100 protein-coding genes, 1 tRNA gene and 1 riboswitch (2 of these 102 cut by a window edge) are annotated in these 115343 nt (G+C 60.6%); of the genes, 6 read left to right on the top strand and 95 right to left on the bottom strand.

Annotated features, from left to right (window positions below):
- The 29 genes from rnc to ligA form a co-directional block, all read right to left on the bottom strand.
- Positions 1-647, bottom strand: partial view of a ribonuclease III gene (gene rnc / locus HZB60_05410; GenBank protein MBI5059206.1) — the 5' portion only. Its footprint begins 142 nt before the window's first position; 647 of the gene's 789 nt are visible here — the first part of the coding sequence; its start codon is at positions 645-647; its stop codon lies off the left edge, out of view.
- 9 nt (positions 648-656) lie between these two features.
- Positions 657-1919, bottom strand: coding sequence for a beta-ketoacyl-ACP synthase II (gene fabF, locus HZB60_05405; GenBank protein ID MBI5059205.1), 1263 nt, complete (start codon positions 1917-1919; stop codon positions 657-659).
- Positions 1920-1937: 18 nt separating this feature from the next.
- Positions 1938-2183 carry an acyl carrier protein gene (acpP, locus tag HZB60_05400; GenBank protein ID MBI5059204.1) on the bottom strand — a complete coding sequence of 82 codons (246 nt, stop codon included), beginning with the start codon at positions 2181-2183 and terminating at the stop codon, positions 1938-1940.
- Between the two features lie 54 nt (positions 2184-2237).
- The gene (gene fabG / locus HZB60_05395) at positions 2238-2987 is read right to left on the bottom strand and encodes a 3-oxoacyl-[acyl-carrier-protein] reductase (protein ID MBI5059203.1); all 750 of its coding nucleotides are present in this window, start codon (positions 2985-2987) and stop codon (positions 2238-2240) included.
- The gene (gene fabD / locus HZB60_05390; GenBank protein ID MBI5059202.1) at positions 2984-3919 is read right to left on the bottom strand and encodes an ACP S-malonyltransferase; all 936 of its coding nucleotides are present in this window, start codon (positions 3917-3919) and stop codon (positions 2984-2986) included. The genes fabG and fabD overlap by 4 nt, the downstream gene beginning before the upstream one ends.
- A gap of 54 nt (positions 3920-3973) precedes the next feature.
- Positions 3974-4975 carry a ketoacyl-ACP synthase III gene (locus tag HZB60_05385; protein ID MBI5059201.1) on the bottom strand — a complete coding sequence of 334 codons (1002 nt, stop codon included), beginning with the start codon at positions 4973-4975 and terminating at the stop codon, positions 3974-3976.
- The gene (gene plsX / locus HZB60_05380; GenBank protein MBI5059200.1) at positions 4968-6050 is read right to left on the bottom strand and encodes a phosphate acyltransferase PlsX; all 1083 of its coding nucleotides are present in this window, start codon (positions 6048-6050) and stop codon (positions 4968-4970) included. Before plsX ends, HZB60_05385 begins: the two co-directional genes overlap by 8 nt.
- A 33-nt stretch (positions 6051-6083) precedes the next feature.
- Entirely contained in the window at positions 6084-6266 is a 183-nt protein-coding gene (gene rpmF, locus HZB60_05375) for a 50S ribosomal protein L32 (GenBank protein MBI5059199.1), read from the bottom strand.
- A 46-nt stretch (positions 6267-6312) separates the two neighbouring features.
- On the bottom strand, positions 6313-6777 hold the full coding sequence (locus tag HZB60_05370) for a DUF177 domain-containing protein (protein MBI5059198.1): 465 nt from the start codon (positions 6775-6777) through the stop codon (positions 6313-6315).
- Between the two features lie 291 nt (positions 6778-7068).
- Positions 7069-7647: a bifunctional nuclease family protein gene (locus HZB60_05365; protein MBI5059197.1), complete on the bottom strand. Its 579-nt coding sequence runs from the start codon at positions 7645-7647 to the stop codon at positions 7069-7071.
- 48 nt (positions 7648-7695) lie between these two features.
- Complete coding sequence (locus HZB60_05360; protein MBI5059196.1) at positions 7696-8403, bottom strand: alpha/beta fold hydrolase; 708 nt, start codon at positions 8401-8403, stop codon at positions 7696-7698.
- Positions 8404-9858 carry an AMP-binding protein gene (locus tag HZB60_05355; GenBank protein MBI5059195.1) on the bottom strand — a complete coding sequence of 485 codons (1455 nt, stop codon included), beginning with the start codon at positions 9856-9858 and terminating at the stop codon, positions 8404-8406. It abuts the gene before it with no gap.
- Positions 9859-9956: 98 nt separating this feature from the next.
- Positions 9957-11501 carry a YifB family Mg chelatase-like AAA ATPase gene (locus tag HZB60_05350; GenBank protein ID MBI5059194.1) on the bottom strand — a complete coding sequence of 515 codons (1545 nt, stop codon included), beginning with the start codon at positions 11499-11501 and terminating at the stop codon, positions 9957-9959.
- Between the two features lie 41 nt (positions 11502-11542).
- Entirely contained in the window at positions 11543-12586 is a 1044-nt protein-coding gene (locus tag HZB60_05345) for an N-acetyltransferase (protein MBI5059193.1), read from the bottom strand.
- Positions 12576-13844, bottom strand: coding sequence for an aminotransferase class I/II-fold pyridoxal phosphate-dependent enzyme (locus HZB60_05340; protein ID MBI5059192.1), 1269 nt, complete (start codon positions 13842-13844; stop codon positions 12576-12578). The genes HZB60_05345 and HZB60_05340 overlap by 11 nt, the downstream gene beginning before the upstream one ends.
- A 120-nt stretch (positions 13845-13964) precedes the next feature.
- Positions 13965-14303 (bottom strand): hypothetical protein, encoded by a 339-nt coding sequence (locus HZB60_05335; GenBank protein MBI5059191.1) that lies wholly within the window; start codon positions 14301-14303, stop codon positions 13965-13967.
- Between the two features lie 16 nt (positions 14304-14319).
- Positions 14320-14395 (bottom strand) — tRNA-Arg (locus HZB60_05330).
- 148 nt (positions 14396-14543) lie between these two features.
- Positions 14544-16787: a phosphoribosylformylglycinamidine synthase subunit PurL gene (gene purL, locus HZB60_05325; GenBank protein MBI5059190.1), complete on the bottom strand. Its 2244-nt coding sequence runs from the start codon at positions 16785-16787 to the stop codon at positions 14544-14546.
- Positions 16774-18633 carry an excinuclease ABC subunit C gene (locus HZB60_05320; GenBank protein MBI5059189.1) on the bottom strand — a complete coding sequence of 620 codons (1860 nt, stop codon included), beginning with the start codon at positions 18631-18633 and terminating at the stop codon, positions 16774-16776. Before HZB60_05320 ends, purL begins: the two co-directional genes overlap by 14 nt.
- Entirely contained in the window at positions 18623-19036 is a 414-nt protein-coding gene (gene mce, locus HZB60_05315) for a methylmalonyl-CoA epimerase (GenBank protein ID MBI5059188.1), read from the bottom strand. Before mce ends, HZB60_05320 begins: the two co-directional genes overlap by 11 nt.
- Positions 19033-21894, bottom strand: coding sequence for a DEAD/DEAH box helicase (locus HZB60_05310; GenBank protein MBI5059187.1), 2862 nt, complete (start codon positions 21892-21894; stop codon positions 19033-19035). The genes mce and HZB60_05310 overlap by 4 nt, the downstream gene beginning before the upstream one ends.
- A 9-nt stretch (positions 21895-21903) precedes the next feature.
- Positions 21904-23355 (bottom strand): aminomethyl-transferring glycine dehydrogenase subunit GcvPB, encoded by a 1452-nt coding sequence (gcvPB, locus tag HZB60_05305; GenBank protein ID MBI5059186.1) that lies wholly within the window; start codon positions 23353-23355, stop codon positions 21904-21906.
- 23 nt (positions 23356-23378) lie between these two features.
- The gene (gcvPA, locus tag HZB60_05300; protein MBI5059185.1) at positions 23379-24731 is read right to left on the bottom strand and encodes an aminomethyl-transferring glycine dehydrogenase subunit GcvPA; all 1353 of its coding nucleotides are present in this window, start codon (positions 24729-24731) and stop codon (positions 23379-23381) included.
- Positions 24732-24769: 38 nt separating this feature from the next.
- Positions 24770-25153, bottom strand: a complete 384-nt coding sequence (gcvH, locus tag HZB60_05295) for a glycine cleavage system protein GcvH (GenBank protein MBI5059184.1) — start codon at positions 25151-25153, stop codon at positions 24770-24772.
- Positions 25154-25236: 83 nt separating this feature from the next.
- Positions 25237-26601 (bottom strand): acetyl-CoA carboxylase biotin carboxylase subunit, encoded by a 1365-nt coding sequence (gene accC / locus HZB60_05290; GenBank protein ID MBI5059183.1) that lies wholly within the window; start codon positions 26599-26601, stop codon positions 25237-25239.
- Positions 26601-27110, bottom strand: a complete 510-nt coding sequence (gene accB / locus HZB60_05285) for an acetyl-CoA carboxylase biotin carboxyl carrier protein (GenBank protein ID MBI5059182.1) — start codon at positions 27108-27110, stop codon at positions 26601-26603. Before accB ends, accC begins: the two co-directional genes overlap by 1 nt.
- A gap of 14 nt (positions 27111-27124) precedes the next feature.
- Positions 27125-28084 (bottom strand): OmpA family protein, encoded by a 960-nt coding sequence (locus tag HZB60_05280; GenBank protein MBI5059181.1) that lies wholly within the window; start codon positions 28082-28084, stop codon positions 27125-27127.
- Positions 28085-28114: 30 nt separating this feature from the next.
- Positions 28115-28681, bottom strand: a complete 567-nt coding sequence (gene efp / locus HZB60_05275; GenBank protein MBI5059180.1) for an elongation factor P — start codon at positions 28679-28681, stop codon at positions 28115-28117.
- A gap of 78 nt (positions 28682-28759) precedes the next feature.
- Entirely contained in the window at positions 28760-30781 is a 2022-nt protein-coding gene (gene ligA / locus HZB60_05270; protein ID MBI5059179.1) for an NAD-dependent DNA ligase LigA, read from the bottom strand.
- A gap of 273 nt (positions 30782-31054) precedes the next feature.
- On the opposite strand from ligA, the gene HZB60_05265 reads away from it, so the two are divergent.
- From HZB60_05265 to HZB60_05245, 5 genes are all read left to right on the top strand, one after another.
- Positions 31055-32185: a glycosyltransferase gene (locus HZB60_05265; protein ID MBI5059178.1), complete on the top strand. Its 1131-nt coding sequence runs from the start codon at positions 31055-31057 to the stop codon at positions 32183-32185.
- Positions 32186-32283: 98 nt separating this feature from the next.
- Complete coding sequence (locus tag HZB60_05260; protein MBI5059177.1) at positions 32284-33237, top strand: flippase-like domain-containing protein; 954 nt, start codon at positions 32284-32286, stop codon at positions 33235-33237.
- Positions 33234-34463, top strand: a complete 1230-nt coding sequence (locus HZB60_05255) for a glycosyltransferase (GenBank protein ID MBI5059176.1) — start codon at positions 33234-33236, stop codon at positions 34461-34463. The genes HZB60_05260 and HZB60_05255 overlap by 4 nt, the downstream gene beginning before the upstream one ends.
- Positions 34464-34466: 3 nt before the next feature.
- Entirely contained in the window at positions 34467-35117 is a 651-nt protein-coding gene (locus tag HZB60_05250) for a polysaccharide deacetylase family protein (GenBank protein MBI5059175.1), read from the top strand.
- Positions 35063-36217: a glycosyltransferase gene (locus tag HZB60_05245; GenBank protein ID MBI5059174.1), complete on the top strand. Its 1155-nt coding sequence runs from the start codon at positions 35063-35065 to the stop codon at positions 36215-36217. The genes HZB60_05250 and HZB60_05245 overlap by 55 nt, the downstream gene beginning before the upstream one ends.
- Before the next feature lie 80 nt (positions 36218-36297).
- Here the strand turns inward: HZB60_05245 and HZB60_05240 are convergent, their stop codons facing one another.
- From HZB60_05240 to HZB60_05015, 46 genes are all read right to left on the bottom strand, one after another.
- Positions 36298-37401, bottom strand: coding sequence for a hypothetical protein (locus HZB60_05240; GenBank protein ID MBI5059173.1), 1104 nt, complete (start codon positions 37399-37401; stop codon positions 36298-36300).
- Between the two features lie 4 nt (positions 37402-37405).
- The gene (locus tag HZB60_05235) at positions 37406-38332 is read right to left on the bottom strand and encodes a hypothetical protein (protein MBI5059172.1); all 927 of its coding nucleotides are present in this window, start codon (positions 38330-38332) and stop codon (positions 37406-37408) included.
- Between the two features lie 21 nt (positions 38333-38353).
- Positions 38354-39481 (bottom strand): poly-gamma-glutamate system protein, encoded by a 1128-nt coding sequence (gene pgsW / locus HZB60_05230; GenBank protein MBI5059171.1) that lies wholly within the window; start codon positions 39479-39481, stop codon positions 38354-38356.
- Positions 39471-39926 carry a poly-gamma-glutamate biosynthesis protein PgsC gene (gene pgsC, locus HZB60_05225; protein MBI5059170.1) on the bottom strand — a complete coding sequence of 152 codons (456 nt, stop codon included), beginning with the start codon at positions 39924-39926 and terminating at the stop codon, positions 39471-39473. The genes pgsW and pgsC overlap by 11 nt, the downstream gene beginning before the upstream one ends.
- 57 nt (positions 39927-39983) lie before the next feature.
- A complete protein-coding gene (gene pgsB / locus HZB60_05220; protein ID MBI5059169.1) occupies positions 39984-41189 on the bottom strand; it encodes a poly-gamma-glutamate synthase PgsB in 1206 nt (401 codons plus the stop codon).
- Positions 41190-41276: 87 nt separating this feature from the next.
- Positions 41277-42155: a helix-turn-helix domain-containing protein gene (locus HZB60_05215; GenBank protein ID MBI5059168.1), complete on the bottom strand. Its 879-nt coding sequence runs from the start codon at positions 42153-42155 to the stop codon at positions 41277-41279.
- The gene (locus HZB60_05210) at positions 42112-42726 is read right to left on the bottom strand and encodes a Maf family protein (protein ID MBI5059167.1); all 615 of its coding nucleotides are present in this window, start codon (positions 42724-42726) and stop codon (positions 42112-42114) included. The genes HZB60_05215 and HZB60_05210 overlap by 44 nt, the downstream gene beginning before the upstream one ends.
- Positions 42719-43534, bottom strand: a complete 816-nt coding sequence (locus HZB60_05205; protein ID MBI5059166.1) for a hypothetical protein — start codon at positions 43532-43534, stop codon at positions 42719-42721. Before HZB60_05205 ends, HZB60_05210 begins: the two co-directional genes overlap by 8 nt.
- Positions 43531-44181, bottom strand: a complete 651-nt coding sequence (locus HZB60_05200) for a deoxynucleoside kinase (protein ID MBI5059165.1) — start codon at positions 44179-44181, stop codon at positions 43531-43533. Before HZB60_05200 ends, HZB60_05205 begins: the two co-directional genes overlap by 4 nt.
- A 5-nt stretch (positions 44182-44186) precedes the next feature.
- Complete coding sequence (locus HZB60_05195; protein ID MBI5059164.1) at positions 44187-44624, bottom strand: DUF296 domain-containing protein; 438 nt, start codon at positions 44622-44624, stop codon at positions 44187-44189.
- A complete protein-coding gene (locus HZB60_05190; GenBank protein MBI5059163.1) occupies positions 44621-45511 on the bottom strand; it encodes an SDR family oxidoreductase in 891 nt (296 codons plus the stop codon). Before HZB60_05190 ends, HZB60_05195 begins: the two co-directional genes overlap by 4 nt.
- On the bottom strand, positions 45511-46164 hold the full coding sequence (locus HZB60_05185) for a hypothetical protein (GenBank protein MBI5059162.1): 654 nt from the start codon (positions 46162-46164) through the stop codon (positions 45511-45513). The genes HZB60_05190 and HZB60_05185 overlap by 1 nt, the downstream gene beginning before the upstream one ends.
- 4 nt (positions 46165-46168) lie before the next feature.
- Positions 46169-47143 carry a hypothetical protein gene (locus tag HZB60_05180; protein MBI5059161.1) on the bottom strand — a complete coding sequence of 325 codons (975 nt, stop codon included), beginning with the start codon at positions 47141-47143 and terminating at the stop codon, positions 46169-46171.
- A gap of 43 nt (positions 47144-47186) precedes the next feature.
- Positions 47187-50282 (bottom strand): PD40 domain-containing protein, encoded by a 3096-nt coding sequence (locus HZB60_05175; protein MBI5059160.1) that lies wholly within the window; start codon positions 50280-50282, stop codon positions 47187-47189.
- The gene (locus tag HZB60_05170; protein ID MBI5059159.1) at positions 50282-53287 is read right to left on the bottom strand and encodes a T9SS type A sorting domain-containing protein; all 3006 of its coding nucleotides are present in this window, start codon (positions 53285-53287) and stop codon (positions 50282-50284) included. Before HZB60_05170 ends, HZB60_05175 begins: the two co-directional genes overlap by 1 nt.
- Before the next feature lie 12 nt (positions 53288-53299).
- On the bottom strand, positions 53300-54346 hold the full coding sequence (locus HZB60_05165; GenBank protein ID MBI5059158.1) for a PorV/PorQ family protein: 1047 nt from the start codon (positions 54344-54346) through the stop codon (positions 53300-53302).
- A gap of 49 nt (positions 54347-54395) precedes the next feature.
- Positions 54396-58406, bottom strand: a complete 4011-nt coding sequence (porU, locus tag HZB60_05160; GenBank protein ID MBI5059157.1) for a type IX secretion system sortase PorU — start codon at positions 58404-58406, stop codon at positions 54396-54398.
- A gap of 265 nt (positions 58407-58671) precedes the next feature.
- Complete coding sequence (locus tag HZB60_05155) at positions 58672-59868, bottom strand: HD domain-containing protein (GenBank protein MBI5059156.1); 1197 nt, start codon at positions 59866-59868, stop codon at positions 58672-58674.
- 110 nt (positions 59869-59978) lie between these two features.
- Positions 59979-60731 carry an ATP-binding cassette domain-containing protein gene (locus HZB60_05150; protein ID MBI5059155.1) on the bottom strand — a complete coding sequence of 251 codons (753 nt, stop codon included), beginning with the start codon at positions 60729-60731 and terminating at the stop codon, positions 59979-59981.
- The gene (locus HZB60_05145) at positions 60732-62138 is read right to left on the bottom strand and encodes a GWxTD domain-containing protein (GenBank protein MBI5059154.1); all 1407 of its coding nucleotides are present in this window, start codon (positions 62136-62138) and stop codon (positions 60732-60734) included.
- 25 nt (positions 62139-62163) lie between these two features.
- The gene (gene smc, locus HZB60_05140) at positions 62164-65709 is read right to left on the bottom strand and encodes a chromosome segregation protein SMC (protein ID MBI5059153.1); all 3546 of its coding nucleotides are present in this window, start codon (positions 65707-65709) and stop codon (positions 62164-62166) included.
- Positions 65710-65736: 27 nt separating this feature from the next.
- Positions 65737-67185 carry an Asp-tRNA(Asn)/Glu-tRNA(Gln) amidotransferase subunit GatB gene (gene gatB, locus HZB60_05135; GenBank protein MBI5059152.1) on the bottom strand — a complete coding sequence of 483 codons (1449 nt, stop codon included), beginning with the start codon at positions 67183-67185 and terminating at the stop codon, positions 65737-65739.
- The gene (gene gatA / locus HZB60_05130; GenBank protein MBI5059151.1) at positions 67182-68609 is read right to left on the bottom strand and encodes an Asp-tRNA(Asn)/Glu-tRNA(Gln) amidotransferase subunit GatA; all 1428 of its coding nucleotides are present in this window, start codon (positions 68607-68609) and stop codon (positions 67182-67184) included. Before gatA ends, gatB begins: the two co-directional genes overlap by 4 nt.
- Positions 68551-68937 carry a twin-arginine translocase TatA/TatE family subunit gene (locus tag HZB60_05125; protein ID MBI5059150.1) on the bottom strand — a complete coding sequence of 129 codons (387 nt, stop codon included), beginning with the start codon at positions 68935-68937 and terminating at the stop codon, positions 68551-68553. The genes gatA and HZB60_05125 overlap by 59 nt, the downstream gene beginning before the upstream one ends.
- Complete coding sequence (gene purQ / locus HZB60_05120) at positions 68873-69583, bottom strand: phosphoribosylformylglycinamidine synthase subunit PurQ (protein ID MBI5059149.1); 711 nt, start codon at positions 69581-69583, stop codon at positions 68873-68875. The genes HZB60_05125 and purQ overlap by 65 nt, the downstream gene beginning before the upstream one ends.
- The gene (gene purS / locus HZB60_05115; GenBank protein MBI5059148.1) at positions 69580-69819 is read right to left on the bottom strand and encodes a phosphoribosylformylglycinamidine synthase subunit PurS; all 240 of its coding nucleotides are present in this window, start codon (positions 69817-69819) and stop codon (positions 69580-69582) included. The genes purQ and purS overlap by 4 nt, the downstream gene beginning before the upstream one ends.
- Positions 69816-70580 carry a CDP-diacylglycerol--serine O-phosphatidyltransferase gene (gene pssA, locus HZB60_05110; GenBank protein ID MBI5059147.1) on the bottom strand — a complete coding sequence of 255 codons (765 nt, stop codon included), beginning with the start codon at positions 70578-70580 and terminating at the stop codon, positions 69816-69818. The genes purS and pssA overlap by 4 nt, the downstream gene beginning before the upstream one ends.
- Positions 70577-71221: a phosphatidylserine decarboxylase family protein gene (locus HZB60_05105; protein MBI5059146.1), complete on the bottom strand. Its 645-nt coding sequence runs from the start codon at positions 71219-71221 to the stop codon at positions 70577-70579. The genes pssA and HZB60_05105 overlap by 4 nt, the downstream gene beginning before the upstream one ends.
- 23 nt (positions 71222-71244) lie before the next feature.
- On the bottom strand, positions 71245-71955 hold the full coding sequence (locus HZB60_05100; GenBank protein ID MBI5059145.1) for a phosphoribosylaminoimidazolesuccinocarboxamide synthase: 711 nt from the start codon (positions 71953-71955) through the stop codon (positions 71245-71247).
- 32 nt (positions 71956-71987) lie between these two features.
- The gene (locus tag HZB60_05095) at positions 71988-73286 is read right to left on the bottom strand and encodes an adenylosuccinate lyase (protein ID MBI5059144.1); all 1299 of its coding nucleotides are present in this window, start codon (positions 73284-73286) and stop codon (positions 71988-71990) included.
- 3 nt (positions 73287-73289) lie between these two features.
- A complete protein-coding gene (locus HZB60_05090; protein MBI5059143.1) occupies positions 73290-74564 on the bottom strand; it encodes a trypsin-like peptidase domain-containing protein in 1275 nt (424 codons plus the stop codon).
- A gap of 15 nt (positions 74565-74579) precedes the next feature.
- Positions 74580-75362 (bottom strand): tRNA pseudouridine(38-40) synthase TruA, encoded by a 783-nt coding sequence (gene truA, locus HZB60_05085; protein ID MBI5059142.1) that lies wholly within the window; start codon positions 75360-75362, stop codon positions 74580-74582.
- Positions 75363-75372: 10 nt separating this feature from the next.
- Positions 75373-76143 (bottom strand): energy-coupling factor transporter transmembrane protein EcfT, encoded by a 771-nt coding sequence (locus tag HZB60_05080; protein ID MBI5059141.1) that lies wholly within the window; start codon positions 76141-76143, stop codon positions 75373-75375.
- A gap of 122 nt (positions 76144-76265) precedes the next feature.
- Positions 76266-76664, bottom strand: a complete 399-nt coding sequence (ndk, locus tag HZB60_05075; GenBank protein ID MBI5059140.1) for a nucleoside-diphosphate kinase — start codon at positions 76662-76664, stop codon at positions 76266-76268.
- A gap of 25 nt (positions 76665-76689) precedes the next feature.
- A complete protein-coding gene (sucD, locus tag HZB60_05070) occupies positions 76690-77568 on the bottom strand; it encodes a succinate--CoA ligase subunit alpha (GenBank protein ID MBI5059139.1) in 879 nt (292 codons plus the stop codon).
- An 11-nt stretch (positions 77569-77579) separates the two neighbouring features.
- The gene (gene sucC, locus HZB60_05065) at positions 77580-78752 is read right to left on the bottom strand and encodes an ADP-forming succinate--CoA ligase subunit beta (protein MBI5059138.1); all 1173 of its coding nucleotides are present in this window, start codon (positions 78750-78752) and stop codon (positions 77580-77582) included.
- Between the two features lie 35 nt (positions 78753-78787).
- Entirely contained in the window at positions 78788-79753 is a 966-nt protein-coding gene (gene arcC / locus HZB60_05060) for a carbamate kinase (GenBank protein MBI5059137.1), read from the bottom strand.
- A gap of 81 nt (positions 79754-79834) precedes the next feature.
- Positions 79835-81826, bottom strand: a complete 1992-nt coding sequence (locus HZB60_05055; protein MBI5059136.1) for an ABC-F family ATP-binding cassette domain-containing protein — start codon at positions 81824-81826, stop codon at positions 79835-79837.
- Positions 81823-83517 carry a lamin tail domain-containing protein gene (locus HZB60_05050; GenBank protein MBI5059135.1) on the bottom strand — a complete coding sequence of 565 codons (1695 nt, stop codon included), beginning with the start codon at positions 83515-83517 and terminating at the stop codon, positions 81823-81825. The genes HZB60_05055 and HZB60_05050 overlap by 4 nt, the downstream gene beginning before the upstream one ends.
- Positions 83517-83915 (bottom strand): YraN family protein, encoded by a 399-nt coding sequence (locus HZB60_05045; GenBank protein MBI5059134.1) that lies wholly within the window; start codon positions 83913-83915, stop codon positions 83517-83519. Before HZB60_05045 ends, HZB60_05050 begins: the two co-directional genes overlap by 1 nt.
- A complete protein-coding gene (locus HZB60_05040; GenBank protein ID MBI5059133.1) occupies positions 83896-84492 on the bottom strand; it encodes a ribonuclease HII in 597 nt (198 codons plus the stop codon). The genes HZB60_05045 and HZB60_05040 overlap by 20 nt, the downstream gene beginning before the upstream one ends.
- 50 nt (positions 84493-84542) lie before the next feature.
- Positions 84543-86963, bottom strand: a complete 2421-nt coding sequence (locus tag HZB60_05035) for a DNA internalization-related competence protein ComEC/Rec2 (protein MBI5059132.1) — start codon at positions 86961-86963, stop codon at positions 84543-84545.
- Between the two features lie 15 nt (positions 86964-86978).
- Positions 86979-87683, bottom strand: a complete 705-nt coding sequence (locus HZB60_05030) for a ubiquinone/menaquinone biosynthesis methyltransferase (GenBank protein MBI5059131.1) — start codon at positions 87681-87683, stop codon at positions 86979-86981.
- The gene (locus HZB60_05025; protein ID MBI5059130.1) at positions 87680-88480 is read right to left on the bottom strand and encodes a phosphatidate cytidylyltransferase; all 801 of its coding nucleotides are present in this window, start codon (positions 88478-88480) and stop codon (positions 87680-87682) included. Before HZB60_05025 ends, HZB60_05030 begins: the two co-directional genes overlap by 4 nt.
- A 14-nt stretch (positions 88481-88494) precedes the next feature.
- Complete coding sequence (locus HZB60_05020) at positions 88495-90765, bottom strand: tetratricopeptide repeat protein (protein MBI5059129.1); 2271 nt, start codon at positions 90763-90765, stop codon at positions 88495-88497.
- Positions 90762-91502: an NAD-dependent deacylase gene (locus tag HZB60_05015; GenBank protein MBI5059128.1), complete on the bottom strand. Its 741-nt coding sequence runs from the start codon at positions 91500-91502 to the stop codon at positions 90762-90764. Before HZB60_05015 ends, HZB60_05020 begins: the two co-directional genes overlap by 4 nt.
- Before the next feature lie 127 nt (positions 91503-91629).
- Here HZB60_05015 and rpsT point away from each other — a divergent pair, with 127 nt between their 5' ends.
- Positions 91630-91887, top strand: coding sequence for a 30S ribosomal protein S20 (gene rpsT / locus HZB60_05010; GenBank protein MBI5059127.1), 258 nt, complete (start codon positions 91630-91632; stop codon positions 91885-91887).
- Positions 91888-92115: 228 nt separating this feature from the next.
- On the opposite strand, the gene guaB is transcribed toward rpsT, so the two are convergent.
- From guaB to ffh, 20 genes are all read right to left on the bottom strand, one after another.
- On the bottom strand, positions 92116-93591 hold the full coding sequence (gene guaB / locus HZB60_05005) for an IMP dehydrogenase (protein ID MBI5059126.1): 1476 nt from the start codon (positions 93589-93591) through the stop codon (positions 92116-92118).
- A 23-nt stretch (positions 93592-93614) separates the two neighbouring features.
- Positions 93615-96200: a hypothetical protein gene (locus HZB60_05000; protein MBI5059125.1), complete on the bottom strand. Its 2586-nt coding sequence runs from the start codon at positions 96198-96200 to the stop codon at positions 93615-93617.
- Between the two features lie 15 nt (positions 96201-96215).
- Positions 96216-97379: a M20/M25/M40 family metallo-hydrolase gene (locus HZB60_04995; GenBank protein MBI5059124.1), complete on the bottom strand. Its 1164-nt coding sequence runs from the start codon at positions 97377-97379 to the stop codon at positions 96216-96218.
- 25 nt (positions 97380-97404) lie between these two features.
- Positions 97405-98712, bottom strand: coding sequence for a tRNA (N(6)-L-threonylcarbamoyladenosine(37)-C(2))-methylthiotransferase MtaB (gene mtaB / locus HZB60_04990; GenBank protein MBI5059123.1), 1308 nt, complete (start codon positions 98710-98712; stop codon positions 97405-97407).
- Between the two features lie 41 nt (positions 98713-98753).
- The gene (gene rpsA, locus HZB60_04985) at positions 98754-100544 is read right to left on the bottom strand and encodes a 30S ribosomal protein S1 (GenBank protein MBI5059122.1); all 1791 of its coding nucleotides are present in this window, start codon (positions 100542-100544) and stop codon (positions 98754-98756) included.
- A gap of 52 nt (positions 100545-100596) precedes the next feature.
- Positions 100597-101277, bottom strand: coding sequence for a 1-acyl-sn-glycerol-3-phosphate acyltransferase (locus HZB60_04980; protein ID MBI5059121.1), 681 nt, complete (start codon positions 101275-101277; stop codon positions 100597-100599).
- A gap of 3 nt (positions 101278-101280) precedes the next feature.
- Positions 101281-101970 (bottom strand): (d)CMP kinase, encoded by a 690-nt coding sequence (locus HZB60_04975; protein MBI5059120.1) that lies wholly within the window; start codon positions 101968-101970, stop codon positions 101281-101283.
- The gene (locus HZB60_04970; GenBank protein MBI5059119.1) at positions 101970-103673 is read right to left on the bottom strand and encodes a short-chain dehydrogenase; all 1704 of its coding nucleotides are present in this window, start codon (positions 103671-103673) and stop codon (positions 101970-101972) included. Before HZB60_04970 ends, HZB60_04975 begins: the two co-directional genes overlap by 1 nt.
- Positions 103670-104530 carry an SMC-Scp complex subunit ScpB gene (scpB, locus tag HZB60_04965; GenBank protein MBI5059118.1) on the bottom strand — a complete coding sequence of 287 codons (861 nt, stop codon included), beginning with the start codon at positions 104528-104530 and terminating at the stop codon, positions 103670-103672. Before scpB ends, HZB60_04970 begins: the two co-directional genes overlap by 4 nt.
- A gap of 1 nt (position 104531) precedes the next feature.
- Entirely contained in the window at positions 104532-105272 is a 741-nt protein-coding gene (locus HZB60_04960; protein MBI5059117.1) for a segregation/condensation protein A, read from the bottom strand.
- Positions 105269-106234 (bottom strand): tryptophan--tRNA ligase, encoded by a 966-nt coding sequence (gene trpS / locus HZB60_04955; protein ID MBI5059116.1) that lies wholly within the window; start codon positions 106232-106234, stop codon positions 105269-105271. The genes HZB60_04960 and trpS overlap by 4 nt, the downstream gene beginning before the upstream one ends.
- 130 nt (positions 106235-106364) lie before the next feature.
- Positions 106365-107630 carry a hypothetical protein gene (locus HZB60_04950; protein ID MBI5059115.1) on the bottom strand — a complete coding sequence of 422 codons (1266 nt, stop codon included), beginning with the start codon at positions 107628-107630 and terminating at the stop codon, positions 106365-106367.
- A complete protein-coding gene (locus HZB60_04945; GenBank protein MBI5059114.1) occupies positions 107627-109771 on the bottom strand; it encodes a TonB-dependent receptor in 2145 nt (714 codons plus the stop codon). The genes HZB60_04950 and HZB60_04945 overlap by 4 nt, the downstream gene beginning before the upstream one ends.
- Positions 109768-111552 (bottom strand): hypothetical protein, encoded by a 1785-nt coding sequence (locus tag HZB60_04940; protein ID MBI5059113.1) that lies wholly within the window; start codon positions 111550-111552, stop codon positions 109768-109770. Before HZB60_04940 ends, HZB60_04945 begins: the two co-directional genes overlap by 4 nt.
- A complete protein-coding gene (locus HZB60_04935; protein MBI5059112.1) occupies positions 111549-112103 on the bottom strand; it encodes a hypothetical protein in 555 nt (184 codons plus the stop codon). Before HZB60_04935 ends, HZB60_04940 begins: the two co-directional genes overlap by 4 nt.
- Positions 112104-112151: 48 nt before the next feature.
- Positions 112152-112291: riboswitch (cobalamin riboswitch) on the bottom strand.
- A 34-nt stretch (positions 112292-112325) separates the two neighbouring features.
- Complete coding sequence (gene rplS, locus HZB60_04930) at positions 112326-112718, bottom strand: 50S ribosomal protein L19 (GenBank protein MBI5059111.1); 393 nt, start codon at positions 112716-112718, stop codon at positions 112326-112328.
- Between the two features lie 14 nt (positions 112719-112732).
- On the bottom strand, positions 112733-113449 hold the full coding sequence (gene trmD / locus HZB60_04925; protein MBI5059110.1) for a tRNA (guanosine(37)-N1)-methyltransferase TrmD: 717 nt from the start codon (positions 113447-113449) through the stop codon (positions 112733-112735).
- Positions 113439-114020, bottom strand: coding sequence for a 16S rRNA processing protein RimM (gene rimM, locus HZB60_04920; GenBank protein MBI5059109.1), 582 nt, complete (start codon positions 114018-114020; stop codon positions 113439-113441). The genes trmD and rimM overlap by 11 nt, the downstream gene beginning before the upstream one ends.
- Positions 114021-114098: 78 nt before the next feature.
- Positions 114099-114503, bottom strand: coding sequence for a 30S ribosomal protein S16 (rpsP, locus tag HZB60_04915; GenBank protein ID MBI5059108.1), 405 nt, complete (start codon positions 114501-114503; stop codon positions 114099-114101).
- A gap of 31 nt (positions 114504-114534) precedes the next feature.
- A protein-coding gene (ffh, locus tag HZB60_04910; GenBank protein ID MBI5059107.1) for a signal recognition particle protein crosses the window boundary here: on the bottom strand, positions 114535-115343 show its 3' portion. The gene runs 514 nt beyond the window's last position; only the last 809 of its 1323 coding nucleotides appear in the window; its start codon lies off the right edge, out of view — the gene reads right to left on this strand; the stop codon is at positions 114535-114537.

The raw sequence follows: 115343 nt of genomic DNA, 5'->3' as shown, positions 1-115343 counted from the left end.
TCGACCACGAACACTTTGGAGTGATCGGGACCGCATTCCTCGCGCAACGCATAGACCGGGGCCGACCACTGCTTGGCCTGCGCGTGTTCGAGAATCAGGCTCTTGTAGTTGACGAACTCCCGTTGCTTGACGACATCGCGCCAGTTGTCCAACAAGTAACCCTCGACGAACCGCCGCGCCGGTGGAAGGCCGCCGTCAAGGTAGATCGCGCCGATCAGCCCCTCGAAGGCGTCCTCGAGAATCGACGCGCGTTCGCGACCCCCGGTGCGCTCCTCGTTGGCGCTAAGGATGACGAACCGGCCGAGGTCCAGTTTGGCGGCGGCTCGCGCGAGCACGGAGCCGCTGCAAATGACCGACCGCAATTTTGTCAGCTCGCCCTCGACCATTTGCGGAAACAGATGGTAGAAATACTCGGCGACGACGAAATCGAGGACTGCGTCGCCGAGAAATTCGAGGCGCTCGTTGGAACGCGAGCGGTCCTCGTTCAGTTGATGCAGAGCCGACCGATGTTTGAGCGCGTCCACCAGCAGCGAACGACGGCGGAAACGATATCCGATCAATCGTTCCAGCACCGCGAGATGCGCCGACGTCGCCCGGTCGAGCGTGCCGGCCGAGGCAAAAAGTCTCTCAATCAGGCGGCGCCACATTGCAGGTGCTCAGGCTACACGGTAATCCGGCTTGGCGAAAATCAGGGACGAATTGTGACCGCCGAAGCCGAAGCAATTAGAGAGCGCGACGTCAACGCGTCGCGCCTCCGGCCGGTTCGGCACATAGTAGAGGTCGCAAGCCGGATCCTGATGCTCGAGATTAATCGTCGGCGGCAGCCGGTCGTGACGAGTCGCCAGGATCGACGCAATGGCCTCCACGGAGCCGGCCGCACCGAGGCAGTGTCCGGTCATGGACTTCGTCGAAGAAACGGCCAACTTGTCGGCATGCCCGCCGAAGACCGCGCGGATCGCCCGCGATTCAATCGGGTCGCCGATGTCCGTGGACGTCCCGTGAGCATTGACGTAATCAATCGCCGTCGGTTCGATTCCGGCATCGCGGATGGCCGCCGCCATCGCCCGCGTCGCGCCCGCGCCGTCGGGATGGGGAGCGGTAATATGATGCGCGTCGCCGGAAGCGCCGGCGCCGAGCAATTCGGCATAGATCTGCGCTCCGCGCCGGAGCGCATGCTCGCGCTCCTCGAGGACAAGGATTGCGGCGCCTTCGCCCATGACAAAACCATCGCGATCCTTGTCAAAGGGCCGGCTCGCCCGGTGCGGCTCGTCGTTGCGGGTTGAAAGGGCTTTCATCGAACAGAATCCGCCGAGACCCATGTTGCTGATGGCCGCCTCCGCCCCACCGGTCACCATCACGTCGGCCTCGCCCGCCTGAATCAGGCGATAGGCCATATGCGTGGAATGACCCGCCGTGGAGCACGCCGACACGACCGAGAAGTTGGGGCCCTGAAATCCCCACGTCATTGAAATGTGTCCGCTGGCAATATCCGAGATCATCATCGGCACGAAAAACGGATTGATGCGACGCGGTCCTTTTTCGATAAACGCGCGAGTCTGGTCCTCGAAAACGATAATGCCGCCGATGCCGCTGCCGACGATCACGCCGACTCCCGAGCGGTCGAAACCGTCGGCATTCAAGCCGGCATCCATGACCGCTTCGTGCGCGGCCACGAGGGCAAACTGCGTAAAGCGATCCATCCGGCGAGCCTCCTTCGGCTCGATGACCGGAGCGGGATCAAAGTGCTTTACTTCGCAAGCAAACCGAGTCGGAAACGGGGACGCATCAAACTGAGTGATGGGTCCCGCGCCGCTCGCACCTGCCATCAAGCCGTTCCAGAACTCGGCGACGTTATTGCCGATGGGAGTAATGGCACCCAATCCCGTCACGACAACACGCCGCCGTGGAGTTAAACTCATACTTTGCTCGCAGGGCGGCTAAGCCTTCTCCGCCGCCTTCTTGTTGAGGTATTCGATCGCGGCTCCGACCGTCTTCATGCCTTCGGCGTCTTGATCGGGAATCTCCAAGTCAAACTCTTCCTCGAAGGCCATCACGAGTTCGACGAGGTCAAGCGAATCCGCGCCGAGGTCTTCGACAAAGCTGGCGGTCGGCGTAACACTTTCAGCTTCTACCTGCAAACGGTCCGCGATGATCTTCTTGACTTTGGACTCGAGATTGTCCATGTTAAGGCTTCCTCTGGGTATGTGAACGATCTGAACGATTCGTTTATGCGACGATTAGGTGTGCAGGCCGCCGTCAATCACGACAACCTGTCCGGTGATGTAGTCCGAGGCCGGCGAGCACAGGAAGACGCAGAGTTGAGCGACGTCCGCAGGGGTGCCGAAGGAATTCAGCGGAATGCCCTTCAAGTAGGCTGCCTTGACCTCGGGCGAAAGCTGGTGGGTCATGTCGGTCTCGATGAACCCCGGAGCGACGGCATTCACTCTGACGCCGCGCCCGCCGAGCTCCTTGGCGACTGACTTGGTGAGGCCAATCAGACCCGCCTTGGACGCCGAGTAATTGGCCTGCCCGGCATTCCCCATCACGCCGACCACCGACGCCATGTTGACGATCTTGCCATACCGCGCTTTCATCATGATCTTGGCGGCCGCCTTGCTACAGACGAAGGCCCCTTTGAGATTGACGGTGAGTACACGATCCCAGTCGTCCTCGCTCATGCGGATCAGCAAGGCGTCGCGGGTGATCCCGGCGTTATTGATCAAGATGGTGAGAGAGCCTAACTCCTCGACGCAACGCTGGACCCAGGCGTCGGCGCCGGCGGCATCGGTAACATCGAGCTTGGAGAAAATGGCCTTCACACCGTGAGCGGACGCGAGTTCGGTCGCGGTGGCTGCAAGCTCCGGTTCGAGCACGTCCGTGAGCGCGAGATTCGCTCCGGCCTCCGCGAAGGCGAGAGCAATCTCCTTACCGATACCGCGGGCGGCACCGGTGATCCAGGCGGTTTTGCCGTGTAAGGCCGTGCTCACGATGGGACCTCGGCTGAAGCCGCGACTTTCGCGAGGTCGGGAACGGTGCCGACCGTTTCCGCAGACGCGCCCTTGACGGAACGTTTGAGTAGTCCGGTGAGCACGTTACCGCTGCCGATTTCGAACCAGCGGGCATCGCCGAGCGACGCCAGTGTCGCGACGGATTCCGTCCAACGGACCGGAGAGAGCAACTGTTCCGCCAGAAGTTGACGAACGCTCTCGACGGTCGTATGCGGTCGGGCCGTGACGTTCGAGACTACCGGGCAATTGGGTTTGCGCAAGTCGGCGTCCGCAAGAGCTGCACCGAGTGACTCCGCCGCGGATGCCATCAAGGGAGAGTGAAAAGCGCCGCTGACCGGCAACTCCTTGACCAGTCGAGCACCACGAGCCTTCGCGAGGTCGAGCGCGCGTCTGACGCCGGCAACCGTACCGGAGATTACGACCTGACCCGGAGAATTATAGTTGGCAGGAATCACGACACCCTCAGCCGACGCTTCCGCGCATACCTCGCGCAGGATCTCATCGTCGATGCCCACGACTGCACCCATGGTGCCCGGGTTGTTTTCACCTGCCGTTTGCATGGCCTGTGCCCGAGCTTTCACCAGCGCAAGACCCGAGGCAAAATCGAAAGCATCAGCGGAGGCCAACGCGGAGTATTCGCCGAGGCTATGGCCGGCGCAGGCCGAGGGTCGAATCCCGCGTTCCGCCAGTAACTCGGAGACGATGCAAGAATGTACGTAGAGCGCCGGCTGTGTCACCCGGGTCTGCCGAAGCTGTTCCTCAGGGCCCTCGAAGCAAATGCGGGCGAGGTCGAAACCGAGAATCCCTGAAGCCTCCGCGAAGCGGTGGCGAGCAAGCTCGTAGGCCTCATGCAAGTCGCGTCCCATCCCGACGGACTGCGATCCCTGGCCCGGAAAGAGAAAGATGTTCAACAACGTACGCCTAAGAATTTGTTGAAGAGGGGGTGTGTAGCGAAGCCGACTGGATCAGAAGCGGATGACCGCACTGCCCCACGTAAAGCCGCCGCCGAAGGCAACGGTGAGCACGACCTGACCGTCTTTGATGACACCGGTCCGGCGCGCTTCGTCGAGGGCGATGGGGATTGAGGCGGACGACGTATTCCCATAGCGGCTGATATTGACATAGACACGCTCCGGCGGCATATTCATGCGCTCGGCGGTCGCGTCGATGATGCGGGTGTTGGCCTGATGCGGGACGAGCCAGTCGATGTCATCGGCGGTCAGACCCGATCGGGCGACCGCTTCCGCGGCGGCCCGCCCCATGGTGCGCACGGCGTGACGAAAGACCTCGTTGCCGTTCATGCGGATGTAGCGCTCACCGTTGGCCGGTTGCCCGTTGTTGAGCGAGCCTTGGGTGCCCTGTCCGATACAGTACAGCAGATCAACCTGATCGCCGCTGGTGCCGATGTAAGTCGAGAGGATTCCGCGGTCGTCGGAGGCTGCCGCCAGCACGGCGGCGCCGGCGCCGTCGCCGAACAGCACGCAAGTTCCGCGGTCGGTCCAATCCGTCAGCAGCGTGAGCATTTCCGCGCCAATGACCAATACCTTCCGGGCGCGCCCCAGAGCAATCATCGCTTCGCCTTGATAGAGCGAAAACATGAAGCCGGAGCAGGTCGCGCTGATATCCCAGGCCGCGGCATTCACGGCTCCCAGCGCACCCTGGACAATGATCGCCGTGGCCGGGAATCGCATATCAGGCGAGATGGTGGCGAGGATGATCGCATCCAGCTCTTCAGCGCGGACGTCAGCCATCTCGAGAGCGCTGCGCGCCGCGGCAATGCAGAAATCAGAGGTCTTCTGACCTTGCTGAATGATTCGCCGCTCTTTGATCCCCGTGCGAGTGGTGATCCAGTCGTCGCTGGTATCGACGATACGCTCGAGATCCCGGTTCGTCACGATTTGATCGGGAACGGAGTGGCCCGTTCCGACGATGCGCGCCGCAGGCGCGCGCCGGCCCCGCTCAGTCATTCTGTTCGTCCTCCACGTCAAACTGGTCTTGCCGCTCCTGAAATGACTTGAAGCGCGCCATTCCGCGGGCGAGCATGCCGGCGTCAAACCGCTCGATGCCCTCTGACAGAGCTTGCGGCAGGCCGCCTTTGCTCAGAGTCATCGCTTCCCGAATCGCATTCTTGACGGCTTTTGCCGAAGAACCGCCGTGGCAGATGATCGAGATCCCGTTGACGCCAAGCAAGGGAACTCCGCCAACTTCCGCGTAGTCGAAATCCTTCTGCAATTGCCGCAAGACGGACCCGGCTCCGGAGTCCGCGCCATCCGGAGACGCCATGCCGGCCAGTCTGGCGAAGACCATCGGACCGACCGACTCGGCGAACTTGAGCACGATGTTGCCCACGAAACCGTCGCAGACATACACGTCGCAGTTCCCGCGCAGGATGTCGCCGCCCTCGACGTTGCCGACAAAGTTCAAGCCGCTCTGTTCAAGCAGATAGTGCGCGGCAAGTACCGCCTCGTTGCCCTTGTTCTTCTCCGAGCCAATCGAAAGCAAACCGACCGTCGGGTTTGCCTTGCCGGTCATGATTTCCATGAACACGGAGCCCATCGCCGCGAATTGCAGCAGATTGATCGGCTTGCAGTCCGTATTGGCGCCGACGTCGCAGAGAATGGAGAACTTACCCTTGCCCACCGGAAACAGCCCGCCGATCGTCGGACGCTTAACACCCTCGATCAAACCGAGCAGCATGAAGCTGGCCGCCATCTGAACGCCGGTATGTCCCGCCGAGACCACCGCGGCAGCGCGTCCGTCACGGTGCATTTCGACGGCTTTGATGAGCGATGAGTTCGGCTTGGTGCGGATCGCCTTGGCTGGCTTGTCGGTCATCAGGACTACTTCCGACGCGTGGACGATTTCGATGCGGTCATCGATTCCGCCGCGACGATGCTTCAGCTCCTTCTCGACCAGCTCGGCCGGGCCGACCAGCATCAAACGCAATCCAGTCCCGAATTCATCGAGCGCCGCCAGGGCAGCGTCAATGGGAACCGCGGGGGCGTGATCACCGCCCATAACGTCCAGGGCTACGACAACCATCTGATCCCCAGGTGAACGGTGCTTCCGCGAGGACTAAGCGGACTTGACTTGAACGACGTGGCGACCGTTGTAGAATCCGCAGTTGGGACAAGCGCGGTGCGGCGCCTTTTCCTTGTGGCAGTTCGGGCACGAGGTGACCGTCGGCGCGGACAGATTGTAGTTGGCGCGACGACGATCACGACGCGATTTGCCGGTTCTTCGCTTAGGGACAGCCATAGTGGAGTTCCAATCGAGGTTGGTTTATTAGGAGTATTGCGATCGATTAGGATTCAGAGCGCGTTGCGCACGCGCACACGGATTCGTTCCAGTCCGCTCCGCAGGTCGGGCACAGCCCGCGACAGGTTTCGCGGCAAAGCCGTTTGCGCGGCAGGGCCAGGATGAGCGCATCGCGGAGATCGGCCGTAAGATCGAGGTCCGAGGTGTGTGGCGGAATCACCGTCAGGTCGGGATCGTCGATGGCTTCGCCGCGGGACGGCGTGCCGAGCACGTAGATCATCGGCGAACGGACTTCGACCGCCGACGTGAAATCCGCAAGGCAGCGGTCGCACTGCAATCCCACTTCGGCATGCAGCCGGAACTCAAACTGGAGGTACCGATCATGGCGGTCGAGGGTGAGATCCGCATGGACGGCGTTGAACACGCTCGGGTCCAACTCCAGCTCTTCCGGAAGCAAATCCTCGCGAATCCGGTGAACCCCAGCAGGGTAAGCAGCCAAATGGACTTTCACGCGCAAAATCTCCGAAAAAAAAATATAACAATCACTTGGCAAAAGGTCAAGCATAGAATTCTGCGTGTGAAACGAGCCAAGTTCCACGCGAGTTCCACAAGAAGAGCTTAATATTGTATTATTAACATCTTAGAAACCGTGATGAGTCGGCTGTCATAGTGAAGCTGCAATTGCACAGAATTCGGAGGGATGGGGGTATGAGGTTGGCAATGGCGGGGGACAGAAAACGAAAGCGGGTTCCTGCCCCAGGGACCCGCAAAAGACCGTGATTCTATTCGTTCGCTCCCGGAGTTAGTCGGTATGCTCTGAGCGGCCAGGTTCCTCGTCGTCATGATCCATTTCACGGCCCTCAAGCGAACGGATGTGGTCGCGAATCTTGGCGGCCTCCTCGTACGCTTCACACTCTACGCACTCCTTGAGTTTCTGGTGAAGATAGGCAATTTGCTCAACGGTCGAGCGATTCACCGGCTCATTCGAGACCGCCGCGCCCGCCATCACGTGTTCGGCCACCTGGATGGGCGCGCGCGTTTTCAGCGCGAGGGCAATCGCGTCCGAGGGACGAGCGTCCACGTCTTTCTTCTCCCCCGAACCCGTTCGCATTTCGACCACGGCGTAAAACGTATTGTCCTTCAGATCGGAGACCGTGCAGGATTGCACTTTCACGCTCGCCTCGTCGAGGAGATGCGCGAACAGGTCGTACGTCATCGGCCGGGCATACTCGAGGCCCTGCAGCAGAAACGAGATACTCTGCGCCTCGGCTGCACCGATGAAGATGGGCAGCCAACGCTCACCGTCTTTCTCTTTCAAGATTACGACGTAGCCCTGGTATGGCGGGCAAACCGAGATTCCGATCACATCTACCGGGATCACTGTAGTAGCCTCCAGATTATTCCACAGTCAGCCGACCGCCCCGCACGGTTACCGGCTGACACTCTCGACAAATTGCAGGACCCGGCTTGTGAGTTCGGGTCGAGACTCCAGCAGATACGTGCCGTGTCCGCCAGTGGGATACACGACCGCTTCGGATCCCGGGTTGAGGTTTTGCAACGTCGCCACGGTGAGCGCGGAGTAATTGTCGTCTTCCGCCGCGACCAATAACATCGGCCGGGCACCGTACGCTGCCATGGCGGGCTTGGTCATCACTCCGCGAAAGACCTCGCCCGGGGAAAGCAGAACCACCCCCGCGATCGAGGTGTCCGTGGCTGCGTAGGAAATCGCAACATTTGCGCCAATGGACGCGCCAATCAGGGTGACCCGCGCCGCCGACCGCGAGCGAACGAATTCGACCGCCGCCGCAAGATCGCGGGTCATCGCGCGGAAGCTGGATTCAGGCAGGAGCTTGTAGTTGAGCTCGCCGTCGTCGGAACCTCGGCTCTCGCCATGCCCGCGCAAGTCCACGGCCAGTACCGTGTAACCCGCGGTTACCGCCGCCTGCGCGAAATCGTCCCAGGACGTGCGGTCCTTTCCCAACATGTGAAACAAGAGGAGCGATCCGAGCGGAGCCTTCACGGGCGTGCTCAAGGTTGCAACCAGATTGACTCCATCCGACGAGCGGAAGCGAACGGTCTCGCCGGCCCACAGCCAGGTCGGGAGCAGAGCCACGATGAGTGCAATGCGATAGAGCATTTAGCCGCGATCGTCTTTCAGGTCACTTCTAAGAATCTTACCTCCCGCTTCGTGCGGAAGTTCCTTGTAGAATTTCACGATCTTCGGACACTTGTACATGGCCAGACGTTCCTTGGCGTACTCGATGATCTCGCTGGGGGAGATCGTGGCGCCGTCTTTCAGCACCACGCAGGCCTTGACCTCTTCGCCGTAGAGTGTATCGGCGATACCGACGACGGCTACTTCACGGATATGCGGCAACCCTTCCAGCACATCCTCGACCTCCCGGGAGTACACGCGGAAGCCACCCTTGTTGATCAGCTCCGTCGAATGTCCCGTCACCACCAGACTGCCGGAGTCGTCCAAATAGCCGACATCGCCGGTAACGAACCAGCCCTCCCTGAACGATTGGCGGCTCTTTTCGGGACGATGCAAGTACCCCTTCATCAGCAACGGCCCACGCACAACGATTTGGCCGGACTTTCCGGGCGGCAGGAACGATCCGTCTTCTCCCAGAATCGCGAGCTCCATTCCGCTGAGGGGTTGACCGACGTTCTCACGCCCCCCGAGGCCGGGGAACAGGTTTATCGTAAAGGGGCCGCAGGTTTCGGTGCAACCGTACGCTTCAAAGAGGTGAACCTTCAGTCGCTCTTCGACGTCGCGCCCGCGCTCCGGCGCCAACTTCGCATCGACGGAGATGGGGTAGCGCAGTTTGGACAGATCGGCGCGGTCGGCGGTAGGGAATCCCGCGATCAAAGAAAACATGTAAGGGGTGCCGACCATGACGCTGACGCCGCGGTCCCGAAGCACCTCGAGGGCATCGCCCGGGTGAAAGCGCGAGAGCGGGATCAGCTCCGCTCCATTTGCGAGGGGGAGATGCACACCGGTGGACAGGCCGCTGGCCCGGGTGAAAGGCAGCACGGCGAGGAAGCGATCGGTCTCGCGGAGACGCAGAGCGCGACTCAACTCCTCGACCGCGGCGGAGATATTGGCGTGGGTCAATTCGACTCCGCGCGGCTTGCCACTTACACCCGACGTGTAAAGGATTACCGCCGTGTCGTCCTCGGCGACCGGAGCTTCGTCCTGGTACTCATCACCCTTGGAGATGAGATCCACGAGACTCTCGGTGCCCGCGGGAATCGAGTCGCCGAGATAGATGCGCAGCCGACAACAGTCCACGCGGGAAAGCGCCAACTCGGTCTCGGTGGACAGGTGGTCCCAAGCCACGATCGCCACCGCTTCGGCATCTTCGACCTGGGCCGCGATTTCGCGGGCCTTCAGCTGAATATGGAGGGGGACCGAGACCGCGCCGAGACTCAACACGGCGAGGTGGGCGATGACGAAGTGCGGTGAGTTCGGAAGCTGGATCGCGACGGTGTCTCGCCGTCGGATGCCGCGAGCACGCAACGCCCCGCGCAAACGATAGACGGCTTGAGCCAACTCGCCGTACGTGTATCGCTGCTGGTTGAAGGTCATCGCGACTCGCGAACCATCCCGCTGGAATTGGTCCCGAATGCGTGAATTGAAGAGCTGCAGAATCTCCTCCCGGTTTTCTTCAGACGACCCGACCGCCGTCAGACAGACAGCTCCTTGATCCGATCTAAACTACGATATTGAATGCCCTCAATCACGTGCGGGAGTTGAATCTGCTCACTCCCTTCCAAGTCCGCGATCGTACGCGCGATCTTGCGAATCCGGTGATACGCGCGGGCCGAAAGGCCCATGCGGTCGATCGCCTGATGCAGCACTTCCAACGACGGGGCATCCAGCGGGGCGAACCGCTCGAGCTCGCGGTTCGTCATTTGCGAATTAGAATAAAGATCCGCGCGGGTGCCGGCGTAGCGCTCGCGCTGCCGGCGACGCGTCGTCGTCACGCGCTGTTGGATCGCGACCGAGTCCTCCGCCGGGCGCGGTGACGACAGCTCTTTCCACGGCACACGCGGGACCTCGACGTGGATGTCGATGCGGTCGAGCAACGGGCCGGAGACGCGCGAAAGATAACGGTTGACCTGTTCAGGCGTGCAGCGGCACTCGTGATCCGGGTCGGTGTAGTAACCGCACGGACAGGGATTCATGGCGGCCACCAGCATGAAGTTCGCCGGATAAGAGAGGCTGATGGCGGCGCGCGCCAGGGTCACAACCCCGTCTTCCAGCGGCTGACGCAAGACCTCGAGCACATTCTTATGAAACTCCGGGAGTTCGTCGAGAAACAACACGCCGTTGTGAGCCAGCGAGACCTCGCCGGGCCGGGGGATCATGCCGCCGCCAATCAGTCCCGCATCGGAAACGGTGTGGTGCGGACAGCGAAACGGGCGATTGGCCACCAGGGCCTGACCGCTGCGCATCATTCCGGCGACCGAGTGGATGCGAGTCGTCTCGAGTGATTCGTCGAGCGAGAAGTCGGGGAGGATCGAGGGCAGGCGGCGCGCCAGCATGGTCTTGCCGGATCCCGGAGGGCCGATCATCAGCACATTGTGTCCGCCGGCCGCCGCGATCTCCAGCGCCCGCTTCACGGAGTTCTGACCTCTCACGTCGCAGAAGTTGCCGGTCTCTTCACGCGATTCGGCGAACAGGGCTTCATGGCTTACGGTGTATGGCGGAACCTGATCATCACCGTTCAGGAAATCAACGGCGTCGCGCAGACTCTCCATCGGGTAAACTGCCACTTCTTTCACCAACGCCGCTTCGCGCGCATTCGCTTCGGGAACGAGCAGCCGTTTCACCCCTTCCAATTTCAAAGAGCTGGCAATCGGCAAAGCCCCGCGAATCGGTCGAATCTTGCCGTCCAACGCAAGCTCTCCGAGAAGAGCGGTTTGCTCGAGTCCCTGAGCGGTGACCTGACCTGATGCGGCGAGGATCCCCAGCGCCATCGGCAGATCAAAGGCACTACCTTCTTTGCGTACATCGGCGGGCGCGAGGTTGACCGTGATCCGCCGCGTGGGCATGACGAAGCCGGAATTCTTCACCGCGGCCGATACGCGCTCGCGGGATTCCTTGACCGCGCTGTCCGGAAGGCCGACGACCGTGAAAGCGTACATCCCGTTCTCAAGATGACTTTCGACCTTGACGAGGTACGCATCGATGCCAAGCAATGCGGCGGAGAGAACTTCGGCGAACACGGTCGGAATGGAGTCTCGAGTTAAGGAATGTTACTTGGCAGCTAAGTCGGACGATCCCAGATACGCCAGCGCTTGTAGAGCCGTGACCCCATGGCGACGGCGGCATCGTTGATTGGCTTGTTGTCTTCGAGCATCCAGGAGAACTCGCCCCAGCCATACCCGGCTTGAGTACCGAACTGGTATGCGCGGCAGTACAACAAAGCATCAAGCCCGCGATTGCGATATTCGGGCAGGACGCCCATGGTCAGGATACGCGCGCGATGAATGTGCCTTCGTCCGAAGAGCAACGTAAAGATGCCCGTCGGAAACAGGCGGCCATTCATCTTCTTGAAGAGTACGTTGACGTCAGGCAGGCCGAGAATGAAGCCGACCGGTTCGCCCCGTTCGTTCTCCGCAAAGTAGATCAGTCGGGAATCATAAACCAGCTTGAGGGTCTTCGCCATGAACTTCACCTCGGCCGGGGTCATGGGCACGAAGCCCCAATTCCGCTCCCAGATCTGATTATAAAGCGCCTCGAAGCGCTTAACCTCGCCCCAGAAATCCCGCTTGTTGAAGGGCCGGACTCTGAGGGCGAGGCGTTGCTCGAGTTTGTTGGCCAGCTGGACGATCCGCGGACTCAACTCCCCTTCATGGAGTTCATAGGCAAGCAGGTCCATGACCTTGCTCATGCCACAATGCTCCATGAGCCGGTTGTAGTACGGCGGATTGTGCATCATCATGATCGCGGGAGGGGTATCAAACCCCTCGATCAGCATGCCGCATTCCTCGTTTGTACTGAAATTCATCGGCCCCTGCATCGAGGCGAGGCCGCGAGCCCGCAGCCACTTGGCGGCTTCATCCAGCAACATCCCGGCCACGGCCGGATTATCTACCGTGTCAAAGAACCCGAAGAAGCCTGTCCGGTCCTGCTGAAATTCGTTGTGTGCGCGATTGTGAATCGCGGAAATCCGACCGACAGGTCGCGCGGCGGAATCGCGAACGAGCCACGAGGCGACCGCGCCGTGCTCGTAGAACGGGTAGTCGGGTTTGAATCTATCTTCCTGGTCCTTTAGTAACGGCGGAACCCAAGCAGGGTCATTCGCCATGATCTTCCAGGGAAAGCGAAGAAACTCCCGCAGACTCCGTTTGGAGACGACCGGTTCCAGCGTCAGCCCGATGAGCGACCTCCTGTAAATGATACTGGGTTGACACGCGGGCGAGCTTTTCGAGCGCGAAGTCGAGTTGCTCGAGAGTGTGCGTGGACATCACAGAGAAACGGATCAGACTCTGGCCGGGCTGCACGGCCGGAGGCACGACCGGATTTACGAATACGCCTTCGTCCTGCATGGCATGGCAAACCTGAAAGCAGGCCAGCTCGTCACCGGCGAGCACCGGAATGATCGGCGTCTCGCTTGCTCCCGTGTCCAGACCGAGCGTTTGCAGTCCGCTGCGCAAATAGTTCGTGTTCCGCCAGAGCAATTCGCGGCGCTCAGGTTCCGCACGAATAATCTGAATCGCGGCAATGACCGCCGCGACCGCGGCCGGCGGAGGGCTGGCCGAGAAGATCAAAGCCCGACTATGATGTTTGAGATAGTGAATGATCGGCTCGGAAGCCGCGACAAAGCCGCCGATCGAGGCCAGCGACTTGGAGAACGTGCCGACGATCATGTCAACTTCGTGTTCTTTCCCAAAGTGCTGCGCGACGCCTCCACCCTGCTCACCGAAAACGCCGACGCCATGGGCGTCGTCCAACAGCAGGTCGGCGTCGTAGCGCTGGCAGAGCGCCAACGTTTCCGGCAGCTTGACCACATCGCCTTCCATGGAAAAGACACCTTCCGTGATCACGAGCATCGACTTGCCGTGGTGAGCGGCGAGGACGCGCTCGAGATCCGCCATGTCGTTGTGCTTGAATTTGACCATCTTGCCGAACGACAGGCGGCAGCCGTCGATGATGGAAGCGTGGTCAAGGGAGTCGGTTACGACCAAACCGTTGCGACCCACGAGCGTGGAAATCACGCCCTGATTTGCCTGGAACCCGGTCGTAAACAAAAGAACGGCTTCCTTGCCCATAAACTCGGCCAGCCGTTCTTCACATTCGATATGGATGCGCAAGGTGCCGTTCAGAAAGCGCGAACCGGCACAACCGGCGCCATACCTGCGGATGGCGTCCATGGCCGCCTCTTTGACCTTTGGGTGATTGGTCAACCCGAGGTAGTTGTTGGAACCGAGCATGAGCACATCGCGGCCATTCATCTTGACCACGGTGTCCTGATCGGAGTCGATTGCACGAAAGTAGGGGTAAAGCCCCAAAGCCATCACTTGTCGTGCAGTCTGGAAATGAGCGACCTTCTCGGCAATCCTCATTATTCAGCCCTTTCAATGGTGGCGACATAGCCACGAATCCTTGCCACAGGGATTCGCGCGGCGTCCAGCCAACTATCCATTTCACACTTTCTAACCGCCCCGGTCTGACCGCGCGGACCGCTACCACTTGCGAGCGAATATGTCCGAGAGGTAGGGCAGCGAAAACCGCTGTCCCTTGACCACATGGATAATCCCGGCGATGGCTCCGATGATGCAGAGCAAGATGACGACATCCCAGATTACGCGCAAGTAGCGCAGGATCAGAGCGAAGACCTCAATCACGAACAAGCTCATGCCAAGGCGCACGTGACCGCTGACGAATTCGCCACGATCAGGCCGCAAGAACGGGAGGAGACACAGGACGGGAACATAGGCGAGGATCGCCAGCAGCTTGTCGTCTTCGCTGATCTCTACCGGCTGGACGGCCGGGATGTCATGAGCCTGATCGGAATCGTTCATGGTCGGTTTGAACTCCTGGTACCCCCGACGGGACTCGAACCCATGCTCCCAGCTCCGGAGGCTGGTGCTCTATCCATCTGAGCTACGGGGGCAAAGCCGTTAATCTAATAAGATACAACACATAGGCGGAAAACGCAACTGCCCGGGGCCGATGTCCTATGCGACTGTATATAATGAACTAATGTCCGCGAGTGCGGACATTTGCGGCTTATTGCAGCCAAAAGAGGGACGCCTAACTGCTCATGTGAGGTCTTCCATCAACCGGGGAATCGCTGATTCATATGCGGATTCGAGATCGGCAAGGTCGGCGGCGATCCAATCATTGATGATCAATTTGCCCCCACCCGCCCGTCCGAGAATCTGTACCGGAACGGCGTGATGTTCCGCGACATGGCGGAAAGCCGACCAGTTCTCATGCCTCACCGTGACCAGTGCGCAGGCGGAACTCTCCGCGAACAAGTTGTCAACGACACGGCCTTTCCACGGGAAGGTGAGGACGCAACCCATGCCACCGGCCAGGGCTTTCTCCGCCAGACTGACCGCCAGCCCCCCCTCGGAGATATCATGTGCCGAGGCCAGAAGGCGAACTTCGGCCAGTTCCGTGAGGCAGTGGATCAGCTTCAGTTCCGCCTGAACGTCGAGCCGAGGCGGAGGTCCGGCCATGACGCCGTGAATCGTCTGCAAATACTCGCTGGCCCCAAGATCAGGTCCAATCGAGCCCACCAATGCGATGAAATCCCCCTCCTGCTTGAAGCCGATGCTGAGATGATGCTCCACATCTTCGAGCAGGCCAACCATGCCGATCACCGGTGTCGGGAGAACCGGACGTCCCGCCGTTTCATTGTAGAAGGAGACGTTGCCGCCGGTCACCGGAATCTGCAGCGCCAAGCAAGCTTCGCTCATTCCAGAGATCGTGTGATGGAAGAAATAGTAGTTCTCAGGGTTCAGCGGATTGCCAAAATTCAGGCAATTGGTGATGCCGAGGGGCACCCCCCCGGCACAGGCGACGTTGCGCGCCGCCTCGAAGACCGCCAACGCCGCACCGCGATGGGGATCGATCGCGACGAACCGACTATTGCAGTCGCAGCTGATCGCCAGCGCGCGACGCGTGCCGGGCACCCGAACGACCGCGGCATCGGAGCGGCCACCGCCGACTCGCGTGTTCGCGCCGATGGTGTGATCGTATTGCTCGTAAACCCAACGCTTGCTCGCGATATTGGGAGACGCGAGCAGCCGATGGAGAACGCTATTCAGATTTTCGGGCTCGGGCAGGTGCGTGGGATCGAAAGCGAGCATCGCGTCCAGGTGTGCGGGGCGTTGAATCGGTCGCTCGTAGCGTGGCGCTCCTCCGCCGAGCACCAGGCTGTCAGCCGGAACATCGGCGACAACTCGGCCGGCTTCGCGAACCACGAAACGATTCCCCGCGGTCACGGTACCGACGATGTCGGCGTGAAGGTCCCACTTGTCGAAGATCCGCTGCGCGATATGCTCCGATCCCCGCTGAATGATCGCGAGCATGCGCTCTTGGGACTCGGAAAGACAGACCTCGTAGGCGGTCATCGCGCGCTCGCGGCGCGTAATCTTGTCAACTTCGATTTCAATGCCGGACTGCCCGCGAGCCGCGGTTTCACTGCAGGAACAGGCCACGCCCGCCGCGCCCATGTCCTGAATTCCGATCAAACAGCCCGAGGCGATCAGCTCCAGTGTCGCCTCCAGCAGCAGCTTCTCCTTGAAGGGGTCGCCGATCTGCACGGACGGGCGGCGCTCCATGGAGGCGTCCGACAAGTCCTCCGAAGCGAAGGTCGCGCCGTGAATCCCGTCGCGACCCGTGGCGGAACCGACAACCATCACCGGATTGCCCGGGCCCGAGGCGGAGGCACGAGCGAGCTTGCCGCGCGGCACGATGCCGACGGCCATGGCATTGATGAGCGGATTGCCGCTATAGGACGGATCGAACCAGACTTCGCCGCCGACGGTGGGTACGCCGAAGCAATTGCCGTAGTCCGCGATGCCCTTGACGACTCCGCGCATCAATTCCCGGTTGCGCCGCTCGGCGAGCGGACCAAAGCGCAAGGAGTTGAGTGCGGCGATCGGACGCGCGCCCATGGTGAAAATGTCGCGGAGAATACCGCCCACGCCGGTGGCCGCGCCCTGATAGGGTTCGACCGCGGACGGATGATTGTGGCTTTCGATCTTGAAGACCACGCACAGATCATCGCCGATATCGAGTACGCCCGCATTCTCTTCGCCCGCCTCGACCCTGACGCGGGCACCGGTGCGCGGAAGTCGCTTCAGTTCGAGTATCGAGTTCTTGTACGAGCAGTGCTCCGACCACATCACGGAATAAAGACCGAGTTCGACGTAGGTCGGAACTCGACCAAGCAGGCGCTGAATCTGCTCGTACTCGGCGGTCGTCAAGCCATGCGCGAGCGCGACCTGCAGCGTAACTTGCGGATAGGTAATGGCGGGCTCAGACGGCGTCATGCGAATCGGGTGGGTGAAAGAAATCAAAGACACTGCGCGCGACCAGCGGCGGAATACCCGCGACGCTCTCCAGTTCTTCAAGGGTCGCGCCTTCGAGCTTCTTCAACGATTGAAAGTGAGTCAACAGCAACTTGCGGCGAGCCGGACCGATGCCGTCGACTTCATCGAGGACGGAGAACAGCGTGCGCTTCTTCCGCAGCTGCCGGTGATAGAAGACCGCGAAGCGATGGGCCTCATCGCGTACCTGTTGCAACAGCTTCAAGGCGGATGAATTCCGCGGAATATTCAGCGGCAGCGGATCGCCCGGAATATAGACCTCTTCGAGCGTCTTGGCCAGACCGAGAATCGGTTGCGAAGCAACTCCGAGCTGGTGCAGCGCATCCAGCGCGGCATGCAACTGTCCCTTGCCCCCGTCGATCAAGACCAGATCGGGAAGCGCTTCGTGTTCGCGCTGCAAGCGCAAAAAGCGGCGGCCGACGACTTCTTTCATGGCGGCGAAATCGTCGATGCCCGCAACACCTTTGATCTGATAGCGGCGGTACTGCGAGCGCGAGGCGCGGCCATTGACAAACACGACCATGGAAGCGACCTTGTCGGTGCCCATCAGGTTCGAGATATCGAAGGCCGCGATCGTGACGGGCAGCGCGGGGAGTTTGAAATGAGCCTGCAGCTGTTTGAGCGAATGCGGAATGCGATCCTGCGACTGGCGCGCCAACTGGCTCTCGCCCAACAGTAACGCCGCGTTCTTCTGCGCAAGCTCGACGAATTGCGCTTTCTCGCCGCGTTCGGGAACGCGCAGCTCGACACGATGTCCGGCGCGCTGCTGCAGCCACTGCCGCAGCAGCGGTTCGTCCGGCACGGCGTCCGGCAGATAGACTTCCGTCGGAAACGTCGCCACGTCGGCGTAGTATTGCTCCAACGCGCTTTGCAGGATCTCCCCGCCACTTTGCGCTTTGAGATGGCGCAAGCGATAGTGCAAGCGACCGACCATGCGACCGTTGCGGATTTGAAAGATCGCCATGCAGCCTACGTCATCTTCGACCGCGAGACCGATCACATCACGATGGACCGGTTCCGCGCTAATAACCTTCTGGCGTTCGGTGAGACCGTTCAGCGCCGAAAGCCAGTCACGGAGCTGCGCGGCCTCTTCGAACTTGAGCCGTTCGGCGAGCGCTTCAAGCTCCTGCTCAAGCCGCTGGATCACGTCGCTGCCCTTGCCGGATACGACCTCATGAAAATCGGCGACGCGGCGCAAGTAGTCGGCGCGCGATTCGTGAGCGACACAGGGGGCGTTGCAACGGCCAATATGAAACTCGAGACACGACTTGAACTTGCCGCGCGCGATCAGTTCCTCGCTGAGGGCAAGATTACACGTGCGAATCTTCAGCAGGCCGCGCAAGACGCGCAGCAGGCCCTTCAGATGGAATAGATCACTGAATGGCCCGTAGTACTTTGAGCCGTCGGAAACGGGATGCCGCGTCAGGAAGATACGCGGATAGGGTTCGCTCGTGATCCGCAGAAACGGGAACGACTTGTCATCCCGCAGATCAATATTGAAGCGCGGCTTCTCCTGCCGGATGAGCGTGCTCTCCAGCATGAGCGCTTCCAGCTCGCTGTCGGTCGGGATGACCTCGACGTCGCGAATGCGGCTGACGAGTTGCTCGAATTGCGGTCGCCCGTCATTGCGATCCTGAAAGTAGCTGCGAACACGATTGCGCAGCACCGAGGCCTTGCCGATGTAAATGATCTTGCCTCCGGCGTCCCTGAAAATGTAGACTCCGGGTGATTTCGGCAATACCCGGAGTTTTTCTTCCAGCGGCAGTTGTGGACGATCATCAGGATTCATGCCGGGAATGTTCTACCAATTCCACGAGGACGCCACCCAACGTCCGCGGATGAATGAAACCGACTTTCGTACCTTCGGCTCCGTCGCGCGCGCCCTCGTCGAGGAGCGTCGCGCCGCCGGCCTTCATGATCGACAATTCAGAGTCGGTGGAATCCACGCGGAGCGCGACGTGATGGATCCCGGGTCCGCGAACGGCGATGAACTTGGCGACGGGGGAGTCATCAGACGTCGGCTGAAGCAACTCGATTTTGAGATCGCCCACGCGCAGCATGACGACGTTCACCCGCTGCTCGGAAACCGTCTCGCGGTGAACCTCCACCGCGCCGAGGTGTGTCGTCCAGTAGGCGACCGCGTCATCGAGGCTGGCGACCGCGATGGCGAGATGATCGATGCCATGAATCATGAGGCAGGCTCGGCAAAGAAATCGTGAACGGCGGCCAGCAGTTCCAGCTCACCGCCGACGGAACGCATGTCCGGCGCAATACTGGACCGAATCTGCCGGCCATATCGCGCGGTCATCACGCGCGGATCGGCGACGATCGCCGCGCCACGATCCCCGGTGTGGCGGATCAGACGTCCCAGGCCTTGTTTCAGGCGCAGCGTCGCCACGGGGATTGAGTAATCGTAGAAGGGATCTCGTCCCTCGCGTTGCAACTGCTCCGTGCGGGCGGCAATCCAGGGGTCCGAGGGAACATCAAAGGGCAGTTTGGCGACGATCAGCAGCTGCAAGGCATCCCCGACGACGTCGATGCCTTCCCAGAAGCTGGCAGCCCCGATCATGATGGCATTCCCGAGCGCGCGGAATTCGTCAACGAGTTCAGCGGGCGACGACCCCGCGGACTGACTGAGCAGCGCACGGCCGGAGGCGCGAATTACCGGCGACATGGACTCCGTGATGCGCTCAACGGCGTCATTCGACGTACAGAGAATCAGGGTACCGCGCGGAAATTTCGCGATGACTTTCGTCACCAGTTGGGTGACCGCTTCAAGATGCCGGGCGGCCTCACGCGGTGCCGGCAGATACGTCGGCACGAAGATGCGCATCTGCTCGTCCAGCCGGAACGGACTGGGCAGACTGAGGGATTCGACTTGCCGCCCGTCCAGCAACGACAGACCGACCGCGCGTTTGAAGAACTCGATATTCTGGCCGACGGACAGCGTGGCCGAGGTGAACAATGTGCCGCCACAGTTGGGCCAAACGTGTTTGGCAAGGTGCGTGGACACCTCGATGGGTGCGTCGTATACAGAGCACCACGGGCCGCCGCGGCCGCGGCCGCACTCGACCCACCGCACATAGTCCGGCCGATCCCCTGAGACCACGTCCACGAGCTGCGCACCGAGCTCCGCCGCCTGTTCCGCCACGCTCTTGAGTTCCTGAATGAGCTCGGCGCGCGGGCGTTGCTCGCCGGTCCAATCCGATGCCGCGGCGATGAGGCGGGCGAGTTGGATTTCCAATTCACGCCAATCCAGCGTCAACGGCGTCAGGAAATGCGCGACATCCGCGCTGAGCGGGTCCCCGACGCCATAGCGCTGCTTGAGCGAACGACGCGATTCACCCTGAGCAACCAGGAGTTGTTCGGCCAGCAACGTGAATGCCTGCCGCGATGACGCGTACAGCGAGCGCACCTGCTCGAGCAGCCCCGACCACTCCGTCGTGCCCTTGGGCGCGCCCTTCAATATCCGACCGATCAGGCCGCGTGATCCGCGCTCCTCGACCAAGCGTACGAGCACATTGCGAATGGCCGTCGGCGACAGCTCCGCCGTGAGCGCGGCGACCACCGCGTTTTCGAGCTGGTGTGCTTCGTCGATCACCAGACTGCGTTGTTTGCCATTCCCGGGCAGAAAGCGCGCGGGATCGGACATCAACAAGGCGTGATTGACAAAGACGACTTGCGCGCGATTCGCCCGGTCCGCCGCGATGCGATAGAAATCCCCCTTAGCGGCAGAGCAATTCGTTCCCCCGCAGGTCGCGGAGTCACTCGCGATTTGCGGCCAGAGATGGGGATGCCGGCGCGGACGAAAGCCCCCGATCTCATTGATATCTCCGCTCGCCGTCAACTCAGACCAGCGAACGAGCGGCATGATGCTCACGCGATCGAGTTCGCTGAGACGATCCGCCGCTTCCGCGATCAGCACGTGCAGCCGACGCTTGCAGAGATAATTCGCGCGGCCCTTCAAGACCGATGCATGGAAACGGTCAGGCAGGACCTTGCGAAGTTCCGCGGTGTCCTTGCGAAAGAGCTGCTCCTGCAAGGTCTTCGTATGCGACGACACGATGACCTGCCGGGATTCGTTGGTCGGCGGAAGCGCCCAGCGAATCGCGGGAGCGAGATAGGCCAGCGACTTGCCGACGCCGGTAGGTGCTTCGACAACGATGATGGACTGGTTTTCAAAACAGCGCTCCACCGACTCTGCCATCTCGACCTGCTCGGACCGCGATCGGAAGTGAGAAAACCGGGTCTCAAAAAGCCCGCCTTCACCGAGTAGATCAGCGACGGTCTCCGTCACGGCCACGCACTCCGGCTCTTCCTCTGTGGGGATCACCGGTTCGCGATGCGGTGGCGCGATGGAATCGGCGAGCCGAAGCAATGACGCGAAAAACGGCCGACAGCGATGGGTCGTCGTACCGATCAACGTGTAGAGGATCTCGGCCAGATCGCGCCACACGCGGTTGGGAAGCTCCTCCACCATTCGCACGAGCACCATGCCGGTGGCACGAGCATCGTCCGCAGCCCGATGCGCGCGGGCCAAGGGGACCCCGAACCGCCGCGCTTGAGATCCCAGCGAGAAGCCGGTCTGTTCGGGCCAGAAGACTCGTCCGATCAGAGCGGTGTCCACTAAGGGGACACGATTCAGCGAGCTCGTGCGATCGCCGGCGAGGGACTTCACGCGATCCAGATGCGAACGCAGGAAGCCAAGGTCGAAATCGACATTCTGACCAACCAACGGAGCTTCGCCCAGAAACCGCAGATAGTCGCGCGCGATTTCTTTGAACGGCGGCGCTCCGATTAGATCCGGGTCGGCGATCCCGGTCAAATCCGTAATGAATCGCGGAATGTTGCCCGGGTAAGATACCAGTGACGAGTACTCTTCAACGGGTACGCCGCCCCGAAAGCGCACCGCGGCGATTTCGATCAGCCCGTCCTGCTCCGGATCCAGACCCGTCGTTTCAACATCGATCGAAACGAATTCGGCAAGTCCGAGACCGGCCAGCCAGCCGGAAATGACAGGCGCTGCAACCGTCGCCTCGCCGGTGTTCATGGTTGTGCGTTATTTCGCGGTGTAGCGAATGTCGAGATTGCGCGCCGCTCCCGCCTCGTCAAGCCGGCGAACGGGAGTTGTGTGCGGAGCGCTCTTGAGCAACTCCGGATCGCGGGTGATCTCGCGGTCAATCTCGAGCATGACCTGGATGAACTCGTCCAGCGTTTCCCGCGATTCCGATTCGGTCGGTTCGAGCATCAGCGCCTCGTGCACGATGAGCGGGAAATATACCGTCGGCGGATGATAGCCGTAGTCCAGCAGCCGCTTGGCGATGTCCAGCGTCTTCGCCCCACGTGCCTTCTGGCGATCGCCCGACAAGATGACCTCGTGAGTGCACGGCCGGTCATAGGCAACTTCGTACGTGCCGCTAAGTTTGACGCGCAAATAGTTGGCGTTGATGATGGCATTCTCGCTGATCGCCCGCAGGCCATCGCCGCCCATGGACAGGACATAGGCGAGTGCGCGGACGTGCATGCCGAAATTGCCGTAGAACGAGTGGACGTGACCAATGGAATCCGGGCGATTCCAATCCCACCAATGCACACCGTCTCTGGTATTGATGACGGGACTCGGGAGAAACGGAGCGAGGCTTGACTTAACCGCGACCGGACCACTGCCGGGACCGCCGCCACCATGCGGAGTCGAAAAGGTCTTGTGCAAATTGATATGACAGGCGTCGAATCCCATGTCGCCCGGACGGGATACGCCCAGCATCGCATTGAGATTCGCGCCGTCCATATAGACCAAACCGCCGACGCTGTGAACCAGCTCGATGATTTCTGCGATACGGGATTCGAACAGTCCAACGGTATTCGGATTGGTGATCATCAACGCGGCAACGTCGTCCGACAGCGCCGACTTCAGTGCCTGTATATCCGTCAGACCGTCGGCGCCCGACTTCAGTTCCGTGACTTCGTAGCCCGCGATCACGATGGACGCCGGATTGGTGCCGTGTGCGCTGTCGGGAATGATCACCCGCCGGCGCGGGCGCCCTCCGTGCTTCTGGTGATATGCCCGAAACATCAACAACGCGGTCAACTCGCCTTGCGCACCCGCCGCGGGCTGAAGGGTGATCGCGTCCATGCCTGTCACTTCCAGCAGAGCATCGGAGAGCCGTTGCAGAACTTCCAACGCACCCTGCGCCGTATTTGTCATCTGGAAGGGATGCAGTCCGCCAAAGCCCGGGATACCGGCCAGTTCATCGTTGATCTTCGGGTTGTACTTCATGGTACACGACCCGAGCGGATAGAAATCCTTGTCGATGTGATGATTGCGGGTGGAGAGATTCGTATAGTGACGGACGACGAGGTTCTCACTGACTTCGGGCAGCTTCGGCGGAACCTTGCGGCGGGGCAGGTCCGGGACTTGCGCGGCGAGGATCTCGCGCGGCGTCGAGGGGACATCGTAGCCGACCCGACCGGGGCGGCTGAGCTCGAAGATCAGTTGAGATTCCGATTGCAGGGAATTCAATGCGCGTTTCATACTCACTTCCCCCCTTCCAGATACTGCTTCACACCGGCCGCGAAGCCGTCCAAGTCCTCAAGCGATTTCGTTTCCGTGACTGCTACAAGCAGGGAGTCGTCCATTCTCAGACCGAACCATTTCAGCGGCACGCCCGCCAGGACCTTGCGCTCCGCCATGTAATGAAGAAACCCCTCGACACTCTTGTCCAGGCGAATGGCGAACTCCTTGAAATGCGGCCCGCCGAAGGCCAGGTGAACCCCGGGAATGCCGGTGAGTTGCTGCCGGAGGTACGCGCAACGATGCAAGCAAGCCTCGCCGACCGAGGCGAGGCCGCGCGGTCCAAGCATGGACATGTAGAAGGTAGCACGGGTTGCGCAGAGGCCTTCGTTAGTGCAAATATTTGAGGTTGCTTTGTCACGGCGGATGTGCTGCTCGCGAGTCTGCAAAGTCAGCACGAATCCGCGGCGGCCATCCACATCGCGAGTCACGCCGACGATGCGGCCGGGCATGCGGCGGATGAGATTCGCCTTGCACGCGAACAGCCCAAGATACGGTCCGCCGTAGGACTGGAGGTTGCCGAGGGATTGCCCTTCGCCCACCACAATATCCGCGCCGAACGATCCCGGCGGTTCGAGCACGCCCATGGCCAGCGGATCCGCAACGACAATCGCGAGGGCGCCGTTCGCTTGTGCCGCCGTGATGAACGGGGAAATATCTTCGACAATTCCGAAGAAGTTCGGGTATTGTACGACGACCGCCGCGATTCCGCCGTTCAGCAGGGACTCCAACGCCGCGCGATCGATGCCACCGTCGCGCAGGGGCACGGGCTGCAGCGTAATACCCTGAGGCTCGACCAGCGTGCGGGCGACACGCAGATACAGCGGATGAACATTCGGCGGGCAGAGGATGTTCGTGCGGCGAGTCTGAGCCGCGGCCAACATGATCGCCTCGGCCAAGGCGGTGCCGCCGTCGTACATACTTGCATTCGCCGCTTCCATGCCATAGAGCTCGCAGATCATCGACTGGAACTCGTAGATGACTTGAAGGGTCGCCTGGGCGACCTCGGGCTGGTAGGGAGTGTAGGCGGTTACGTACTCGCTGCGCAGCGAAAGCGTGTTGACCGCGGTCGGAACGTAATGATCGTAACTGCCCGCGCCGAGGAAGCTCGTATGGTCAACAGTGTTCAGGTTCTTGCGAGCCAGCGAACGCATGATCGACTTCACATCGAACTCAGACTTCCCGTCCGGCAGATTCAGCGGCCGATTGAGACGCAGATTTCCCGGGATCGCGCTCAGCAGGTCTTCAAAAGCAGAGACCCCGATGTCGCGAAGCATCGCCGCGCGATCATCGGGGGTATTCGGAATGTAACGCATGGGTGTAGTAAGTCGCAGTCGCGATTGACCGGTGAGGGTCAGGCGGTGGTCAAATCCTTGTAGGCCTCGGGGGAAAGCAGATGAGCGCGGTCGGCATTCAAGTTCGACGGCTTGAGCTTGACGATCCAGCCGTTACCGAAGGCGTCCCGATTGATCGACTCCGGCGCGTCGGTAAGCGCGGAATTCACTTCGCTGATCGTGCCGGAAAGCGGGCTGTAGATATCCGAAACCGCCTTGACGGCTTCGATCGTGCCAAACGCATCGCCCTGCTTGACGACTTTGCCGATGTCCGGTAACTGGACGAAAACCACGTCGCCAAGTTCGCCCTGCGCAAAATCGGTGATCCCCACGACGGCGGTGTCACCATCGACACGGACCCACTCGTGTTCTTTCGTATAGAGCAATTCAGCCGGAATGTTCATGATGTCCTCGAAAAGGAAAAGGGAAGAGTTGAAACAATGGGAGGAGCGGCGAGCGAATGCGCGTGCGGGCGAATGACCGGATCTCAGGCGGCAGTCTGCTTGGCGGATAGTTGTTCCATGTATTCCTCCACCCACTTCGTGTGCATGCGGCCCGTGACAAATTCGTCGGTCGCCAAGATGCGGAGGTGGAACGGAATTGTGGTCTTAATACCTTCAACGACATACTCTTCAAGCGCGCGCCGCATGCGGGAGATGGCTTCGGCGCGGTCGTGACCGTGGGCGATTAGTTTTCCGATCAAACTGTCATAGTACGGCGGAATCGTGTAGCCCTGATACACATGCGAATCGACGCGTACGCCGGGACCGCCGGGAAGATTCAGGGCGGTGATCTTGCCGGGCGATGGCATGAATCCGCGATCAGCATCCTCCGCATTGACGCGGCACTCGATGGCATGACCGTGGACCTTGATCTCAGACTGGTTGGGAAGCGGGTCACCCAAGGCGACGCGCAACTGGGTTTTGACCAGATCGATTCCGGTCACCATCTCCGTCACGGGATGCTCGACCTGAATTCGCGTGTTCATCTCCATGAAGTAGAAGCTCCCGTCACGGTCGAGCAGGAATTCCATGGTTCCCGCCAATCCGTAACCGAGCGCACCCGCCGCCTGCGCGGCAATCGCTCCCATCTTCTGACGAAGCTTTTCGTCAACGGCGGGCGATGGCGATTCCTCGATCAACTTCTGATGACGGCGTTGCGTGGAACAGTCGCGCTCGCCCAAGTGCACGCAGCCGCCTTGGCCGTCGCCCATGATCTGAATCTCAACATGGCGCGGCTCGACAATGGCACGCTCCATGTACAGATCGCCGTTGCTGAAACTGGCTTCGGCCTCGGCACGGGCCATCTCGAAGGCGGACTCCAGGTTCTCCGGCTTGGTCACCAGACGCATGCCGCGACCGCCGCCGCCCGCGACGGCCTTGATCATGACCGGAAAGCCGATGTCGGCGGCCAGCCCCATGGCGTCCTCGGCGGTGGCGACGGGGCCGTCACTGCCGGGAATGACCGGACAACCGGCGGCCTGCATCGTCTTCTTGGCCTCGGATTTGTGTCCCATCTTTTCGATGACCGCCGGGGCGGGGCCAATCCACAGGATGTTGTGATCGAGGCAGATCTGCGCGAAATCGGCATTCTCGGCGAGGAAGCCGTAGCCCGGATGAATTGCATCGGCGCCGGTGACTTCGGCCGCGGAGATGAGGGCGCGCGCGGATAAATAGCTCTCGCTCGACTGGGGCGGCCCGATGCAAACAGACTCGTCGGCGAAACGGACATGCAGCGAATCGCGATCGGCCGTCGAAAACACCGCGACGGATTTGAGGCCAAGCTCGCGGCAGGCGCGGATGACGCGCAGCGCAATCTCACCGCGATTGGCGATCAGGACTTTCTTGAACATCAAACCGCCGAGCTATCGATGCGGAAGATTACCTGGCCGAACTCGACAGGCTGCGCGTTTTCGACGAGAATCTCCACGATCTTGCCGCGAACTTCGCACTCGATCTCGTTCATCAATTTCATGGCTTCGATGATGCAGAGCACGCGTCCCGGTTCGACGACGTCGCCGACCCGGACATAGGGATCCGCGTCCGGAGACGGCGCGCGATAATACGTGCCGACCATGGGCGATTTGAACTCAATAACGCTCGATGAGCGAGGCCCGGCCGCGAGCACTTCCCCCGGAGCTGACGGCAGCGCGGGCATCGCACCTGCCACGGTGTGCGGCAGCGGAGATTGCACGAGTTGAACGTGGCCGTGAGACGCGCCATTCTTAGATATGCGGATCTTCAAATCGTGCTCTTCGAGTTCAAACTCTGTGATCGGACTATTCTCGATGAGCTCAATCAGCTTCTGAATCTCGACAAGATCAACGCGGCCTCGTTCCGATTTCGGTCGGGACGTCGCCATAATGTCCTCCTTGCTTATCGCCTGACCACAAACTCAATCGGCGAACTATCCTTGTCGCACGCTTCCGCGTCGGAGCCGAGTCCGCGCGCGACCAGCCGGCCCGACGGGACGCCCTCATCGACGAGGAAGTCCCGGACGACCGCCGCCCGTGCCTGAGTCAGGATGTAATTGAATGCTTCCGGGCCAACACTGTCAATCCGCGCCTGAATCTCCAAGATACCGAGCTCAGGGCGCGCTGCAAGCTCGTTGGCGAGCAGTTTTAGCGCCGATTGGCTGTCCCCGGTTAACTCCGCTGATCCTTCATAGAATACCACTGCCGGAAACACAAGCGGCTCTTCGCCGCCTGGTGCCTTACGAGCGCGAACCGGGCGCGCAGCCTGTGCTGGCGCGGATTCCGACGCCGTCCAGCCGTAGCGGTCGAAGAATCCTTCGACAAACTCAAACGCGGAAACGATCACCGATTCTATGCGATCTTCGACTGGAGGCGCATCGACGTCCCGCCCGGCGGACGGGCGTTTCGATGGCTTGGACTCCGCTGTGGCCAATTTGCGCGGCGGCAAGTCGTCGGATGCCGCTGAACTGACGTTCCCGCGCGAGCGATCGGGTGGCGTGAGGGATCGCTCGTGCGGCGGAGCGTCAATCTGGCGCTGGCCGTTCGGGGACATTCCGGAAACAGGGTTCGGCAGGGCAGACCCGGCCTGGCCGCGCTGAATTGAATCCAGTTGCGATTGAGATGTGCCCGGGACGGAAGCGGCCGGATTCTCAGTTAGCGGTTGATGAGTCGTTCCTTCCGAACCCGGTTCCACACCACGTCGCCACAAGACGAGACTGACCAGCGCGAACAGCGCCGCATAGAGCCAGTTCAGGCTGCCGGCGGATTTTCGCCGAGACGCGGTCTGCCAGAGCGCGACCAGCAGCAAGACCGCCGCGACGGCCGCGCAAACCAGAGCGAGTGTTCCCCGGAAGTTTTCCACGTGCCGGACGCCTCAGTTTATGATGAGTGGTTATCCACGCTTGATCCGATCGAGATACTCCGACGTGCGCGTGTCCACGCGGATGAGATCGCCCTGATCGATGAAGAACGGCACCATCACCGTCGTGCCGGTGTCCACGACCGCCGGCTTCCCCGATCCCGCCACCGTGTCGCCCTTAGCGCCGGGCGCCGTCTGAATCACCTCGACCTCGAGAAAATTAGGCACTTCCATGCTCAGCGGGCTTTCCTCGAGGAAACTGACCCGGCAAACGATCCCCTCTTTCATCCACTTCGCGCTGTCGCCGATCATCTCCTTGCTGAGCGTAATCTGTTCGTAAGACTCCTGATCCATGAAGTGGTAGTCTTCACTCTCTTTGTAAAGGAATTGCATGTCCCGCGCATCGATCCGAACGACATCGAGGGTCGCTCCGGAGTTCAGTGTGCGGTCGATGACCCTGCCAGTCTTGAGATTGCGCAGGGACATCCGGACGAACGCGCCACCCTTGCCCGGTTTCACATGCTGGAAGTCAGCTACCTGGAAGAGCTGCCCTTCCATGCTTATCGTCAGCCCTTTTCGAATGTCAGCCGTAGTCGCCATGTCACCCGTCGTTTGTTATGGTTACTATGTTCTCTGATTGATGTACAGACAGCCGGTGTTCCCGACGGTAGAGCCCGGCTATTCACCGGAGAGCAAGGCCACGAATTCCGCCTCGCTTAAGACCGTGACGCCGAGCTCGCGCGCTTTGGCAAGCTTTGATCCGGGACTCTCCCCCGCCACCACGTAACTCGTCTTTTTGGAGACGGAGGACGAAGTCTTGCCGCCTGCAGCGATGACGGCGGCCTCAGCCGCTTCGCGGGTCATCGTGGACAAGCCGCCCGTTAATACAAAGCTCTTTCCGGCGAGATGATCACTCACCGCCACGGCGTCCGCTGACTTGCCGGCCACACCGGCTTGGTGGAGTTTGCGCAACACCGCTCGCGACGTTGCGCTGTCGAAGTACTCGCGAATCGCCTGCGCCACCCGCGGACCGACTTCGGGAATCTCCGTCAGTTCAGCTTCAGTCGCCGCCGCGATCCGATCGAGCGAGCCGAGCCGAGTCGCCAGCATTCGCGCCGTTTCTTCGCCGACGAACCGAATGCCCAGCCCGAAGACTAATCGTGGCAATGACCGATCGCGAGACCTGTCGATCCCGGCGACCAAGGCCACGGCGGACTTCTCGGCGAATCCCTCCAGTTCCAGCAAGGATTCAGGCTTGAGACCGTAGAGATCCCCAAGATCGGCCACCAGTCCACGATCGACCAGCACGTTGACGGTTTCTGAGCCCAGGCCCGCGATGTCCATCGCCCCGCGCGATGCAAAGTGCTCAATGCGGCGCTTCACGATTTCAGGATCGGACGGATTCGGGCAGCGTACTCCGACCATCCCTTCGTCACGGACGAGCCGTGCGCCGCAGGATGGACAACTCTCAGGAATCCGATACGGTTGGGCCTGCGGCTTGCGCTCGGAAAGCTCCACTCCGGTGATCTTGGGAATGACGTCGCCGCCGCGCTCCAACGTGACCACATCGCCAATGCGAACGTCCAGCCGCTGAATCTCCTCGAAATTGTGCAGCGTGGCGCGCCGGATTGTGACGCCGCCCAGCGGAACCGGGTCGAGCTCAGCCACCGGTGTAAGTACGCCGGTTCGACCGACCTGCAACGAAATCTCGATTAAGCGAGTCTGCGCCCGCCGGGCCGCAAACTTGTAGGCGATGGCCCAGCGCGGCGCGCGCGCGGTGGAGCCCAGGGTCCGCTGATCGACGTAGCGGTCAACCTTCACGACCACGCCATCTATTTCGAAGGGCAATTCATCGCGACGTTCCTGCCAGTCCCGCCAGTATGAGATGACCGCGTCGATGGAGTCAACGCGGCAGACGTGTTCGCTCACCGGAAAGCCGAGCGAACCCAGCCGCTGCATCGAACGCCAATGCGTGTCATCAACAGCCGGCTGCTGATTGTCGTAGCCATAGCAGACGATGCTTAGCGGACGCTGGGCAACCACTCGCGGATCGAGAATCTTCAATGATCCGGCCGCAAAATTGCGCGGGTTGGCAAACGGCTTCTCCCCGACCGCGTCGCGCTCCGCATTATAGCGGGAAAAGTCGTGCTTATTCAGATAAACTTCGCCGCGAACGTAGAAAATCGGATCAATCGCCGCTGTTCTCGCAGGCACGACGCGCAACGGCAAGGTACGAATGGTTCTCAGATTGAGCGTAACGTCGTCACCCTGCTCGCCATCGCCGCGTGTCGCCCCCTGAACAAACCGACCGCCCACGTACTTGAGAATCACCGCGACGCCGTCGAATTTGAGTTCGCAGATGTAGCTTACCGATCGTCCCTCGAGCCCATCGGCCACGCGCTTGTGAAAAGCCCGGATATCGGCCTCGTCATACGAATTGTCGAGGGAAATCAGCGGGAACGGATGCCGCACAGTCGCGAACCCCGCGGTCAGTGCGTCGCCAATCCGCTGAGTCGGACTGGAAGGATCAGCTAATTCGGGATGCTCGGCTTCGAGAGTCCGAAGGCGGCGAAACAGATCGTCATATTCCGAATCGGAAATCTCCGGCCGCGCCTGCACATAATACAAATGATCATGGCGCGCGATCGCGGCGCGCAACCAATCGGCTTCCTGTGTTGGGCTGAGCCGCTCTTTCGTCATGCGCCGGGTCTGTATAGCACTCGCAGGGACAATATACGCCAGAATGCGACGAATGCCAAATCTACGCATTTTCCGGCTAAATAGCAACTCCGCGAGTCGAATCCAGCCCTTGTTTAAGCATAACCTTATTAAACAGTTGCGATGCCATCCGGAGGCCGTCTCCGGTCGGCTAAACTGTGCAATGACTTGCTTTTCCGCGTGTCATTGGCTATATTGCTTGGACTATTGGAAATCGGAAAATTAGCTGCAAAACTGAGCCTCTGACTCGCACCAATGCCCGGACATCTGTTCGCCATTCCGCTCATTCTCAGCTTGCCCTCCGCGATCTGGGCGGCGGGTGCGTTGCGTTGGCTGAGGCGGAAGGAATGTCTGGTCTCGGGAACGCCGAGCGTCTCGGTGGTCGTCGTGGGTCGCAATGAGGCTGAATTCGTCGAACCGTGCCTGAAGTCAATTCTGGCTTGCGACTATCCGAGCGATTCCTGCGAAATCATCTTTGTTGACGATCATTCAACAGATGGCACGCTCGAACTTGCGCGGGGAATCGCTCTGTTAGCGGACGGACGGCTGAAAGTGCTCTCCGCGCCGGACCAGCCCGAATCCTGGGGGCCGAAGAAACGGGCGCTGGCGCATGCGGTCGAAGGAGTTCGTGGAGAGATCCTGATCCTCACCGATGCAGATTGTGTCGTTCCCAAGCTCTGGATCCGATCATTCACGGAGCGATTTGACGAGAAGACCGGAGTCGCGCTGGGGCCGGCCCTGCCTCCGCGAACCGCGGGTCTCTTACACCGCGCGTACTGGATCGAGCGGCTATTGGTGAACCTGAGCATGATCTCCGCGACGGGATTTGGATCCGTCGCATCGGCCTGCGGAAATGCGATTGCGTACCGGCGGAGTGCATGGGATAGTCTGGCGGAGTTCCCGTACGCGACGTTGCCTTCGGGAGACGACGATTTGGTTGCTCAGGCGGTTCATGCCCGCGGCTGGAAAGTCGGCTTCGTCGCGACGGCGTCCGCGCTCGTCAGGGACCTGCGCCCGGTGACGATCCGCCGCGAGCTCGCCGCGGCCGTGCGCCACCAATCCACCACCCGGTACTATCCACTGCAATGGCGCGCATTGTACGCGTGGACGATTGCCACGAATGCCGCGATGGTCGTGCTCGGCCTGTTGGCCTGCCTGCGCGCTGAAGTCCTGTTGTTGCTGATTCCGGCTGTCGCTCTGAAGCTGCTGATCGAAGTCAGTTGCGCCGCGGCTGTGGCTCGCCGGTTGGGTGACGACGTGAGCAAGTTCGAATTAGCGATCGGGTCGCTGCTGCTTCCGGTCTATCTCGCGGTGAAACCGCTTCTGATGTTGCTGCCGCGATTTGAATGGCACGGCAGGCAGCATTTCAAGGGCAGCGGTCGGTGAACGGTTCTACGGCAGGATCCGGGCTGGATGTGCCACGCCGGGATGTGCGAGCGGTTTCACGCGACGGGGAGAGCGATTCCGGGACTCGCCGCCGCGTCTTGAAAACTCTGGTTAGGGTTTTGATCACCTTCGCCGTGCTTGGCTCGCTGTTCTGGCAAGTCAAGTGGCGGGCAGTTTGGGACATTTTGGGCTCGCTGCAGGCCGGTACGCTGGGACTCGTCCTGCTGCTGTGTTTGCCGGTGCACTTGCTGCAGTTCGCACGCTGGTCGCACATCGCGAAGCAAAGCGGCGCGGCGATCATGCCCGGCGACCTGAAGCGAGGCTACTGGGTGGGATTCACGCTCGGCCTGGTGACGCCCGGCAGACTTGGGCAATATGGCAGGGCCCTGGCGCTGCATGGGTGCTCCATGGCGGAAGCATTTGGCATCAGCTTTCTGGATCGGGCCTACGCGGGCTTCACGATCAATGGCGTGGGTTTGATTGCTCTGTCATCGCTGCCCCTACTGGGTTGGAATAGCATGGTTCCGGGGTTGAACGGCGGCGTTGCCACGGTCGGCGCCGCACTGGGGTGTGCTATCGTGTTGCTCGGATTCCGACCTTCGGTGCTGGTAAGGCCATTCCGCTGGATCGCGAATTGGCTGCCGCGGAGGGAGCAGTTGTTCAAGGGAATTAATGTCTTCGGCTCTGTCTCTCCGCTCAGCGGTGTGCTGTTGATGATATTGGCCGTCGGTGCGCTCTCGGCTGCCCTGCTTCAATTTGTATTGTTGTTGCACGGTATGGGCGCGCCGGTGCCGTGGATGGGCGGCATGCTTGCCGTACTGCTGACGTTTTTCCTGAAGGGTCTGCTGCCGTTCACGATTGGGAGCCTGGGAATTGCCGAATGGTCGGCGGTGGTAATTCTGCGCGGATTCGGGGTGGAGCCGGCGCAAGCCGTGGGAGCATCTCTCCTGTTATTCACCGTGAATGTATTGCTCCCAAGTCTGGTTGGCATCCCGTACTTGTCAAGTCTGCGAGTTCCGGACTTTCGTAGAAGAGACGCTCGAACCGAATGAGTTCTGCGGCGGCATTCACGTTGATGCTCGCGATCGCGGTGATCGCTTATACCATTGTCCTCGCCGGATTCAGGCGCGGACTGACCGCGCTCGGCGGAAACCGTTGTATGGCCCCCACAAATTGGCCGGAGGTGAGCGTCGTGCTGCCCGCGCGAAACGAGGCGGACGTCCTCGAGCGGACACTGGACTCCTTGCGGTGCCAGGACTACCCGGGCCGCTGGGAAATCATCGTGGTTGACGACCGCAGCACCGATTCGACACCGGAGATCCTCAGACTGTTGCAGCAACGGGAAACTCGGCTCAAGGTCGTGACCATCCAAGCGCTCAATCCCGCCTCTCCGAAGAAACAAGCGCTGGCAGCCGGGATCGCCGCATCAACGGGCGAAATCGTGGTGACGACTGACGCGGACTGCGAATTCCAAGCGGGGTGGTTGCGGACAACTGTCTCGCACATGACGGAAGGCGTCGGAGTTGTTGCCGGACTGACCGTTTTCGATCTGCCCACACCGTACGTGCCGTTTTGGCAGAAGGTCCAGTGGCTGGACTTCTTCGTACAGAACTTTCTCGCGGCAGGCGCAGCCGGTGCCGGAATTCCGGGAAGCTGCAACGGGTCGAATCTGGCTTATCGGCGTCAGGTCTATGATCAGATATCCGGCTTCGGAGAGACGGCTAAGCAGGTATCCGGAGACGATGTCCTGTTCGCGCAGCGCGTCGCCATCCAGACGACATGGAAGATGGTCTTCTGCTCGCATCCCGAATCGGTGGTCCGATCGTTGCCGGTCGAGACGATTCGTGAGATGCTCCATCAGCGTCTGAGATGGGCCTCGAAAGGGCTGGCCTATCGGGGGTCCATGATGTGGTTCCTGTTCAGCGTTTACGCCTTCTACCTGATGCTGGCCGCGGCGATTCCGCTGATGATTTTTCGGCCCGATCTGGCGCCGTGGCTCGGAGCGATCCTGTTGTGGAGATTCGTCTGGGATTATGTCACGGTCAGGCAGGCGGCCCTGATCTTCGGACAGCAGCAACTCCTTCCGTATTTTCTTCCCTACAATATGCTGCAGACGATTTGCACGCCGATGTTTGGAATTGCGGGATTGCTCGTGCCCTACCGCTGGAAGGGCGACTGGTACCGCACGTCGCGCTTGCCGCGGTCCGTCCGACGCCGGCTACTGCAAGTGCGCCGGATCGTGAGACCCAAACGCTACGCGGCGCCGCGTCCCTCCTGACGGATGTCAATTGGATTGCCCGAGTGGGCATTCAAGGGCTGGCTGCGGCGGTTGCCGGAGGAGTCGAAGACCATTGTTCTGACGTTCGACGACGGCCCGGGTCAGCGCACCACTCCGCAGTTGCTGAACGTGCTCGCCGACGCGGGCGTGCGAGCGACCATGTTTCTGAGCGGCGACCGATGTCGGCAATACCCCGCGCTCGTTCGTGAGATCTTTGACGCCGGACATCAGGTTGCGAATCACGGGTTCTTGCACCGCAGCCTGCTGCTCGCGCAACCGTCAGCGGTGCGCGAGTCCATCCAGCGAACGCGTGAGGCGATCGTGGCCGCCGGCGCGGCACCGTCGATTTGGTTTCGGCCGCCCTATGGTTCGTTCAATCCGTGGACTCTGGGCGCCGTGCGAACTGCAGGTCTAAATGGCGCCTTGTGGTCGGTGATGATACCCGACTGGCGTCCGCTCGGATTTGATTCGCTATCCATGCAACTGGCGAAGCAGCTGCATCCCGGAGCCGTTGTCGTCTTGCACGACGACCCTCAGCAGTCAGCGGCCACGCTGGTTGCTCTGGTCAACTTCCTGGTCGATTTTTCGCGGAATGCGGGGTGGCAGATCGCACCGCTTCCATCACACCCTATCTCGCAATCGGCACGCAACTGATGCTTAGCTTCCTGGTCGCCACGGTCGCGGCGCTCTATCTGGGTGCCGCGCTTTATCTCGCGCGCGGTATAGTCACGAGATATGCGAGACGCACCGACCAGCCGCCCGTCACCATCGTGGTACCGGTGCGGAACGAGGAGCAGGCGCTGCCTCGGCTGCTGAATTCCCTGGCGGCGCTCGACTATCCCCGTGACTTGATCGAACTGATCCTGATTGACGACCAATCCAGTGACCGGACCGTCGCGGTCGCCCAAGCACACCGGTCCCGACTGCCGTTTCCGATGCGAATCATCGATGTACGTGAGGGGAACGTTGAGGGCCTCACGGCGAAGACACGGCCACTGGCGGTCGGGATCGAAGCGGCACGGACCGAGCTGATTCTCATGACAGACGCGGACTGCGAAGTCAGCCCGAACTGGGCATCGGGCATGGTCTCGCACTTTGCGGACGACGTCGGGATGGTCTGCGGCGTCACACTGCCGGCGGTACCGGACCGCCGGACTCTGTTTTCGCGCCTGGAGACGCTGGATTGGCTGTTCCTGATCGGGAGCTGCGCGGCCTTCTCCGGACGTCAGAACGCGCAGGCACTGATCGGGAACAACTATGCTGTTCGAGCATCCACGTACCGGCGGCTCGGAACGTATCGGAGCATTCCGCACAACAAGGTGGATGACATCGCCCTGATGTTGGCCGTGAAAAACGAGCGCAAGGAACGGATCGTCATGCCCGCGGAGGCGGATGTCGTAGTGCGGACGCAGCCGCTGAACGGGATGCGCGAATTGGTCGGCCAACGCTATCGCTGGTTGCAGGCCTGGCCGTTTGCACGGCCAACCGCCCGGTTGGTGCTCGCCGCAGGAATTCTGGTCCACACGGCATGGCCAATCGCGGCGTTACTGTTAGGAATTCCCGGCTGGCTGCTTCTGGGAGCGGTGGCCGCCGGAGACGGAGCTGTGATCTACGCGATGGCCGGACGCTGCGCTCCGAAAACGAATCGACTCATGATTCTGGCCTATCCGCTGTTCGCGACCATCTACGGCTGGTGGCTCTCGCTGCTGATCGTGAGCGGGAGCAAGATCGTATGGAAACAGCGCGAGTTTTAGCACATCGACTATCGCGCAAAGCAAGACGCCGATCCTGTGGCCAGGGTCGGCGTTCTAATTCCCGGGATCAGAGAGGCGGATCAGCGCAGCGTACGCTCCACCTGCACACCAAATTCGTGGCGGACGAAGTCCTTGGCTAATGGCACCTGGGGAACCGGCGAGTCAACACCGCGAGCGTCGTATGTCATGAAGAGCTGGACCTCCGTCTTGCGATTGACTTCGCAGGACAACGACGTCGTGAACTGCCCACGTTTGTCCAGTCGTCCACGGTGGAACGGATCGCTTTCCAGTGAGCGATCCGTCGTATAAACTCGACGACGCAGTTTGTAGATCAGCGTCAATTTAGTGGGGCGCCACTTCACGAAACTTATCGGGCCATGCAGTCCCACGCCAAACTCGTCCTCGTTGTAGTCGGAGTCGCCGTACTCCGTATCGCTGAAGCGGTCCGGGTCAACGATGAAAGGCTCTCGTTGATCCTTCCCGATGTTTTCGGAGTGACGTCGCGTGTAACTGCCGTTGACCCGCCACCGGCCCGTGTCGTAACCCAGCGCTCCGGCAACCTCGCGGAACTCGCTGTCGTATTCGGTGAATTTTCGGTTGTAGTAGTAGCTGCCGTAGCCGGCGCTGGCTTCAAGCCAGAACGGCGCCACTACGTGATAGCGGAATGCCGTCTCGTAGTCCCAGTTGGAATACCGGGTTGAGTGATAGGCGTTGTAATCCCGATCCTTGTAATCGCGCAGGTAGAAAGAGGGGATGGCGGCGACGCGGAAGCGCAGGTTCCATCTCGAATCCGCGACGCGCGGACGGAGGCTCAGGCCAAACGTGTGAGTCCAGTAGTCCGCAAAGTCATTGCGCCAGCGCTTTACGTAGCGGAGGCGGTAGTCGGCCGTCAACATCAGCTTTTGCGGAGCACGCCATCGAACGGTGGGCCGAAGCTGCACCTCGTTTTCAAGATCATCCACCGTCTCCAAGGGAGTCGGGAACAGTAGCGGATCACGAACGAATTGGTTCCGGTCGCGCTCGGACAGGCCGATCAGGTTGTCGTTATAGATTGTCGCCAGGGAAGCACTCAAGTCCCATGTCAGACGGGGCGCGGCTTTGCGCCGCGTGGCCGCAAGGGCCGGCGCGCACAGGATCGCCAGCAGCACCACTGCCATCATCACTCGCAGGCGACGGGGTTGCACGTCGTTACTCCCGGTCCAATTGCCGCTGCGGCAACAGGTACCGCATCAGGCAACTGCGCTGATCCTCGGGGAGCGCGAATTCATAGCGATGTGAACCCGGCGGAACGTCGATATAGAAGACCTCCGCGGCGCTGGGTACAAGCGTAGAGGTCAGCTTGTAAGAGGTCGCCTCGCTCTTCGCCGCGGAAAGCCCGTAAGTGGACTTGACCGCCCCATCCTCCCAGACTGCGACCTTCCATTTCTGCTTGCCATTCATGGTCGGATCAAACTCAATTCGCGCGAGGACCTTCAGCGTCACCGGACCCACCAGATTCAGGACGACGCGATCGCCGGGGCCGACGCGGTAATAGGTGAGCGTCTCCTCCTTGGTCAATAGATCGGCCTGAGTCGTGAATTCGCTCGGCGTCATGGCTACCACCTTGCTGCCATCGAAACTATCCGTATTGCGACCAAAGCGGAACAGCAATCGCTGCGGAGAAGTTCCCGGCAGCGAGATGACGTACGTTTGTTCCCCAGCCGGAACGTCAAGGGTCCGCGTGCGGCTTTCGGCCACCGCTCCTTCCTGTTGACCGGAAAAGGCCGTCTTCTCCGATCGAAAACTGGTGTGCTTCACGGTCAAGGACTTTGAACCGCCTTTGCGGTCAACCACATACGAGTAGTCCGCGGTGTCAGTGGCGGAAGGCAACACGACCCGGGACAGCAGCCTCAACTTCGCCGGTCCCTTAATCGTGATTTCGATGGGCGCGGAGGCGTCAAGTTGGTAGTACTCCCGCAGTTTTCCAGAAACCTTGAGTTCTACAAGACCCGCGCCGACCGTTGGGGCGAAATACTGAAAGCGTTCGGCGGGCTGCGTGTCAGTCTTGTCGATCGCAACCGCGAGACATGCGACCGAAAACAGAGCTACCGCTATGAAAAGGCGATGAACAAGCATGATCGGTTCCAGATAATCGGTTTACATCAGGGTGTCAGGATCGACGCCGGCCTCGCGAAGTCGAAAGAGTCTGGCATCGAGTTTCACCAGTACAATCAGTATCAATACCGCAATCGCCGCCGCAACGGCCGCGACGCGCACATCGTACGCTTTCGCCTCGAAGACATCGCCGCTGCCGGCCTCCGGCAACGGCACGCGCGGAGACCCGAGTCCGTACGCCCGTCCCATCAACTCGATGTCATGGAAGTTGATGACCGGGATGCCCTGGGCGTTCAGTTGATGAATGACGCCCCGGGCGGGGTAGTTCTTCAGCGGCAGTTTCCGACTCAGCCCGTTCGGGATGAGTCGCATGTTCTCCGCATGACCGAGGCTGGCGACACCGCCGCCTACATTCACATAGGCTTTGATCGGCGAACCGGCCGCGGCCTGAGAGTAGGCCGTCACGCGGCGCGAGACCGATGCAGAAACCGTGCTCTCGCGAATCAACGGCAGTTGATTGCGCTGAATGGCCGAGCGCAATAACTCCTGCCCCATCGGTGAAAGGCCCGCGGCTATATCGTCCGATCCGCCATACGAAGCCGCCAGCGGATGCGAATGCACGAGACCTGACGAGATCAGGGTCCGCTCCATATCGGGCCACGTGTAATCCGGCGCGTTAGCGCCCCACCACGACGAGCCGACGGATGAGATGGTAAGCGCCTTCAGCCCAAGCACCTCGCAGGCACATAGCACCGCCGTATTCACCCCGGGATGCGAACCTGTGAACCCGATCGCGACCACGTCGCCCGTATGCAAACCCGCCTCTTTGAGCAGCTCCACGACGATTCCCGCGAAATTGGGATTCGTGCCCATGAGCTTGGACTCGAAGACCCCGAAATCGGTCGTGATCGACGTAAACTGCTGACCGATCACCGCGGCAAGGCGCGGATCCTTCTCGTAAGCCTCGGTGATGACAACGGAATCGCCGGCGGCAGCTTGCTGATAGGCATTCAATGCCCGTTCCACGAGCTTCGCCGCCGCGAGCTTCTCGCCATAGTACCTTGACTTCTTCTGGATCTTGCTGGCTTCACACCACGAGTACAACGCGATGCAGACAGCCGCGAGCATCACCAGCGTCCAGATGGAGCGGAGCGACGGTCTATAGGCCATGGATCATCTTCCCTCCGCTCAACAGGATCACGAAGATCTTGACCAGCGGCGCAGCGATCATCATCGCGGCGATCGTCTTGATGACACCCTGCCGCTCGAACCAATTCGCAATCAGGCCGGGAATGATGTAACCGATTGCATCGAGGCTGAAATTCGCCGCGATGTGTTCATAGACGATGATCTCGCGGCTGAGGTGGCCGAAGATGAAGCCCAGCAGCACCGCGATCACCAACCGCCGCCGCCCGTACACGAACATGAATCTGGCGATGACGCGAATCGCAAGGTAGGCCAAGAACGCGACGATCAGCGTGGCCGCAATGCGAGTCGGATCATGCATATAGAGCGCAATGTAACCCGGGACCACAATTCCGCCCGCGGCCGCGCCGAGCACTTCATGAAACAACAGGCTGCACAGCACACCGAGACCAATGGTTAACTCGATCATGTCGCGCTCCGCCCGGAATTCGCCCAACAAATCATGACAAGTTTCTTTCGATGCTCCTTAAACCTTCGGACCGTCCGCGAGCGGGTGCCGCTTGGCCCACTTCTTCGCGGAAAAAAACTTCGCGATATCCAGGCCGCCTTTGCCGACGTTGCCGATGGCGAACACCGTGCCAATGGAATCCACGCGCTCAAAGACCGCGTGATACGTCTGCTCCGGCGGGACAATGCCGAATTTCACCGCCCGCTCCTGCGATATGTTGTAGCGAGGCAAGCTCGAGTACGTGCGCTCGATTTGTTCGCCCATCAGAAAGAGATAGTTATACTCGTTGGGCATGCCCTCTTGCAGCATCTCGAGCAACTGGATGGTTCGATCGTAGCGATCCGCCCGGGTGTTCAGCAAGACGAAGACCTTCCCGAGGTCGGTCGTCAGCGTCTTCATCTTCTTCCAGATTGCGAGCGTTGACTCGGGGTCATTCGCTGCCAGCGCGTGCACGAACTGAACGGTCTTTGCCCCCTCGGACACCTCATAGATTCGCAGGGCCCCGGCGTCCGGATGGCTGCGGTACATGCCTTCCAAAGCAACTTGGCGGGGGACGTTATAGTGCTCGCACACCGCCAGCGCCAGCGCCACGTTTTCGGCATGCTCGATGTGGTCAAATCGACCCAGCTCGAGATAACTCACGGTCGTCGGGTCCGTGCGAAACAGCCGGCAATCAGACTGACGGGCCTGTCTGCGCATCAGCCAGAACATGCGGTCTTCGGATGTGAAGGCGACGCCGTGTTTCGGCAGCGTGTTGCAGAGCGATCGCGTGATATTCTCAATCGTCGGTCCCATCTCCAACACGTGGTCGAGGCGGGAATTCGTTATGACGCCGGTGGTCGCGTGGACGAAATTGTGCTCGCAAATCCACTGGTATTCCGGGTTCACGGCCATGCATTCGATCACGATCGCCCGTGGCTTGCGCTTGGCGAAGTACCGGAAGATCTTCACTTGCTCGATAATATTCGCGCCGGACGGCCGGACGATCGGCACCTCAAGCCCGTGCAGGTCAATAATGCGCGGCAACGTACCGGTCGTCTTCGCCATGGTCGGAATGCCGCCCGCGCGCAGCCCGGCCGCTATCAACCGAGTGACCGACGACTTCCCGCGAGTGCCATTGACGTGAATACGAATCGGGATGGAGTAGGCGCGGCGCTGGTGGGCGAAGTATTCGAATACGCCGTAGGCGAGCAGCAGAACGAATGCGGAAATCAGATAGAGCATGTGGGCGGGGAACCGGAGCGTGCGTCCAAAGGTGCGGCTTCGACCTCTGTAAAAAGCCTCATAATATACGCATACTGTCCAACAGGTTCAACTACTTACGCCCTTTCCGAGCGTGTCCCCTGCGGAATCCAGATCCCCAATTTCAGCGTTGCCGAATTCGAAGACCATGGTGTGTCCATCAATCGTACGGCCCCTGACGACCTCGTGCCGATCATCGTACATTGTGCCGCAACCGATCGGATCGGCCGTGAGCGCCAGCGATTTAAGGTATTGAAATGTAATAGTATCGTAGGGAGCACAGCGAATATCTCGAGACGAGATTCCCGGAGAATTCACACCAATCCGGCCGCCTGTCACTGCAACGAAAGTCACAGTCTTTAACTGCCTTGCATCGTGCAAAACTTGCAGTGCCGAGGAGTCAACTGAAATCAACAGGTGAGGGGCATGCAGGCGCGCTCGATTCTGCTCGACGGCAACCTGGAAGTCCAACAGGTCGGGCACGGCGGAGCTCTGCCCTTTTGACCAATACAGTCCCGTCGCGCCGCCGACGATAAGCAGCGCGGATAACAAATACGAAAGTCCGCGGTTTCGGGTCAGCGCCGCGAACCAGGCCGCCCGGATCTTGGCTCGCGGTAACTCGACATGCTGAGGACGTTCGATGAGGGGCAGCTCCGCGCCCAATTCCGCCCCCGACTGTTTTGCCGGAGCGGCCGTGAACAGCCGGTCAAACTGAGCGAGGACCTTGTCACGGTTCATGCCCACCGCCTGAGCATAGAGCGAAACATACCCGCGAACGTAGGCAGCGGGAATTTCTTCCCAGCTCCCGGACTCGAGTGCGGCGAGAAAATCCGGCCGAACCTTGGTACGGACCGCTACTTCGTCCAGCGAGACTTGCTTGAATAATCGCGCCTGCCGCAGATCGTCAGCGAAGGCGACAATGGTGGAAGTGGGTTCGAAGTAGTCCATCAACTAATTGCAGGGGCAGTCCGATTACTGTGTTCAGCTCACCGCGGTCCACCGCGGCGAATTTCCGGGCTTCGCCTTGAATTCCGTAGCCGCCCGCCTTCCCGACCCATTCGCGGCCGGAGAGATAGGCTTCGATTGCCGGGGTGCTGAGAGGCAGGAACCTGACCAGCGATTCGGCAGAGTCGCTCGCCTGCCTGATCCCGGACGAATCGTCGGCGGACGGACCGGCGATGCAGACACCGGTAATCACCCGGTGTTGACGCCCCGAGAGGAGCATCAACATGCGGCGTGCGGAACTCTCGTTGAGCGGTTTGCCGAGTAGCTGTCCGCCGAACTCGATCAAGGTATCCGCACCGACCAACAGACGCGAGCGATCTCCGTAATCCGAAGATCGCTCAAGTTTGGCCCGCGCATTCGATTCAGCAATCCCGGTGGCGTCGCTGCCGCTCCAGGTTTCCGGGGTGCTTGTCGGGCTAACATCAAACGGATAACCGAGGAGGGTCAGTAGCTCCCGGCGGCGGGGTGATGCCGAGACCAGCGTCAGTCTGACATCGCACAACGGATCAGCCAATGATGAGCGCGACGATCAGCACAAACGCCAGGTACGGGGCCAGGCGATTGAAGCGCACCAACGCCTCGTAGGATGTTTCCGCGCGCGGCTGACGCAGGCGACCCCAGTAGAGCATGATGGGAACCAGAACACCCCCAACCATGACCCCAAAATACGCGTTACTGTAGATTCGGCCCAACCACGGCCATAGACAGATCACGCCAAAGAGGAAGAACACGATTGAAATGCGGGCTAAGGTCCCGCGGTGGATCCGGTGTACTTCGGGGTGATCCGACGGGTCCGCCGGTGCATCGAGATCGGCTTCGATGCGATGCGTGGCGTGAAGCACGAAACTCAAGAATATGGCCAGCGCCGCGGGGAATCCGCCCGCCGTCAGCTCGCCCATGATCGCCGCCGCGGCAAGGCAAGTCAAGCCGAACAGGAGCGGGATCAGGACGTAGATCCGCCATAACGCCTTCGATGGCGCCCGCGCCGTCAGCCACAGCAGCCCAAGCGGCGCAACGGCCAGAAGGATTTGCCAGGGGTTAACGAGTTCCGTTCCGCCGCTCAACACGCCAATCACGGCGGCGACAAACGCGATCAGAAACCAGACCATGGCCGAGCGTCTGCCTTCACTCCGTTGCAACCGGTTCCAGGCCAGGCCGCCCGACACGGCGGCCCCCCCGGCCAACACGATGGCCCAGGGGCGTTCCGAACCAGCACGGATCGCGATAATTCCCGTGGCCACCGCAGCGGCAGTGATCACGAACTGGCTGAACAACGGCGTCCACGGATCGCGCAGGAATCGAGTCGGGTCGGGTAATCTCATGAGGAAAGTGGCATCTCAAGTTGAAGCTTCGTTCTCAACAGTTCTACACTCCGCGCGAGCACCTCTACGGCATTCAGCTCGTTGCCACTTCCGGTCTCGATCGTGGCGACGCGAACCATGGAGGCGGCGCGGTGGATCCAGCCCTCGTAGGCGTCATTCAGTTCGGCAAGGTAGGCCCGACTGATGGACTGCTCAGAGGTGCGCCCCCGCGACGCAATGCGCCGCAGCAGTGTATCCACGTCGGAGCGCAGGTAGATAATCAAATCGGGCTTGCGCAGAAACGCGACCATGGTCCCGAACAGGTCGCGATAGTTCTCCCAGTCGCGCCCGACCAGATGTCCGCGATTGTGAAGTGTGCGGGCAAACACCTCAACATCCTCGTAAATCGTGCGATCCTGAACACAGGAAAGGCCTTGAGCTTCAATCGCCCGCTGGCTCTCAAACCGCTTGCTCAGAAAATACACCTGAAGGTGAAAGGCCCAGCGGGACATGTCCTGATAGAAGTCGTCGAGGTACGGATTGTCAATCACCGGCTCAAGGTAGCACTTCCAGCCGAATTGCGCGGCCAGGGCATGACTGAGCGTGGTCTTCCCCACTCCGATGTTGCCGGCGACGGCGATGAAGTACTTGCGCTCGCTGAATTCCATAGGCGTTACGCGTCCGGCGACTCCCCGATTTGCAGCACGTTCAGACCGGTTCGTTCGTCGCGGACTCGACCGATGGCAATGTCCATCAAGTCCAGCCGGCATTCAACCGACAGCGCAACCACGAACTTGAGCAGGTGACCGCCGTGCAGCTTGCCCGCGCGATCTCCGACCACCGCGTGAACATGAAAGTACGGCTCTCCGTTCAACAGCGTCAGATTGCCGGAAAGGCTCACGAGTTCGACAACCCCGGGCACCGCGATGGAGACGTACTCGCGGCGGTCCAGATCATAGTAGGCGAGTTCGACTTCCCGCACTGCGCCAATCGCCGTGACCGTTCCGCAGCTGAAGTCATGCTGTTTGGCAGTCTCGACAAACGATTCCGGATAGCGATCGTCCGGATCAAACCGCACGAGTATCGAGTCCGCGACTCGATGCAGTTTCATGGGTCCGCCTTTGCGGGGGCGTAGTCCCGGGCCAAGAGTTCGCCAAGCTCAGGCGAGTCGATTGGGCCGAGCAAGCCCCGGATCTGCGTGGGATTGTAGCTCGTGTCCACCGGCATGATCGCATGGCGGGGGTGTTCGAGATAGGAGCACTCGTGCAGCAACTCCGGCCCGAGTCCGGCCGCGACGGCCACGAGGCGTGCCGTCGCCGCTCGATTGAGACGGTCGGCGCCTCCGGCGTGGATGATCCCGTGGATATCGTCGGCAATGCACAACGCAACCAAGGCGATGACGCGCCGGATGTGAATCGGGGAACGGAATTGATCGACGAAGCAACGCACCGTTTCGCCGCGGACCAGCGCTCGATGAACCGAATCCGTAAAACTCTCGCCGAACCCTATGGAACTACCGACCACCGAATTGCTGCGAATCACGGTGTTGCGATACGAGGCGTCCAGCACGACCGCCTCGGCGGCGAGTTTCGTGCGACCATAATGATTCAGCGGATCAGGCAGGTCCGTGCACTCGTAGCATCCGCGCCGGCCGTCAAAGACCTGATCGCTCGAGAAGTAGATCAGCTTGGCACCGTGGGTCCCGCACCACCGCGCAATCGTCTCCGTCGAGCTGGTGTTCATTCGCGAGGCCGCCGGCTGATCATCTTCGCATACGATGACTCGTGAAAGCGCGGCACAGTGCACGACGACCGTGGGTCGCACCGAATTCAGTAACGTCGTTGCCTCTTCCGCCGCGGTCAGATCGAGCCGGACCTGATGCCGCGCCGGTGAGCGATCGGCGCGGAAGACCGTTCCGGTGAGCTCGTGATCGGACTGGAGTGCGGCGGCCAGATGCGAACCAACGAAACCCGACGCGCCGGTGACCAGAATCCGCATCAGAATTTCAGCCGGGCACGCATGGCGATGCCATCCAGCGCGCCGGTAGGAACTGCATCGAACTCCAGCGGCGACGTGCCTCCGGAGAGGTGCTTCTCGCGCAGCGCCGACGTGCGTCCGGCATGAAGTGCCGATACCACATGGTTCACGACCAATGCTCCGGCCAGATAAACGACGTTATTCTTCGCGAGATCGGAGCGAATCCGGACCTTCTTAAATTCCCCGCGATGCTCGTCGGAATCCCACTGCCAACGATCAGACCGGTTTGTGTACATCGCCTCGTATTCGCGATCACGCAGCCGCTGCTCATTGTATTGGTCCACATTGAGCCAGTTTCCAAGATCGACGTAGAAGTCGTGACCGTGCTCGCCCTCCACGCGGGCGTAAGACCTGGCCATCGCGATGTAGTCATCCTTTGAGGAAGCGCTGTATGATTTCAAGGCCAGGATCCCGCCGATCAGGGATAGCTCACTGCCGATGAAAAGCAGCGCGCTGTTCTTCTGGCCCAGCGAATACTGACCCCAGCCGGGGATGATCAGCGACTGGAGGAAGGCCGATGCACCGGGGCGCTTTTCCGCTGCGTCGGAGACACTCGTCACCACGAGGGCGGCGGCCAAGACCAGCCCGAGGATCCGTTGTTGAGAGCGCGGCACGGCGCTATTTCGTCAGGTTGAACGGCAAGCGCGCGGTCAGCATGCGAGCCGTACCGCCGTTGATGGTCTTGATGCCGTAGTCCAGGTCTAATCCGCCCAGCCGACTCTCAACGCGACTATTGGCGCCGCGAATCGCGAAGGCCGCATCAAGCGCGGACAGGACGTGGTTGACCAACACAACTTCCATCATCGTATTGCCCTTGTCCAGGAAGTCGTTGGCTTCGCCGCGCATGTCACGGTACTCGAAAAACCACGGAGAGTTGCCGTCGAAGGCGATGGTTGACGGGTCATCGGTAAACCCATTCGCTTCGTCGTGCCAGGGGGCGTAGTTCGGGTCCTGGCTGGTCAAGTCGAGCGTCGCGGGATCAAAGGTGTCTTTCCAACCGTAGCCAAACTGGCTGAAGTACTTGCCGATCATCTCGAAGTACTGCTGAATGTCGTCCGTATTGATATCATGTCCGTACGGCGGTTGGAGGTAATCCTGCCGTTCGGCCCAAGTTTCGGATTGCCACTCTGACAGACTGCCCGTATAGATTTCCGTGTTGTAATTAGAATTGACGGCGATCTGGTATTCCCGCAACATGTAGGCATCGTACGAAAAGTGATTTGGCGCCTCCTTGGTTCCAGCGAAGGCCTCGAATTCATCGGTCTTGTCCTGACCTTTCGCGTGATAACCGGCGAACAGCGTCCAGCCGACGGCCTCGATGGCCAGCCAGGGTACCGCACGCAGCCACGAGCCGGCGTACAACTGGCCCGTGCCGGGGATAATCAGCGAGAACATCACCCCCTTGCCAATGCTCTTCTTGCCGGTATCGACGACCGCCGTCTCATCCGCCGGGGCCTGAGAGGTATGTTCGCCTTCCGCCAGTTGCGCGCGGTAGGGCGACAGCGGGAAACTCGCCGCCGCCGCCGGGCCGGAGTTCATCGCGATGAAGATCGCGGCGAGCAGGCAGGCGATCGTGAAACGTTTTGTGCTCATTTTCTGCTCCGAGTATATCCTGTGTTGTGATTTGTCAGCAAGATCAGTGATCGCCGGGAACGTGATCCGTAAACGGACTGTAGAAATCGAAAAGCACCGTCAGATAGTAGCGAAGCTCTTTGCCGTACTCCGTACGAGCCTCATCCTCTACGACCGCGAACTTGTCCAGACCGTATGCAACGTCGATGGAAATCGCGGTCGGATAGGAGTAGAAGGAGTGCAACTGCATTCGCAACCCAGCGCCGATGTCCTTTTTCAGATCCGCGGACTCAAAGTCGCCCGTCCACGCATCACCGACATCCGCGAACAGCGTCCCATACACGCGATTGAGAGACAGCGGCCAGAGATTGATCCCCGCGCGCGTGGTCAGGGGAAAACGATAGGTCAGCGTACCCACCGCGGTTCGCGAGCCGCCCAAACTGTAGAACGAATAGCCGCGCATCCCGGGCAGGCCGCCGGCATACATGAAGAAGAACGGATCCACGGGGCGGCCGATGTAGCCTCCGCGCAGGCGGACCTCGCCGGTGTGGGACCAGCCCGGCAGTCCGAAGTACTTCTCATAGCCGCCTTCGGCCATCGTGTAGTTGTAGGGGGCGTAGATTTCTTGAAGTCCAATCGCATTTCCGCCGATTTCCAAATCGGTAAAAAATTGCTGATTGGCGCGCGTCAATTCGAGATAGCCTTTGTAGCCGCCGCTGGGGCTGATCGATGACACAATTCCGCGGCGCCGCTGGTCAGTGTAATAGCCAAGCTTGCCTGACCAACCTTTGAAATATGTGATCGAGATGCTGGTCTCGTCGTCAAAGCGATTATTGGCGACATATCGATCATAAACTCCCATGAGCTTTACTGACCGCCCTGGACCGATCGGCAGTTTGAGTCCGCCATCCACCTCGTTCAGTTGATAGCGATAACGGATGCGGTACTGGTCGTACGTCGGATCGGATTCCGGAGTCTCGCCGATGATTCGCGACGAGTCCGCGAAATGCGAGGTCAGACGACGCTGAATATTGTAATAATCCACGAAGATCGTCGGGTAGAACTCGCGGTACTCGACGGAGCCGAAGAGATCATAGTCACGCTTCTGATTGATGGCGAAGCCGCCGATGAAGTTGAGCTTCTCGAGCACATCGTTGATCAGAATATAAGTTCCGGGTTTGAATGTCCCGTAATCGAAAGCGACGCGGGGGAACCAGTAGAGTCTCTCGAACGTCGGCCGGTACGGCCTGGCCTCGCGGTGAGCGGAAGTCAACGCATACGCAGGTTTCGGCAAGCGCGATGAATAGGCCATGGCCCCGGCCGGGTCGGCGTCCAACGTGTTCCGGGGCGCGCGCACAGGTTGGGGTTGATCGAGGTGGCAGATGCGGAATCCATTTTCGCAAAACTCGGCGTAACACAGCCGACCGCCGCGGAGATCGGGATAGTACGCTCCGCCCAACACGCTGGTTAGCTGTTCACGCGCGTCACCGTCAATGGCGAACCGATAGATGTTGGAGATGCCGCTGACATCCCAGGCGCAGACGAGGTGCTGTCCGTCTTCGCTCCATGACGGATCACGCAACTCCTCAAGATCGCCGCTAAGTTCCTTGAACAAAGTCAACGAGTGACGGTCCGCGGCCACGTCGTAAATGCGCAGGCTCCGGCCCTCAACCAAGTGCTGAGCGACGGCGATGCGGTTGCCGTCAGGGCTCCAGCGCGGGCCATAGAACTGCTCGTGCGGAAGGGCAGGCAGCCTGACCAGTAGATCGTCAGGGGTTACGGGCTTGGCTTTGCCGTCACGGATATCGGGGAACGGCAGCAGGCCGATCTCCCTCCGCCCGCTCTCATTGATGGTCACTACGAGGTGCTTGCCGTCCGGGCTGACGTCTCCGCACTCCGCGCGCAAACCGTCGGTCAAGCGGATGGACTTCTTTGACCCGATCATGTAGGCGAAGAGATCGTACTGTTTATAGCCGCTCCGCCAATCATCCGCAAGTCGGGAAAAGATGATTGCTGATCCGTCCGGTGTCCACGAAATTGAGCCATGCGCGCCGGGAGCGACCAGCTTCGCTTTGGCCGAGTCAATCTCGTACAAGTAGAGGCTCGATTGTCCGAAGTAGTCGCGATTCTGATTCGAAATGAAGGCGATCCGTTTGCCCGCGGGAGATAGTCGCGGATTCAGATTCACGTATCCGAGCGTCGGAATCGTGTCCGCCCGGGTCAGCGTCGGCTCGAGCTCGCGTTGCAGGGACTGGTGGGCGCGCTCCAGGCTGTCTTTCCAGGCGTTGTACCAGTCCAAACCGCTGCGACCGGTCTCCGACTTGAAGGCGTCGTTCAGCGTCACCGGCAGCGCCGCTGACAACTTATGACTGACGGTGCTCAGAACTTCAGCCCCCCCCGCGTGAGCCGCGATGTACGTCGTGAGCGCGTAGCCCTGATTGTAAACACCCTCGCTCTCGAGGCTGGTTTTGCCGAAGTAACCCATGTCCTCGAAGCTCAGCAGCCTTCCCGAAAGCACCGCCTGCCGCAAGAGCATGTCACGATGGCTATCCCAGAAGTCGTAGCCCGTGCCAGTAAATTGATATTGTGCCGTGCCCTCCGCAAACCAAGCTGGAACTGTCACGGAAGGCCAGGGCCAACTGATCAGGCGGTTGGGGTAGCCATAGAGCACGTCGGGACGCCGCTCCGGTTCATAGCCCAGCAATTGAAAGTAGCCGGCGGGAAGACTGCGGCTCCACTTCCGCGTCGCGCCCAACTGAATCATGTGCGTGTACTCATGTGTCACCACATTGCGCAACCAGTTGTGCGTACCGCGAAAATCCCAGTTCATCGACGTCGCGTAGAAGCGAATCTTGTTCGACTGGAAATAGGAACCGGCGTTGGCGATGTCATCCGTGTCGGTGAAGATGAACGAGACTTTGGTGTCCGGCTCGTAGTCGTACAGCTTGCAGAGCGGGCCGTGGATTTCTTCGCCCACTTCCGCCGCCATGTTCGCAACATCCTCGAGGCCCGGAGTGTAATAGACCACGAAGTGTTCGGTCTCGAAACTCAGCCAGTTAAGCTCAGGGTTGTTGTACAACTCCTCCTGAGCAGACGCCGCACCGACGACGAGCAGCAGCAGCAGTGGAATGAAACAGAAGACACGAAGCTTAGAATGCACTACTTCACCACCGCGATCTTGATTTCCTTCCGCTCCGTCGAGCCGCTGCCACGCACTTCGACCGAACCGATATACACGCCGCTCTCGACATTGGTCACGTCCCACGGAATCTCGTACTGACCGGCCATGCCCGAGGAGCCGGATAGTTCCGCGACCATGCGCCCGGCCAGATCGAATAACTTGACTTTGGTCTGTGATGCGTCGGAGCGGGTCACGCGGATGTAGGAAACCTCACGCGCCGGATTCGGCCAACAATAGACCCAGTCCGCGCGAGCATGCACCTGCGGGCGCAGCGGACCGACGGTTATGATATTGGCTGGCGCGGTGTACTTAAATCGTAGATTGTCTCGCGCGAGAATCGGCAACTTGTTCAGCGAAATCTGGTAGGTCCCGGCCGACGCATTACGGTACATCGAGACGAAGAAGAGGTTGTTATCCGGGGCGAGATCGAATCCGTTACTGGACTGAGTCAGGATCTGGTGGGCCGCCAGCGGAAAGCCGTCGAATGAACGGCCGCTATGCTCAAACGCGGACATCCGAGAACAACCCGCCGGTAACCGCGACGAGTCTCCGGACAACTTGCGGAGCGCAAGGATGTCGGGCTTGCCGTCGGCATCCAGGTCTTCGATGGAGCCGGTGTCGGTGTCGAGCGGCATCCCCGGCAGGTCCTCACCTTGCAAGTCACTCTCGCCGAATCGTCCCCCCCCCTCGCAGATGCCATCCCCATCCCAATCGATCCTCGGCGGTCGTGTGGTGTCCGGTCCGGCGACCAAGACGCCGTCACTGGCGCGCAGGTACCCGAGCTGATGTGAGTACAGGAATCGTTCAGCCGGCTCGTTCAGCACCCAAATGTCGTCGATCAGACTTGAATTCGCCCAGACGTCCACCAGACCCGTATCCGTTACCTCGACGCACTTCAGTTCTGCCGGAGTTGACAGCGCAAACCGGGTAGCCGGTGCCGCCTCTATGTTGCGAATCTGGCTTGTCCGGAATACGCCGAAATCTGTTCGATACAGCAGATTCATCTGTGAATCGTACACCTTGATCCACACCGAATCGTCGGGTTCCGATCCGTCGGCCATGCCGGCTTCAAGCAGCAGTCTCACGCCGGTTGCCGTACTGCAGGGAAACGCCTCCGTGAAATAACCCCTGTGCGCGGCGCCGCTCAGCAATTCGTATCCACTGCCCGCTTGTTGCAGGTACCCCACGCGGTCTCCGGTGAACAACAACTCTTCGAGGCCGTCGCCGTCAAGATCCTGCCCTTCTGCAAAGATCGAAGAAATCTGCATCCCATCCGGCACGTCAAGACTGAACAGTGATTCGCCCCCGAAGGAGAATATACGCACCGCACGGCCGCTCTGCGCGACCAATTCCCGGTAACCATCGCCATCAAAATCCGCATATCCGAATACGGGCTGCTCGGACGCCGTCATCTCGACCGGATACCCCGGTACCGCATACGTCAACCGCGCGCGGAAACTCATCGTGTCCGCCACGTCGCTGAAATTCGTTAGTTCCAGATAGGTATATGAGCCGTCGTAAAGCTTGGTCGATGGATGCGAGCGATCCGTGAAACGCACGGGGGAACCGCCGTTGGCCGCCTTGTGATCAGCGTTCGCGCCCCACCACGCATCCTCTTGAATGCCTAATTCAGTGCCGCTGCCTGACGATGCAAAGCCGTATTCCCGGCCGATATCCTGCGCTCCGTCGGCCTCCACAAGATCAACGCCACGATGCTCACGGTCCGCGTTGACGCGGTTCGTGGGCAGCCCGACCTCAATCACTTCCTCATCAATATGCCAGATTAAAAGCCCGCTGCCCGGAATGCCGTAATCATAATGACTCGCGCGTACCGCCACTCTGAAACCCGTCTGGATGGCCAGATTACCGTCGCGGTCCATCTGCAGCTCTCGCCCGTCGCGATCAAACAGCGAAACGTGCCCAATCGAATCCGCGTCCGCGTCCCGATTCTCGAGCAGGTAGTATTCCGTAGGAGTAACGGGCAGCTTGATGATTTCCGGTAGATCGCCGGCGCTCCCAGTCCGCTTGATCCGCTGTGTCGTGATCGCCGCCGCGGTGTCGCTGCCGGGGATCACAATCTCCGGCGTGTCCCAGCCCATGTACAGGCGAGACCAGGCGTCCGGCAGCGCGGGCACCAGCGCATTGAGATTGCCCGAACCCTGATCCATCATCCCCCAGCGACCGATCCCGCTGCGACCGGTCTCGGTGTCAAACAGGTCGGGCAGACCCAGCCAATTCCCGAACAACTTGACGGAAATCCCGTTCAACGAAAGCTCAATGCCGTAGTCCAACGCTTCCTGTTGATTCTCGGCTTCCGGCAGCAACAAGCCGCTTGTCACGGCCGCGGGTAACCGCGAGCGATAGGGCAGCAAGTCGTTCTCCGAAATGAATGCCGATGGAATATCAAACGGAGTCGCGTCGTAGCCGAAGCTGAAGTCTTTGCCGACGCCAGCGTGGAAGATCACAAACGCATCGTACTGATCCAGCGGAATTCCCGCGGAGTCGGCCTTCCAGATTGCGTGCACAAACAGCTCGACCAGCTTGCTGTTCAACAGGTCCTGATCCGTATTGTAGTTGTAGTGCCACATCGGATGGTTAAGCCGCAGGACATTCGAAGCTCCCGGCGGATAGACCTCCAGCGCGCCGAAGTGAAGGTGTTCGTGTGACGCCACCCGAAAATAGTCGGCAATAAGGGCGAGGTGATCGGCGAAATACTGGCTGTCATGCGGCAGCGGATCGAAGTGCAGCGAATCCGGGAACAGCGATGCGTCCGCCATGAGTCCGGTTCCCGACGTTCCGGTAATGGCGTCCGGCTGAAACTCGACGCGAATGGCGCACACACGAATCGTATCCGAAAGCGGCCACGGTTCATCTACGGACAACGTGCGAGCTTCCGGAGGCGCGACAAGCGGGAACGCCGCGAACGACATCCCCGCTTGCCCAAGCGACGTGACGATCAGCAGGTGGATCAGCCGGAATTTCAAAGCGCAGGCGGGTTAGAGATCGACCGACAGTGAGTAACGCATCGTATCGGTCAGCGGGTGATTTTGCCCCGCCGTTAGATAACTGAAGTCGAAGCGATACGAACTGTACTTCAGAGACACACCGAACGTGTAGGGAAAGACCTTCCCCAGTTCGTCGTTCCAGTAGCCGGCGCGAAGCCCGACGAGGGTCGAATACCAGTACTCCGCCCCCATATTCCAGATCAACGACGGGACCAGATCGCCGTCACCCCACGCGCTGAAGAGCGCCTCGTAGAATTCATCCGACCGTCCGAACTTGTCCCGTTTCACCAACTCCTTGTTCACGTCAGATGCGATCGTCAGTCGGTTGTACTCCTGATCGATGATCCGGTACGCGAAGCCAACCTTCAGATTTGTCGGTAACGGGTCCGCCTGTGCGCGATCTATATACGCTACTTTGGGTCCCATGTTCGACAGGTTCGCGCCGAGCGACAAGCCGCGCAGCTGCGGCGACTTGTAGAGCACGCCGAGGTCTGCCGCGACGGCGGTGGCCGTACCCTTGCCGGCTTCCTGACCCGCACCCGTCGGAGACAAGCTGCTGTAGGCCAGTTTCAACCCCACACCCATCGAAAGGTGCCGATTAATCTGTGCGCCGTAAGTTCCCGTAACCGCGACTTCATAGGACGAGAAGGTCCCGAGCGTGCGCGCGTTCTCGTCGGTGCGGGTCGTCTCCCCGAGATTCAGAAAGATGATGTTGCCGCCGAAGGTGCCCCATTCAGGGACTTCGTACACGCCGCTCATGTAAGCGTAGTAGAGGTCCGACAGGTTGAATTGCGGCAGCCAACGAACATACATCATCGTGAACTCGCGGCCGTGCTGAAAGCCGAGTCCGGCCGGATTCCACCACGTCGCCGAAGCGTCGTCGGAAATCGCGACATAGGCTTCACCCATTCCTGCCGGACGCGCACCGGGCGCGATCTTGAGAAACAGCAGCGTCGCCTGACTGACGCTCGCGGCGTGCGCGACGCTCCCGCCCACGAGGACGGTCAGCGCAATCGCGCACATCAAGGTTTTCTTCATTCTGCCTCCTATGATCAATTGCAGTTCTTCTAAAACTTAATGCTCGCGCTCAGCGCAAGATAACCAACTTGCCCGTGGCCTCGGCCGATTGTCCATCTTCGTGTTCGGCCCGCACGCGATAGAAGTATACGCCGTTGCCCAGCAGATGCCCTTCGCGGTCCCGTCCATCCCACGGCAGATCCGCATTGCTGTTGAAGGCCGGACCGCGAGTGCCGAGACCGCGCTGCTCAAAGACGCACTTGCCCGACAGGGTGAATACCTTCAAGGACACACTGCGCGTTCCCGCCTGCGTAAGATAGTAGGTGAAGTTCGTTGAACCGCTCATCGGATTCGGCCAATTGAGCACGTCGGTGATTTGATAACCCGCCTCCCCCGACTCTCCCACCGTGAAGGAAAGCTCAATCTGGTTTAGATTGTTGAAAGAGTCCCAGGCCTCGATCAGCATCGTATGCGAGCCGGTCGCGAGCGGTCCCAGCGACCGCTCCAGCATTCCGGTCGTGTAGCTGTCGCGGTCGTAGTTGAAGAACGGGGTGAGGTCATCGACCTGCGCATCGTCGAGACGCACGGTCACGCGGTGACCGACTTCGCCCGAGAGGTTGATGCCGGAGCTGTCCGCCAGGCCCACGATCAATTTCGGTGACGGACTGACCAAATCGCCACTCCGGAATGAGGGCGTCTCGAGCCACGCCTGAATGCGCGGCGGGACCGTATCCGTTTCCGCCGCGGCAGCGCTCGCAATCAGCAGGTGATCCTGAATGCCGATGCCGTCCGCCGAATCAGCGGACAGACTATCTTTGCCGAAGAAGTACAGGCTGATCTTGGCATTGTTGCCACCGTACCGAACATCGCGCGGAACGCGAAAGCGTACGGTGAACTCACCGTTTACGATGCTCGCGGTGCCTCGAAAGATCGAGTTGCCCGGGAGAATTATGTACGATGAACCCCAGCCGCCGCCGCCCCAAAGATACAGCAGCGAATCTTCGGTATCGAACACGCGGGCTTCGACGACGCCTTGGAACGTTGACCAGCGCTCACCGCCTGAATCCCGCGAGACAATTCCATGCATCTCAAAGATCGAGAGCGCCTGAATCGAATCGCTGGCCTCGGTTACACGAACGAAATACTCGGGCGACGCCAGCCGCAACGCGGGATCGCCAAGCACGTGATAGAGGTCGTTGTTGGTATATGGCCCGTGTGCCGTCCATAGCGATTCGCCGAGACTGCGCCGCGAAGCCAGCCCCTGTCGAAAGATGTCGCGGTAGAACGACGCGGCCAGGGCCTGGTTCTGATTCGATCCGGTGAAGCGCGTCGCGGCGATGCAGGCGATAGCGCCATCCACTGGGTCACTCAACAAGAGTTCAGGGAAACAGCGTCCGATCGGGGCGTCGTAGAGCCCCCAACTGCACGTCGCGGCAACAAACACCGGCCACGTGCGGTAGTTGTCAAGCAGGTCCATGTCGCGATCCATCACGAACAGCTGCTCGTCCGTCCAAATCCGCGCGTTTCCGTGCCCCTGGAAATTCACCAGTAACGTCCCGCGATTAATGATGTCGATCAGATCCCGCGTGGCGTCGGGCTTAAAGCGACCTTGCGCCGAGACCCGGAACGGATAGAGACACTCGTAAGCCTTTCTGAACGTGAAATAGCGCGGGAGTACTTGATTGACCAGGGTCTCGGCCTGCAAGGTGTGCACCGACTCCGCCGGAACCCCGTTCTTCCACTCGTCATCGGCGGCGAATGTCGCCGTGTTCTTCCACGGACCGTAGAGCGGCTCGTTGGCGTATGCAATCGTCTTGTCGATGATCGCCGCCAGTTCCGCGTCGCTTTGCACCGGAAATCGCCCCGTGATGAGTTCCGGCAAAGCGCTGTTGCCGAACTTCACGAAGAACGCGTCGGTACACTTGTTCGTATCCTCCCACGGCGGCATCCAGTTGCGGTCGGCATTGGATTCAAGATTCCGATAATCATAGTCTCCGTCGCCCACAAAGAGCACATACTTGAGCGGTTCGGCAGCGCCATCGGGGCCGCGCCAGTGCTCAAATGCATACTTCAGGAAGTTACGGATGGCCACGGGATCCCGGACCCCCCACGCAAACTCGTCATAGATGTCGCCCAGCCGCACCCGCTTCACCAGCCCCGGCATCGGCTCCTCGCGATAGGTCTCATGGAACTCCTTCAGTGGTGCGAGTTCGTCGAACCAGTCGTCGTAGGTAATCATCACCATGCGCGCCGAGTTCGCGGGGTCACGCAGCGACGTGTAATCCGCCGTCCCATGACTGACCGCACCGCGAACCAGCGGGGTGCGAAAGCGGTCCCGATTCGACGCAAAATAGCGGCGCGGGCCGGACTGGTAACTCGAATCGGTCAGGACCGGACCCGTCGAGAGCCGGGGACGCAACGGATCGGTCACATCCAGTATGAACGATTGCGAGTTGAGATTCCCGATTTCGTAGCGGAAATACCCCGTGGCTGCGGGGGCGACAAAATGGAGAGTGCCGTTGGCCGTCGATAATTCGCGAATGAACTCGCACTCGAAGTAGTTCAGGTACACCGTAGCCGTCGAGCCGTTAACGAACCTCACCACGTTATTGCCGGGGACGATGGTGCCGGCCGGCACATCAATGTAGAGATATGAATTGTATGTTCCGTCGAATACCTGCTCGCCATTCAGGTAGATGTCGAACAGACTACCCGGGCTGCCGTAAGACGACCCCACGAAATTCAATCGGCCTGCGGCGCCGGTCGCCGCGCTGAGGTTGATCGAAAACGTGCGGTCCTCGCCCGCCGCGAGCGTGGACATCATCCAGATCAGGCCCGACTCGGGCTGATCGGAAGGACCGCGGATGAACACTTCGCTCTCAACGTATTCGAATGCCGCGGAAGTTTGCTGAAGGACCGAGCTACCATTTCCGGTCGAAATGGGGGCCATCCGCAGGCCGTCAGGGCCAGTTTCGTCCACGCCGACAAAATAGACGTTCTCCGTGGAGAACGGGCTCTGATGAGCGACGTCATTCAAGTACGATTGGGCACAATAGTCATACCCCTTCAAACCCGTGCCGTAGAATATAATCAAGTCCGCGTCATCAAAGACGTTGTCGCCACCGTCTTCAACCCGAATCGCATTCTCTTTCAAGACTTCGTCCGGCAGAGCCGACGTGAGATTGTTGAGCAACCTTCCGCCGTTCCCGAATAGTTTGATCTTCGCCGAGGGAGAACCTGACAATTGGACGCCGCGCGAGCGCAATTGGCTGCCGCTGATCGAGTACACTCCGGTCTCTTCGAGCGTCAATCGATACAGCGGGAATTCCGGCCAGGCATCCAGCGCCGAACGAAGCCGCGCTCCGCCTGAGTCTCCGTCGCGCCACCACCGCGACGCGATCGTCCCGTTCGCCGCGATGTCCGCGAGCATTTTACTGTCGCGATCCCGCGGTGCCAGCTCCCCCGAGCTTCCGGAAAAGTCAACGCGGAGTTGTACGGACGACAGCAGGGTAGCAGCGGTATGCGATCCGCGCTGCAGCGCTACTTCGACGCGGGCAAACCGGAAGCCGCGCCAACTCTCAATCCGAGTGATCTCCGCCCATCCGACGAGAGCCGGCAGCGAGTCCTGGTCGGATGACGTGGACTGTGCCATGCCGTAGCGAGATGGCGCGGTAGTGACACCGCTAATGGTCAGCATCGGCGTCGAGCCGGGCGGGAGCACGACGTAGAAGACCCGGACAGGCTGTTTGGCTCCCGAGCCGGTTCGCCAGCCGCATTGCGCCCACGTTGGAATGCGATCCGCCGAATGGAGCGAATCGGATTCGACGAATTCAGGTTCAGGCGGCGAGAACGTCCAGACACAAGATTGGGCTGTCACGATCCGCGAGCTGACTTCAATTGTCTGCGGGTCAACAGTGGAAGCGGGACGCAGAATTACAGCCGGCGGCCGTGTGTCGGAGTCCGCTGCCTCGCCCCGCTCTGCCGCCTGCAGAAGTCCAGCGGGAGCACACAAAAACAACCCGATCAAGGCCATCGCGTTCCATAAAACACACGAAAGGCCGAACGAGAGCGCGTATCTCATTCGGCCGAAACCGGCTTTGGTTATTATTGGCAACATTCCCGCCCTCAAGAGATTCGACAAAGGAAGGACCCGGTGATTGTAAACTCCTGACCGCCAAAATCCTCTATCGAACGGACATCTAACTCCTCAACGATGAAGTGGGAACAGCCTGTTAGAACTAAGTATAGCAAATCCGAAACCAAAAGTCAAGTGCATACAAGCGCCAAAGTAAGCAGGACGGAAGATTTACCCCTGCAAACCCGAACTCGTGCCCGGCAGAGCCGGATCAATGTTCACCAGAGGGGGGAAGCTGGATCGCGCCAAACCAGTCGCTTCGGCACTCTGATTCGCTATCTTCGGTCCGGGCCAAGCCGGGGTGGACCAAACCAACCCGAAGCGCGCCCACGCACATCGGGCAGAACTGGGATCCGCATCCCCCAAGAAGTTCGGCCAGCGCCTCCTCGTCGGACATTGCCGCCCGGTAAGGTCGATCGGAGCGCATGGCGTCAAATGCGTCCGCAACCGTCAAAACCCGTGCTTCAATAGAAATCTCTGAGCCGCTCAAACCGAGGGGATATCCGGTGCCATCGTACCTCTCGTGGTGCTCGCGAACGATTCTGCGAACCTTTTCCAGAAACGGCAGGGGCTGGAGAATACTCTCGGTCATCGCCGGGTGCGTGGCCATCACCGCCCGCTCTTCCATAGTCAGCGGGCCCTTCTTGAGCAGGATCGCATCGGGGATCCCGATTTTTCCAAGGTCGTGAAGCACGCTGGCGAGCTTCAGGTCACGTTGGCTTTCGGCATCGAACCCCAGCACCTCCGCCATCAGCCGGCAGTAACGATATACCCGTTCACTGTGACCGCGGGTGTAAGTATCCTTGGCGTCAATCGCCGCCGTCAGCGACATCACGGTCCGAAGGTAAGCCTGCTGCAACTCGGTGTATAGTGACACGATCCGTTGCTGCTGCCGCTGTAGCGTCTGTTCGCCGCTGCGGATGCGGTCCGCCGCCTCGCGCAGTGTACGATCCTTCAGCGCGGATTCCTTGCGCAAGTGCTCATTAAAGCGCAAGACCTCAGTGGCCAGACGCTTCCGCTCGTCCGCCTGGCTGTGCTGAGCAATTGCCCGATTCACCGTCTCGCGCAAGGCAAGAACGTCCAATGGCTTGGTGACCAGTTTGAACACCTTGCCGCGATTGATCGCCGCCAGCGCCAGATCAACGTCCACGAGCCCGGTCATTAGAATCGGCACCGACGTCATGCCGCGAGCTGCCATGTCTTCGATGAAGTCCAGGCCAAGTCCGTCCGGCAACCGCTGGTCAGTGAGTACGACCCGAAATTGCTGCTCACGCACCAACTCGCGCGCCGCTCTGACGCTGCAAGCCGTGCCAATCGTGAGGTGAAAATCGCGAAGCGCCGATTCGACGACGCCGATGATCTCTTGCTCGTCGTCGATTACCAGCAGATCAAGAATATCTTGGTTCATGCTCTGAATCCGTGTCGAAGGCCATGGGTTGCGAAGTTACTGCGCTGCTTGGCCCGAGACCGCGCGCGCTGACTCCGATCTCGGCAAAGTCGGGGCCAGCCGCGGTCTGTTCACGTCAACACGGATTCGCCAATTGCCTCAAGAAAGATGTCCTCAAGGTCGTTCTTTCCAAACTGAGCACGAAGTTCACCGAGCGTTCCCCCCGCACACACCTGTCCGCGATGCAGAATCAGGATGCGATCACACAACTTCTCGGCTTCGCGCATAATGTGCGTCGAGAAAATGATGCACTTGCCCGCGTCCCGCGAATCGCGAATAAACCGCACGATCTGCGCCGCGGCAAGAATGTCCAGTCCGGCGGTCGGTTCATCAAAGACCAGAATCCCGGGGTCATGAACAATCGTGCGCGCAATGTTCACCCGCTGCTTCTGACCCGTGGACAGCTTGTCGCAACGACGCCCGAGGAAGTCCCGCATGTCCAGCGCATCGGCAATCACATCGATGCGCGCGCTGATCCGCGCGTCTGACAAAGCGTGCAACCGACCAAAGTACTCGATCATTTCCCGCGCCGTCAACCGACCGTACACGCCAGTGTCCGCGGTCATGAAACCAATCGACTTGCGGACTTGTTCCGGTCCAGTAACAACGCTGTGACCGGCGAGCACCGCGTCGCCATGGGTCGGAGTCAGCAGGGTCGACAGCATTCGCAGCGCGGTGGTCTTCCCCGCTCCATTCGTGCCGAGCAGTCCGAACACCTCGCCGGGGGCAGCCTCGAAACTGAGGTCGCGGCAAGCACGGACGACTTCGCCGAGGGAATCCGCGAAATCCTTGCCCAGGCCGGTGACCGTCACGAGTGACCCCATCTATCGCGTGGCGTCGGCGCCCGCCGGAATCCGCCGCCCGGTGACCACCGTTCGCTTCCAGTCGGGATTGTACACTTCACCCCGCAAGGTACTGTGAACCAACTCCATATCGCCGTATTCGTTGAAATCCACGAACACGAATATTGCCCCGCCCTCGAGGCGATCATATTGCCAGATTTCCGTGTTCAACTCCGCCGCGCCCATGTAGTTTCGATCCACCGCATCAGGTTCGCCGTGCTGAATGAAAACCCGGCCGCGATCGGTTTTCCATCCCGCACGGTGCAGAATCCCAAACCTGGCGTTGGTCTCTGTAACGCGAGCGAAGTACTTGTTCGCGGCATTCGGTTCATTGGCTTCGCGATTCACCCAATAAGTCCGGAGAAACTCGCGTTGTCCGCTTTCATTCAAGCGACGCACGCGCGCCAGCTCCTCCTTGGACAGCACGTATTTCATGAGGTCCAAAGCGCTGTCCGGAGCGATCACATCGAGGATGCTGGGTTCGCTGGCGAGAAACCGCTGGCGCATGGTTTCATCAAGCTCCGGCGTCCGCCCGCCGGCGAAATCGGCTTCCCGGAAAATCCAGAATCGCTTGTTGCTCACCGCTACCCGGCCGCTGCGAAAGGACTGGACCACGAGCTCCAGTTCGTAGGCCGCCGTGCGCAATGTCGCCACCGGGAATCCGTCAACGATCACGCCGGCCGTCCCGCCCGCGCGGTTGACTTTGCGCGAAGCCATCAGTTCGCGGCCATCATCCGCCCGTATCACCCGGCGACTGACGACGTAAGAATCCGGCAGCTGCGGATCGTAGTCGAGGCCGTAGGCTTCCGCGTAGTAATACAACATCGGCACACGCTCGCCGTAGAAGCCGGTCGCGTTCGGCAGCATGTGCACGCTGTTCTTAATGTAAGAGGATGAATGGACCGTATCAACTTCGAAACGACATCCGAGTTCGATATCGGACAGTACCAGTTCCGTACCCGACAGGGCCTTGACGTCAATCTCGTCGGTGATCGTTTCGCGCGGCCGCCACGCCCCTTGATAGAGAGTCGCCCGGACCTGATACCGGCCCGGGCGCAGATAGTAGCGAAACACGTGCGGAAAAAAGCTCCCGGACTCCAGCGTGTCCGAAACGGGACACTGATACGTTCCGCTGAACGTGTCGGACAGGACGGCTTCGGTACCGCTGATCAACTCTACCACCACATCGAAATCGGAGCTGACCGAGTCGCCCACGATTTCACCGAGCAGCGCGGACTTCTGAACCGCCGCATAAATCTCGACGAAGCTCAGGGAGTCATTTGTGCGAAACGAAGCGTAGTCGAGGTCCATCGTATAACCGCCGTGAGCGGACCGCAAGCCCATGGTGCACGCGACAACACATCCCAGTATCCAGTAACGCACGCGCATGCTGACGTTCTCCTCCTGTTCGTGGCTATGACGCCACTGCCGAAGGCAAGAGGCGCACGGAGACGAGCTTGGAAACGCCTTCTTCCTCCATGGTGACCCCGTAGAGATTGTCGGCAATCTCCATGGTCCGCCGATTATGTGTGATCAGAATGAACTGCGTCGTCTCCGCGTGCATGCGAATCACCCGATTGAACCGGTCAATATTCGCGTCGTCGAGCGGCGCGTCCACTTCGTCAAAGACACAAAACGGGGACGGCTTGACCTGATACAGGGCAAACAGCAACGCGATCGCCGTCATGGTCTTTTCTCCGCCCGACATGAGCGACAGCGATTTCAGGCGCTTGCCGGACGGATTGGCCCACAGAGTGATATCGGCATCGAGCAGATCCTGACCGCTCAGTACCAAATCCGCTTCACCGGCCGGGAAGAACTCCTGGAAGAGCCGCTGGAAGTGCGCGCGGACCGCCTCGAACGTGTGGAGGAACTGCGCCTGCGCCGTCTCATTAATTCGCTGAATCGTCTCTTCAATCGTCCGTTTCGCCTTCAAGAGGTCTTCGCGCTGGACGAGCATCGAATCCAAACGAGTGTTCTCCGTCTCGAATTCTTCGATCGCCATCAGGTTGACCGGACCCAGGCGCTCGATCCGCTCCCGCAATTCCTGCACCTGCTCGCCCGTGGATTCCGCCGTGACTTCCGGATGTTGCTCGACAAAATCCGGCGCGGTCAAGTCGAGACCATGGAGCGAGCTGGCCGAGGATAGCAAAGCGTCGAGCTCGCCGCGCAGCCGCGCGATCTCCAACTCGATCTTGCGTTCACCTTCCAGCTCGGCATCGTGCGTCTGGCGCAGGGTGCGCAGCCGCTCCTCCTGCGCCGATGTGCGACCGCGTAGCTCCTCCACGCGCGCAGACGCGGTATCGATGACCGCCGTCCAGTGGTCGCGCTGCTTCCATTTCGCGAGCAATTGCCCATCGATTTCCTGCAAGCGCGCCCGAATCCCCACCAGGTCCGATTCCCCCTGCGCCCGATTTGCCGTCGCCTGGACCAGGCTCTCGCCAATCTCGTCCAGCGTCTGTTCGATGCGCGTGATCTCGGCACGCGTCAATTCGACTTGATGCCGCGCCGCGTCGCGGCGGCGCTCCGCTTCGTGCTTGCGCTCGCGCGTGGCGGTCAGATTCTGTTGAGCCGTCGCCAGCCGCAAGGATACATCGCCGCCGGACGATTCGCCGGTCGTGACGCTCGCTTCGGCGGCCTGCACCGCGACGGTGAATTCGGATTCCTGCGATGTAGCGTGTGCGGTCTCGGCGTCAAGTTCCCTAAGCCGTGCCTCGATCGCGACCTCGCGCTCGGCGAGCGAGCTCAGTAACGTCTCGGTCTTGACCTTGTGCTCGCGCACACCGGCGCGTGCGGATTCAAGATCAACGAGCGTCCGTTTCGCGCCGAGGATCCCTTGCTCCAGCTCGGCCAACCCGGCACGCATGGTCCGCAGCAATGCGCGCGATGCGTCGAGTTCGGCCCGTTGACGATCGAGCTGCTCAGTCAACTCGCGGACCTGCGGAGCGAGTCCGATGTCCACCGGAGTGCGCGATTCTTCCGAGCCCAGATGATAGATGCCGAGTCCGGAGATCCACTGCCCGTCGAGCGCGACCACCGTGGCGCGATGGGCGCGCGCCCAATCCGATAAATGCAGCGCGTGTTCCCAGTGCTCGACAATGACGACACGACCGAGGTAATGACGCAGCACGGCCGACTCCACTCCGCCGTTCAACAAGCTCAGCGCCGTTCCGATCGCGCCCGCCGGCGGGTCGATCAACTGCTCTTCGGACCGCGTGAACTCCGCGAGCGAAATAAATGTGCCCTGCCCGGCCTGCTCGAGCCGCAGGACGTCAGCTGCGCGCAACGCCGCTTCTGCGCTCCCCGTGAGATGATAGTACGCCGCCGGACCCAAGACGGCCTGAAATGCCCGGCGATAGGGTTCCGCCACCTCAACGGTGTCGCCGAGGAGATTCACAACACCCGCAATTTGCCGATCGCGCAGTACACGAATACGCGCCTCAGCACGCGGCCCTTTGTCCGCCAGCGTCGATAGCAGATCAAGTTTCGAGGAGGTCGCGTCCAACATTGAGTTCTGATTGCGAACTCGCTCTTCGAGTTCGGCAAGCTCCTGCTGGTGCCGTGAGCGCTCAGCCTCCAAGGCCCGAACGCGGGCTTGCGCCTGCTCGACTTCGGATTCGGACTTCGCCCCGTCCGCTTCCGCGGCCTCAAGTTGGATGCCCAACGCGGCCCGCTGCTCGAGAATCGTCATGCCGTCGCGCCGCAACATTTCGCCGCGGCTCACCAGCGCGGCATGATGCGCCGATGCCTGGGCGTATGCCCGTTGAATTTCCGACAACTTGTGGCGCAGGCCACTGACATATTCCTGATGCGAGCGCGCCTGCGCCTCGACATCGCGAAGCTGAGCCGCGGCGACATCGAATTCCGCGTCCACCGTCTGCACCAGCGTTTCCGCGCGCTGTCGCTCCGTCTCCTGTCGCTCGCTTTGCCCCGCCTGTTCCTGCTGTCGCAAGACCACGAGTTCGCGCTTCTGATCCAGGAGAATCCGCTCGCGATCGGACCGCTCGATCAGCTCCTGACAAGATTGTTCGCGCGCCCGCAGCGCCGCCGCATCACTCTCGATTCGCGAAATGTCCTGAACCACGGCGGCCAGATCGCTCCGGCGCGCGGACGCTTCCTTGTCGGCTTCAATCTCGGCCGTGCGATACTCGATCAGCCGCGCCTCTTCCAGTCTCAACGCCGCCTTGACGGAATCAGACAGCGCCGTGGAGTCGCGCACCGCATGCTCGAGGGGCGTCACGTCGGTCACCAACCGTTGATAGCTGTGCCAGAGATTCGCGGTTTCGAGGCTTTTCAATTGCCCCGCCAGTTCGGCGTACTTGCGGGCGCGGATGGCTTGCCGTTTCAGCGACCCGACGTGGCGCTCTACCTCCGTAAGGATGTCCGCGAGGCGGAGCAGGTCTTCGTCGGTTTGCTTCAACTTCGCCTGCGCTTGACGGCGGCGAATCTTGTATTTGGCGACCCCGGCGGCCTCTTCGAACATCGAGCGGCGTCCCTCGCCGTCCTCCCGCAGTATCTCCTCCACCATCTTCAGCTCGAGAATGGTATAGAGATTCGGACCCATGCCGCTGTCATGCAATAGATCCGTGACATCTTTGAGTCGGCATTCGTGACTGTTCAACAAGTACTCGCTTGTTCCGTCGCGATACAGCCGCCGGGCGATCTCGACTTCGGTAAACGGCGAGCTGAGGAAACCGTTCTCGTTGTTGAGCACGATTTTCACTTCCGCGATGCCCGTCGCCTTGCGATTGACCGTCCCGTTGAAGATGACGTTCTCCATCCGGTCGCCGCGCAAAACCGACGTGCGCTGCTCGCCCATGACCCAGCGGAGCGCGTCCACCACATTGGACTTCCCGCAGCCGTTGGGACCGACGATGGCCGTGATGCCCGCGGCGAACGTCAGCGTTGTCGGACGCGCAAAGGACTTAAAACCGGAAATGGAGAGGGAGACAAGCTGCACGGAATTTGCTGTTGCTTGAGGGGGAGTCTAATTCGCCTTCCTGCTATCGAGAAGTTCGCGTACTAATTCTGTGGCGACCGCGGGATTCGCGCTCTTGTTCGTCGCCTGAATCACCCGCCCGACAAGGAATTTCACCAGTTTGTCCTCGCCGGGCTTGTGCTTGAGCACCGCGTCAGGATTCTGCTCCAGCACCTGTTCGACGATCTGGCGCAGCACTCCGCGGTCCGAGATTTGCCGCAAGCCGCGTGCGCTAATGATGGCGTCAGGCTCTGCTCCGGTATCGGCGATCTCCTTGATTACCGCCGACGCGCCGGTGAATGAAATCGTCCGATCGAGTTGGTAACTGATGACCTTCGCGAAACTCGCGGCCGGAACTTGCTGACTGAACTCCGCCGGCGACCAGCCCCGCTCGTTCATGATACCCGAGGCGACCGTCGCGTAGAAGCTGGCCACGCTTTTCGGGTCAGCGCCGAAGTCCTGCACTAATTCTCGCACATAGGGTACATGACCGGCGCTGGAAAACAGGTACTGCACCTGCTCGCGATTCCACCCGTGTACGGCCATCAACTCCGCTTTAAGCTCGCGCGGCGTCAGCCACATACTGGCCCGTACGCCCTCAATGTACTGCGCGTCAAGCGTAAGCTCGGGAAGATCCGGCTCCGGGAAGTAGCGGTAATCGTCAGATCCCTCCTTACGGCGCATCTCCCGCGCGATTTCCGCTCCCTCGTCCCAGAGCAACGTCATCCGCTTCACGGTCTCGCCCGCTTCGTACCGCTTGATCTGCCACTCGGACTCTGCGACAATCACCTGCTCGAGATTCGAGATCGAATTCAAGTTCTTGACTTCGCGTCGCTCATTGAAGTCGAGCTCCCCCGCTCGGCGGACCGAGATGTTGGCATCGCAACGCAGGGAGCCTTGCTCCATGTTGCCGTCGCAGACGTTGATCGCGCGCAACCAATCACGGACCGTCCGCACATAGGCTCCGGCTTCGGCCGGCGATCTCAGCTCGGGCTCACTGACGATCTCGACCAACGGAACTCCGCAGCGATTCATGTCCACCACCGTGGTCCCGTCCGCAAGATGCTGCGACTTGCCGGCGTCCTCTTCGATGTGGGCACGGGTGACCCGAATGCGCTTTGTCTCACCGCCCAGCTCGAATTCAACAAATCCACCGGTACTAAACGGCTCGTCGTATTGCGAGATTTGGTAGCCCTTCGGCAGGTCCGGATAGAAGTAGTTCTTGCGGTCGAACTTGGAATGCGGGTGAACCGTCGCGCCCAGCGCCAGCGCCAGCTTTGTCGCCTGCGACACCACCTCCTCATTCAGCACGGGCAGGGCGCCCGGCATGCCCAGACACGTCGGACACACCAACGTGTTCGGCGCGGCGCCATACTGATTCGGACAACGACAGAAGGCTTTCGTACGCGTGACCAATTGCGCGTGGATCTCGAGACCGACGACAACTTCCCAACTCATGCCGCGCCCCAACCCAACGCTTCGATCTCGGCGCCCAACGTCAGAATCCGCCGCTCCGCGAAGTGCGGACCCTGAATTTGCAACCCAATCGGCAAGCCCTGCGAGTCCTCGCCCACGGGCACACTCACCGCGGGAATCCCCGCGAGGTTCGTCGGCACGGTAAACACGTCGGACAGATACATGGCGACGGGATCGTCCGCACGCTCGCCGATCTTGAACGCCGTCGTCGGCGTCGTCGGACTGATGACCACATCGACATCGGCAAACGCCCGCTTGAAATCATCGACGATCAGCCGCCGTACGCGCTGCGCCTTCTTGTAGTAGGCGTCGTAATAGCCTTCGGAAAGCACATACGTACCCATCATGATGCGGCGGCGCACTTCCGGTCCAAACCCCGCCCCGCGGGTCCGCTCGTAGAGATCGAGCAGGGTCCCACCGTCAGCATGTCGGAATCCGTAGCGAACCCCGTCAAAGCGGGCCAAATTCGAACTCGCCTCCGCCGTCGCCAGAATATAGTAAACCGGTATGGCGTACTCCGTATGCGGTAACGAGACCTCGGTTACCGTGTGCCCGCGCTCGCGAAGCTGGTGGACGACTTCGCGAATTCGAGCTCCAATCTCCGAGTTGAGCGCGTCCGAGAAATACTCCCGCGCGAGTCCGACGCGCAGTCGCGGACCGACTTCAGTCGCATGAATCTGATCGCGGTCCACCGGCTCCGGCGAGCTGCTCGAGTCTCTCTCGTCAACGCCTGCCATCTCACGCAGGATCAACTGCGCGTCGGCACACGTACTTGTGAACGGCGAAATCTGATCGAGGGATGATCCAAATGCCACGAGTCCATAGCGACTCACACGGCCATAGGTCGGCTTCAGCCCCACAACTCCGCAAAAAGCGGCGGGTTGGCGAACGCTGCCGCCCGTATCACTCCCCAGCCCCGCATGCACCCAACCGGCTGACACAGCGATCGCGCTGCCGCCTGACGATCCGCCCGGGACGCACTCCGGACAACGCGGATGCCGCGCCGCTCCGAAAGCAGAATTCTCGGTGGATGACCCCATCGCAAACTCATCAAGATTCGTCTTGCCGATCAGAATCGCACCGGCACGTTCCAGCCGTTCAATTGCGGTTGCGGTGAAGATACTCTCGAATCCATCAAGGATTCTTGATGCACATGTAAGGCGCGTCCCGCGAATCGCAATATTGTCCTTGACGGCGATCAACCATCCGCCCAGCGGCAAGTCGTCACCCCGCAACAAGGCATCGCGCACCTCGACTGCCTGCCGACGCGCGCGCTCCTCCAGAAGGTGGATAAACGCGTTGAGGTGTGCTCCCGCCCGTGCCAGACGCAGCGAGGTCTCAACCGCCTCAGGAATCGCTGCGGGGTGGCTCCGGAGCTGGGCGTGGCTCGGCAGCGGGGTTGGCATACGGGGTGATCCGGGGGGAGGAAGTTTCAGTGGAAGCTGGCTTGTACTGCTGCGGAGTTCCCGGTCGCGCGACCTCATCAATCGACGAGCTGATGTCGCGCTGTATCGACTGCGTGGCGCGCCGGAATTCGGCGAGTCCGCGCCCGAGGTTTCGCGCCAGCTCCGGCAAACGCTTGCCGCCGAACAGCAGCAGCATCACCAGCAATACAAGGAATAGTTCGGAGCCGCCGAGGTTCACGGGGTGCCCGGGAGTGAGGGTGAGCCTAAGATTGCAAACGCGGGTGCAGCCCGGCCCAGGCTGCCATGGAATGAAACACGTTGGCGCCATCCGGGCGCGAAATCAGCGGATCGGTCGCGCGTTCCGGATGCGGCATCATGCCCATGACATTGCCGCGGCGATTCATGATGCCCGCGATGGCATTGGTGCTGCCGTTGGGATTTCCGTCGGGTACGTCACTACGTACCGGACCGGTGTAGCGAAATAAGATGCGATGCTCGCGTTCCAATTCAACGATAGTCGCGGCATCGGCGACGTAGTTACCCTCGCCGTGTGCGATGGGAAGATCGATCAAATCGCCCGCGGCATATCCCCCGGTGAATGCCGTGTCCGCGCGCTCCACGCGCAGGCTCACCAAGCGCGAAACAAACCGCAAGTGCGAATTCCGAACCAGGGCGCCGGGGAGGAGTCCCGCTTCGCAGAGAATCTGAAAGCCATTGCAGATGCCGACCACAAGTCCGCCGCCGTCCGCGAAAGCCCGAATCGCGGGCATAATCGGTGAGAGTTTGGCCAATGCGCCGCAGCGCAGGTAGTCGCCGTAAGAAAAACCGCCAGGAATTACCACCGCGTCACATGGCGGCAAAGTCGTCGTTTTGTGGAACACCGGCTTGACATCAAAACCAAGCACGTCGCCGAGCGCATGCCAGGAGTCGCGGTCGCAATTCGAGCCCGGAAACGTAACCACTGCCCAAGTCACGGCAGCTCGACCCGGTAAGATTCGATGACGGGATTTGCCAACAGTTTGTCGCTGATGTCGATCAGCATGCGCTCAAGCTCGTCATGTGGACGGTCCTCGACTTCAAACTCAATGTACTTCCCGATGCGGACATCGCGAACTCGCTCTTCACCGTGCGATTGCAGAAAACGACAGACCGTCTGCCCCTGCGGATCCAGCACTCCATCCTTGTACGTGACGTAAACTCTGGCTTTCATCGCCGACCTCGATGCACGGGAACCGGTTCGGCATCCAGATCATCCTCTAACGCACCGTCCCGCGCTCCGCGATGGCGCCCGGCAATCGACTTCGCGCCGGCGACGGCAAACGCGCCGACCACCAGCACCGCCAACGCCGGAAACGTGTTCTGCGGCGGGTTGATCACCATGAAGCCCAGGCATACCAACAAGAACGACACCTTGACCAAATTGTAGCCCGGCTCACGCAGAGTAAAGCGCGGCAAGCCCGGCAGTGGCAGTCGACTGATCATCAGGGCGCAAGTCGTGAGGACCAGCCCGGCCAGCACGTTAGAATCCATGATCGCGTCCCAACGACTGAAACTCATCACCACAAAGGAGGCGATCAGGCAGGCATGTAACGGCGAACTCAAACCGATGAAGTCGTGATGACCGCCGGAGGTGGAAACGTTGAATCGCGCCAGGCGAACCGCCACCGCCAGCGCCGGAACAAAGGCGACGATCAACCCGGCAATGCCGAGATCATTGAACGCCGCGGCGTAGATCAGCGCCGCCGGTGCGACGCCAAATGAGACCATGTCGGCCATGGAATCAAATTGAATCCCGAACTTCGATCCGCCGCCGAACAGCCGCGCGGCCTTGCCGTCAAAGGCGTCAAGTACCGCGGCAAACAGTATCAACCACGCGGAAATCTGCGGATGTCCGTCAAACGCCGCGATGATCGCGAAAAAACCGCAAAACAGGTTTCCCGCGGTCATGATATTGGCAGGCCATTTCTTCATGGCTTCTCCTCATTTGGAAACTCAGCAATTACGGTCGCGCCGGCGTACACACGTGCTCCGGCCTGCACGGCGATCCGAGCATGCGCCGGCATGTACACGTCCATCCGCGACCCGAAGTAGATCAGGCCGAAACGATCCCCCGTGCGGACGGCATCCCCTGCACGAATGCGGCAGGATATCTTGCGCGCCACAAGTCCCGAGACCTGTCGCCATGATACCGTGCCTTGATCCGTGGTCGTCTCAACCTCGCAACGAGCGTTGCCTTCCGCGGCCGCCGGACTGCCGGCGTGGAAATATTTCCCGGGCTGCATGACGATCCGCGCAACCGTGCCGCCGTAAGGTACCCGATTGACGTGCACGTCAAAAATCGAGAGAAAGATCGCCACATGCTGACGACCGTCCGCAAGTGCCTCCGCGACGATCACCTTCCCATCGGCCGGCGCCACGACCGCCCGGGAATTCCCCGGACTCGTGCGAGTCGGATCACGGAAGAATAGCAAGACCGAAACCGCCAGCACCAAAGCCACCGCCCCCCAGATCGCCGAATTCGCGCTGCCGACGGCGCGACTCAACACGATCAGCAGAATGCCGACCAGCAGCGGCGGCATGACCAGCGGCCAGGCCTCAGAGGCAAATCTCACTTGACTTACGCTCCAGATTCGAGCTATACGGCGCGCGTCAGGCGATCGTACAACTCGCGATAAACCTTCTCCACGCTCGCGAGGTCCTGAATGTACTTTTCCCGCTCCAATCGGCGATTCCGCTTGCGGTCGAAATAGCGGCTCGTATCGGGCGAGATCTCGTCACCGATATAGATATTCTCGCCGCTCATGCCGAATTCGAGCTTAAACTCGATCAGCTGCAAGCCCCGACGCTCGAACAACGACTTCAGGATCGCGTTCGCCTTCGACGCCATGCGGCCCATCGCGCGCATGTCGTCCGGCTTCGCATAGCCCAGCGCCAGCGCGTGCGTCTCATTGATCATCGGATTTCCCAGTCGCGGGGACTTCAGAAAATACTCGATGATCGGGAAGTCAATCTGATGTCCGTCCTCAAGCTTGAACCGCTGCGCCAGCCGTGAGGAGATCGCGTTGTAAACGACGACCTCGATCGGAATCATCTTCAGCCGCCGCACCAGCATGTCGTTCTTTCCGATGCGCTCGACAAAATGCGTCGGCACATGGTAGTTCTCGAGATATTGGAACAGAAACGTCGCGATGCCGAGATTGACTTCACCCTTGCCCGGCACGATCGTCCGGCTGCCGTTCGGCTGAATGATGAAATCGTCGGTATATTCCAAAACGGCAAGGTTCTCACGGTCCGTACTGTACAGCCGTTTGGAACTTCCCTCAAAAAGCAGATCCCTTTTCTCCAAATTCGGCTCCCAATTAGACCGTACCCAGCTCTTTAGTCCAACAATCCCAACCGGCGATAAACGAGATCCGCCATGTCGTAGCGCGGCTCAACAACCAGCAATTCAGCAAGCGCTTCCGGCCCCAGGGCGGCGACGACCTCCGCATCCGCGGAAATCTGCTGACGCATCGGCGCGCCGTTCTGCTCGGCGAATAGCGCCGCCGCTTGCACGTGCTGGTAGGCGCGCTCGCGCGTCCAGCCGGCCTCCGTCAACGCCAACAATATGCGCTCCGAAGCCAACGCGCCGCCGGTCAACTCCAGGTTCTGCCGCATTCGCTCGGGCCGAATGTCAAGGCCGTCCAACACCCGAATCAGCAGATGCAGCATGTAGTCCAAACCAATGAACGCGTCGGGGAACACCACGCGCTCCGCCGACGAATGCGAGATGTCCCGCTCATGCCAGAGCGCGATATTTTCCAAGCCCACCAAAGCGTAGCCCCGCATCAGCCGCGAGATCCCGCACAGACGCTCACACAAAATCGGATTGCGCTTGTGCGGCATCGCCGACGATCCCTTCTGCTTGCGACCGAACGGCTCGTAGGCTTCACCGACTTCCGTCCGTTGCAGATGCCGAATCTCGGTCGCGATCTTCTCAATTGACGCCGCAATCAATGCGTGCAGATTCAGGAGTTCCGCATGGCGCTCACGACCGACAATCTGCGTGCTGACCGCGGCCACGCCCAAGCCGAGCCGACCCATCACCGCTTCTTCGAGCGCGGGATCGGTGTGACCGAAGTTGCCGACCGCGCCGGACAACTTGCCAACCAGCACGCGTTCCAGCGTCTGTGCGATCCGGGATTCGTGACGGCCGAATTCATCGTCCCACAACGCGAACTTCAGTCCGAACACCGTGGGTTCCGCGTGCATGCCGTGGGTCCGCCCCACCGTCGGTGTGCGACGATGATCTCGGGCCAGCCGCTGCAAGATCACACGCACCGCCGCGATGTCTTCGATGATCAGGTGGGAAGCGTCCCGAATTTGCAGTGCGAACGCGGTATCGACGACGTCCGACGAGGTCAGCCCCAGGTGAACATAGCGGGACTCCGGTCCAACGTGGTTGGCAATCGACGTCAGGAACGCGATTACGTCATGCTGAACCTCCGCCTCGATCTGATGAATCTCCTCAATCGAGAAGTCCGCGGTCGCCCGAATTCGCTCCAACGCCTCGTGCGCCACTTCGCCGCGATCGGCCCGCGCCTCAAGCGCCGCCAACTCCACCTGCCACCAGCACTCGTATCGATAGCGCTCCGTCCACAACCTGGCCATGGGCTCGCGCGAATACCGCTCGATCATCGGCTACATACCCCGTGCTTCGCTGTTCGGCAACGCCGCCAAAATCAGCGGAATCTGCAAGAGCTTGCCGCGCCGCGAAATCTTGAAGCCAATGCGGTCGCCCACGCGCAAGTCCGTATTCTTGAAAAAGTCGCCGGCCGCCACGGCATCGACAATCTTGCGCCCGTTGATCTCCAGAATGATGTCCTCGATCTGAATCCCGGCCTTCGCCGCCGGACTGTTGCGTTCAACCATCGTCACCACCGCACCCTGGAGTGAATCCATGCCGTTCAGCCGGGCGCGGATCGGCGATACGTTTTGCGCGCGAAGGCCGACCCAGAACTCACGATTGACGCCGCCACTTCGCAAATCATTGATCGCCGCCAGAATTCTGTGCGCGGGAATCGCAAAGCCCACCCCGACCGAACCGCCGGATTCCGAGAAAATCAACGTGTTCATACCCATGGCGATGCCCTCCGCGTTGATCAACGGACCGCCGGAGTTGCCGTGGTTGATCGAGGCGTCGGTTTGGATCATGTCGGTGTACAACCGGCCATCGATCGGACTTTCAAAATCACGATGCAGCGCGGAAATCACTCCGACGGATACCGACGGCTGATCGTTCACGTCGAACAACCCGTAAGGGTTGCCGATCGCAAGCGCCCATTCGCCTACGATCGCGTTCTCGCTGTCACCCAGCGGGATGCTGGGCAAACCGCTGGCCTCGATCTTCAACAACGCCATGTCCAGGAGCGGGTCCGTGCCGACGATCTTCGCATCGTACTTCTTGCCGCCCGTCGTCGAGACGACCACTTCGGCGGCGTCCGCGACGACGTGTTGATTCGTGACAATGTACCCATCGGAGCTGATGACGAAGCCGGAACCGAGGTTGTGAACCTTCTTCTTGATCGTGCGCGGAAAAAGACGCTCGTCAAACATCATCCAAACCATCGGATCCGAAGACATCAACGGGTTCGCGACTTCCTTGACCTGAACCACATTAATGCCGACAACCGCGTCACGTGAACGCGCGATGGCGCGCGTAATCGCATTCTGCCGGCTTTCGGTAATCTCGCTGTCGATACTCTGGAACGGCGGGATTTCCGCCGGGCGATCTTCGCCGCGACTGACCGAGGGCGTCACCGCCCGCAACGCGCTGGTGGTGGCGGCTTGCTGCTCAGACGTCTGCTCCCGCAGTTCAGCAATCGCCGTCTCCAGAGCTTTGTTGCGATAATACTGATAAAAGATCAGCAGTCCGGCAATGAGTCCGATGGCGAAAAAATTGATAAAGCGAGACACGTTGTCGTTCCCCGATTATGATCGCGTATGAATCGTTGGCACCCACGGCGCATAGCCCACACCCGTCAGGACTAATCCGGCGGCCGGAACTTTCATTCCGGAGTTCCGAACATCATGCGAGTTCAGGATTTCCGTCACCGACTCCGGGCCAATCTTTCCACGACCTACGTTCGCAAAGGTTCCGACAAGCAGCCTTACCATCCCGTGCAAAAAGCGATTCGCCGCGATCCTAAACACATAATTATTATCATCTTCTTCCCAATCGATGCGATAAACGTCCGACAAATAGTGCTTTTCGGCCGGAGATTCGTGCGCGAACGCTCTGAAACTATGAGATCCCCGCAAATAACCGGCCGCCTCATTCATTCTCTCTACATTCAAGACCCGGGGCAGGTACCAACTATACGCCCGCCCGATCGATCGGGGCGACTTGGAGATACAATATTCGTAACTTCGCCACTTTGCGCTGAACCGCGGGTGCCAATCCGATTCGGCCTTGCTGACCGACAAAATCCGCATATCCGGCGGCAGGTGAGAATTCAGCGCACGAACCGCCGTCGCCGGTTCTCGCTCAACATCAGTTCTAAACCCCGCGACTTGACCCGTCGCATGTACCCCGGCATCCGTACGACCGGCGGCTGAGACCCTGATGCCAGCGGAATACAACCGAGCGACCGCGTCTTCCACGCATCCTTGGACCGTGCGTTCACCGTCCTGCCACTGCCAACCCGAGAAATCCGTGCCGTCGTATTCAAGATCGAGTCGGTAATTCCACTTTGGACGCGCCGCGTATATCATGCTGTCCCCACTAAATCATCAGCGCGGCCACACAGGACGTTACGATGACAATCGCCTCGATCCAATCCCAGGCGCCTGCGCGCAAGTCCCGCATATGCGTGCGCAGTACATTTGGATCATAGCCACGGGCTTGCAGTGCCAGCGACGTCTGATCGGCTCGTCGGAACGCGGATACAAGAAGCGGAAACAACATCTTCTGGAGCGCTCGCAATCTGCCGACCCGTCCATGTCCGGTCGCGACGCCCCGGCATTCCCAAGCCAGCCGAATCCGGCCGAATTCGCCGCGCAAGGTCGGCACGAATCCCAGCGCCATCGTCACGACGAGTCCAAGCTGCGAGAGCTTCCGCTTCATCCGGTGCCCGCCGAACCTCGTCCGTGACAGCCACCGCCCGTATTCGTCGGCCGGGTACGCCATCAACACGAGCGCGCTGCTCATCACCACGCACGACAGCCGCGCCACGAGCAATACTCCCGCCGCGACGCCCGCATGCAGGGTGCCGGTTGACCCGGTAGCATCGGGAGGGGCGATCGCCGTTGATAGCACCTGAATCGCGAGCGCAAACACCAGGAATGGCCACATACGGAACAGGGAACGGGCCAGTTTCCGAGTCTCGACCCCTGCCAACACAGAGGCCGCTAAAACCATTATTAACAGTATCGTAAATCCAGCCCAGTGCGTCACGAACGGCGCGGTCGCGACCAGCGCAAGGCAACCCGAGAGGATCGCCGGCGGATTCGGCTTTCGCAGTCCGGCCCGCCTTGACACCGTGATCTCGCTCATTGAAACTATGTAAGATACGAACTTTTGGGGGGATAGTCAAGCCGACCCCGACCCGGCCTGAAGCGCAGAAGGCACGCCGTGTTGAATGGCGCGCCTTCATGTGTCACAGGAAGTACCGTCCACTATGCGAAAAAAAAATCAGTTTCAATTTGACCGTTCTCGCTCGAGTCTGATCCGTGAACGGCATTCGCTTCAATGTTCGTTCCGTAAAGCTTGCGGATCGTACCGGCGTCAGCTTTCTGCGGGTCCGTCGCTCCAATTACTCTGCGCCAATGCTCGACAGCGCCCTCCCGCTCCAGACGTCCTGCCACCACGGGCCCGCTGGTCATGTACGCGACCAACGCGCTGAAGAACGGCCGCTCGCGGTGAATCGCGTAAAATGACTCGGCCTGCTCGCGCGTGAGTCGCAGATAGCGAAGTCCGGTAACCGCGAACCCTTCTCGTTCGACCCGGGCCACGATGTCGCCAATATGTTTGGCGGCCACCGCGTCGGGCTTGATGATCATCAGAGTCTTTTCCATCCTGCCGAAATGATACTCCAGTGGTTTACATCTTGGCCAACGCTTGTTCCATAGTCGATCCCATGTCCGCCGGAGAATCCACGACATGGATCCCCGCCCGCCGCATCGCCGCGACCTTCTCCTTCGCCGTACCCTTGCCCCCCGCGATGATTGCCCCCGCGTGACCCATTCTGCGTCCCGGAGGTGCGGTCTGGCCCGCGATGAATCCTACGACCGGCTTCTTGAATTCACTGGTCACGTACTCCGCAGCTTCCTCTTCGGCGCTGCCACCGATCTCGCCGATCATGACAACCGCGTCCGTATTCGGGTCCGCATTGAACAGCCGCAGAATATCGGTGAAACTCGAGCCATTCACCGGGTCGCCGCCGATACCAATGCACGTGGACTGACCAATGTCGTGATCGCTCAGTTGCTTCACCGCCTCGTAGGTCAGCGTGCCCGAGCGGCTGATTAACCCGCAGCGTCCGGCTTTGTGAATGAACGCCGGCATGATCCCGATCTTGCCCACTCCGGGAGTAATAACACCCGGGCAGTTCGGACCGACCATTCGGCTCGCGGACGTGCGCAACGCCTGCTTCACTGTCACCATATCCTGCACCGGAATCCCCTCGGTGATCGTCACAATCAAGCCGATCCCGGCATCGATCGCCTCAAGGATCGCATCCGCCGCAAACGCCGGTGGCACAAAAATCACCGTCGCATTTGCGCCCGTCGCGCCTACGGCGTCGCCCACCGTGTTGAAAATGGGAAGCTTGCCCTCCCACTGCTGACCGCCCTTCCCCGGCGTGACTCCGCCCACTACCTTCGTATTGTATTCGAGCATCTGTCCGGCGTGGAAAGTGCCTTCCGACCCGGTGATACCCTGCACGATGACTTTCGTCTGTTCGGTAAGTAAGATCGCCATTTTTTGTTTCGCTACCTCGAGGTTCCTGTCGCCGCGCTAACGGCTTTCTTCGCTGCATCCGTCAGCCCCTTCGCGACCACGAAGCTCAACCCTGAATCCTGCAGCATCTGACCGGCGACGTCGGCGTTCGTCCCCTCCAACCGGACCACGATCGGTACGGCAATGTGGGTTTCCCTCGCGGCGTCTATCACTCCGCCTGCCACTCGGTCACAACGAACGATGCCACCGAAAATGTTCACCAGTACTGCCTTGACGTTCGGGTCCGACAGAATGATCCGAAAGCCCGACGCCACGGTCTGCGCGTTCGCCCCGCCGCCCACATCAAGGAAATTGGCCGGTTCGCCGCCGTGCAGCTTGATAATGTCCATCGTCGCCATCGCCAATCCCGCGCCGTTCACCATGCAACCCACATTGCCGTCAAGTTTCACATAGTTCAGATCCGCCTTCGACGCTTCAATCTCGGCCGGGGCCTCTTCCGACAGATCGCGCAGATCCGCGTAGTCCGGATGCCGGTAGAGCGCGTTGTCGTCAAAGTTCACTTTTGCATCAAGCGCAATCACGCGATGATCTCCCGTGACAATCAACGGATTGATCTCGAGCAGGCTGCAATCACTCGCCACATACGCCTTGTACAGCGCGTCAAAACACTTCGCCCCGGACTTGTAGGCGTCGCCCGTCAACCCCAGCGCAAAGCCCAACCGGCGAGCGTGATGCGGCCGAAACCCCGTTTGCGGATCGATGCTCACCTTCACGATCTGCTCCGGAGTCGTCGCGGCCACCGCTTCGATGTCCATGCCGCCCGCGGTGGACACCATGAACACATTGCGCGATGTCGAACGATCCAATAAGATGCTGGCGTACAGCTCCCGCGCGATGTTCATGCCTTCTTCGACCAGCAACCGCCCCACCTTCTTTCCGGCCGGACCGGTCTGATGCGTAACCAGTTGCATTCCAAGAATCTTCCCGGCCAGTTCTTTGACCTCGACTTCGCTCTTGGCCAGCTTCACGCCCCCGCCCTTGCCCCGGCCACCGGCGTGAATCTGAGCCTTGACAACCACCGGATAGCCGCCTAAACCCCTCGCCGCCGCGAGCGCTTCCTCAACCGAGAATGCCACCGCCCCGCGCGGGACAGGCACTCCGTACTTCCGCAGAATCTCTTTGCCTTGATGTTCGTGTATGTTCATAATCGATTTTCCGCGTTCAACCGTGAACGCCTATGCTAATCCGGCAGAATGGTCGTTCCACTCTTGCCATCCATGCTTTCGATTAAGCGTGAGAGCGCGCAGATCACCACGCGCTGCCCGCCCGTTTCCAAAAAGTTCAGCGCCGCCTCGACCTTCGGACCCATGCTCCCCGCCGGGAAGTGCCCGTCGCGCAGGTAGTTGGCTGCCTCGCCGGCGCGCAGTGACTTCAGGTCGCGTTGGTCCGGCTTGCCGAAGTTCAGAGACACGTATTCGGCATCCGTCAGAATGAAGAGCTCCTGCGCCCCGATATCGCGTGCCAGAACCGCCGAAGCGCGATCCTTGTCGATCACGGCGTCCGCACCTTCCAGCCAGCCATCTGCCTCCGGATAGACCGGAATCCCGCCGCCGCCGGCCGCGATCACGATGGTCCCACTTTCCACGAGCTGTCTGATGCGATGACCGTTCAAAATCTTCAGCGGCCGCGGACTTCCGACCACTCGACGCCAGCCGCGATCGCCGTCGCGCTTGATCGACCATCCTTCCGCGTCCGCGAGTCGATGCGCTTCGCCCTCGCTGTAGAATTGCCCAATGTACTTTGTGGGGTTGGAAAATGCCGGATCCTTCGGCTCGACGAGCACCTGCGTAACAATCGTTACGACCTCGGGCTGGAGTCCTGCGCGAAGCAGCACGTTCTGTAAACACTGCTCGATCATGTAGCCCATTCCGCCTTCAGTGTCCGCGACGATCACACCGAGCGGCAGAATCGGCGCCCGGGTCTTGGAAAGCTCAACCCGCAGTAAAGCGTTGCCAACCTGGGGCCCGTTGCCGTGCGTGATCGCCAAGTGATAGCCACGCCGCACCAATTCGACAACACCGGTCAACGCGGAGCGCGTGTGCCGAAACTGATTCGCGATGGTATCCGGTTCATTGGGGCTGGAGATCGCGTTGCCGCCCAGCGCAACTACCGCCGTCCGCGCGGATTTGTGAAGATTTGTACTCAATCGAGCTACGGTAATTTGTCCTTCACCAAATCATGATCGTGCTTCCGCAAGCTGCTAATATAGCGCTCTTCGCGGCGAATGTCAAGCCCCGCTCGCGAGGATTGCCGCCCGCACCTGCTGGTCGCGCTCCCGCTCCAGACAATCCACAGCCTCCGCGGATTGCTCCCACGCTGCGTACAATTCAGACAATTCTCGTCGAATCGACTCGTATTCGGCCAGCAGCTTCTTGTATGAATCGCCGTCGCGCATCAGTGATTCCGTGGCCAGTTTTGATTCAAGGTCGGCCTTGCGTGACTCATGCCGGTCAATCTCCGACTGAACACGTTCGAGCGTTTCCCGATGCGCTTTTAGTTGCCGCGAATAGCGATTGCGAATCTCGGCTTCCAGACGCCTGCGGTCCCGGCTCTTCGGCGCCGCGGGATCGCGCGCTTCTACCGGAATCCGACCCGCCCCCGCCGCGACGGGATCACCGTTCGAGGCTGCCTTGCGACGGAGAAAGTCAGACAGGTTTCCGGGATAATCGTGAAACTCCCCGCCGGCCAGTTCCAGCACGCGATTGACGAGCTTGTCCAGAAAGAAGCGATCGTGGCTGACGACCAGCAGCGTCCCGTCGTAGGCGTTGAGTGCTTCGAGCAGTACATTCTGCGACGCCATGTCCAGGTGGTTGGTCGGCTCGTCGAGGATCAGGAAGTTCGACGGATGCAGCAACATCTTCGCCAGCGCGAGCCGGGCTTTCTCGCCACCGGATAGGACGGACACAGGCTTGAATACGTCGTCACCGCTGAATAGAAACGCGCCCAACAAACTCCGCAACCACTCCTGCGTCGCACCTGCGCCCTCGGCTTCCATTTCGGCGAGCACCGTACTGCCCTCGCGCAAGTGAAAATCGGCTTCCTGCGCGAAGTAGTCAACGGAGACGTTATGCCCCAGCTTCACGTGCCCCGCGGTCGGCTGATCGACTCCCACAATCAATCGACAAAGCGTGGACTTCCCGGCGCCGTTCGGCCCGACCAACGCGACCTTCTCGCCACGCGCGAGCACCAGCGTGAGATCGTGAAAGACCTGCAATTCACCGTACTTCTTCTTGACCTGCGCCAGCTCGAGCGTGAACCGGCCGCTCGGCGGAGCCGGAGGAAAACGAAAACGTACACGCTTGCTCGTGCTGCGGACCTCAACCGTCTCCATCTTCTCGAGCATCTTGACCCGCGATTGCACCTGTTTCGCTTTGGACGCTTTATAGCGAAAACGCTCGACAAACGTCTCGATCCGTCTGCGCTCCTCCGCACCCCGTTCGGCTGCCGTCTCGGCCTGCGCCCGCCGTTCGTCCCGCGCGGACTCATATTCAGAGTAGTTCCCCGGATAGAGCGTGAGTCGCCCCTGTTCCAGCTCCGCGATCCGATTGATGACGCGGTCGAGAAATAGCCGATCATGGCTGACCAGCACCAGCGCGCCCGCAAACTTCGACAGGAATTCTTCGAGCCACATCAGGGCCGGCAAGTCGAGGTGATTTGTCGGCTCATCCAACAGCAATAAGTCGGGATCATAGAGCAGTAGCTTGGCCAACGCAATGCGCATCTGCCAACCACCGGAGAATTCCTCGACACGCCGCTCAAAATCACTCGTGCCGAAGCCGAGCCCGCCCAAAACGCGAGCCACTTTCGCCTCCGCGGCGTACCCTTCAAGATCCTGCCAGCGGTGCTCCAGCGCACCCAGATGCTCGATCAACTCCGCATCGTCCGGCACTGCCGTAATCTGCGCGCGAAGGTGCTCAATCTCCTCGTGCAGGTGAGGAAGATCCGGCAATCCGCCCCAGGCCTCCTGAAAGAGCGTCCGCCCCTTATGCGTAATGCCCTGCTGCGGCAAGTAACCGAGCGTTAACCCGCGAGCGCGCTGGATCGCTCCCGAGGACGCCGCGTCGATCGCCATGATCAACTTCAACAGCGTCGTCTTGCCCGCGCCGTTCGGACCGACAATTCCCGTCCGTTCGCCACGAAAAAGCGACCATGTCACATTCTGGAACAGAACCCGACCCGGGAACACAACCTCGACATCCTGAAATTGCAGCAGCCTCACGCTTTCCTCACCAGCACCACCACTCGCTTCGCCGTCTGCACGCGGGTCTGCCCGTTGCCGAGCGCCTCCAGGTAAACAATGTAGGCTCCAGTCGGCACCGGTGCCGAGTCACCGTCTCGACCGTCCCAGATGATCATGCCATGATTACTCGCGGGTGAGTTGTTCGCCAACTCACGTACTTCACGCCCGCGGGTATCATAAATCTTCACGTCAATCCGTGAATCAGGGTAGTCAAGCACGTAGGTAATTCGTAATTCGTCATTGCGGCCGTCGCCATCGGGTGAAAACGGGTTGGGGGTTAACTCCAGAATCTGAGTGCCCGGCGCCGCTTGACCCGCCGCGCGTGAATTCGCGCGACCGGGTGTTGACCCCGTGCTATCCAGCGAAGTCGCCCAGTTATGCGAGTCTTCGGACTCCGCGGCCGCATCGATTCGCTCAACGGATTTACCGGATTCGCCGCCCCACGATGGGCGATAGTCGGCCCGATCCACCAGCGCCTGCTCGCCATCATACAGTACCAGTGAGTCCCCGGAGTTGTTCAAGGAGGGTGATGGCGTGCTCCAGACGAAGATCGCCGCGAAGTTGGGTACCGATTCCAAAAAGATCGACGAGTCGGAGGCCAATACCAAGAAGGAATCCGGCGAAATTCTCAGATCCGGCAACACGACCTGCTCGTTGCTATCGCCGATAGCGGAGCCATCACCGAATCGCCAGCCGGAAACGCCCAGCTCCGTGCCGCTGGTGTTCAGAATCTCGATCCACTCGCTTCGACCGCTCGCCGGACTGTACATGATCTCGTTAAACACGGCCTGCCGATTCCCCGACTGTGATCCGACCAAAATCGCGCGCGCGTTGTTCTCGTTTCGCTCGTCGGAGGCCCCAAGGCTCGCCGTGAACTTGCGCGATGACTGACCAAGTACCAGTTCATCGCTAACCAACTCAATGGAATCCCCGGGCGGCAGACCGGTGACCGGCCAGCTGACAACTGCCGTCGTGTCAAACCCGATCCGCTCCGCAAGTATTAGCGTATTGTCCGCGGCAGATGTCCCGAGGTTCAAGACCTGCACGCGCAGTCTGAAGGCCGAGCCCGGCAACACGGTCGTCGGATCGCTGACAAATCTCTGCACGGCGAGATCTATCTCCGGCGGAGTCACACTGTTGACCGCGCCCGGCGTCCCGTTCAGCGACTCGCTGTCCATCCAGTTGGCGGACGAATCGCCGCCGCCGGGGAGTCGTTTCTCGTCCGAGTGACCGGCCGTGTTGCCGATCGTATAGCGGTAGGACGAGACGGCCAAACCCTGCGGCGATATCAGGCTGATTGTCTCCGCGCCGCTATTCGACAGCCCGCGACTTCCAAATGTGGAATTGTCGATCGTGAGCACGAGTGCAGCCTCCGGAATCATGCCGTCGTAGGTCGAGCTCTCGCCAGCAAGGTAGTCGGGGTCAAGCACGATCACGTACTGGTACGGGTTCGCCTGAAGGCCCTGCTCCGTCGCAACCACCAGGTCCGTGTCCGCACCGTCCGTGACGCGCCAGCCGGTTAGATTCACCGGATACTGCGAGTTGTTGTAAAGCTCGATGAACTCGTCGCTGCCTTCGCTCCCCGCGGGGTCAAACATGATCTCATTCAGCGTCAGTGCCTGACCCGCTGAATTGCAACAGCATAGAACCAATAGGAGCAGGCGCACCATCAGAAGGCATTCTCAATGTGTTCAACGCGAAGTTGCCCGGACTCGTCCCACCAAACGGCGACTACGTCGAACCGGATCGAGCCGCCCGGACTGCGATGCTTGAGATAGTATGCAGCCAGTGAACGAAGCTTGGACCGCTTGCGTGAATTTACCCGCAGCTCCGGCGGAATGGTCCCGCGCCGCAAACTCGTCTTGACTTCTGCCACCACGGTCAAGCCGCCCTTCGCCGCTACAAGATCAATCTCTCCCAGCGGGCAACGCCAATTCCTTTCCACAATCCGGTAACCCGATTCCTTCAAGTGCTTCGCGGCCGCGTCCTCGCCGCGACGGCCGCATTCACGGTCATCGGCCTGCGGTTGTGGTCGCCCGAAAACCGCTTTAAGAAGCCCCGCGAACATGTTCGCGTACTCCGCGAAAGGTCATGCGGTGAATCGGACATGGACCGTACTTCGCGAGCTTCGCGCGATGCTCGGAGGTCGGATAACCGAGATGACGGGCGAATCCATAGTCAGGATACAAAATATGCAGGTCGTGCATGATGCGGTCTCGTTCTACCTTGGCGAGAATCGACGCCGCCGAAATCACGCGCACGCGCGCGTCCCCCTTCACGATCGCAATCGACCTCACCGCGTGCGGTACGCGCTGATTGCCGTCAACGAGCATCACGCTCGGTCGCGCGCGCAAGGCGTCAACCGCTCGCGCCATCGCCTGAAGCGACGCTTGCAAGATGTTAATCCGGTCAATTTCCTCCGCGTCCGCCATGCCGATTCCAAAGTCAAACCGCTCACGAATTCGCGTGGCAAGTTCTTCGCGCCGCCTGCGGCTGAGCGACTTCGAGTCCCGCGCGCTCCATATCAGCTCATCGTCAACGAAGACCACCGCGGCGGCGACCACAGGACCGGCCAATGGACCGCGACCCGCCTCGTCCACGCCGCAGAAGCAGGTGACTCCGCTCCGGAAGAGATTCAGCTCCAGCGGCCCCTCGCTTAACAACAGCGCGGCTTCCGCGGCGGAGTAATCCGGTGTTACGCGGCGACGTGCCACATCCGGCTCCAGCGTTCCGCCCGCGACTCTATCCGCCGCCACGAACTGCCATCCGTTTCATAGGACATCGTGCCGTCGTTCATGGTACAGTGGAGCTCAATCTGAGATCGCCGAATCCGTTCAATTGTGCTCGGCGAGGGATGACCATATACGTTTCGCCCACCCACGGAAATCACGGCGACTTGCGGCGAACACGCATCAAGAAACGCAATGCACGACGAACTCCCGCTGCCATGATGCGCGACCTTCAACAGGTCCACATCGAGCAGCTCGGAGTGCGCCAACAGCTCCCGCTCGACCACGCTGTCGATATCGGCGGTTAACAACACGGAGCAATCTCCGGCAGAGAGCCGAATGACCAACGCCGCTTCATTGGGCCGGATTCGAGCGGCCAGCAGCGCGGAGTCCGGCGAAAGCACCGTCATCACCACACGGTCGTCAAACGGAATCACGTCGCCGGCACCAATGCTCCGCTGCGAAACGCCCGCAGCCTTTGCCGCAATTTGCAACAACGCGTACGTGACGGAACTCGAGCTGTCGCCATTGGTCAGCAGCTGCTCGACCACCGTGCCCTGAATCAGATCCGCCGCTCCGCCGATGTGATCGCTCTCCGGGTGCGTGAGAACGATGGCGTCCAAGCGCGAGATCCCATGTTCCCGCATCACCGGCAGTATCCTGCGCGCCGCCGACCAACTTCCCCAGCGCGGCCCTGTATCGACAAGCACGTTTCGCTCCGCCGTCTGAATGAGAATCGCGTCCCCATTCTCCACATCGATGAATGACACTTTGCAGAGTGCTGCATTCGACCACAACACCGGCCGCCAGATCGCCACGGAAAGCAACACAAGACCGGCCACGCCGGCGACGTAAGTTCGCCGATAGGCGAGTCCGTAGGCGATTGCGGTCAGGCCGATGATCCAGAATCCCGCCTCCGCAACCGACAATCCGGATACATTGGCGACTGCAAATCGCGCTTGCCCGAGCAACCGGACGAAGCCGCCCAATAACGCGGCAAGCAGGTCAGCAGCCCCCGCGAACGGAGTCGCCAGCCACGAGAGTGGACCCGGGAGGGTCAGCACGGCGAACGAGCAAATCTGCAGCAACGCGAATCCAGGGATCGCCAGTAGGTTGCCCAGCGCTCCCGCCAACGGAAATGTGCCGAAATAGTAGGCCGCCAACGGCGCCGTGGCCAGTTGGGCGCACACGGTCAGCAACGCAAGTTCCAAGATCGGCCGTGTCCAACGCGGCGGCTTGAGTCTTAGTATATCGAATACCGCCCGTCGAACCGCAGGATAGACCAGCGCAACTCCCGCGACGGCAAGATAGGACAGCAAGAACCCGGGCGTCAGCAAGTCGAGCGGTCGCCACAGCAATTCCACAAACGCCGCGCCGAGGATGATGTTCGCGATCTCCACCCGCCGGCTCATGAGCTGCCCGGCCATGTAGATCGAGAGCATTATGGTGGCGCGCAGCAGCGACGCTGGCGCTCCGCCCAACTCAAGATAGAAAATGATCAGCAGCAGGACAACCAGCAGGCGCGGCTTGTGCGGCAGAAAACCCGCGACCAGCCAGAACAACGTCGCAACCACCGCGACATTCATCCCGCTCAGGGCAAAGATGTGAGACAGCCCCGTCGCTCGCAGCTTCCCCGTGAATTCTTCACTGAAGTCGCTCTGGTCGCCGATCACCAGTGCTTTGCACAATGCTGCACCATCCGGCGAAAGCGCCGAATCAAACCGCTGGCGTACCCACACCTGACTTCGATCAATCACACTCTCCCAGGTCCCGTGAGCGGCCGCTTGAACGGACACGGTGTCCCCGTCCGGGACCCAACTTCCCGCGCTCTGAGCGGACAGCGCGTGGATCAGGGAATGCGTCGAGGACTTGATCTGGCGCCGATTGCTCAACAGTCTGCCGCTCGATGTGATCACGTCGCCCAGGCGCAAGGCGATCGTCGCGGAATCCGCGGCCCACCAGCTCAAGTGAAGCGGAGTCGAGTAGGCGCATCCCGCGGAATCGAGTAGCCGAATGGAATTGAGGTCAACCCGCGTTCGTCCGCCGGTCGCCGGCACAAGTGCGAATATCCGCCCGGTGATCGCCACGGGCGGAACGGATTCGCTGCGCCGGTTCAGCAATTGCCGCTCCGACCTCAGCAACAGGTGTCCGGTTCGGTCGCAGGCGAAGACCGCCACGGTCGTGAGCGCCAGCAGGAGGCCGATGGTCCGCAATGAGCGGATCGCGGATGCCACCGCCGCCGCGCAAGCGGTCACGATGAATCCAAGTCCGGTCGCGGTGGATGAAATGTCAACGAACAGAGCAAGGACGATTCCGCTGACAACACTGGCCACAAACGGCAATAACGGCACACGGCGGAAACGGAAGCGCGGGAAGGGAGTGTCCATCGGCGGAACCGAACACTACTCCGGTCGCCGCTCGACCACGAAGGTGCGCGCAATTCCCAAAGACAGGTTGATTTCCGCCGACAGCTCAAAACCCGCGTCTCGCAGCAGGCCGCGCAGTTGTTCCGACGTCGCAAACGCCTGGACCGTGCGCGCGAGGTAATGGTAGGCCTCGGGATCTCGCGAGATCCACGCTCCAATTGGCCGCATGATGCGATGCATATACCACTGAAACACGCGATCAATCACGCGGGAACGGTCCGGCGTAAATTCGAGAATCGCTCCCTTGCCGCCGGGGACTAACACGCGATGCAATTCACTCAGTCCGGCTTCCAGATCAACGAAGTTCCGGATGCCGAATGCCACCATGAAGCGGTCGAATGTGCGATCCGAAAACGGAAGCTGCTCGGCGACTCCTTGTATCAACCGGAACTCAGAAGGCCTGATCGTTCCGGCCTTGCCATCCGCGTGCGCAAGCATGGCATGCGCGGGATCCAGCAGTACCGTGACGATCCCGGCCGCCTGTCGATGAGATTCCAGTGACATATCCCCGGTTCCGGCGCTGCAATCCAGGATCCGTAGCCCCGCGCGGAGATCCAGTGCGCGCACGGTCACCGCCCGCCAGCGGCGGTCGATGCCCAGCGAAAAGAGGCGGTTCAGGAAGTCGTAAGTAGGGGCGATGCGATCAAACATCCCCGCCACTCCGCGGCTGCGTGCGTTCAAGATGGGAAGAGAATTAGGTAGGCGACGAAGGCCGGCGCGGCGAACAGTAGTGAATCGAAGCGATCGAGTATGCCACCGTGGCCCGGCAGCAAGCCGGAGGAATCCTTGATCTCAACTTGTCGCTTGATCAGCGATTCCAACAAGTCTCCGATCTGGCCGACTACTCCCACGATCAGCGGCAACGCCACGAAATCCATCGCGACTGGTTCTGCGAACTCGAGCAGCCGCGCGACGGGAAGCACGACAGCGGAGACCAAGAGACCCCCCCAGAATCCGGCCCATGTCTTGTTCGGACTTGCGGCTGGATACAGCTTCGCCCCACCAACGGCGCGACCGACGCAATACGCGCCGGAATCACACACCCAGGTTGCCAAAAACAGAAGCAACAGTGGTCCGACAGGAGCGAATCGCTGTGCCCCCGGCATCTGCTTCAGACTGATCCACAACGCCAGTGGTAGCGCGACATAGATCAGAAAGACCAGGCTGCTCGCCATGCCGCCTAATGGAAGTCGTGTGCGTCGAAAGACCTCCGCGAGCAACATGCCGAGCACGGAAAGCAGCAGGCCCGCGACGGCAATTCCGGAGTAATCCGTCAACACGACCAGGTCGAGCAAGACTACCGTTGCGGCGAGCAGCCAGCGCTGACCGTTCCATTGCATCCGGGCGGTGATCGTCTGCCACTCCAGCAGCGCAAGAATCTGGATGCCCGCCACGAGCAGTCCCAGCCACCACCCCCCGGCGATACTCCCCGCTGCCAGCAGCGGCACACCGAGCGCAGCCACGACAATTCGCTTCATTGGCCCCGCGACCCTTAGTGAAAGCGCCTACCGCGCAGGCTGCCCTCGGGTGGCGGCCACCCCGACTCGCTCGGGGCCTCTTCAATCGACGCCGCCGACGCGATCGGCATATATTTCTTCTGCAGATCGGCTTCCGTCAGGTAGAACACGCTGTTCGAATCGTCCGGCTGCACTCGCCGCTCAAAGAGATCCCTGCTCCCCTGATCGGGGAACATCGACAGGATCTGATTCGCGATCGCAACTGCAGAGTCCGGCAGGTGCGGTCCACGGACGGGCTCATCATAGATCATGAACTGAGCGAAAAGTGCGCGCCGCGCCAATGGCGTCGTGGTGTCAAGCGCTACGACGCGTCGATAGGCTTCCAGGGCCTGCTCGATATCCAGCGTGGAGTCCAGCAACCACTGCTCCGCTTGCCCGAACAGTAGCGCTTGTTCAGACTCGGGAATGAATTCCGGCGCCAACCCCAGCGCCACGCGAGCCTCGTTTGCGGCATCCAGCGGAACGCTGTCCGACTCGAGCACCGCGCGATAATAGTCCTGCACGCGCTGATCATCCAAGACGGAGTCGGCGGCCGCGTCTCTCGCGAGCTGCAAATTGCCCTTCCAGTAACTGAGTGGGTCGGCGGCGCTGGCCGCGGCCTTCGCAAAATAGTGCCGGGCACTGTCCGGCTCATCCAACGTGTAGCTGTAGAACTCCCCGGCCCTGAGGTATGCGCGCTGCAACTGTCGCCGCGTCAGAACCAGCAGCGAGTCCAATTGTTGAGCATCCAGCTTCGGGGCCGCGGCGGTCGCCGGTCCCGAGCGACTCGTGTCCGCCAACGCCTGCCGTTCGGCCTTCTGAAGTGAATCCGCTGCCTCAAGCGAGCGAAGCAACGAGTCGGCGGCGAACGCGGCGGGTGACTTCCGCTCCGGCTCCGGCAGCGAGACGGAGTCCACCGGCGCAACCATCGAGTCCGATGTGGCGACGCTCGTCGTGTCAACCACGATCGCCGAATCAGAATCGACCGGCGGCGACTCCTCGAGCCGAACCGGTACCTCCTCCGTTCGCGGCACGGCCGGCCGTTCCAGCGCCGTGGTCCGCAGCTCGGAGAGCTTGGCAACGCTGTCCTGCAGGGACTTAATCAAGTCAAGCGAGGATAGTCCGCGCGATATCTGATCCACCGCCGAACGGGCTGAATCCGAGATCTCGCGAGCGGCACCCCCGGCCAACGCACTATCCATCAGCGACTTCGCCGTCGGCAAGTCCGCCAGGAGATCGCGGTGAATCGTGCCTAACCGATAGAACGCGCGAGCGCGTGTCGGACGATCGGTCTCGACTTCGATTATCCTCTGCAACTGCGCCATGCCATCTTCCACACGACCCTGTTGTATCGCAAGGTCGGCCAACTCGAGACCTATCTGAGGCGCAAACGCGGCAAACCGGCCGGAACCGCGCAACCGATGCAACGTTCGCTCCGCTTGTTCGTACTCGCCCGCCGCAATCTGGCAACGCGAGAGATGCAGTTCACAGGCAAAGGCGCGATCACGATCCAACTGACGCGGTCCGGCCTGAACAAAGGCGTCGCGTGCCCGCGCATAGTCCTGCAGTTGGAATCGGCACATCCCTAACTCGTAAAGCGCATTCGCTAAGGTGACACCGCGCGCCTGAGCCGCCGCAGCGCTGTAGTGATCTGCGGCCGCCGGCCACTCCTCGCGCTTGCGGTACAAGTCTCCCAGCAGTTCTTCGACCGCCGCGCGGTCCGCTACATGTCGCAGCAGCGGAAGCGATGCATTCAAGTCCGCGATGGCCTCGTCATCACGTTTCTGCTCCGCAAGCACCCGCGCATTCCAAATCTTGGCGGCCGGAAGATGCTCGCTCGTGGGGAACAGCGTGGCCAGTTCGGCGAACTTGCGCTCCGCGCGCGCGTAGTCACTCATTCGATAATAGGAAATACCCATGAGCAGCAGCGTATCGTCGATCCAGCGGCTCTTCGGATAGAATTCGAGCAGCTTGGACCCCGATTCGATCACCTTACGGTATTTCTCCGCGCCGCCCAGCGCCGGCGTGGAACGACCACCGGAAGCCGACGGCGGTGAACCCGCACGCGACGGCGATGTGCTGGCCGGTGTTGACCTGCCCAAATAGTCCCGCTCCGCTTCCGTAAATCGACGCTTGACGTTGTAATAGATGTTGTAGTAGCTCGTAAACGCGGTATAATAACCGCAACCATCGATGAGCAGCAACAACAGCAAGAGTCCGATCAGCTTGACCACCAAGGCAGACGGGTGTGAGTGCGTGTGAATCATGGCCTCTTCTTGAAAGCGATTCTCTCCACCAGAGCCGGCAATAAGATCCCGGCCTTCCCGCGCAAGGAAAAATGTGCCAAGGGGCTGAACGATGTCTCCTCAGTGTTGATTTCAACGACGACCGCGCCTGCGTCACGGGCAAGCTCCGGCAACGCCGCCGCGGGATAGACCTGCGCGGATGTTCCGATCGTCAAGAACAAGTCCGCACGCTCCGCAGCCTCGAAGGCCTGCTGCATTTCGCGCTCGGGCAACGATTCGCCAAACCAAACGACTCCGGGCCGCAGCCAGCCGCCACACGCGCACACGGGAACGTCGCCGGAAAATCTGAGCTCCCTCAGATCCGATTCGAGTCCGCAGCGCTGACAACGATTCACCTGTATGTTGCCGTGCAACTCCAACAAGCGCTGGCTTCCAGCAAGGCGATGCAAGCCATCCACGTTCTGAGTAATTAACGTGAAATCACTGACCAAAGATTCCCACGCCGTCAGGGCCAAATGCCCCGCGTTGGGCTTGGCATCAGCCAGTACATCTCGACGATGTTGGTACCACGACCAGACCAACTCGGGATTCGCCAGAAAGGCCTCAACGTTAGCCAGTTCTTGCGGCTTGAACTTGGACCACAATCCACCCGGGCCACGAAACGTCGCGATCCCGGATTCTGCCGAAATCCCCGCTCCTGTCAGCACACCAATATGTGCAGATTTCTCAACAATTTCAAGAAGCTGTTCGGGGATCATGTGGCCTAAATCAGGGCTTGACTTTGTCTCTGCCATTCCCTATATTGCGATTCTGAAAACTAATCAGGAATGCCTATTGCCTTCCTGAGTTCCTAACAATTTGTTTTGTTTCTATTTCCGAATTCAGATGCCCCAGCACAAGTCCTGCATCAAGAGAGTCAGAACCAGCGCCGACGCCAGACTTCGTAATCGGAACGACCGCTCGCGGTGCCGTACCATGGAAAAGGCCATCCTCGGCACCACCTCAAAATCGGAGGCCCAGGCTTCGCTCGTGTCCGCATACGAGTTGTTCGACCGCATGGTCTCAAAGGGCGTGCTGCATCGAAACACCGCAGCGAGACAGAAGGCCAAGCTCTCCCGACATGTGAACTCCCTCGCGGCTTAGACCGTCGAGTTGTTCGGCTACCCGCCGAGCCGGTGTCGCCCTGGCGCTCCTCCCCCTCCAGCCAGTGCTTGTACACCGGCTCTTCTCTGACCGTCAGCCAGTAAATTCGCGCCTGGCGAACCGAAATTCTGATAGAAATGACCCGGGCGGCCCCCACAGGCCGCCCGCTTTTCGTCTCTGGCCGAGTCCTATAGGCAGCCTGGTAAGCAGCCGCCAAAGGTGCTGACCCTACCGCGGGATCTCGTAGTTCGGAGCCTCGCGCGTGATAATCACGTCGTGAGGATGGCTCTCCCGATACCCGGCGGATGTAATTCGCACGAGCCGTGAATCCCGCTGAAAATCGCTGATCGTCTGGGCTCCGCAGTAACCCATGGCCGCGCGCAGCCCTCCCGTCAGTTGAAATACCGTGTCGGCCAGACGTCCCTTGTACGGTACGCGCCCTTCAATGCCCTCAGGGACATACTTACTCGTTGACCCCGCGGCTCCGGCCTGAAAATAGCGGTCCGCGCTCCCCTTGTTCATGGCGCCGATCGAGCCCATCCCCCTGAACTGCTTGTAGCTCCGTCCCTCCAGCAAGATCGTCTCCCCCGGACTTTCTTCGGTCCCCGCGAACAGACTACCAATCATCACAGACGACGCCCCCCCGGCCAGGGCCTTGGCGATGTCGCCTGAGTAGCGAATCCCACCATCAGCGATCACCGGCACGCCTCGCTTTCCCATCTCCTTCACCACGTCCATTACCGCTGTCATTTGCGGAACGCCCACCCCGGCCACCACGCGCGTCGTGCAGATCGACCCGGGTCCGACTCCCACCTTCACGCTGTCCGCGCCGGCGTCAGCAAGCTCGATCGCTCCCTGCGCGGTGACGACGTTCCCGGCGATGATGTCCAGTTGCGTGAACGTCCCACGCAACTTCGACACCGCGGCAAGGACGTTCGCCGAGTGGCCATGAGCCGAATCGACACAGAGAACATCCACTCCTGCCTCGACCAACGCCTGAGCTCGGTCCAGAGTATCCGGGGTCACCCCCACCGCCGCCCCCACCCGTAATCGCCCCTCGCCGTCCTTGTTGGCATTGGGAAACTCCAGCCGCTTGCGGATATCACGGGCCGTCACCAACGCCGCCAACCGACCGTCCGCGTCCACCAGTAATAGCTTTTCGATTCGATGTCGCTGGAGCAGTCGCTTCGTCGTCTCGAAATCCGTTCCGACCGGAGCAGTGATCAATCGTTCGCGAGGCGTCATCACGCGACTCAGCGGCTGATCCGGATCCTGCTCAAAGCGCAAGTCCCGATTCGTCACAATGCCAACCAGCTTGTCGCCGTCCACGATCGGAATTCCACTGATCCCGCGCCGCCGCATCAGCTCATGCGCATCAGCCAGGCGCGCGGTAGAGGGCAGCGTGTAGGGCTTGGAGATCACGGCCGATTCGCTGCGCTTGACACGATCAACTTCCGCGGCCTGCGCCTCGATCGACATGTTCTTGTGAATGATCCCGATGCCGCCTTCCCGCGCCAGGGCGATGCACAACGCGGCCTCGCTGACCGTATCCATCGCCGACGACACCAGCGGTATGTTCAAGGTCAGGCGCGGCGTCAATTGCGCCCGCAGATCAACCTCGCTGGGCAATACGGTCGATTTGGCCGGGATCAACAGCACATCATCAAACGTCAACCCCTCGCTCAGGATCTTTTCGGTACTCACTATGGCCTCACTTGCCCGTTCAATCAACTTCCCCCCAGCATGTCGCGGAAAAATGACAAGTAGGCGAAGGTCTGGCGGCTATTGGAAAGCAGCCAGGCAATTCCGCCGACCACGACGACCGCCGCCACTACAGCCGTCACGGTAATTCGCCCCTGCGTGGTGCCGAATCCGGTGCGCAGTGCGGTCAGCAACCTGAACAAACACCAACACAGCGCGGCGCCCGCCCCCAGCAACGCGGGAACAAAAAACTGCGGCATGTCCAGCACGCGATAGAAGACCACCGCCAACGGCAAGACGAAGAGCAGCGCCGCGTACGCCCAAATAATATAGTTCGCCGATTGCCACAAATCCACCTTCTCCCGGAACGGAATCGAAGACACCCGCACGAACACCGTCGCCAACAGAATCAACAGGAGATAAAAGCCGGTGAAGTAGGCGACCGAACGAGGCGGATTCCAGATCAACGCCACCAAATCGGCCTTGAATCCCGCCCACGGCAGGAAGTGCGTCAGGTGAAAGTCAAACGACAGGTTGTGCCGCATCGCGTATAGCAACGACGAGGTCAGCAGGGCCAGCGTGATCGACTCTAATAGCCAAAGCAAGAGCGGCTGCGCGGTGTGCAGGAATCGCCGATAGCGCAGATCGCTGTAGAACCCGTGCGCGTGCATGAAGACCCGCTTCAGGTTCTGCCGGAACACGTTGTTGCGCCGCATCTCAACGGAAAGCAACAGCAGTGCCGCCAATCCCACCGCGGGAAACGTCATCGGCGGGGTCTCACTCGTCTCCGATGGAATCGGCGGCGACACCTGTCCCGTCTGAGCCAGATCGCGCAGTTTGAAGTACGCGATCCGTTCCTGACGCGCAAAATTCACGATGCCGTTGGTGTAGATCAGCGGGTCTGACGCGAACGGCTGCGCAAGCAGCGGACTGGCACCATGATAATCCGCGTACGAGTGAATAACGAACCCCGCCAAATCCGGACGCTCTTGAATCGACAGCACCGTGCGGATCAACAAGTCCGCCTGATTGACGATTCCGGCGGAGGCATCCGACATCGACTGATTACTTAAGGCCGCGCGCTTCCCAACATTGCAAATGATCGTCGGAATCGTACCGTCCGGCGGCGGAATGACATCGGACCGCGCCTGATCAATGCCCATCTGCACCAGCACGATGTCCGCGTCCGGAGCCGCGCTCCCCGCGGATGCGCACTCCACGAAGCACGGGCGCGAATCCCGCGAGCGAATCAACTGCTTGAGGCCGCTGACCGCTGACTGAGTGCGGTCGTCGGTCCAGTCGAGGTTCGATCCGAGGCTCCAGGCGAACACCGACACGTGATCGTCAAACTGAGTCAGCAACCGCTCATAGCTGTGCTCGAGGACCTGCCGGAACTTGGGACTGCTGAGGATGTTCGCGGGAATCCAGTCGAGTCCGCACTCCGCAAACAGCAGGAATCCCGTTTCATCCGCCAGCTTGACCACCAGCGGAGACGGCGCCGAATAGCGCAGGCGGATCGCGTTGACGTTCAGCTCTTTGAGGGCCGCAAAGTCGCGACGCAACTGCTGTTCTGAGATGGCCCGCCGCCCGCGAACCGCTTCGGGCAGGTAGTCCACGGCCCGAATCGTGAACGGAGCCCCGTTCAGGTAGATCGACGGTCCGACTATCCGCACTCGCTTGAAACCCACTTCGCGACTGAACCGGTGCAATGTGTCCCCGTCGGCCAGCAGGTACGCGTCCAGGCGATAAAGCACCGGCGCCGTCGGCGACCAAAACGCCGGGCGAATTCCGGGCAAGGGCAGCGAAGCCTGAAAACGATCGGACCCGCCCGCGGAAACCGCGTCGCCCCGACTCTCCGCGATCAGCGCTCCACTGGAGTCACGCAGCTCGACATAGGCGCGGACGACCGCCGCCGCCCCGCTCGAGTCCGCGAGGCTGACGGCCTTCGAGTACTGGGCGATGCGGATGTTCACGGTTCCACTGACCAACATCGAGTCCCGACTCGAGGACTCCTCCAGCGTCACCTCCTCAATCGACCAGGACGGCACCGCTCGAATGAACACACCGGAGAACACCCCGCCGTAATTCAGTGGCTGCAATAACTGCGGAAATACCGGCAGCGATCCGTCCGGCGAGAGCGAGTTATCGAGCTTCAACACCAGTTCGTTCGGTCCGCCGAATTTGATATGGTCCCGCGTCAAATCCGCCGAAAAACCGAGATGGTTACCCGTGAACGACGAGATAAACCTCCCGTTCAACCACACCTCGACCGAATAGTGGACCTCGGGAATGTGAATCTGCAAATTCCAACGGCGCAGCGAATCGGGAACCGTGAAGCTGCGGCGCAGCGAAACCACCGTCTGTGCGTCGGTGTAACTCCCCGGAATCCATCCGGGTGACCACTGCTTCTCGCCCTCCGCTCGCAACTCCCAGGCTCCCGAGAGATTGAGGACAATCTGCTGCGCGTTCGGCTCCAACGCCGGAGTCACGCCAGTCGGCGTCCATTCCTCCTGGGTGAAGAACGTCAAACCCTCGGCCAGCCGTACGTCAACGGCGAGCGCGAGGGTCAAGACAATAATGATCGCAACCAATGCGGATGTGCCTTGCTTCATGCCTTCAAGTTGGCCCTAACCGACGTGAGCGTGATTCTGAGCGAGAATGCATAGACATAGTTTGACCGACTGTTCCAGGTCGGCGATACTGACATGTTCGTCCGTGGTGTGTTCATCACGCATACCCACGCCGATCACCACGGCCGGCAAACCCTTCTCGTTGTAAACATTTGCATTCGTGCCGCCGCCGATGGCCAGCGGACGCATCGTCAGACCCAGCTCGGCACCCGCCGACTGCACCAGCTGAAACGGAAAACTATCGAAACCGATATCCATCGCGTTGAACTCGCGGCGGATGTTGGCGCGAAATCGCGGCTCGACCGGCTTGCCGTCCACGGTCTTGATGAAACGCCGCGTGGCCTCCTCGAAGCACGCGCTCATGTGGCGCGTCTGCTCTTCCAGAAACTCGTTCGAATGGCTGCGCGCCTCGGCGTTGGCCGAAAGTTTGTCCGCAACGATGTTGGTGGCGCGCCCGGCATTCACTACACCGATATTCGCGGTTGAATCCGGATTCAATCGACCCAGTTTCATGTTCGCGACGGCATGCGCAAAAACCTCGATCGCCGAAACGCCCTTCTCCGGCGCCATCCCGGCGTGTGCCGCGACCCCGTCGATCTCGTACAGCATGCGATTGGCGCTCGGCGACTTGTAGATCACCGTGTCGATGTCCTCGCCGTCTAGAACGATTCCGCACTTGGCCTTCACACTCGACAGATCGACCGCATACGCTCCCATCAGCCCAATCTCCTCGGCCACATCAAAAATCACCTCGATCGGTCCGTGCGGCAGGCCCGACTCCTTCAATATCCGCAGCATTTCAATGATCGTGGCGACCCCCGCCTTGTCATCCGCGCCGAGCACCGTCGTGCCGTCCGAGTAGATCACCCCGTCCCGAATCTGCGGCTTGATACCCAGACCCGGCATCACGGTGTCCATGTGGGCTGAAAACAAGATCGCCGGCGCTTGCGAGTCGTGAGCGGGCATCCGCACATGAAGATTGCCGCATTCACCGCCGATCTGCTCCGCCGCACCGTCGCGCCACGTGTCCACACCAAGTCCGCGTAACGCCGTTTCGATATAGTCCGCTACCTGAGTCTCTTTCTTGGAAGGGCTGTCAATCCGCACCAGTTCGCAAAATGTGCGGACGTGGCGGTCGATATTCACGAGGGGTGTTGCCATGTAAACTGTGAAATGGGAAAGGGATTCAATCGATAATTTCGCCCACCACTCCGGCGGGATGAAGATCGACGAGCTTGACCGAGCGAATGCGACCCGGCAGTTCCGCCGCGGGTGTCACATAGACATCAAGATAGTTATCGGAGTGCCCGGCCAGCAGTGGCCCGACGAGGCGATTCTCAAATAATACCCTTGCTACCCGGCCAAGGCTCCGCTGCCTGAATTCCATTCGCTTCCGCTGATCGATTTCGGCAAGCGCTCCCGCGCGGGTCCGCTTCTCCTGCTCCCCGACTTGCCCCGGCAGGCGGGTCGCCGGGGTGCCCGGTCGCGTACTATAGGGGAAGATATGCAAGTAGGAGAGCGGCAGGTCGGAGAGAAAGCGGCAGGTCTGCTCGAAATCGTTCCGACTCTCGCCGGGAAAACCCACGATGATGTCGGAGCCGAAGCCCCAATCATCACGCAATCCGTACGCGTAGTCGAAAACGTGCTCGATCTGCTTCGTTGAATAGCGGCGATTCATCCGATGCAGTACACCATCCTCGCCGCTTTGTAACGGGATGTGCAGATGAGGGCAGATTCTCGTGGAGCCGGCGACGACGTCCAACATCCGGTCGCTGATCGCCCAGGGTTCAACACTCCCCAGTCGAATTCGCTTCAAGCCCTCGACCTTTTCCAACTCGAACAACAACGTTGCCAGCGCGCCGCGGTTGCCGAGATCAAAGCCGTACGTGCCGAGCGCTACACCGGTCAGGACAAGCTCGGCAAAACCGTGGTCGGCCAGGACGCGCGCCCGTTCCACCACCGCGGGGATCGACAGGCTCCGCCCCGGCCCGCGCAACTGGGGCACGATGCAGTACGTACACTTCTGCGAACAACCGTCCTGAACCTTCAAGAAGCTGCGGGTCCGACCCAGCAACCCGGTAACAACCACTCCATCCGTGAATTCCGCGGCAGCGCGTGTCTCACCGACAAATTGGTGACCGGAACTACCGGCAGACATCCGGTTCAAAAAATCAATGAGGTGCTCTTTTTCGCGGTTACCCAGGACCGCATTGACCTCCGGCATCGCCGCCAACGAGTCCGCGGTCCGCTCTACCATACAACCCACCGCCAGAACGGTTGCCTGAGGGTTCCGGCGGCGGGTTGAACGGATAATCGTGCGTGCCTTGCGCTCGGCCACGGAGGTGACCGCGCACGTATTCACGACGCAAATGTCCGCGGGATCGCCCGCCTCTACCACCTCGTAACCGGCGTGCCGAAACTGCGTCAGAATCGCTTCGCTGTCATACTGGTTCAGCTTGCAACCGAGGGTCGTCAGCGAGACTTTCTTGTTCAATTCCACGGCTGCACCGTCGCCATCAGAGAACCGCGCGGCGGTTAAACCTGCGGTTCCGTGGACTCGTCCTTGTAACCGTGCGGTTCCGGCTGATCGGGCAAGTCCGTGTCACTGCCAACCACGTACTGCTTGTACGTGTCGTCAGTGGCGCCTTCCGCTTCACCGGCCGGAGCCTGTGCCGCCAGAATGATCTTCTTCGACTCCTTGTCGAATTCGATCACCTCAAGCTGCAACTCGTCGCCAACGCTTACCGACTGCTTCCCGCCGCGCGTCAGCCGCTTGAGCTGACTGTTCGGAACGAAGCCCTCGACTTCATTGGGCAGATCGACAACGACGCCCTTCTCGAGGATCCGCGACGCCTTCCCGGTGACCTGTGTGCCCACGGCAAATGTCCGTTCAAATTCGTCCCAGGGATTCTCCTGCGCCTGCTTCAGACCGAGGGCGATGCGACGCTCATTGCGATCAAAACCGAGCACGACCACTTCCACCTCGTCACCCTTCTTCAGCAGCTCGCCCGGATGGCGAACCCGCTTCGTCCAGGATAGGTCGGAGATGTGCACCAGACCGTCAATCCCGTCTTCCAACTCCACGAATGCGCCGAATGGCACCAGATCACGGACCTTGCCCGTGTGACGGCTGCTGACGGCATACTTCTGCTCGAGATTCTCCCACGGGTCCGGCTCGATCTGCTTGAGACCCAGCGAAATCTTGCGATTCTCCTTGTCGATATTCAGCACGATGACGTCGAGTTCGTCGCCCACGCTGAGAATCGCGGAGGGATGCTTCACGTGCTGCGTCCAGCTCATCTCCGAAATGTGCACCAGCCCCTCAAGGCCCTTCTCCAGTTCCACGAATGCGCCGTATCGCGCAATCGACACGACCTTGCCGCGAACCCGGGCGCCGATCGGGTATTTGCCTTCGACACCCTCCCACGGATGAGTCTGGAGCTGCTTGTACCCAATCGAGATGCGCTGGCGATCCTTGTCATAATCAAGCACCTTGACCGTGATCTTCTGGTCAAGCTGCACAACCTCGGACGGGTGACTGACCCTGCCCCAGGACAGATCCGTGATGTGCAACAGGCCGTCCACACCGCCCAGATCGACAAACACGCCGAAATCGGTGATGTTCTTGACCGTGCCGTCCATCACATCCCCCACCTTCAGGCTGCCCAGGACCTTCTCGCGCACCCCGGCCAGACCCTCTTCGACAATCACCTTGTGGGAAACCACGATGTTCTTGCGAGCATCGTTCAGCTTCACGACGCGGAAGTCCATGTCCTGATTCACCAATGCGTCGAAATCGCGCACCGGATGTACGTCGATCTGCGAGCCCGGCAAGAACGCGTCAATCCCCATCAGATCGACCACGAATCCGCCCTTGATCCGCCGCAGAATCTTGCCCTTGACGATCTCGCCCGTCTTGAAGATGTCGCCGATGCGCTCCCACACACGCAGGAAATCGGCCTTCTTCTTCGACAGCAATAGCTGTCCCTCCGAGTCCTCCACCCGGTCAAGGAACACCTCAATGTCGTCACCGATCTTGAACGAATCCCGGCTCGGGAACTCGTCCGACGAAATCGTACCCTCCGACTTGAAGCCGATGTCGATCGAAACTTCCTTGTCGTTGATCGCGATGATCTTGCCCTTGACGATCTCGCCCTCGCGGAACTCCATGATCATCTTCTCATAGAGTCCGGCCAGATCTTGCGTCTCGCGGTGTAGTTCCGCCTGCTGCTCGGGCAATTCCGAGAGCTTGATCTTGCGCCCCTTGAAGCGGACGTCGTCTTTTGCGGTGACCGCTACCGGCACATTCGTTTCTTCTGTTTCCATGTTGGGTCGTCCCGGCTTGTTTATGCCCGTCCGGGAACGGGGTTAGTTGGACCTACCTCAACCGTTCATTATCAATCACCGAGCGCTCGTAAAGCGGGCCGCGCTCACGAACGACTCCCCCCGGGAGTCGCACGGAGAGATCGCGAATCCGCTCCAGCACGCGGTCTGATATAATCTCGTATGCCACCCGCCCGCGCTCCGTCCCGGCCGTTAATTCCGCCGCCGTGACCGGATCGCCAAAAATCACCTGAATCGCCGGCCGTGGCGACCAGCGCGGCCGGCTCACCGTGCTTCCATGAATATACACGGGCAACACCGGTGCCTGCGACAAGGACACCACCCAGCCGACCCCGACTTTTGCCTTCAAAAAACCGTCCGCCGGCGCCCGTGTGCCCTCCGGAAACATGAGCAGGCACCCCTCCTGCTCGAGCACATGGAGACACTGCTGCAATGAGGTCCGGTCGAATTGGCCCCGCCGCACCGGAAACGCGTTCAGGTACGAAATCAACCCGCCCAACCAGCGACCGCGAAACAACTCCTCCTTCGCAAAAAAGTGCGTTTCCCGCGGAACGACACCGCCCAGGATCGGAGGATCGAAATTCGAACGATGGTTCGAAGCAAGGATGATCCGTCCACTGCGCGGAACGCGGTCGAGACCATGCACCTGCAGGCCAAACAGCGTGTGAAAACCTGCACTCGACAGCGCCCTGACGACCGCGTATCCGGCCCGCACGGCTCAGCCTGCCGGTGCGGAAAGCAGCTTCTTGGCCAGGGCGACCACGCGCTCAACCTGATCGCCAATCGTCAAGTCCGTCGTGTCCAAATCAACGGCATCCTCCGCCCGCCGCAACGGGCTGTGCTCACGCTTGGAATCCCGCTCATCGCGCGTGGCCAGCGCGCGTTCAACTTCTTCCAGACTCTGGTCAATCCCGCGGGACAGCATCTCCTTGCGGCGACGCTTTGCCCGGGTCCTCAAATCGGCGATCATGAACACCTTCAGCTCCGCCCGGGGAAACACCACCGTGCCGATGTCGCGGCCTTCGAGCACCACGCCGCCGTCGCGGCCCAGTGCCCGTTGCCACTCCACCAGGTATTCCCGCACCAGCCGACTCTCGGAGACCGGCCCGACCCACAGCGAGATCTCCGGCGTGCGAATCTCGTCGGAGACATCGCGACCGTCCAGCAGAATCCGCGTGGAGTCCGCCGCCTCGCGCTGCTCGACCGTGGTTTCCTGCAACAGATCCGTCACGCGCTCGATATCGGCGAGCTCGATGCCGTTGCGCAGCATCTTGACTGCAACCGCCCGGTACATCGCACCCGTGTCGATGTGCATGTACCCCAGGCGCTTCGCCACCAATTTCGCTGTCGTCGATTTGCCCGAACCCGCCGGCCCGTCAATCGCGATGATTATTCCGCGCGGGGACATCACGACTTAATTCGCTCGCCCTTCTCCTCATTGATGAAGATGTGGGTGACGATGCGGCCGGCAAAATGCTCGTCCCGGTCGCCTTGTGCACGACGCTCCCACGGAAACGCCGATGAGGTGTCGCGCGCTGCATCCTCGTGCCCCGCGACAAAAAAGTCGTCAATTCGCCGCTGCCAGCGCTCCATATTCGACGGCCGCAAGTCGATCCAACCCTTGTCCGCCCACTCATCGACCGACGTCGCCTCAATCCGCAGCTCATTGCTCCCGGCATAGGCCGGAATCTTGACCTCCGGGGCCCGCAAGATCCGCTTGCCGTCCGGCAGTAAGATCGGAACTCCGATCGAAATGATCGTCGCGCGCAGTTTCGCGTCCGCGCAGACCACGTCCCACACCTTGGTTGCCACGACCTCCGGCGTGTCCCGCTGAACCGAACTTGGATTCGGATAAGCAAGCTTAATCAGGTGCGCCTCGTAGAGCAACTTGGAAAGATGCGGCGGCCCCAACATTTCGAACGCGATACTGGTGACGCCATTCTCCCGCTGCAACCGCGCCATCTCGTCCAAGGCCGCGCTGCGCAAGATGCCCGCACGGTACGACGGCCCCATCGAAACCGAATCCAGCGCGCCAATCACGTCAAGTCCGGTGTTGCCGCCTTCGATCTCCCACAGCACCGCCTGCGCGATCTCCTCCGGCGTCACAAACTCCATCTGCTCGGAAGCCGTAATCGTGAAAAACTCATCCGTCGAGAAGATCCCGTTCTCCCCCGTGTCGATGAACACCGACTTGAGATTCTCGCCCAACGGTCGCCCAACTCCGTTCGTCACCCGCTGAAAGGTCTGATTCAGCGCTTCCGCCGCGTCCGGTGGGCAATCAAACAATGGAATCGGACGCCCGCCTTTCATCACTTCCCCGTAGGCAATCCGCTTCCACGCAATCGCCGCCGCCGGTTTGACCTCTTTCACGTACGGACAGCCCGGCGTCCGCGCCATCAGAAACAGGAGCATGCTGTGCGCGCCGGCCACCGCGGATTTCGCCAACAACTGACCCGACGGCTTGTCTTCCGCGTGCGTATAGGGAATATTGAACCCCATGCCGCCCGTCCCGGTCGTGCCGACCTTGACGTACGTGTGCGTCTTCGCCGTCATCGTCGCGTCAACCAGCACCTGAATATGCCGAAGCAACTGCGGCATATACACCGTGCCGACAAACCGCGACATCTGGCTCTCAAGATCCGTCGCCGTCACCTTGCCCTGATCGAACGACTGGAGCATGTTGCGCATGTCATAGTACGCGCTGTACAAGTCCTGATAGGCCAGCCCGGTCGCGGAATTCACCGAATCCACAATCAGGTCCGGTTTGTGCTCGCTGATCAAGCGGTGCAGATAGAACGTCCGCAGCCGCTCCGGCGATGGCTTCTCCCAGAAATCCTCGATGAATTCGGCGCGATAACGATCATTGGACATGATCTCCGACCGGGGAATATCCTTCAGGCTCTCGCGAACGAAAATATCGCCCCACACCGGAATCAACTGAACATGCGGATAGCTCGCCGCCAGCTCTTTGCAGGCGGCTTCGGATTCCTGCTGCTTCAACGACAATACCACCAGTGCCTTCGGCCCGCGCGCCAATAACTTGCGGCAGACCGCCATCCCCACCAAACCAAAACCGCCCAGAACCAATATCTTTGAGTTCCGTAGCATCATTGCCCTGAATCTCCTTCGTCGGGAGCGGCATCCCCGTCAGTCGGCGGATGCGCGTGATGATGACCGTTCGTCCTGCCCGCCGCCGGCAACACTTCCGACAGATCAGCCAGCGGAGGAATCCCCGCCGCCGCCGACCCGCCATCAACGTCGGCGGCGAATTCCGTCTGCGTGTCTCGCCCCCCCAGCTCCTGCAAGCGTCCCCACTCCCGTGTGAGTTCGCTGTCCCGTGGCAGGTCAGTCAGGGAAGAAAGTCCAAAATGCTTCAGGAATTCAGCAGTCGTCTCGTACAACAGCGGCTTGCCCACGATATTCGCGCGACCCTTCACCGCGACCAAGTGACGATCCAACAGCGTTCTAAGCACCCCGCCGGAATCCACTCCGCGAATGTCGTCTATCTCAATCCGCGTAACCGGACCGCGAAACGCCACCACCGCCAGCGTTTCCAGCGCCGCCCGCGATACCCGCGCGCGATTGCGCTCCACCGACAGCTTCTTGAGTGCGCCCGAATAGTCCGGCTTCGTAAAAAACTGGTAGCCCCCCGCCACGTGCAAAATCTCGAACGCGCGACCCGTCTGCGCGTACTCGATATTCAATTGCCTTACAAATTCCGGCAACTTCCCCCGATTGCGAACACCGATCACCGAGTTGTATTGCTCCTCCGTCAACGGCTCCCGCGACGAAAAGAGCATCGACTCCGTCACGGCCTTCAGAAACTCGTGGTCGTCGCGAAGATTAACCTCGACTTGCTCCGGCTCCGGCGCGCCTTCCGCGTTCAGCAGCGATTCGCCGTCCTCAGGGAGTCCATCGAGCGGCAGGGCCTGCTCGTCTTCGTTTATCTTGCGCTGCTTCTTTGCCAACCTATGCGGCCTCAACCTCCGGGACCTGTGCCCCGGAAACATAAATCTCCGCAAATGCCTCGTTCTGATCCACGTGAATCCGCTGCCGCTTCGCCAGTTCCAGGATCGCCAGCAACGTCACCACCCAGATCATCCGCTCCCGCTCGGTTTGCATGGTGTGCAACAAGCCAAAGCGTTCCAGCTCCGCGACCAGGTCAACGACCCAACGCATGCGTTCCTCAAGGGATATCCGATGCAGCTTGACCTGATGAAACGTCCGCGATTCACGATTCATCAGCAGCTCTTCGATCGCCCGCGACAAATCGTAAATCGTCATCGGTACCAGCATCTCGTCCGGACTGGGCTCCGCGGCGGCGGGCACCGGCGTATAGCCGATCTCCCAACGCTCCAGCATCTCGTCTTCGCGCCGTCCGAATCGTGCCGCTTCCTCTTTGACCTTCTGGTAAAGCAAGAGGCGATTTGCCAGCTCGCGCCGCGGATCCTCGACTTCCTCTTCGCCGAGCTGCGGTGGACGCGGCAGCAACAGCTTGGCCTTGATCGACAGCAACGTCGCGGCCATTAATAGATACTCGCCAGCGTCCTCCAGATCCTCAATCCCAATCGCGTCAACGACCCCGAGATACGACTCTGTGATCTCCGCCATCGGCAGATCCGATATGTCGTACTCCTGCCGCGACACGAGAAAGAGCAGCAAATCCAGCGGCCCTTCAAAACGCGGGAGCTTGACCTGCCAGGCGCTCATCCGAACCCCATCGCGGCATGTACCTCGTCCATCGTCGCCGCGGCAATGCTTCGCGCGCGGGAATTTCCGTCGGCCAGAATCTCGTCGATCAGGCCCGGCTTGCTTTCGATCTCCGCCCGCTTCACCCGGATCGGCTCCAAGTGCGACGCAATCCGATCCGCGCAGCGCTGCTTGCACTCCACACATCCCAACGCGCCGCTCTCGCACCCGCTGCGAATCTCCGACGTGGCATCGGCATTGAACTTCTTGTGGTACGTAAACACGAGGCAAACGTCCGGACGCCCCGGATCGCCCTTCCGAATCTTCTGCGGATCCGTGATCGCCCTCCGCAACTTCCCCCGCACCTCGTCCGGAGCATCCGCGAGCTGGATCGTATTGCCCAGCGATTTCGACATCTTGTTGCCGTCCAGGCCCGGCAGACGCGGGAATTCCGTCACCAGCGGATCCGGCTCCGGAAAGATCGGCTGCTGAGGGCAGTACACGTTGTTGAACCGACGTGCCAGCTCACGCGTAACTTCTACATGCGGCAACTGGTCCTCACCCACCGGTACCACGTCGCCTTTGTAGATCAGAATGTCCGCCGATTGCAGCACGGGGTACGCGAGATGTCCGACACTCAGTCGGGTCTCCAAATCAAGGTCGCGCACCTGGTCCTTTAACGTCGGATTCCGCTCCAGCCGCGCCGTCGTGATCAGCATACTGAAAATCAAATGCAGCTCCGCATGCTGCTTGACCTGCGACTGCACGAAAATCGGACTACGGACGGGATCGATTCCCGCCGCGATCCAGTCAATCACCATCTCGCGCGTGTTCGCGGCATATTCTCGAGTCCCCTCCAAGTCGGTCGTCAGCGCGTGCCAGTCCGCCACCAGGAAATGACTCTGATACTGCTCCTGCAATCGTACCCAATTCTCGAGTGCCCCCACGTAGTTCCCCAAGTGCAGGCGGCCGGTCGGTCGCATTCCGGATAGTAGGCGGCGGGGAATCGTCATCGCAGAGGTAAGTGCATCGATTTCAGGATAAACCAAATGATACACTATTTTCGCCAAAATAGCAAACAAAAAGGGCCCGCTCAAGGCCCCCTAAGTTCAGCTATTTCAAATAGACAATGCGTAATGGCGGCCCCCCAACTGACCCACCCCAAGAGGCAAAGTAAACGCCTGAACTTCCGTTACTTAGCGTCCCCCCCCGGGGTACCCACGAAACTGACGTCATTCCCGCCCCCACCGTCAACCTATCCACAATCCTACCTAACGCGTTGTAAATCAACATAGATGACAAGTCCCGGAGTGGAAGGTCCCACCGCAAAGTGACCGCCGAATTGAAAGGATTGGGATACGCTTTCGTCAAACCGGGATCAGCCGCCCATGACACCGTGGGCGGTTCCGGTGCATCGAAGGAATACCCATAGACCATGTTCCCCGGACCGTCGCCAACGTCATAGGTCCCCAGTAGCAAGCCGTCGGCAGTGCGTTGTTCCACATGATCCGTCATGAAACAGCTCACTACCCAAGTTTCTCCGATCGTCACGCAAATGTCCGACACGCCCGAGCCCACGAGCAAAGGATTGTCCGCCCCGTTCACAATCTGCAAGTCTTCTATTGTGTACCGATAGACATGCCCGTGGTCACCCCAACCACCCGCCGCCACATAAGCGTAAGTGACCCCGATTGCCACATCCGCCGGTGTCCCACCCGTCGGCAGAACAGAGATTTCCGCGAACGTTGTCGCGTCCACCACGTTGATCTGTCCCGGAATATCCCCGTAATTTCCCGTGCAAACGATGTGCAATCGGCCGCGCTGATCCACCGCCATGGCCTGCGGATTTGTTCCAACTTGAATGCTGTCCACGAGCGCGAGTGTATGACGATTGTACACCATGACCACACCCGGTCCGTAGTCCGGCCACTCAAGCCGCGTGAGCGTCACCAATAGGTTGTCACCGTGCACGAGCAACCCTTCCGGTGCGTTCCCGACTTCAAGCTGGCCAACCACCGTTCCCGTGGACAACCGCAGCAGCGCCACGCGGTCGCTGGTAGAACAGCTCACTGCCAGCGTGTCGCTGTTCAATGGCGCCGATGCCCACGGCCCGCCGCAGCCCGGCAACGCCATGTCCCGCTGCGTCTCGTCGCCGATGATCTCCTGCAGGCTCGTGGCGTTCGTCACGTACAAAGCGCTTCCCACCTGCGTAATCCCATTGCACAGCGCGCCAAGGGGTTCCACCGTCCCGGTCGCGCCGGGCAGGCGGACCAGTCCCAGCGTCTCGTCAAGTTGCTGCACGACGTAGATCCACTCGTCCGCCGCCGCGACGCCTATGCAAGTCAACCCTGCAACCAATACGATCAGCCAGTTCATCATTTGCCTCCCGCGAGTTCCGTAATGCTCAATTCCAGATAGAATTCTCGCAGTGGCATCGGCGCAAATCGCACGATCCGGAAATCTCGGTTCAGTAGATTCTCCGCGCCGATTGCCGTACCCAACTGCGTGTGCCTGACGTTCCAAGTGTAACCGACACGTGCGTCAACCAGCTCATAGGCGGCTAACCACTTCGAGTTCGATTCCGTCGCCGGACGCCGATCAACCCAACGGTAGTTCACCGCGGCCTGAACACCGTCCCACAAACCACGCAGCCCGCAGCGCGCGGACCTCGGCGCGCGCAGCGAAAGGTACTTGCCTGTGGTCGTCCGATCTTCCGACCGATTACGGGCTTCAGTCCAATCCACGCCGCCGCGCCAGCTCAGCCGATCGCTGATCAACGAATGCTCGACTGTCAGGTCAAGCGTGCGTACCGAAGCAGCCGCCAGATTCACGGGTTTCCAGCGGCCGTCGAATCCCTGCCGCCACATGATCATCTGCGCAACCTGTTGATCCGAGGTCGTCACCGACCATTTCAGATGACCCGCGATCGTCAAGCCACCGCTCAGGCTCGCGATCCACTCCTCGGATTCCTCCGATTGCAAATCCGGATTGCCGCTCGCGACCAAATCGTCCGCCCAGAATAGCGCGTAAAACTCCGGCGTCCGGTACGAACGACCCCACTGCAAATCGAAAGTCATGACTCTCGCAACGCCGCCGTTGATTCCCACTTTCGGCCCGAACAGATTCACCGCGCCGACGCGCTCCAGTCGCGCCCCGGCCCGCGGCAGGATCGGAATCGGACCACCCAGCGACCGTGCGGCCGACACTTCCGCCCACGCCGCGACCCGTGTTCTGTCCGCACTACCATCCCGTAATTGCGTGCTCTCAAGCCGATCCCATCCGGCCAGAATGCCGCTCCGCCCGTGGAGCGATGCCCGAGTCACCTGCGCCTTGATTTCGCCTTCGGCTGCCCGGCTCCAGTCATGACTTGCTTTCGTATATGCCGCGGAGGGATCGCTGAAATCCTGAGCATCCTCCCGGAGCGATAGCCGAGTTTCCGCGTCGAACGCCCCGGCGTCATGAAATGTGCGCTGATTGAGCCGCAGCGAGCGGGTCTCTTGCCGGGCCAGCGGCGTCAGATCAGGCGCCAAATACCCGGGCATCCCGCGCTCACTCAAATCCAACGATCCGCCCAATTCCCAGCGCGCGCGCCGCGCCGGATTCGATTCCAACTTCCCCAGGACGATATCCCGCCGCAAATCATTGTTCTCACGACGAAACTGCTGCCCGACGTGGGGAGCAAGCGGACCCGAACCATCCTCCGGCATCAAACGATAGGCATACTCCCGTGACCCCGCCTCGCGGTTGTACGTGAGTTTCCCGCGCAGTCCGCGCCAGGCTCCACCGCGCTGAACCCGCAGCTCCGTGGCCGTCTCACCCGTGGCCAGCGTCGCCGACGTACGGGCTCCCTCAGCCGCGCTCAGCGTCTGAATGTTGATCACTCCGCCGATCCCGTCACTCCCGCTTTCGATCCGACTGCCCCGCGTTATCTCGATCTGCGCGATGTCCGCAAGCGGCACCGCGCTAAGATCTGATTCTCCGCCGCCCGCACGGTTGATCGGCTGCCCATCAACGACAACCAGGACCTGATTCGAATTCGACCCGCCAATCCGCGCCCCCACCGACCCGCTGCCGTCATCGCGAGTTTCCAGTCCGGCGTCCGCTCGCAGAAACCCGGCCAGATCCCGCGCTCCGCTCTGTACGATCGCTTGCCGTCCAAATCTGCGCGTTACACCCGCCGGTCGCTCCGAGGTCACCTCAACAACGGGCAGAATGAACAATGCTCGCAGACGCACCACGCATTCCGCCTGCTCCCCGGCACGGACCTCGATCACGGTGTCCCCCGCCGCGTAGCCCGCACACCTCACTTCAACCGGATACACTCCGGCCGCCAGCTCGTCAAATACCGCGCGTCCGCTCCCTGAACTGATCGCCTCGCCATGCGAAAACAGACTTACCGTCGCCGAACTCACCGCGACCCCCTGCTCATTGGACACGCTGATGACCAACCGCGATCCGGTCTGCGGCACCGCATCCTGCCATAGCGCGAGCAGCGCCGCCATGTACCACAACAGCCTCACAGCCACAGTCTCCATTGCACACCAAGATATTCTTCCTTGCGGATCATCAAGTATCCCGGAATCACATAATAGTGCTGCGCCAACAGATTGTCCGCTCCCCAGACCAAGGTTACGCCGTGAATCGTCGCCGACAGCCGGAAACCCACCAGATGAGTCGGCCCAAGCAGCTGATCCGCAATATCCGAAACCGCCCGCCGCCTGCCGATATGCTCATAGCTAAGATGACTGCGGAGCGTCAACGGAGCCGTCAGGAAGTCACGCTCAAAATACACCCGGCCGATACCCCGGAGTTCCCGTGCGCGCGCCGGTTCCCGCGAATCGAGCTCGGTAAAGCACGACCCCTGCACGCGAACACCGAATTTCACCGGCATGTCGAAATCGCTCGCCGCGCCCAGGTGATCCGCATCGCCGCCGCGCGCATACGCAAGCGTGACCGTGTCGCCGCGCAGTACAAACTGGTTCGAGAAGGCGCCGCGCCGATCCACCGTGAGCAACCGGACCGCGAATTCTGCCGTCCCCCGCATCCATTTAGCGCCGACGCTGCTATTCAACAAGCGATCAATGCCGCCGGGCGCGTGACCGTCGATCCGCGCAACATAATACCGATCCAGATCCGAAAACTCTCGCGAGATCAGCAGCGGGCGATCTGCAATGCGATAACGGGTACCCCGCCATGCGGACGGCGCGCCGTGCTCATGGTAACCCGTCGCCGCTGTCAAACTTACGCCCTGCAACAGCGCGACATCGCCCTCCACACGGGCATTCGACAGCCAACCGAACTCTGCTTCCGACGCCACAAATGACACATCGGCCCGCCGCGCTTCGGCGGTCGCCTGCAAGTTCACACGACCCAGGACCAGGCGATCATCGAGGCGCAGGTCGAGCGTCGTCTCGGTATAGTCGCCGATCCCCGGATAACGCAGGTCCGCATAGCTGCCCTCATGCATCAACGTGAGCCGGTTCGCGCGATAGTCTGCATCCGCCGAGACCTGCCAGCCGCGCACCAATTCTCGCGCGTTAAAAGCCGAATTCCAGCGCTCCCGATCACGACGTATATAACAACTCAAACGCGGATTGAGCGCCGTCCGAAAACTGTCCGCCTGCATCAGAGTCAGCGCACCTTCTTCACGCTCATTACGCGCGCCGCGAGCCTCGATCTGCGAGTTCGCCTGTACGCTCGATCCGCCATAGGAAATCGTACTCGCGATCCGCCGTCCAAGGTGAAACCGGTATCGCCCGCGCAGCCGATTGAATCGAGAATCACTGACGCCCTGCCGTAAGCCGTCGTACCACACCAGGCGGCCGGTAAGCTCAATCGCCGACCGACCGTAGATCTGTTGGCCGTGAGCGAGATCAACGGACCCGAAGTTGTAATAGCCCTCGCGAATCTGCAGCTCCGTGTACGGTGAATCGGAAGGAATCGTCCGCGTCCACTCCGAGAACCGCCCCACGCCGTCCGTTCCGAACTGGAAGTCGAGGCTGTCCAATTCCGCCGGTGGCTGAAGATTTGAATCGTACAGTCCATCGCCAACCCGGCTTTGCGAAATCCCATCCTTCCGCGCACCCGTTAACCACGGGGCCATGCCCCACGGTTGAATTACCGTCGGCGCACCCAGCACGCCGTAATCCTGCACATACATCCCCGGATAGCGCCGCAGCCAGTCGCTCAAGTCCTCGTAGGACCACGTCAGTCCCGTGCGAGCGGTCAGGACTGGCCCCTGCGCCCGCATCGCCTGCGGGCTCGCCAACAATGCGATCAGCACCAAGACTCTGAATTTCACCAGTTGAGCGCCTTTCTCAGTCGCGGCATCAGCGGAGCCACAATCACCAGAAATACCGCGAGATTGGAAACGATGTGAATCGCCGCAAACGGCAAAGCCGCCGCCGCGTACACGCGCGGGTCCATCCCCACAAATCCCACCGACGCGGGATAGGCCAGGTTCGTCAAGACATCAAACCACACGGTCGAGATCAGGGCAGACGACACGAGGACCAGAAGATAGCAACGGCCCGTAGCTGGCCCGCAAATGCGCCGGGAGAGCGCGCCCGTCAGACCGGCGCCCGCCATCCCCAACATCTGCGACAACAACAAAAAACCCATGGAGCTGCCCATGGGATGAAATCCGGCAAATATGAGTTCCACCAACGCACCCGTAAGTAATCCCGCCCATGCGCCAAGCAAGTAGCCTGCCGCAAAGCAGATCGCCGTCACCAGCTCAACATTCGGAATTGTTGATAGCGCCAATCCGCCGACAACGCCAACCGCCACAAAAGCGGCAACCCGCGCGAGCATCAGCGGCGTACGCCCCGGCCCGGAAACCACCTGCATCATTGAACTCCCCGCATCCGCGGAGAGCCTCCACTATCGCCTCAACTCCGAAGGAACAATCTCACACCCGGCAGGTCTCCTGGCTTCGCCCGTTCCCTCAAACGAGCTTCACAGTTGCGGGTCAGCGACGGATTCACACCGTCTTCCCTATTCTTCCGCCCAAGGCGGACACCGGCTGTTGTGGACGATCAATCCGCGCGGCCTGCTGACCGCGCGTGCTACCCCTTAGGCAGCCGCGACCCCGGCTTTCGCCTTCGGCTCGCCGCCGACATTCTGCTGAGCCTTGTCGCGAATCCGAGCGCTCTTCCCGCGGCGACCCCGTAGATACGTCAGCTTGGCGCGACGGACGTGCCCCTGCCGCAGAACTTCGATCTTCGCGATCACCGGCGAGTGCAACGGAAACACACGCTCCACGCCGACTCCCATCGAAATCTTCCGCACCGTGAACGACTCGTTCAGCCCCGACGACTTGCGGCCGATGACCGTTCCCTGAAACGCCTGCAAACGCTCTTTGTCGCCCTCGATCACTCGAACCCAGACACTTACCGTGTCGCCGGGATTGAAGGTCGGGATGTCTTTGCGCAGGTCATCCTGCGTCCAATTCGAAATGCGATCCATGGTCGGATTCTATGTTAATGGTTCTCTCTTGACTCGTCAGGCGATCCCGGCGGCTGCTCCAACAGATCCGGCCGCCGCGCTCGCGTTCGCTGCTGGCGCTGCGCCGCGCGCCAGGCTTCGATTCGGGCGTGGTGTCCGCTGAGCAGATCCGGCGGAACGCGCAAGCCTTCAATTTCTTCCGGCTTCGTGTAGTACGGCGCGTCCAGCAGTCCGTTCTCAAAACTGTCGCTGGCCGCGGAATCCTGATTTCCCAACACCCCCGGCAGCAATCGCGACACCCCATCAACCAGCACCGCGGCCGGTAACTCGCCGCCGCTCAGCACAAAGTCACCGATCGAGATCTCTTCCCAAACGTCGCGCGCGAAGACCCGCGCATCGATCTCCTTGTAATGTCCGCAGAGGATGATCAGCCACTCCACCCCGGCCAATTCACGAACCCGCGACTGCCCCAATCGCTCCCCCTGCGCGCTCATGCACAACAACCGCGGTGTCATATCCCGCTGGGCACGCAGCGCGTCCAGACAGGCAAAGATCGGCTGTGCCATCAGCACCATTCCCGCGCCCCCGCCATAGGGAGAATCGTCGATCTTGCCATGCCGGTCCGTCGTGTAGTGCCGCAAGTCGTGCACCCACAAGCGAAGCGAATCGGCCAACAACGCGTTGCGCGCAATCGAGCTGTTCACCAGCCCCGCGAACATCTCGGGAAAGCCCGTCAGTATATCAATGATCATGGTCGCCCGGCTCCGGCGGCAGCTCTTCGCCTCCGCTTAGCTCGCGCCAATTCAGAATCTCAATCGTGTGCGCCGCCGTGTCGATTTCGCCTACCCATTGCTTCACGAACGGAACGAGCAGTTCGCCGCGACTCCCGCTGAATTCGAGAATCGCCTGCGCACCCGCGCGAATCGCCACCAGCTGCCCCAAGTCGTCCGCGCCCGCCCCGGTGGCACGATAACCGATCAAGTCCGAACTATAATACGTGTCCGCGGGCAACCCCCACGACTCGCGCTCCGGAACGCACATGTCCGTTCCCGTCAACTGCTCGGCGGCCTCCCGCGTGACCAGATCACGAAAGCTGATCAGTAGGTTTCGCGCACCCCAGCGCACCTTCTTGACCGTGTGCTGCGCTACGACCTCCGCGTCCCTGAGAAAGAACACGGTGGTCAACGCATCGAATCGCTCGTCAAAATCCGAAAGCTGAACCACTTTGAGGGTGCCCTGCAACCCGTGAACGCCGACCACATGCCCAATGGCACGGTAGTCGTTCGTGTCGCCGGTTGCGCCCGGCTCAGCATCGTCAGCCATGTCCATTAGCATTTCCACACGGCCCGGAATTCACCGAAGCGCGACGGCGTCGCTGCCATCGAATCCGTAGCGCGAGAATTATGACTTCGGAGGTTCGGCGGCAGCCTTGGCCTTCTTTTCGCGACGCGCCGTCCGGCGGGCCGCCGCTTGGGTAGCACGCGCCTGTGCATCCGCTCGCCACTTCGCCATCGCCGCGTCGATCTGGTCCGCCGACGTGTCGCGCTTCAGCAAGTCAAGCTTCAGCATCAAGCCGTGCTGTGACAACAAGCTGCGAACGGTTTCCGACGGCGTCGCGCCGACCGCTAACCAATGCATCGCGCGAGCCTCGTCAATCTGAAACTGGGCGGGTTGACGCTTCGGATGATAAATGCCGATCTGGTCAACAAATGCCCCGTCGCGACGATTGCGCGAATCCATCACCACGATGCGGTAGTGCGGTTGCTTCTTGCGGCCGCCCCGCGCGAGTCGAATCTTTACTGACACGGTGTGTTCCTATCTGAACGTTGATTGAAAGCTACATCCCGCCGAAAACGCGCCGCATCTGGCCCGGTCCGGCCTTCCGCAATCGCTTCATCATCGCGACCATCTGATCGTACTGCTGCACCAGCCGATTTACGTGCTGAACCGTCAAGCCCGCCCCTGACGCAATGCGCCGCCGCCGCCGCGCATTCAAAACGTTCGGATGATCCCGCTCAAACGGCGTCATCGAGTAGATCAGCGCTTCCATGTGCTTCAGCGCCTTCTCATCCACCTGCACGTCCTTGAGCTTCGCCCCCACGCCCGGAATCATGCCCAGAAGACTCTGCATCGAACCCATCTTCTTCAACTGCTGCAACTGATCCAGAAAATCCGCCAACGTAAAATCCGCCTTGCGCAGCTTCGCTTCGAGCTTGGCCGCCTTGTCCTCGTCGATGACCGACTGCGCCTTCTCGACGAAACTCACGATGTCGCCCTTGCCCAGAATCCGGCCCGCCATGCGATCCGGATGGAAGGGCTCCAGCGCGTCGAGCTTCTCCCCCATCGAAACAAACTTCAACGGCTTGCTCGTCACCGCGCGAATCGAAATCGCCGCGCCACCCCGCGTATCGCCGTCCAGCTTGGTTAACACCGATCCGGTAAACTGCAGGCGATCGTGAAACGCCTTCGCTGAATTCACCGCGTCCTGACCCGTCATCCCGTCGGCCACGAACAGGATCTCGGTCGGCTTCGTCAGCTTCTGAATCGATTCCAGCTCCCGCATCAAGTCGTCATCGACATGCAAGCGCCCCGCCGTGTCGAGGATCACCGGATCCAGGCTGATCTTCTTCGCATGTCGCAACGCGG

The organism is candidate division KSB1 bacterium, assembly GCA_016214895.1.
Lineage (GTDB): Bacteria > Electryoneota > RPQS01 > RPQS01 > RPQS01 > JACRMR01.
Note: the sequence above shows the minus strand (reverse complement) of the source record. Positions and strands in the feature narration are given on the sequence as shown.

Coding starts and splice junctions, on each gene's coding strand:
- ndk (MBI5059140.1), bottom strand. CDS start 76,664: ATGGAAAAGACTCTGATGATCATCAAGCCCGACGCGGTGGCCGCCAAA.
- HZB60_05025 (MBI5059130.1), bottom strand. CDS start 88,480: ATGAAGCGAATTGTCGTGGCTGCGCTCGGTGTGCCGCTGCTGGCAGCG.
- HZB60_05250 (MBI5059175.1), top strand. CDS start 34,467: ATGTCAATTGGATTGCCCGAGTGGGCATTCAAGGGCTGGCTGCGGCGG.
- truA (MBI5059142.1), bottom strand. CDS start 75,362: ATGATATACGCGGCGCGTCCAAAGTGGAATTACCGACTCGATCTTGAA.
- HZB60_05340 (MBI5059192.1), bottom strand. CDS start 13,844: ATGAGGATTGCCGAGAAGGTCGCTCATTTCCAGACTGCACGACAAGTG.
- HZB60_05335 (MBI5059191.1), bottom strand. CDS start 14,303: ATGAACGATTCCGATCAGGCTCATGACATCCCGGCCGTCCAGCCGGTA.
- HZB60_05145 (MBI5059154.1), bottom strand. CDS start 62,138: ATGCGCGTGCGTTACTGGATACTGGGATGTGTTGTCGCGTGCACCATG.
- rpsT (MBI5059127.1), top strand. CDS start 91,630: ATGCCCCAGCACAAGTCCTGCATCAAGAGAGTCAGAACCAGCGCCGAC.
- plsX (MBI5059200.1), bottom strand. CDS start 6,050: ATGGTTGTCGTAGCCCTGGACGTTATGGGCGGTGATCACGCCCCCGCG.
- rpmF (MBI5059199.1), bottom strand. CDS start 6,266: ATGGCTGTCCCTAAGCGAAGAACCGGCAAATCGCGTCGTGATCGTCGT.
- purS (MBI5059148.1), bottom strand. CDS start 69,819: ATGAAAGCCAGAGTTTACGTCACGTACAAGGATGGAGTGCTGGATCCG.
- HZB60_05165 (MBI5059158.1), bottom strand. CDS start 54,346: ATGAAGAAAACCTTGATGTGCGCGATTGCGCTGACCGTCCTCGTGGGC.
- HZB60_05195 (MBI5059164.1), bottom strand. CDS start 44,624: ATGAAACTGCATCGAGTCGCGGACTCGATACTCGTGCGGTTTGATCCG.
- HZB60_05125 (MBI5059150.1), bottom strand. CDS start 68,937: ATGGCGCCAACGTGTTTCATTCCATGGCAGCCTGGGCCGGGCTGCACC.
- accB (MBI5059182.1), bottom strand. CDS start 27,110: ATGGCGACGTCCCGACCGAAATCGGAACGAGGCCGCGTTGATCTTGTC.
- HZB60_04995 (MBI5059124.1), bottom strand. CDS start 97,379: ATGGCAACACCCCTCGTGAATATCGACCGCCACGTCCGCACATTTTGC.
- HZB60_05355 (MBI5059195.1), bottom strand. CDS start 9,858: ATGACCTTCAACCAGCAGCGATACACGTACGGCGAGTTGGCTCAAGCC.
- HZB60_05095 (MBI5059144.1), bottom strand. CDS start 73,286: ATGATCGAGCGGTATTCGCGCGAGCCCATGGCCAGGTTGTGGACGGAG.
- gatB (MBI5059152.1), bottom strand. CDS start 67,185: ATGAGTTGGGAAGTTGTCGTCGGTCTCGAGATCCACGCGCAATTGGTC.
- gcvPA (MBI5059185.1), bottom strand. CDS start 24,731: ATGCGTTACATTCCGAATACCCCCGATGATCGCGCGGCGATGCTTCGC.
- HZB60_05190 (MBI5059163.1), bottom strand. CDS start 45,511: ATGCGGATTCTGGTCACCGGCGCGTCGGGTTTCGTTGGTTCGCATCTG.
- purL (MBI5059190.1), bottom strand. CDS start 16,787: ATGACGCCGTCTGAGCCCGCCATTACCTATCCGCAAGTTACGCTGCAG.
- acpP (MBI5059204.1), bottom strand. CDS start 2,183: ATGGACAATCTCGAGTCCAAAGTCAAGAAGATCATCGCGGACCGTTTG.
- pssA (MBI5059147.1), bottom strand. CDS start 70,580: ATGAAGAAATGGCCTGCCAATATCATGACCGCGGGAAACCTGTTTTGC.
- HZB60_05235 (MBI5059172.1), bottom strand. CDS start 38,332: ATGCTTGTTCATCGCCTTTTCATAGCGGTAGCTCTGTTTTCGGTCGCA.
- accC (MBI5059183.1), bottom strand. CDS start 26,601: ATGTTCAAGAAAGTCCTGATCGCCAATCGCGGTGAGATTGCGCTGCGC.
- HZB60_05205 (MBI5059166.1), bottom strand. CDS start 43,534: ATGAGATTACCCGACCCGACTCGATTCCTGCGCGATCCGTGGACGCCG.
- HZB60_04975 (MBI5059120.1), bottom strand. CDS start 101,970: ATGTCCCCGCGCGGAATAATCATCGCGATTGACGGGCCGGCGGGTTCG.
- rpsA (MBI5059122.1), bottom strand. CDS start 100,544: ATGGAAACAGAAGAAACGAATGTGCCGGTAGCGGTCACCGCAAAAGAC.
- HZB60_05080 (MBI5059141.1), bottom strand. CDS start 76,143: ATGAGCGAGATCACGGTGTCAAGGCGGGCCGGACTGCGAAAGCCGAAT.
- HZB60_04970 (MBI5059119.1), bottom strand. CDS start 103,673: ATGATGCTACGGAACTCAAAGATATTGGTTCTGGGCGGTTTTGGTTTG.
- HZB60_05360 (MBI5059196.1), bottom strand. CDS start 8,403: ATGCTCTATCGCATTGCACTCATCGTGGCTCTGCTCCCGACCTGGCTG.
- efp (MBI5059180.1), bottom strand. CDS start 28,681: ATGGCGACTACGGCTGACATTCGAAAAGGGCTGACGATAAGCATGGAA.
- gcvH (MBI5059184.1), bottom strand. CDS start 25,153: ATGAACATTCCGGCTGAATTGCTCTATACGAAAGAACACGAGTGGGTC.
- HZB60_05255 (MBI5059176.1), top strand. CDS start 33,234: ATGAGTTCTGCGGCGGCATTCACGTTGATGCTCGCGATCGCGGTGATC.
- sucD (MBI5059139.1), bottom strand. CDS start 77,568: ATGGCGATCTTACTTACCGAACAGACGAAAGTCATCGTGCAGGGTATC.
- mce (MBI5059188.1), bottom strand. CDS start 19,036: ATGATTCATGGCATCGATCATCTCGCCATCGCGGTCGCCAGCCTCGAT.
- HZB60_05015 (MBI5059128.1), bottom strand. CDS start 91,502: ATGATCCCCGAACAGCTTCTTGAAATTGTTGAGAAATCTGCACATATT.
- ligA (MBI5059179.1), bottom strand. CDS start 30,781: ATGACGAAAGAGCGGCTCAGCCCAACACAGGAAGCCGATTGGTTGCGC.
- HZB60_05020 (MBI5059129.1), bottom strand. CDS start 90,765: ATGATTCACACGCACTCACACCCGTCTGCCTTGGTGGTCAAGCTGATC.
- trmD (MBI5059110.1), bottom strand. CDS start 113,449: ATGATCATTGATATACTGACGGGCTTTCCCGAGATGTTCGCGGGGCTG.
- HZB60_04960 (MBI5059117.1), bottom strand. CDS start 105,272: ATGAGCGCCTGGCAGGTCAAGCTCCCGCGTTTTGAAGGGCCGCTGGAT.
- sucC (MBI5059138.1), bottom strand. CDS start 78,752: ATGAACATACACGAACATCAAGGCAAAGAGATTCTGCGGAAGTACGGA.
- HZB60_05320 (MBI5059189.1), bottom strand. CDS start 18,633: ATGAATCCTGATGATCGTCCACAACTGCCGCTGGAAGAAAAACTCCGG.
- fabF (MBI5059205.1), bottom strand. CDS start 1,919: ATGAGTTTAACTCCACGGCGGCGTGTTGTCGTGACGGGATTGGGTGCC.
- HZB60_05310 (MBI5059187.1), bottom strand. CDS start 21,894: ATGAACACCGGCGAGGCGACGGTTGCAGCGCCTGTCATTTCCGGCTGG.
- HZB60_05035 (MBI5059132.1), bottom strand. CDS start 86,963: ATGGACACTCCCTTCCCGCGCTTCCGTTTCCGCCGTGTGCCGTTATTG.
- HZB60_05385 (MBI5059201.1), bottom strand. CDS start 4,975: ATGACTGAGCGGGGCCGGCGCGCGCCTGCGGCGCGCATCGTCGGAACG.
- HZB60_05155 (MBI5059156.1), bottom strand. CDS start 59,868: ATGAACCAAGATATTCTTGATCTGCTGGTAATCGACGACGAGCAAGAG.
- HZB60_05000 (MBI5059125.1), bottom strand. CDS start 96,200: ATGAAGCAAGGCACATCCGCATTGGTTGCGATCATTATTGTCTTGACC.
- rplS (MBI5059111.1), bottom strand. CDS start 112,718: ATGGATCGCATTTCGAATTGGACGCAGGATGACCTGCGCAAAGACATC.
- trpS (MBI5059116.1), bottom strand. CDS start 106,234: ATGCGACCGACCGGCCGCCTGCACTTGGGGAACTACGTGGGGGCACTC.
- porU (MBI5059157.1), bottom strand. CDS start 58,406: ATGAGATACGCGCTCTCGTTCGGCCTTTCGTGTGTTTTATGGAACGCG.
- pgsW (MBI5059171.1), bottom strand. CDS start 39,481: ATGGCCTATAGACCGTCGCTCCGCTCCATCTGGACGCTGGTGATGCTC.
- HZB60_05215 (MBI5059168.1), bottom strand. CDS start 42,155: ATGGACTACTTCGAACCCACTTCCACCATTGTCGCCTTCGCTGACGAT.
- HZB60_05345 (MBI5059193.1), bottom strand. CDS start 12,586: ATGGCGAATGACCCTGCTTGGGTTCCGCCGTTACTAAAGGACCAGGAA.
- rimM (MBI5059109.1), bottom strand. CDS start 114,020: ATGGCTGACGATGCTGAGCCGGGCGCAACCGGCGACACGAACGACTAC.
- HZB60_04950 (MBI5059115.1), bottom strand. CDS start 107,630: ATGATGAACTGGCTGATCGTATTGGTTGCAGGGTTGACTTGCATAGGC.
- HZB60_05265 (MBI5059178.1), top strand. CDS start 31,055: ATGCCCGGACATCTGTTCGCCATTCCGCTCATTCTCAGCTTGCCCTCC.
- gatA (MBI5059151.1), bottom strand. CDS start 68,609: ATGCCAACCCCGCTGCCGAGCCACGCCCAGCTCCGGAGCCACCCCGCA.
- HZB60_05045 (MBI5059134.1), bottom strand. CDS start 83,915: ATGTTCGCGGGGCTTCTTAAAGCGGTTTTCGGGCGACCACAACCGCAG.
- HZB60_05050 (MBI5059135.1), bottom strand. CDS start 83,517: ATGGTGCGCCTGCTCCTATTGGTTCTATGCTGTTGCAATTCAGCGGGT.
- HZB60_05150 (MBI5059155.1), bottom strand. CDS start 60,731: ATGGGGTCACTCGTGACGGTCACCGGCCTGGGCAAGGATTTCGCGGAT.
- HZB60_05180 (MBI5059161.1), bottom strand. CDS start 47,143: ATGAGCACAAAACGTTTCACGATCGCCTGCCTGCTCGCCGCGATCTTC.
- HZB60_04935 (MBI5059112.1), bottom strand. CDS start 112,103: ATGATGCAGGTGGTTTCCGGGCCGGGGCGTACGCCGCTGATGCTCGCG.
- pgsB (MBI5059169.1), bottom strand. CDS start 41,189: ATGCTCTATCTGATTTCCGCATTCGTTCTGCTGCTCGCCTACGGCGTA.
- pgsC (MBI5059170.1), bottom strand. CDS start 39,926: ATGATCGAGTTAACCATTGGTCTCGGTGTGCTGTGCAGCCTGTTGTTT.
- HZB60_05200 (MBI5059165.1), bottom strand. CDS start 44,181: ATGGAATTCAGCGAGCGCAAGTACTTCATCGCCGTCGCCGGCAACATC.